General features: G+C 44.3%; 93 protein-coding genes, 1 tRNA gene, 1 pseudogene and 1 riboswitch (1 of these 96 only partly in view). Of the genes and pseudogenes, 67 read left to right on the top strand and 28 right to left on the bottom strand.

Features of this window, described 5'->3' with window-relative positions; genetic code table 11:
- Nucleotides 1-297 precede the first annotated feature (297 nt).
- Nucleotides 298-1329, top strand: a complete 1032-nt coding sequence (locus tag D8S93_RS06445) for a porin (RefSeq protein ID WP_006742133.1) — start codon at nt 298-300, stop codon at nt 1327-1329.
- 76 nt (nt 1330-1405) lie between these two features.
- Complete coding sequence (locus D8S93_RS06440) at nt 1406-2083, top strand: DUF2057 family protein (RefSeq protein WP_012841993.1); 678 nt, start codon at nt 1406-1408, stop codon at nt 2081-2083.
- A gap of 85 nt (nt 2084-2168) precedes the next feature.
- On the opposite strand, the gene D8S93_RS06435 is transcribed toward D8S93_RS06440, so the two are convergent.
- Nucleotides 2169-2870 (bottom strand): pseudouridine synthase, encoded by a 702-nt coding sequence (locus D8S93_RS06435; protein ID WP_152812486.1) that lies wholly within the window; start codon nt 2868-2870, stop codon nt 2169-2171.
- A 311-nt stretch (nt 2871-3181) separates the two neighbouring features.
- Between D8S93_RS06435 and D8S93_RS06430 the strand changes: the two genes are divergently transcribed.
- Nucleotides 3182-5407, top strand: coding sequence for an NADP-dependent isocitrate dehydrogenase (locus D8S93_RS06430; protein WP_053807162.1), 2226 nt, complete (start codon nt 3182-3184; stop codon nt 5405-5407).
- Nucleotides 5408-5594: 187 nt separating this feature from the next.
- Here D8S93_RS06430 and cspD read toward each other — a convergent pair whose 3' ends face one another.
- The gene (gene cspD / locus D8S93_RS06425; RefSeq protein WP_005378407.1) at nt 5595-5813 is read right to left on the bottom strand and encodes a cold shock domain-containing protein CspD; all 219 of its coding nucleotides are present in this window, start codon (nt 5811-5813) and stop codon (nt 5595-5597) included.
- A 704-nt stretch (nt 5814-6517) separates the two neighbouring features.
- On the opposite strand from cspD, the gene clpS reads away from it, so the two are divergent.
- Together clpS and clpA are read left to right on the top strand one after the other, a co-directional pair.
- Nucleotides 6518-6838, top strand: a complete 321-nt coding sequence (clpS, locus tag D8S93_RS06420) for an ATP-dependent Clp protease adapter ClpS (RefSeq protein ID WP_031780157.1) — start codon at nt 6518-6520, stop codon at nt 6836-6838.
- A 50-nt stretch (nt 6839-6888) separates the two neighbouring features.
- Nucleotides 6889-9156: an ATP-dependent Clp protease ATP-binding subunit ClpA gene (gene clpA / locus D8S93_RS06415; RefSeq protein WP_152812484.1), complete on the top strand. Its 2268-nt coding sequence runs from the start codon at nt 6889-6891 to the stop codon at nt 9154-9156.
- A gap of 135 nt (nt 9157-9291) precedes the next feature.
- On the opposite strand, the gene infA is transcribed toward clpA, so the two are convergent.
- From infA to aat, 3 genes are all read right to left on the bottom strand, one after another.
- Complete coding sequence (infA, locus tag D8S93_RS06410) at nt 9292-9510, bottom strand: translation initiation factor IF-1 (RefSeq protein ID WP_001040192.1); 219 nt, start codon at nt 9508-9510, stop codon at nt 9292-9294.
- Between the two features lie 81 nt (nt 9511-9591).
- Nucleotides 9592-10293, bottom strand: coding sequence for an arginyltransferase (locus tag D8S93_RS06405; RefSeq protein ID WP_104974297.1), 702 nt, complete (start codon nt 10291-10293; stop codon nt 9592-9594).
- Entirely contained in the window at nt 10290-10997 is a 708-nt protein-coding gene (gene aat, locus D8S93_RS06400) for a leucyl/phenylalanyl-tRNA--protein transferase (protein ID WP_152812482.1), read from the bottom strand. Before aat ends, D8S93_RS06405 begins: the two co-directional genes overlap by 4 nt.
- A gap of 39 nt (nt 10998-11036) precedes the next feature.
- On the opposite strand from aat, the gene D8S93_RS06395 reads away from it, so the two are divergent.
- Together D8S93_RS06395 and aroA are read left to right on the top strand one after the other, a co-directional pair.
- Entirely contained in the window at nt 11037-11513 is a 477-nt protein-coding gene (locus D8S93_RS06395) for a glycine zipper 2TM domain-containing protein (protein WP_005390705.1), read from the top strand.
- Nucleotides 11514-11803: 290 nt separating this feature from the next.
- Nucleotides 11804-13084 carry a 3-phosphoshikimate 1-carboxyvinyltransferase gene (gene aroA / locus D8S93_RS06390; protein ID WP_152812480.1) on the top strand — a complete coding sequence of 427 codons (1281 nt, stop codon included), beginning with the start codon at nt 11804-11806 and terminating at the stop codon, nt 13082-13084.
- A 65-nt stretch (nt 13085-13149) separates the two neighbouring features.
- Here the strand turns inward: aroA and D8S93_RS06385 are convergent, their stop codons facing one another.
- On the bottom strand, nt 13150-13398 hold the full coding sequence (locus tag D8S93_RS06385; protein ID WP_005387884.1) for a YciN family protein: 249 nt from the start codon (nt 13396-13398) through the stop codon (nt 13150-13152).
- Nucleotides 13399-13836: 438 nt separating this feature from the next.
- On the opposite strand from D8S93_RS06385, the gene topA reads away from it, so the two are divergent.
- From topA to D8S93_RS06365, 4 genes are all read left to right on the top strand, one after another.
- Entirely contained in the window at nt 13837-16467 is a 2631-nt protein-coding gene (gene topA, locus D8S93_RS06380) for a type I DNA topoisomerase (RefSeq protein WP_005390711.1), read from the top strand.
- 609 nt (nt 16468-17076) lie between these two features.
- Entirely contained in the window at nt 17077-18294 is a 1218-nt protein-coding gene (gene glgC, locus D8S93_RS06375; protein WP_005390714.1) for a glucose-1-phosphate adenylyltransferase, read from the top strand.
- Complete coding sequence (glgA, locus tag D8S93_RS06370; RefSeq protein WP_152812478.1) at nt 18284-19741, top strand: glycogen synthase GlgA; 1458 nt, start codon at nt 18284-18286, stop codon at nt 19739-19741. The genes glgC and glgA overlap by 11 nt, the downstream gene beginning before the upstream one ends.
- A gap of 110 nt (nt 19742-19851) precedes the next feature.
- On the top strand, nt 19852-20655 hold the full coding sequence (locus tag D8S93_RS06365) for an alpha/beta fold hydrolase (RefSeq protein ID WP_006742124.1): 804 nt from the start codon (nt 19852-19854) through the stop codon (nt 20653-20655).
- Between the two features lie 37 nt (nt 20656-20692).
- Here the strand turns inward: D8S93_RS06365 and D8S93_RS06360 are convergent, their stop codons facing one another.
- The 5 genes from D8S93_RS06360 to torD all read right to left on the bottom strand — a co-directional run bounded on the left by D8S93_RS06360 (nt 20693) and on the right by torD (nt 25036).
- Nucleotides 20693-21013: a DUF2007 domain-containing protein gene (locus D8S93_RS06360; protein WP_152812476.1), complete on the bottom strand. Its 321-nt coding sequence runs from the start codon at nt 21011-21013 to the stop codon at nt 20693-20695.
- Nucleotides 21014-21033: 20 nt separating this feature from the next.
- The gene (locus D8S93_RS06355) at nt 21034-21720 is read right to left on the bottom strand and encodes a TVP38/TMEM64 family protein (RefSeq protein WP_046874737.1); all 687 of its coding nucleotides are present in this window, start codon (nt 21718-21720) and stop codon (nt 21034-21036) included.
- 115 nt (nt 21721-21835) lie between these two features.
- Nucleotides 21836-22426 (bottom strand): TfoX/Sxy family DNA transformation protein, encoded by a 591-nt coding sequence (locus D8S93_RS06350; protein ID WP_005390721.1) that lies wholly within the window; start codon nt 22424-22426, stop codon nt 21836-21838.
- 116 nt (nt 22427-22542) lie between these two features.
- Nucleotides 22543-22632: riboswitch (cyclic di-GMP riboswitch) on the bottom strand.
- Nucleotides 22633-22917: 285 nt separating this feature from the next.
- Nucleotides 22918-23922 carry an HTH-type transcriptional repressor PurR gene (gene purR, locus D8S93_RS06345; RefSeq protein ID WP_005390722.1) on the bottom strand — a complete coding sequence of 335 codons (1005 nt, stop codon included), beginning with the start codon at nt 23920-23922 and terminating at the stop codon, nt 22918-22920.
- Nucleotides 23923-24388: 466 nt separating this feature from the next.
- Nucleotides 24389-25036, bottom strand: a complete 648-nt coding sequence (gene torD / locus D8S93_RS06340; protein WP_047008553.1) for a molecular chaperone TorD — start codon at nt 25034-25036, stop codon at nt 24389-24391.
- Nucleotides 25037-25302: 266 nt separating this feature from the next.
- Between torD and torR the strand changes: the two genes are divergently transcribed.
- The gene (gene torR / locus D8S93_RS06335) at nt 25303-26013 is read left to right on the top strand and encodes a two-component system response regulator TorR (RefSeq protein ID WP_005390726.1); all 711 of its coding nucleotides are present in this window, start codon (nt 25303-25305) and stop codon (nt 26011-26013) included.
- Between the two features lie 72 nt (nt 26014-26085).
- Here torR and elyC read toward each other — a convergent pair whose 3' ends face one another.
- Nucleotides 26086-26871: an envelope biogenesis factor ElyC gene (elyC, locus tag D8S93_RS06330; protein ID WP_006742121.1), complete on the bottom strand. Its 786-nt coding sequence runs from the start codon at nt 26869-26871 to the stop codon at nt 26086-26088.
- A gap of 114 nt (nt 26872-26985) precedes the next feature.
- On the opposite strand from elyC, the gene cmoM reads away from it, so the two are divergent.
- Genes cmoM through mukB form a run of 4 tightly spaced genes read left to right on the top strand, consistent with a single transcriptional unit; the run spans nt 26986 to nt 34289 of the window.
- Nucleotides 26986-27777, top strand: coding sequence for a tRNA uridine 5-oxyacetic acid(34) methyltransferase CmoM (gene cmoM / locus D8S93_RS06325; protein ID WP_012841987.1), 792 nt, complete (start codon nt 26986-26988; stop codon nt 27775-27777).
- A gap of 2 nt (nt 27778-27779) precedes the next feature.
- Entirely contained in the window at nt 27780-29117 is a 1338-nt protein-coding gene (mukF, locus tag D8S93_RS06320; protein ID WP_048626187.1) for a chromosome partition protein MukF, read from the top strand.
- Complete coding sequence (mukE, locus tag D8S93_RS06315) at nt 29098-29823, top strand: chromosome partition protein MukE (protein WP_005378379.1); 726 nt, start codon at nt 29098-29100, stop codon at nt 29821-29823. Before mukF ends, mukE begins: the two co-directional genes overlap by 20 nt.
- A gap of 2 nt (nt 29824-29825) precedes the next feature.
- A complete protein-coding gene (mukB, locus tag D8S93_RS06310; protein WP_152812535.1) occupies nt 29826-34289 on the top strand; it encodes a chromosome partition protein MukB in 4464 nt (1487 codons plus the stop codon).
- Between the two features lie 142 nt (nt 34290-34431).
- On the opposite strand, the gene D8S93_RS06305 is transcribed toward mukB, so the two are convergent.
- From D8S93_RS06305 to D8S93_RS06270, 7 genes are all read right to left on the bottom strand, one after another.
- Entirely contained in the window at nt 34432-34584 is a 153-nt protein-coding gene (locus tag D8S93_RS06305; protein WP_005390736.1) for a hypothetical protein, read from the bottom strand.
- Between the two features lie 219 nt (nt 34585-34803).
- Nucleotides 34804-35772 (bottom strand): alpha-L-glutamate ligase-like protein, encoded by a 969-nt coding sequence (locus D8S93_RS06300; protein ID WP_006742116.1) that lies wholly within the window; start codon nt 35770-35772, stop codon nt 34804-34806.
- A gap of 3 nt (nt 35773-35775) precedes the next feature.
- Nucleotides 35776-37281, bottom strand: a complete 1506-nt coding sequence (locus D8S93_RS06295; protein WP_152812474.1) for an inactive transglutaminase family protein — start codon at nt 37279-37281, stop codon at nt 35776-35778.
- A gap of 11 nt (nt 37282-37292) precedes the next feature.
- The gene (locus D8S93_RS06290; protein ID WP_012841986.1) at nt 37293-38039 is read right to left on the bottom strand and encodes an ATP-dependent zinc protease; all 747 of its coding nucleotides are present in this window, start codon (nt 38037-38039) and stop codon (nt 37293-37295) included.
- 276 nt (nt 38040-38315) lie between these two features.
- Nucleotides 38316-39287: a tRNA 5-methoxyuridine(34)/uridine 5-oxyacetic acid(34) synthase CmoB gene (cmoB, locus tag D8S93_RS06280; protein ID WP_005390743.1), complete on the bottom strand. Its 972-nt coding sequence runs from the start codon at nt 39285-39287 to the stop codon at nt 38316-38318.
- A gap of 85 nt (nt 39288-39372) precedes the next feature.
- Nucleotides 39373-40110 carry a carboxy-S-adenosyl-L-methionine synthase CmoA gene (cmoA, locus tag D8S93_RS06275; protein WP_048626189.1) on the bottom strand — a complete coding sequence of 246 codons (738 nt, stop codon included), beginning with the start codon at nt 40108-40110 and terminating at the stop codon, nt 39373-39375.
- A 93-nt stretch (nt 40111-40203) separates the two neighbouring features.
- Nucleotides 40204-41037, bottom strand: coding sequence for a DUF72 domain-containing protein (locus D8S93_RS06270; RefSeq protein ID WP_227483957.1), 834 nt, complete (start codon nt 41035-41037; stop codon nt 40204-40206).
- A gap of 306 nt (nt 41038-41343) precedes the next feature.
- Between D8S93_RS06270 and aspS the strand changes: the two genes are divergently transcribed.
- The 21 genes from aspS (at nt 41344) to D8S93_RS06165 (ending at nt 60368) form a co-directional block, all read left to right on the top strand.
- Nucleotides 41344-43122, top strand: coding sequence for an aspartate--tRNA ligase (gene aspS, locus D8S93_RS06265; protein ID WP_139059947.1), 1779 nt, complete (start codon nt 41344-41346; stop codon nt 43120-43122).
- Between the two features lie 142 nt (nt 43123-43264).
- A complete protein-coding gene (locus D8S93_RS06260) occupies nt 43265-44011 on the top strand; it encodes a YebC/PmpR family DNA-binding transcriptional regulator (RefSeq protein ID WP_005390747.1) in 747 nt (248 codons plus the stop codon).
- A gap of 102 nt (nt 44012-44113) precedes the next feature.
- On the top strand, nt 44114-44635 hold the full coding sequence (gene ruvC, locus D8S93_RS06255) for a crossover junction endodeoxyribonuclease RuvC (RefSeq protein ID WP_012841980.1): 522 nt from the start codon (nt 44114-44116) through the stop codon (nt 44633-44635).
- Nucleotides 44636-44702: 67 nt separating this feature from the next.
- Nucleotides 44703-45317 carry a Holliday junction branch migration protein RuvA gene (gene ruvA / locus D8S93_RS06250; RefSeq protein ID WP_319802966.1) on the top strand — a complete coding sequence of 205 codons (615 nt, stop codon included), beginning with the start codon at nt 44703-44705 and terminating at the stop codon, nt 45315-45317.
- 287 nt (nt 45318-45604) lie between these two features.
- Complete coding sequence (ruvB, locus tag D8S93_RS06245) at nt 45605-46609, top strand: Holliday junction branch migration DNA helicase RuvB (protein WP_031780162.1); 1005 nt, start codon at nt 45605-45607, stop codon at nt 46607-46609.
- A gap of 461 nt (nt 46610-47070) precedes the next feature.
- Nucleotides 47071-48657: a cytochrome ubiquinol oxidase subunit I gene (gene cydA, locus D8S93_RS06240; RefSeq protein ID WP_104971476.1), complete on the top strand. Its 1587-nt coding sequence runs from the start codon at nt 47071-47073 to the stop codon at nt 48655-48657.
- Between the two features lie 17 nt (nt 48658-48674).
- Entirely contained in the window at nt 48675-49811 is a 1137-nt protein-coding gene (gene cydB, locus D8S93_RS06235) for a cytochrome d ubiquinol oxidase subunit II (protein WP_006742909.1), read from the top strand.
- Between the two features lie 12 nt (nt 49812-49823).
- Nucleotides 49824-49931: a cytochrome bd-I oxidase subunit CydX gene (gene cydX / locus D8S93_RS06230; protein ID WP_000270284.1), complete on the top strand. Its 108-nt coding sequence runs from the start codon at nt 49824-49826 to the stop codon at nt 49929-49931.
- Nucleotides 49924-50226: a cyd operon protein YbgE gene (gene ybgE, locus D8S93_RS06225; protein ID WP_319802965.1), complete on the top strand. Its 303-nt coding sequence runs from the start codon at nt 49924-49926 to the stop codon at nt 50224-50226. The genes cydX and ybgE overlap by 8 nt, the downstream gene beginning before the upstream one ends.
- A gap of 172 nt (nt 50227-50398) precedes the next feature.
- Nucleotides 50399-50818: a tol-pal system-associated acyl-CoA thioesterase gene (gene ybgC, locus D8S93_RS06220; RefSeq protein WP_012841975.1), complete on the top strand. Its 420-nt coding sequence runs from the start codon at nt 50399-50401 to the stop codon at nt 50816-50818.
- A complete protein-coding gene (tolQ, locus tag D8S93_RS06215; RefSeq protein WP_005378301.1) occupies nt 50808-51506 on the top strand; it encodes a protein TolQ in 699 nt (232 codons plus the stop codon). Before ybgC ends, tolQ begins: the two co-directional genes overlap by 11 nt.
- A gap of 3 nt (nt 51507-51509) precedes the next feature.
- Nucleotides 51510-51953, top strand: coding sequence for an ExbD/TolR family protein (locus D8S93_RS06210; protein WP_005378298.1), 444 nt, complete (start codon nt 51510-51512; stop codon nt 51951-51953).
- Between the two features lie 13 nt (nt 51954-51966).
- Nucleotides 51967-53034 carry a cell envelope integrity protein TolA gene (gene tolA / locus D8S93_RS06205; protein WP_152812470.1) on the top strand — a complete coding sequence of 356 codons (1068 nt, stop codon included), beginning with the start codon at nt 51967-51969 and terminating at the stop codon, nt 53032-53034.
- 12 nt (nt 53035-53046) lie between these two features.
- Nucleotides 53047-54399 carry a Tol-Pal system beta propeller repeat protein TolB gene (tolB, locus tag D8S93_RS06200; RefSeq protein WP_005390758.1) on the top strand — a complete coding sequence of 451 codons (1353 nt, stop codon included), beginning with the start codon at nt 53047-53049 and terminating at the stop codon, nt 54397-54399.
- Between the two features lie 30 nt (nt 54400-54429).
- Nucleotides 54430-54954: a peptidoglycan-associated lipoprotein Pal gene (gene pal, locus D8S93_RS06195; RefSeq protein WP_005378293.1), complete on the top strand. Its 525-nt coding sequence runs from the start codon at nt 54430-54432 to the stop codon at nt 54952-54954.
- A 15-nt stretch (nt 54955-54969) separates the two neighbouring features.
- On the top strand, nt 54970-55722 hold the full coding sequence (gene ybgF / locus D8S93_RS06190) for a tol-pal system protein YbgF (protein ID WP_047008561.1): 753 nt from the start codon (nt 54970-54972) through the stop codon (nt 55720-55722).
- A 253-nt stretch (nt 55723-55975) separates the two neighbouring features.
- A complete protein-coding gene (gene nadA, locus D8S93_RS06185; protein WP_005390762.1) occupies nt 55976-57037 on the top strand; it encodes a quinolinate synthase NadA in 1062 nt (353 codons plus the stop codon).
- Nucleotides 57038-57155: 118 nt separating this feature from the next.
- Complete coding sequence (locus D8S93_RS06180) at nt 57156-58199, top strand: potassium channel protein (protein ID WP_152812468.1); 1044 nt, start codon at nt 57156-57158, stop codon at nt 58197-58199.
- Nucleotides 58199-58615, top strand: coding sequence for a DUF350 domain-containing protein (locus D8S93_RS06175; protein WP_152812465.1), 417 nt, complete (start codon nt 58199-58201; stop codon nt 58613-58615). Before D8S93_RS06180 ends, D8S93_RS06175 begins: the two co-directional genes overlap by 1 nt.
- Nucleotides 58616-58623: 8 nt before the next feature.
- Nucleotides 58624-59193: a DUF1190 domain-containing protein gene (locus D8S93_RS06170; protein WP_005390768.1), complete on the top strand. Its 570-nt coding sequence runs from the start codon at nt 58624-58626 to the stop codon at nt 59191-59193.
- A gap of 8 nt (nt 59194-59201) precedes the next feature.
- Nucleotides 59202-60368 carry a glutathionylspermidine synthase family protein gene (locus tag D8S93_RS06165; RefSeq protein WP_152812463.1) on the top strand — a complete coding sequence of 389 codons (1167 nt, stop codon included), beginning with the start codon at nt 59202-59204 and terminating at the stop codon, nt 60366-60368.
- A gap of 73 nt (nt 60369-60441) precedes the next feature.
- On the opposite strand, the gene D8S93_RS06160 is transcribed toward D8S93_RS06165, so the two are convergent.
- Nucleotides 60442-61053 carry a YecA family protein gene (locus D8S93_RS06160; RefSeq protein WP_005390772.1) on the bottom strand — a complete coding sequence of 204 codons (612 nt, stop codon included), beginning with the start codon at nt 61051-61053 and terminating at the stop codon, nt 60442-60444.
- Between the two features lie 53 nt (nt 61054-61106).
- Between D8S93_RS06160 and D8S93_RS06155 the strand changes: the two genes are divergently transcribed.
- From D8S93_RS06155 to D8S93_RS06125, 7 genes are all read left to right on the top strand, one after another.
- Entirely contained in the window at nt 61107-63527 is a 2421-nt protein-coding gene (locus tag D8S93_RS06155; RefSeq protein ID WP_152812461.1) for a hybrid sensor histidine kinase/response regulator, read from the top strand.
- A gap of 519 nt (nt 63528-64046) precedes the next feature.
- Nucleotides 64047-64496, top strand: a complete 450-nt coding sequence (locus tag D8S93_RS06150; RefSeq protein WP_152812459.1) for an L-alanine exporter AlaE — start codon at nt 64047-64049, stop codon at nt 64494-64496.
- A 144-nt stretch (nt 64497-64640) separates the two neighbouring features.
- Nucleotides 64641-64728: transfer RNA gene (locus D8S93_RS06145), tRNA-Ser, on the top strand.
- 359 nt (nt 64729-65087) lie between these two features.
- A complete protein-coding gene (locus D8S93_RS06140) occupies nt 65088-66725 on the top strand; it encodes a methyl-accepting chemotaxis protein (RefSeq protein WP_124008689.1) in 1638 nt (545 codons plus the stop codon).
- 463 nt (nt 66726-67188) lie between these two features.
- The gene (locus D8S93_RS06135; protein ID WP_152812457.1) at nt 67189-68328 is read left to right on the top strand and encodes an efflux RND transporter periplasmic adaptor subunit; all 1140 of its coding nucleotides are present in this window, start codon (nt 67189-67191) and stop codon (nt 68326-68328) included.
- A 2-nt stretch (nt 68329-68330) separates the two neighbouring features.
- The gene (locus D8S93_RS06130) at nt 68331-71492 is read left to right on the top strand and encodes an efflux RND transporter permease subunit (RefSeq protein WP_152812455.1); all 3162 of its coding nucleotides are present in this window, start codon (nt 68331-68333) and stop codon (nt 71490-71492) included.
- A 192-nt stretch (nt 71493-71684) separates the two neighbouring features.
- Nucleotides 71685-72140, top strand: a complete 456-nt coding sequence (locus D8S93_RS06125) for a MarR family winged helix-turn-helix transcriptional regulator (RefSeq protein ID WP_012841967.1) — start codon at nt 71685-71687, stop codon at nt 72138-72140.
- Between the two features lie 46 nt (nt 72141-72186).
- Here D8S93_RS06125 and D8S93_RS06120 read toward each other — a convergent pair whose 3' ends face one another.
- On the bottom strand, nt 72187-73143 hold the full coding sequence (locus tag D8S93_RS06120) for an AEC family transporter (RefSeq protein WP_012841966.1): 957 nt from the start codon (nt 73141-73143) through the stop codon (nt 72187-72189).
- 600 nt (nt 73144-73743) lie between these two features.
- Between D8S93_RS06120 and trpS the strand changes: the two genes are divergently transcribed.
- Nucleotides 73744-74766, top strand: coding sequence for a tryptophan--tRNA ligase (gene trpS, locus D8S93_RS06115; protein ID WP_152812453.1), 1023 nt, complete (start codon nt 73744-73746; stop codon nt 74764-74766).
- A 91-nt stretch (nt 74767-74857) separates the two neighbouring features.
- Here the strand turns inward: trpS and D8S93_RS06110 are convergent, their stop codons facing one another.
- Both D8S93_RS06110 and D8S93_RS06105 read right to left on the bottom strand, forming a co-directional pair.
- Nucleotides 74858-75814 carry an ATP-dependent dsDNA exonuclease gene (locus D8S93_RS06110; RefSeq protein WP_152812451.1) on the bottom strand — a complete coding sequence of 319 codons (957 nt, stop codon included), beginning with the start codon at nt 75812-75814 and terminating at the stop codon, nt 74858-74860.
- A pseudogene (locus D8S93_RS06105) lies at nt 75811-77123 on the bottom strand (sphingomyelin phosphodiesterase). Before D8S93_RS06105 ends, D8S93_RS06110 begins: the two are co-directional and overlap by 4 nt.
- Nucleotides 77124-77415: 292 nt before the next feature.
- Between D8S93_RS06105 and D8S93_RS06100 the strand changes: the two are divergent.
- Together D8S93_RS06100 and D8S93_RS06095 are read left to right on the top strand one after the other, a co-directional pair.
- On the top strand, nt 77416-77682 hold the full coding sequence (locus tag D8S93_RS06100; RefSeq protein ID WP_152812449.1) for a hypothetical protein: 267 nt from the start codon (nt 77416-77418) through the stop codon (nt 77680-77682).
- A 155-nt stretch (nt 77683-77837) separates the two neighbouring features.
- The gene (locus D8S93_RS06095) at nt 77838-79466 is read left to right on the top strand and encodes a methyl-accepting chemotaxis protein (protein WP_152812447.1); all 1629 of its coding nucleotides are present in this window, start codon (nt 77838-77840) and stop codon (nt 79464-79466) included.
- 129 nt (nt 79467-79595) lie between these two features.
- Here the strand turns inward: D8S93_RS06095 and miaE are convergent, their stop codons facing one another.
- Together miaE and D8S93_RS06085 are read right to left on the bottom strand one after the other, a co-directional pair.
- Nucleotides 79596-80366 carry a tRNA isopentenyl-2-thiomethyl-A-37 hydroxylase MiaE gene (miaE, locus tag D8S93_RS06090; protein WP_152812446.1) on the bottom strand — a complete coding sequence of 257 codons (771 nt, stop codon included), beginning with the start codon at nt 80364-80366 and terminating at the stop codon, nt 79596-79598.
- Between the two features lie 97 nt (nt 80367-80463).
- Complete coding sequence (locus D8S93_RS06085) at nt 80464-81228, bottom strand: DNA repair protein (RefSeq protein WP_152812444.1); 765 nt, start codon at nt 81226-81228, stop codon at nt 80464-80466.
- 313 nt (nt 81229-81541) lie between these two features.
- On the opposite strand from D8S93_RS06085, the gene cysB reads away from it, so the two are divergent.
- The gene (gene cysB, locus D8S93_RS06080) at nt 81542-82516 is read left to right on the top strand and encodes an HTH-type transcriptional regulator CysB (protein ID WP_152812442.1); all 975 of its coding nucleotides are present in this window, start codon (nt 81542-81544) and stop codon (nt 82514-82516) included.
- A 53-nt stretch (nt 82517-82569) separates the two neighbouring features.
- Nucleotides 82570-83766 carry a methyltransferase gene (locus D8S93_RS06075; protein ID WP_006742884.1) on the top strand — a complete coding sequence of 399 codons (1197 nt, stop codon included), beginning with the start codon at nt 82570-82572 and terminating at the stop codon, nt 83764-83766.
- A gap of 93 nt (nt 83767-83859) precedes the next feature.
- Here the strand turns inward: D8S93_RS06075 and ald are convergent, their stop codons facing one another.
- Complete coding sequence (gene ald, locus D8S93_RS06070) at nt 83860-84984, bottom strand: alanine dehydrogenase (protein ID WP_152812440.1); 1125 nt, start codon at nt 84982-84984, stop codon at nt 83860-83862.
- Nucleotides 84985-85140: 156 nt separating this feature from the next.
- Between ald and lrp the strand changes: the two genes are divergently transcribed.
- The 8 genes from lrp to D8S93_RS25275 all read left to right on the top strand — a co-directional run bounded on the left by lrp (nt 85141) and on the right by D8S93_RS25275 (nt 94347).
- Complete coding sequence (lrp, locus tag D8S93_RS06065; RefSeq protein ID WP_005378234.1) at nt 85141-85635, top strand: leucine-responsive transcriptional regulator Lrp; 495 nt, start codon at nt 85141-85143, stop codon at nt 85633-85635.
- A gap of 152 nt (nt 85636-85787) precedes the next feature.
- Nucleotides 85788-88841 carry a DNA translocase FtsK 4TM domain-containing protein gene (locus D8S93_RS06060; RefSeq protein WP_152812438.1) on the top strand — a complete coding sequence of 1018 codons (3054 nt, stop codon included), beginning with the start codon at nt 85788-85790 and terminating at the stop codon, nt 88839-88841.
- 74 nt (nt 88842-88915) lie between these two features.
- On the top strand, nt 88916-89542 hold the full coding sequence (gene lolA / locus D8S93_RS06055) for an outer membrane lipoprotein chaperone LolA (RefSeq protein WP_139060898.1): 627 nt from the start codon (nt 88916-88918) through the stop codon (nt 89540-89542).
- Nucleotides 89543-90898: a replication-associated recombination protein A gene (locus tag D8S93_RS06050; RefSeq protein ID WP_193621584.1), complete on the top strand. Its 1356-nt coding sequence runs from the start codon at nt 89543-89545 to the stop codon at nt 90896-90898.
- Between the two features lie 91 nt (nt 90899-90989).
- Entirely contained in the window at nt 90990-92297 is a 1308-nt protein-coding gene (serS, locus tag D8S93_RS06045; protein WP_152812436.1) for a serine--tRNA ligase, read from the top strand.
- Nucleotides 92298-92500: 203 nt separating this feature from the next.
- Nucleotides 92501-93370, top strand: coding sequence for a peptidoglycan-binding domain-containing protein (locus D8S93_RS06040; protein WP_152812434.1), 870 nt, complete (start codon nt 92501-92503; stop codon nt 93368-93370).
- On the top strand, nt 93370-94083 hold the full coding sequence (locus D8S93_RS06035; protein ID WP_152812432.1) for a hypothetical protein: 714 nt from the start codon (nt 93370-93372) through the stop codon (nt 94081-94083). The genes D8S93_RS06040 and D8S93_RS06035 overlap by 1 nt, the downstream gene beginning before the upstream one ends.
- A gap of 141 nt (nt 94084-94224) precedes the next feature.
- Nucleotides 94225-94347: a hypothetical protein gene (locus D8S93_RS25275; RefSeq protein ID WP_264674561.1), complete on the top strand. Its 123-nt coding sequence runs from the start codon at nt 94225-94227 to the stop codon at nt 94345-94347.
- A gap of 35 nt (nt 94348-94382) precedes the next feature.
- Here D8S93_RS25275 and bioA read toward each other — a convergent pair whose 3' ends face one another.
- Nucleotides 94383-95663 carry an adenosylmethionine--8-amino-7-oxononanoate transaminase gene (bioA, locus tag D8S93_RS06030; protein ID WP_152812430.1) on the bottom strand — a complete coding sequence of 427 codons (1281 nt, stop codon included), beginning with the start codon at nt 95661-95663 and terminating at the stop codon, nt 94383-94385.
- Nucleotides 95664-95793: 130 nt separating this feature from the next.
- Here bioA and bioB point away from each other — a divergent pair, with 130 nt between their 5' ends.
- Genes bioB through bioD form a run of 4 tightly spaced genes read left to right on the top strand, consistent with a single transcriptional unit; the run spans nt 95794 to nt 99473 of the window.
- Nucleotides 95794-96846 carry a biotin synthase BioB gene (gene bioB / locus D8S93_RS06025; RefSeq protein ID WP_005378222.1) on the top strand — a complete coding sequence of 351 codons (1053 nt, stop codon included), beginning with the start codon at nt 95794-95796 and terminating at the stop codon, nt 96844-96846.
- A complete protein-coding gene (gene bioF / locus D8S93_RS06020; RefSeq protein WP_193621583.1) occupies nt 96833-97984 on the top strand; it encodes an 8-amino-7-oxononanoate synthase in 1152 nt (383 codons plus the stop codon). Before bioB ends, bioF begins: the two co-directional genes overlap by 14 nt.
- Entirely contained in the window at nt 97984-98790 is an 807-nt protein-coding gene (gene bioC, locus D8S93_RS06015) for a malonyl-ACP O-methyltransferase BioC (RefSeq protein WP_152812426.1), read from the top strand. Before bioF ends, bioC begins: the two co-directional genes overlap by 1 nt.
- Nucleotides 98787-99473, top strand: a complete 687-nt coding sequence (gene bioD, locus D8S93_RS06010; RefSeq protein ID WP_193621582.1) for a dethiobiotin synthase — start codon at nt 98787-98789, stop codon at nt 99471-99473. The genes bioC and bioD overlap by 4 nt, the downstream gene beginning before the upstream one ends.
- A 75-nt stretch (nt 99474-99548) precedes the next feature.
- On the opposite strand, the gene D8S93_RS06005 is transcribed toward bioD, so the two are convergent.
- On the bottom strand, nt 99549-99752 hold the full coding sequence (locus D8S93_RS06005; protein ID WP_162860661.1) for a hypothetical protein: 204 nt from the start codon (nt 99750-99752) through the stop codon (nt 99549-99551).
- A gap of 473 nt (nt 99753-100225) precedes the next feature.
- Here D8S93_RS06005 and htpX point away from each other — a divergent pair, with 473 nt between their 5' ends.
- The 6 genes from htpX to D8S93_RS05975 all read left to right on the top strand — a co-directional run.
- A complete protein-coding gene (gene htpX, locus D8S93_RS06000; RefSeq protein ID WP_005390832.1) occupies nt 100226-101095 on the top strand; it encodes a protease HtpX in 870 nt (289 codons plus the stop codon).
- Nucleotides 101096-101319: 224 nt separating this feature from the next.
- Nucleotides 101320-101739, top strand: coding sequence for a nuclear transport factor 2 family protein (locus D8S93_RS05995; RefSeq protein WP_005390833.1), 420 nt, complete (start codon nt 101320-101322; stop codon nt 101737-101739).
- Nucleotides 101736-102461, top strand: a complete 726-nt coding sequence (locus D8S93_RS05990) for an SDR family oxidoreductase (RefSeq protein WP_006743053.1) — start codon at nt 101736-101738, stop codon at nt 102459-102461. The genes D8S93_RS05995 and D8S93_RS05990 overlap by 4 nt, the downstream gene beginning before the upstream one ends.
- 12 nt (nt 102462-102473) lie before the next feature.
- Nucleotides 102474-103784, top strand: coding sequence for an NAD(P)/FAD-dependent oxidoreductase (locus D8S93_RS05985; protein WP_152812422.1), 1311 nt, complete (start codon nt 102474-102476; stop codon nt 103782-103784).
- Nucleotide 103785: 1 nt separating this feature from the next.
- Nucleotides 103786-104604 (top strand): DUF1365 domain-containing protein, encoded by an 819-nt coding sequence (locus D8S93_RS05980; protein ID WP_065645363.1) that lies wholly within the window; start codon nt 103786-103788, stop codon nt 104602-104604.
- On the top strand, nt 104598-104666 hold the start of the coding sequence (locus D8S93_RS05975) for an SAM-dependent methyltransferase (RefSeq protein ID WP_054867767.1). The gene runs 1188 nt beyond the window's last position; only the first 69 of its 1257 coding nucleotides appear in the window; the start codon lies at nt 104598-104600; its stop codon lies off the right edge, out of view. The genes D8S93_RS05980 and D8S93_RS05975 overlap by 7 nt, the downstream gene beginning before the upstream one ends.

The following is a 104666-nucleotide window of genomic DNA, read 5'->3' as shown; positions in this document are numbered from 1 at the left end:
TTTTGGGTTTAAAATCTCATTGTTAATGGTTTTATAAATTATGAAAAATCAAGAGGATTGATTAGATGTTCGTCGAATAAATAAAGATAAACTTTTCAAGTTATTGTTTTTAAATGTTATTTTTGTTTTTTTACATTGGTATTTAGAAAATTTGACAGCCAGAATAATCTTTTGCACTCTTAGCTCCAGATTTTGAGAAGGCGCTGTATAACGTTTTGTTAACGCTCTATCTCAAACATATAAAAAAAGGGAACCGGACAAGGATATCCCGAACTAAGAAAAGGCAGTGGATTAATTATGAAAAAAACTCTATTAGCACTAGCTGTAGTTGCGTCTGCAACTTCAGTGAACGCAGCTGAAGTATTCAAATCTGAAGAAGGTTCTGTAGATTTCTACGGTCAGCTACGTCCAACTCTTCTATTCCTAGACAGCACAGACCACACTGCAGAGCTAAACACTAGCTCTTCTCGTATGGGTGTAAATGGTGTTTACGTTGTAAACGACAACCTAAAAGTTCTAGGTGAAGTTGAAATCGGTGTTGCTCTAGGTGACAACTACGGTGCAGGTGCTGATTCAAGCGAGCGTACTGATGACTCAGTATACGTACGCCGTCACATCTTTGGCTTCGACATGGGCGATATGGGTACACTTCGTTTTGGTAAAGAAGGTACTTGGGCTGATGACATCTACGGAGCTGATTACTCATACTTCTTCGGTGGTTCTGCACTTCTTTACGGACACGCGTGGAACAACTCTTCTCAAATTAAATACGCTTACGAAAATGACGCATTCTGGCTAAAAGCTGGTTACGCGCTAGGTGAGAAAGATCAAAACGAAGAAATCCGCGAAGTATTCGTAGGTAAGTCTTTCAATGACCTATCTGTACACGCTGGCGTTCTTTCTTCTGAGAACAAGATTGCTTCTAAAGGTAACAACACTGAGAACCTATCTTTCGAAGTAACTGCTGAATACGCTCTAGATGAGCACACTCTAGGTGCTACGTACTACTACAACGAAAATGAAGACAAAGCAGCTAACGAGACTATCGATTCTCACGGTATCTCTCTAGCAGGCATGTTCGCTGTAGCTCCTAAAACAACACTTTACTCTGGCTACGAGCTAGTAATGTCATCTTCTGACAAATCTGGCAAGAAAGATGGCGACCAATCTAAGTTTTACGCTGGCGTTGAATACAAGTTCTCTAAATGGGCTCGCGTATTCGCAGAAGCGGGTTACAATTTTGATGGTGATAAGCTAGAAGCTGGTAAAACAACTGCAGAAACTGATTCTAAAACTGACTTCGGTGTTGGTGCACGTTTCTACTGGTAATCAATACCCAGTTTGATATTGTAAGACCCAGCTATATGCTGGGTCTTTTACTATGAAGATAAGGATGAAAAACTCTATGCAGTTATCATTAAAAGTGGCAATGGCGTTGTCTATTCTTGCCAGTACAAACCTTTATGCTGCAACGACTTTAGTGGTTCCAGAAGACGTGAAGTTACTGGCCGTCAATATGGAGAAGCCAAAACTTGAGGGGGGACTTTTCTCTAGTGAGAAGACAATTGAGATCCCCGACGGAACTAACCAAATTGTCTTCAAATATCAACCTGCTTTTGAAACAAACGAAAACCTTAAGACAGTTTACAGTGACGTGATCATCGCTAAGTTTGATGTTGAAAATGAAAAACTAAAGTTTGAACTACCAGAGTTTAAAACTCTTCGTCAAGCGCAAAACAACATCTCACCTTTAGATTGGCAACTGCTGGACACCAAAGGTCAACCTATTGCTTTGGTCGAAGATGTATTAGAGTCAGATGGTGTTCAAATTGGTCGTAATTACCCTCAAGAATCTCGTAACTACAATATTGCTGGCGGTATCGCGAGTGTTGCCGTTAGTTATGTAACTGTGAATCAGCATCAACAATCAGTAAGTGATATCGAGCCTCGAGTTGAGAGTAGTGATACCCGTTCAACAGTCGCATCGAACGACAGCCCAATGGTTGATGTATTAAAGACGATGTACCAGAAAGCGTCTCCGGCGGAAAAAGAGGCATTTAAAAACTGGCTTGCTGAGCAGTAATCCCTTAGTTCATTAGATAGGGCTTAACTGAAAAAGTACGAATCTAAAAAGCAGGCTTTAAGCCTGCTTTTATCTTTTCTGCCTATTAGAGAGAGATTTCTCTCCATTCACCAGGCATTAGGTCTTTAAGGACGATATCACCCATCGAATGACGAATGAGGCGCAAAGTAGGGAAGCCAATGTGCGCAGTCATGCGACGCACCTGACGATTTCTTCCTTCAATAATGGTAATGGCTAACCAAGTGGTAGGGATATTTGCGCGAAAACGAACAGGAGGGGTTCTATCCCAGACTTGTGGTTCTGGAATCACTTCAACTTCGGCTGGTAGGGTCATACCATCTTTTAGCTCTACTCCCTTTCTCAATTTTTCAAGATCTTGCTCTAGAGGAGCGCCATCGACTTGAACCCAATAAGTCTTCGGGGATTTTGACTCTGGCTGCGTGAGCTTCGCCTGCAAGATGCCATCGTTAGTGAGCACCATCAAACCTTCGCTGTCTCGGTCCAATCGGCCAGCCGCATAGACATCTTTGATTGGGATATAGTCCGCTAACGTTTTGCGACCATCACCATCGGTAAATTGACTGAGCGTGTCGTAAGGCTTGTTGAATATAATGACTTTACGGTCTTTTGGATCCACTTTTGGCTTTTGGTTTCTTGCTGAGCGAACAGGGCGACGGTTTGTTTGAGTACGAGTCTTTGAGCTATTGCGAGCTCCTGAGTGTTTAAATCGGCCCGTTTGGGATTGATTGCGACCGCGACCTTTTTCATGACCTGTACGAGATGACATGTTAACTACCCTGCAAAAATGTAAATGAACTGTGTTTGAAAGTTTTAAGTTTTCTCATGATCGGATATGATTTGCGCGCCTAAAACTAACAAACGCGCACAGAATGATAGACTAATTCGTGTTATTTGTTTAATTATATCAGTGCACTCATGGATTCAGAGCTTAGAGCTTCATACTACAACAAAGAGTGCGAACCGCATGTGGCGTTAGTGAGGAGACATGTACTGCTAACGTGCAGCAATGCGTCAATTAAACCAACTCAGACGCTGAGTTGATCAGCCAACAAGTTGATTAAAAAATAGGGAAATTTCATGCCTACAGAAAAACCTACAATTATCTACACCATCACTGATGAAGCGCCGGCGCTAGCAACTTATTCATTACTACCAATCATTCAATCATTCACAGCATCGTCTGGCATCAATGTAGATACTCGTGATATTTCACTAGCAGGTCGAATTATCGCTAACTTCCCAGAGCATCTAAAAGAAGAACAGCGCATTGGCGATGCGTTGACAGAGCTTGGTGAACTAGCTCAAACTCCAGAAGCAAATATCATTAAGCTACCTAACATTTCAGCTTCAGTTCCTCAGCTTAAAGCGGCGATTAAAGAGCTTCAGGCGAAAGGTTACGATTTACCAAACTACCCAGAAGAACCGAGCACGTACGAAGAGAAAGCGATTAAAGCGGCTTACGACAAAATCAAAGGTAGTGCGGTTAACCCAGTACTTCGTGAAGGTAACTCAGACCGTCGTGCTCCAACTTCGGTTAAGAACTACGCGAAGAAAAATCCACATTCAATGGGTGCGTGGTCATCAGAGTCTAAGTCTCATGTCGCGAGCATGTCAGATAACGACTTCTTTGGGAGCGAAAAGTCGACAACCATCTCTGGCGCAACAGAGGTCAAAATCGAGTTCGTCGGTAATGACGGTACAGTTAAAGAGCTTAAGCCGGCTTTCCCATTACTAGATAAAGAAGTCATTGACACTTCAGTGATGAAGAAGAAGGCGCTGGTTGAATTTTTCGAGAAAGAGATTGCTGAAGCGAAAGCACAAGACGTGCTGCTGTCTCTTCATATGAAAGCGACAATGATGAAAGTTTCTGACCCTGTCATTTTCGGCCATGCAGTAAAAGTTTACTACAAAGACGTTTTCGATAAGTACGGCAAGCTGTTTGAAGAGCTAGGCGTTGATGTAAACAATGGCATCGGTGATGTTTACTCAAAAATTGAGTCTCTACCTGAAGCGCAAAAAGCAGAAATTGAAGCGGCCATTCAAGCGGTTTACCAAACTCAACCAGAACTTGCGATGGTTGATTCTGATCGTGGTATCACAAACTTACATGTACCAAGCGACATTATTGTAGATGCTTCTATGCCAGCAATGCTTCGCTCTTCTGGTCAAATGTGGGGACCAGATGGTAAACAAAAAGACACCAAAGCGATGATACCAGATCGTAGCTACGCAGGTATTTACCAAGCGGTGATTGATTTCTGTAAAGAGCACGGTGCATTTGACCCGACCACTATGGGTAGCGTGCCTAACGTTGGCTTAATGGCTCAAAAGGCAGAAGAGTATGGTTCTCACGACAAGACATTCATTCTAGACGCAGCGGGTACTGTTCGCGTTGTTGATACTGCGGGTAACGTATTGTTAGAGCAAGCGGTTGAAGAAGGCGATATCTTCCGTATGTGTCAGGTGAAGGACGCACCAATCCAAGATTGGGTTAAACTAGCAGTGACTCGCGCACGTGCAACAGGTGTTCCAGCCGTATTCTGGCTAGACGAAAACCGTGCGCATGATGCTGAACTCATTAAGAAAGTAAATACCTACTTACCAGAGCACGATACTGACGGTCTAGAGATTAAGATCCTATCTCCTGTTGATGCTTGTAAGTACTCGCTAGAGCGTATGAAAGCGGGTCTGGATACTATCTCTGTAACGGGTAACGTTCTTCGTGACTACCTAACAGACCTGTTCCCAATTCTAGAGTTAGGTACGTCAGCTAAGATGCTATCTATCGTTCCATTGATGAATGGCGGTGGTCTATTTGAAACAGGTGCTGGTGGTTCTGCTCCTAAGCATGTTCAACAAGTAGAAAAAGAGAATCACCTTCGTTGGGATTCTTTAGGTGAGTTCTTAGCACTAGCTGCATCCCTAGAACATCTAAGTGTGGTGGCAAACAACCCGAAAGCGCAAGTTTTGGCGGATACGCTAGACAAAGCGACTGGTGAGTTTTTAGATACCAACAAGTCTCCGTCACGTAAAGTGGGCGAATTAGATAACCGCGGTAGTCATTTCTACCTCGCACTTTACTGGGCGAAAGCACTTGCCGAGCAAACAGACGATGCTGATCTCGCTGCTGAGTTTGCACCGATTGCGAAAGCGTTGTCAGAGCATGAAGAAAAAATCGTCGCTGAGCTAAACAACGCACAGGGTGTGAAAGGAGAACTGGGCGGTTACTATCTGCTAGATGATGCATTGGTTTCTAAGTTGATGCGCCCAAGCGAAACCTTTAACGCGATCATTAACAAGTAAAATAGATGAAAAGAGCACGTCGCTTTCGGCGTGTTTCTTCTTTTATCAATACTTTGTATGTGGTCTATCTGTATTTCATAAGCTACAAATAGTAAGAAACCCGCTATCTTGGCGGGTTTATTTTTCTCTTCAGAACATCAAAATGACGTTTCGAGAGCAATATTTTTATTTTTCGACAGCGCTCTAATTATTTGGCTTGACCTTCAAGAGGCACGACGCTACTCGCGTGACAGCCTTTGGGACCTTTTTCAATCTCGTATGAGACTTGTTGGCCTGCTTTCAGTGTACGATAACCGTCCATCTGGATAGTTGAGTAGTGGGCAAAGATATCTCCCTCTTCTTCATCTGAACAAATAAACCCAAATCCTTTGGCATTGTTAAACCACTTTACTGTACCTGTAGCCATGCTTTTACATCCCTCATGCATTTTTTACTGAGTTGTTACAACAACCAAGTTATACCTTTAACCTGGTACTACTATTGTCAGCGAACGCTAACAAACATCTAGTCAATGAGAAATCACATTCACCAAGCTGCTTAAAAACAAATGGATTCAAAATGACGATTTATGCATCAACACTTTCCACTGTAGTCAATGAATCCCGACAGTCAATAGCATTAAGCAACAAACAGAAACATAATTGAAAACAAATCACTTTTGAGATTAACAAATTTGCAAACAGTTTTTCGTATATACGCGGAAGTTTGGTCAATTAGCCTGCAAAGTAGTATTCACTGGAAAAACCATACTGTTCGTGTTGCTTATGATAGATGAATCCTCTAACTGAATAAAAAATGAAGTTTTCGTGATAATTACCCCATTCTCAGTTAGGAAGTGTGATCTCGGTAGAAGACTGAGAGATGTTTCGCAATAGCTCGGAGGGGGTAAAAAGAAAGTTATTTTATAAGTAAAAATGTGTAACTTATCGACAAGCATCTTTTATTTGCGCCCCCTCAAGACCTGCATTAGTCTCTATATTAGGTAGCAACTTTTATCGATCAAAGATCGAATTCGGTGCCATATCTCACTACACCGCGCTGCACGCTTGTGGTAGATTGTTTTTATAGGTCGAAAACATCAACCCTTTGATACGATATCTTTGAATTGCCATGAGTAAAAATTTTGAATGGGTCACTCCGGACTCTGATCTTCTGGAGCGAGAAAGTACGAAAGTTCAGCCACCTAAGCTGTACAATGTTGTACTAAATAATGATGACTATACACCTATGGATTTCGTCATAGAGGTACTTGAGCGATTCTTTTCACATGACATTGATAAAGCGACTCAGATCATGCTCAAGATTCACTATGAAGGAAAGGCAATCTGTGGCACATACAGTGCAGAAATTGCCGAAACAAAAGTAGCGCAAGTTACGATGTACGCAAGGGAAAATGAACATCCGCTACTTTGCACTATGGAGCAAGCGTAAACAAAGAAGACTTGCTCGAACAACCCAAGTTGTTTTTTCGGGAGGTACTTATGCTAAATAAAGAACTAGAGTCAAGCCTTAACGGTGCATTTGCTCGGGCGCGAGATAAACGCCACGAGTTTATGACTGTCGAACACCTCCTACTTGCATTATTGGAAAATGATGCAGCTAAGGAAGCCCTTTTAGCTTGTAAAGCGGATCTTGACGCTTTACGTAACGAACTCGATATATTCATCGATCAAACTACGCCTCTTATCCCAGACAGTGATGAGACGCGTGAAACCCAGCCGACTTTGAGTTTTCAACGTGTGCTACAACGCGCCGTCTTTCATGTACAGTCGTCTGGCCGCAACGAAGTAACAGGTGCAAACGTGCTTGTGGCGATCTTCAGTGAGCAAGAGTCGCATGCCGCCTACCTACTGAAGAAAAACGACATCTCCCGATTAGATATTGTTAACTTTATCTCCCATGGTATTACTAAAGCGTCAGGTGCAAGCGAAGACCCATCATCAGATTCGTTCACTTCAGAGAGTGTCGAAGAGCCGAATTCTGAAGAACGTTTGGAAAGCTTTGCGACTAACCTTAATCAGGTCGCTAAAGATGGCAATATCGATCCACTGATTGGTCGCGATAAAGAGCTAGAGCGCACTATTCAAGTACTTTGCCGCCGCCGCAAGAATAACCCATTACTAGTGGGTGAAGCCGGGGTAGGTAAAACAGCCATCGCAGAAGGTCTTGCTTGGCGAATTGTAGAAGGGCAGGTCCCGGAAGTTATTCAAAATAGCGTGATTTACTCATTGGATATTGGTTCTCTATTGGCTGGTACTAAGTACCGTGGTGATTTTGAAAAACGCTTCAAGGCGATTTTGAAACAGCTTGAAAAAGAAGAAGATGCAATTTTGTTCATCGATGAGATACACACAATCATCGGTGCGGGTGCGGCTTCTGGTGGTCAAGTTGATGCCGCAAACCTTATCAAACCTCTACTAAGTAGCGGTAAGTTGCGTTGTATCGGCTCGACTACATACCAAGAATACAGCAACATTTTCGAGAAAGAGCGTGCGTTGTCCCGTCGTTTCCAAAAGATAGACGTTGTAGAGCCTTCTCTGGATGACACAACTAAAATCTTGATGGGCTTGAAGCCGAAGTACGAAGCACACCATGAAGTACGTTACACCAATAAAGCACTGCGTGCCGCGGTAGAACTTTCGGCGAAATACATCAATGAACGTCATTTACCAGATAAAGCCATTGATGTCATTGATGAAGCTGGCGCTCGCAGTCGTCTTGCTCCTGCAAGCCGCCGTAAGAAAACGGTTGGTGTTGCCGATATCGAAGCGATGGTTGCCAAGATGGCACGAATCCCAGAGAAGTCGGTTTCTTCTTCAGATAAAGACATCTTGAAGAACCTAGATAGCAAGATGAAGATGTTGGTATTTGGTCAAGATAATGCGATTGATGCATTATCCGAAGCGATCAAGCTGACACGTGCAGGTTTGGGCGTGGATAACAAACCAGTTGGTTCATTCTTGTTTGCTGGCCCTACTGGGGTGGGTAAAACAGAGGTGACGGTGCAGCTATCTAAGCTTCTAGGGATCGAGCTACTTCGTTTTGATATGTCGGAATATGGTGAGCGTCACTCCGTGAGTCGCTTAATTGGTGCACCTCCTGGTTATGTCGGTTACGACCAAGGTGGCTTGCTAACAGACGCTGTTATCAAGCACCCACATTCAGTCGTATTACTCGATGAGATTGAGAAAGCGCATCCAGATATCTTTAATTTGCTATTGCAAGTGATGGATAATGGTACGCTAACGGACAACAACGGTCGTAAAGCAGACTTCCGTAATGTCATCCTCGTTATGACAACCAACGCGGGTGTGGCTGAAACTGAGAAGAAATCAATTGGTTTGATTCAGCAAGACAACAGTCACGATGCGATGGCGGAAATTAAGAAGGTATTCACTCCTGAGTTCCGTAACCGTCTTGATAACATCATCTGGTTTAACAGCCTTGATGAAAGCGTTATCCATCAAGTTGTTGATAAGTTTATTGTTGAACTGCAGGTGCAACTTGATGCTCGTGGCGTATCAATGGAGGTATCGCAAGATGCACGCCATTGGTTAGCGAATAAAGGTTATGATAAGGCGATGGGTGCTCGCCCAATGGGACGCGTTATCCAAGAGCAACTTAAGAAACCTTTGGCTAATGAATTGTTGTTTGGCTCTCTAGTCGACGGCGGCACTGTGAAAGTAACACTAGTGAATGACACACTTAAATTTGAATATTTGAGTGAGAAAGAGGCAGCGATGCATTAATTGCTCCGTAGGGAAGTAAAAGCGCACGATTTTATCGTGCGCTTTTTGTTTGTCTGAACCTACTCGGAAATAAAAATCATGCAATAAAAAACGGAGCAAACTGCTCCGTTTTTTATTGCATCCGAAAATCAGAGATTAACGAGCGCGGAAGACGATGCGGCCTTTTGACAGGTCGTATGGAGTCATCTCTACAGTTACTTTGTCACCCGTTAGGATACGGATGTAGTTCTTACGCATCTTGCCAGAGATGTGAGCAGTCACAACGTGACCGTTTTCAAGTTCAACACGGAACATAGTGTTTGGTAGAGTGTCAAGGACCGTGCCTTGCATCTCGATTACGTCTTCTTTAGCCATTTAATCCTCTTTAGAAATTAGGCAATATTAGCGGGCTATATTCTGCCGCTAAATAGTAATTATGTAAAGTTGAGGCGTATTCTACCCTCGCCAACGCTGATTTACTAGCCTTTGGTGGCGTTGAAAGCGTGTTTTGTAGTTCATTGCTGGACACTCATCAATCTGATAACCCAAATAAAGCCACTGTTGTTTGTTTTCTTGGCAGTATTTTATTTGATAGAGCACTGCCAAAGTGCCAAGAGATAACGGGTAGTCAGGGTCAAAAAAAGTATAAAACGCACTCGAACATTGAGTCATTACATCCGTTACCGCAATGGCGAGTAATTGATTTGACTCATCGTAAATATGTAAAAATGAAGTGGTCAACCAGCTGGTTTGGGCAAACCGAGAAAACTCATCACGCTTTGGTGGGTACATAGTGCCGTTTTTATGCCGTTTGCAGATGTACCGACTGTAAAGCTCAAACCATTCCTCATCCATTTCAGGTTTCATTTCCCAGCGTAAAAACTGTGCTTTACTGAGCAGCCTCTTCTGGCTTTTTGATAGCGTCACGTCCGGAATCGAGACTCGAATTGGCTGGCAAGCATTACAATGCTCACAGTGCGGTTTATATATGGTATCTCCGCTACGACGAAAGCCGTTGGCCATCAGCAGTTGATAGTTTTCTTCAGTATGCAGCCCTGCATCAAGTGCCACCGCCACACGCTCTTGCCGTTCAGGCAAGTAACTGCAAGGGTGATTATTCGTTAATCCAATTCGAATATGTTGTATATCCGTACTCATACTGAATCCTGCAAAACTTGGGGCTTATAGGTATCAAATAGTGTTTGTTTTTCTCTTAAAGATAGTAGTTTTTGCATAAGCTCGTTACGCTCTAGTTCAAATGCGCCAAGTGATGCCAAGTGCGAGTTCATAACCTGACAATCGATTAATTGACCTTGCTTTGACGCCAAATGGTTGCATAAGTACCACAATGCAATTTTAGATGCGTTATCTTTTAGGCTAAACATCGACTCTCCGCAAAAAAGTTGACCAACGCAGATGCCATATAGTCCCCCAATGAGCTCGTTGTCATGCCATACTTCTACAGAGTGACAGTGACCAAGTTTAGCTAACTCAATATAAGACGCTTGCATGTCCTCGTTGAGCCAAGTTTCTTCTGCAGGACGTGTTGATGAACATAGTCTAATCACTTCTTCTGTCGCGAAATTGAGCGTTACTTTATAGTTATGTTTACGCTGAAATTTTTTGAGACTTTTAGACGGTTTAAACGCTAAGGGATCAAAAACAGCGCGTGGGGAAGGGCTCCACCATAGAATAGGTTCTCCAGGACCATACCAAGGGAAAATGCCTTGATAGTAACCATTGAGGATTCTCATGGGATCTAAGTCACCGCCAAAAGCAAGCAAACCATTGGGATCGCTGAGTGCTTTATACGGTGAGGGAAAGTTGAACGTATCATCGAGTTCAGTTAAATAAATAGCCATAAGAAGTCGTTACCAACATTAGAGTCAGAGGAGTTTATGATGACCTGGTCAAGAAATATTGTGAAAGTATGGCTTTGGATCATACTGTTTTTCCCACTTGCCGCCAACGCAGCATATGAAAGAAATGTTGCCAAGCCGGTAAATGAAGTGGTGTATGGGAAGATTGACTCTGTCCGTTATATTACTCAGCAAGAGGTCGTTCAATCGAAAAATAATGGTTGGAAAACGCTACTTGGTGCCACAATAGGCGGTTTAGTCGGCAATCAATTTGGTGGTGGTACTGGACGAGAAGTTGCGACGGCAGTGGGTGCACTTGCAGGTGCAGCGGTTGCACAAAATCAAAGTAATTACCAATACACGGTTGAATATAAGTTAGTTGAGCTACTCATCAAAGTGAAGGGCGACAAGCTGATTAATGTTATCCAAGATGTTGATAAAAATATGCTATTTAGTCGAGGGGATGAAGTTCGTATCTTATATTTTGATGATGGAGTTAGGGTTGATATCGCTTATTAATCCTACGTTATTTTAACCTAAGGTAGCCTAACCAGGCATGCACAGTAGGGCTGGCTTATCGTCAAATAAAGTCGAAATAGCTTGCTGTTTCGTCGCGCCTCTTTCGCTCTTATTTACATCGCTGGCAATGCCTTTAATTCTGCATCTTTAGGCTACTTGAGTATATTCATAAATTAGCGCCGATTTGCTCTGGTTTTGTCGTGTTTTTTTGGGTAGTCTGAATTCACGAAGAATTGTTTAGCTCTCATAAAAAATCGTATGTTGAGGGCACAAAGGATTATCAACTTTTAATGGAAAGCCTAACGTTACAACCTATCAATAAAATTCAAGGGGAAGTGAATCTTCCTGGCTCTAAAAGCGTTTCTAATCGAGCTCTTTTACTTGCTGCTCTTGCTAAAGGCAGAACTCGCCTTACTAACCTCCTCGACAGTGATGATATCCGTCATATGCTGAATGCGCTGACTAAACTCGGCGTTCAATACCAACTTTCCGAAGATAAAACAGAATGTCTCGTTGAAGGCCTTGGGCGTCCGTTTTCTGTCTCAGGACCGGTAGAGTTATTTCTCGGTAATGCTGGCACTGCGATGCGACCATTAGCCGCGGCTCTTTGTCTTGGAGAAGGGGAGTATGTACTGACGGGCGAACCTCGTATGAAAGAGCGTCCAATTGGTCACCTTGTCACGGCACTGAAAGATGCTGGTGCGAACGTTGAGTACATGGAAAACGAGAACTTTCCGCCTCTCAAAATAGTCGGTACTGGCCTAAAAGCAGGTACAGTTTCTATCGATGGATCCATTTCAAGTCAGTTCTTGACCGCTTTCTTAATGTCTGCGCCATTGGCTGAAGGTGAAATTCGCATCAACATCGAAGGCGAGTTGGTTTCTAAGCCTTATATCGATATCACCCTGCATATCATGAAGCAGTTTGGGGTCGATGTGATCAACAACGACTATCAAGAGTTTGTGATTCCTGCCGGTCAGCAATACATCGCTCCAGGTGATTTCTTGGTTGAAGGTGACGCGTCTTCTGCTTCTTACTTCTTGGCGGCGGCAGCCATCAAAGGCGGAGAAGTTAAAGTCACGGGTATCGGTAAAAACAGCATTCAAGGTGATATTCAATTTGCTGATGCGCTTGAAAAAATGGGTGCAGAAATTGAATGGGGTGATGACTACGTAATTTCACGTGCTGGTCAATTGAAAGGCATCGATATGGATTACAACCATATCCCTGATGCTGCAATGACCATCGCGACAACAGCGCTATTTGCCGAAGGCACTACTGCTATTCGTAACGTTTATAACTGGCGTGTAAAAGAAACAGACCGTTTGTCAGCTATGGCGACGGAATTACGTAAAGTTGGTGCGGAAGTGGAAGAAGGGGAAGACTACATCATTGTCAAACCTGTCTCTCAGTTAAAGCATGCTGCAATTGATACTTACGATGATCATCGAATGGCGATGTGTTTTTCGCTGGTGGCACTTAGTGATACGCCTGTGACGATTAACGATCCAAAGTGTACGTCGAAAACGTTCCCTGACTACTTCGACAAACTTAAGGCTTTAAGCTGCTAAATATTCTGACCTGAAACAAAAAAAGCCAGAGTGAATAACACTCTGGCTTTTTTTGTTTTCCGCTACTATTTAACCAGCGTAAATTCCTTGGAAAGGTGGTGCGCTAAGTATTTGAACATATTGAATACTGCAGTCGTATTTGAAGTTGGTAAACCTTTGTCATCAAGGAAGTATTCACCTTTAAAAACTAAAACACCTTCTTTTTCTTCTACGCTTGTTGCTCGCATCCCTTCGATGTAATCATCGTGCTCTTGGATGATTTGGTTAGCGATCAAAAGAAGGTCGAACTCTTCGATAAACGTTCTATCAGACATACTTTTTCTACCATTCATTTCAGTTGAGAACGCTGAGTATACCTACAACTAAAATGGGTTTGCATGATTAATTCAGTCAATCGTTCACTTAGCCTAAACAGATCAATTTTTAGAGTGTAAGTATGATTAGTTGGAGGAGTATGACAGAGCCACTGAACGAAACTATTTTGTGATGCGTAACAAAATTTATTGCATTGGATTAGCGGATGCTAAGTTTGCCTGTTTAGATATGCCGCTCAATACCTTTCAGAACCCTGTCTCTTTGAAGTATAAAGACGATGAATTGTCAACCAATCGGATCTGAATTTCAAAAAAGCAGTTGATCTTCTTTTCATCTCGCACAATAGTAAAAAAAGAAGCAATGAAATAGAACATTATGCGGGTGGCCTTTAAACAAGGTTTCTACCCGCATTATTATGAAGGACGTTAGAGTCAGTTATGGGTAAATCACTCGTTATAGTGGAGTCACCAGCCAAGGCAAAGACGATAAATAAGTACCTTGGTAAAGACTTTATTGTTAAGTCTAGTGTTGGTCATGTGCGTGATCTGCCTACGGCCGGTCAAAGCACTGGTGAGAAAAAAGCCGCAGCCATCTCAACAAAAGGGATGAGTCCGGAAGAGAAAGCGCGCGTTAAAAAAGAGAAAGACCGCAAAGCGTTGATCAAAAAAATGGGGATTAACCCATATCATGACTGGGAAGCGAATTACCAAATCCTTCCAGGCAAAGAAAAAGTTGTCAACGAACTACAAAAACTCGCCAAAGACGCAGATTGCGTTTATCTCGCAACCGATTTGGACCGCGAAGGGGAAGCAATCGCATGGCACCTTCGTGAGATCATCGGTGGCGATGAAGAGCGATACAAACGTGTAGTTTTTAACGAAATTACGAAAAACGCGATCCAACAAGCTTTCCAGACACCTGGTGAGCTGAACATGGATGGTGTTAATGCCCAACAAGCGCGTCGCTTCATGGACCGTGTCGTTGGTTTTATGGTTTCACCTTTACTTTGGAAGAAAGTGGCTCGTGGTTTATCTGCTGGTCGCGTGCAGTCTGTTGCGGTGAAACTATTAGTTGAGCGTGAGCGTGAGATTAACGCGTTTGTACCAGAAGAATTCTGGGATATTCATGCGAATACGAAAACGAAAGACAAAGCTGACTTTAAACTGCTTGTTGCTCAGAAAGATGGTTCTGCGTTTAAGCCAGTTAATGAGGCAGAAACCAAAGCAGCGATGTCTGTGCTTGAGAATGCAAGTTACGAAGTATGTAAGCGTGAAGATCGCCCTACAAAGAGCAAGCCTTCAGCACCTTACATCACCTCTACGCTTCAACAGGCAGCAAGTACACGTCTGGGCTACGGCGTGAAAAAGACCATGATGCTAGCTCAGCGCCTCTATGAGGCCGGTTACATCACTTATATGCGTACTGACTCGACTAACCTAAGTGCCGAGGCTGTGGACGCTGTACGTGACTTTATTGGTTCTGAGTTTGGTGATAAGTACTTACCAGCGAAACCATTGACGTACGGTAGCAAAGAAGGGGCACAGGAAGCGCACGAAGCGATCCGTCCTTCAAATGTGGGTGTTAAAGCGGAAGACCTGCAAGGTGTCGATGCTGATGCGCACAAACTTTACGCTTTGATTTGGAATCAGTTTGTCGCGTGTCAAATGACGCCAGCAGAATACGATTCAACAACCATCAGCGTAAAAGCAGCAGAATACACGCTTAAAGCGAAAGGCCGTATCCTTAAATTTGACGGCTGGACTCGTGTACAACGTCCAATGGGCAAAAACGAGGATACAATCCTTCCTGCGGTACAACTTGGCGATAAGCTAAGTTTAGAGTCACTTGACCCTAAACAGCACTTTACAAAGCCACCTGCGCGCTACACTGAAGCAGCACTGGTTAAAGAGCTGGAGAAACGAGGTATTGGTCGTCCGTCGACTTACGCATCGATCATTTCTACGATTCAAGATCGTGGTTACGTGAAAGTTGATCAGCGCCGTTTCTACGCTGAAAAAATGGGTGAAATTGTTACTGACCGCCTTGATGACAGCTTTAACGATTTGATGAACTACGACTTTACTGCGCGTATGGAACAGAAATTGGACCAAATCGCTGAAGGTGAAGTGAACTGGAAAGCTGTGTTAGACAACTTCTTTGCTGATTTTACTGGCGATCTTGAAAAAGCGGAGCTGGATGAGTCAGAAGGCGGTATGAAGTTAAACCACATCGTCATGACGGATATCGAGTGTCCGACGTGTAGCCGTCCAATGGGTATCCGTACTGCTTCGACAGGTGTGTTCTTAGGCTGTTCTGGTTACGCGTTACCACCAAAAGAGCGTTGTAAGACAACCATCAACTTGGGTGACGAAGAGGGTATTATTAACGTTCTAGAAGAAGACGTTGAAACGGCCGCGCTTCGTGCTAAAAAGCGTTGTCCGATCTGTGAAACGGCGATGGATGCATACCTGATTGATGACAAGCGTAAGATGCATGTTTGTGGTAATAACCCGAACTGTGAAGGCTACCTTGTTGAATACGGTGAGTTCAAAGTCAAAGGCTATGATGGTCCAGTTGTTGAATGTGACAAATGTGGCTCTGATATGGTGCTTAAGAACGGTCGCTTTGGTAAATACATGGACTGTACGAGTGAAACGTGTAAGAACACTCGTAAGATTCTGAAGAATGGCGAAGTCGCGCCACCGAAAGAAGATCCTGTTCATTTCCCCGAGTTGCCTTGTGAAAACTCAGATGCGTATTTCGTACTTCGTGATGGTGCTTCAGGTCTATTTATGGCGGCAAGCAACTTCCCGAAATCTCGTGAGACACGAGCTCCTTTGGTTGCGGAACTGGCACGTTTTGAAGAGCGTTTGCCTGAGAAGTTCAAATACCTAGCGACAGCGCCGCAAGAAGATCCTGATGGTCGTCCTGCAGTCGTACGCTTTAGTCGCAAAACAAAAGAGAACTACGTTCGTTCGGAAGAGAACGGCAAACCATCTGGTTGGACAGCGCTCTTTGTTGAAGGTAAGTGGGAAGTCACAGATAAGCGTAAAAAAGCGAAAGCATAAAAATGCACCATTAAAGTAATGTAAAAAGGCAGCGATATCGCTGCCTTTTTGCGTAGGGGCCGACAGTTTTCTCCTGCGCATTCTTCCTCTAATCGACCTTTCCTCACTTTAACAAGCACCATTGTCGCTAGAAAACACCAGAGTCACGATTTATTAGTAGCGAACGTATTTTTTATGTAAAAAACATTCGTCGTAACTTTCATTTTGCGTTCATATATTTGTTATATATTAAGCTCAAAAAGTCGGTCGTGTAGTGAATCCGTTCGTAAATTGTTTTCATAATGTAATCGTTTGCTTTTGCGTGTGTGATCTAGATATCGTCTTGAGTAAGCAAAAACTGTATGGAACACAGAATGGCGTATTAAAAATTGTAATTTAGAACCTGCTTAGATAATTTATTACAAAAATTAGTGCAACTGTGTGCATTTTGCGTCGAAAAATAAGAAAAGAGTGGACGTTGCATGCTGGAAGTGCCGTAGCTTTTTTATCGTGTTGTAAGAGTTCAAAGAAACTCCTGATACGGTTACTAAATGTATTCGCTTGACTCCCCGAGTATGACTCATTCAAGCGAGTACCAAATCCAAGCTATAACGATATGGAGAACAACAAATGGCTGGTGTTTTGGGAATGATTCTTGCTGGCGGTGAAGGCTCTCGTTTGAGACCTTTAACAGAATCTCGTAGTAAACCTTCGGTACCGTTTGGTGGTAGCTATCGATTGATCGATTTTGCTCTAAACAATTTTGTAAATGCGGATTTAATGCGCATTTACGTCCTCACCCAATTTAAATCTCAATCTTTGTTCCATCATTTAAAAAAGGGCTGGAACATTAATGGCATCACTGACCGCTTTATCGATCCTATTCCTGCTCAAATGCGCACTGGTAAGCGTTGGTACGAAGGAACGGCAGACGCGATCTATCAAAATCTCCGTTTTATGGAATTAGAGGAACCAGAGCAAGTTTGTATTTTTGGCTCTGACCATATCTATAAGATGGATATCAAACAAATGCTGAACTTCCATTCAGAAAAGCAGGCTTCTCTGACGGTATCTGCATTGCGTATGCCACTAAAAGAGGCGTCGCAATTTGGGGTTATCGAAGTGGACAGTGAAGGTCGCATGATAGGCTTTGAAGAGAAACCAGCAAACCCGAAGTCAATTCCTGGCGATCCTGATTACGCTTTAGTTTCAATGGGTAACTACGTTTTTGAGGCTCAGGTGTTATTCTCTGAGTTGGTTGAAGATGCGGATAATGAAGCTTCATCACATGATTTTGGGAAGGATATTATTCCTAAGATGTTCCCTCGAGGTGACGTGTTCGTGTATGACTTCAGTACTAACAAAATCAGCGGTGAAAGAGAAGAGGTGTACTGGCGTGACGTGGGAACCATTGATGCGTACTGGGAAGCGCACATGGATCTGCTAGAAAAAGACGCACCGTTTTCACTATATAACCGTAAATGGCCGCTGCATACTTATTATCCTCCATTGCCGCCAGCGACATTTACAGACTCTGATAATGGCCGTGTTCAGATCATCGACAGTTTGGTATGTAATGGCAGTTACGTCAGAGGCTCAAGAATAGAAAAGTCGGTGCTTGGGTTCCGCAGTAATATTGCATCTGCTTGCGATATCAGCGAATGTATCCTTCTTGGTGACGTGAAAATTGGCGAAGGCTGTGTTTTACGTCGTGTGATTGTCGATAAGGATGCCGATATTGCTCCTGGTACTCAGATTGGTGTGAATCTTCAAGAAGATAAAAAACACTTCCATGTGTCTGAGGAGGGCATTGTTGTTATTCCGAAAGGAGCTCGAGTTGGCTACTAACAACTTATCTATTCTGTTTGTAGCTTCTGAGGTTGAAGGCCTCATTAAAAGTGGTGGCTTGGCAGATGTTGCCAAGGCACTACCGGAAGCCCTTCAAAACCTACAGCAAGACGTAAGAATTACCATCCCTGCGTACAGCAGTATTGATAAACTCGCAGACGCAGAAGTTGTATTAGAAACAGAATTAACATCATGGCCGCATTCGGAGTATCGAGTTTTGCGGCTCATGTTAGGTCAAAATCCTGTTTACCTGATTGATTGTCCGCCGTATTTCAATCGACCATCGATGTATGCGGAGAACAACCAAGCGTATACCGATAACGGTGAGCGCTTTGCGTTTTTTAGTGCGGCATGTTTAGACATGTTGCCGAAGCTTGCTTTTCAGCCGGATATCATACACGCGAACGATTGGCACACTGGTCTTGTTCCATTTTTGCTCAAGCACAGGTATAGCAATGATCCGTTTTTTGCTCATACTAAAAGCGTCATTTCAATTCACAATGCGGTCTTTAAAGGCGTATTTAGTTATGAAGACGTGCAGTGCTTGCCAGAGTTTCATTGTCGAAACGTTCCCGATGCTGCGGTGAGTGCAACGCATATTACTATGCTCAAAGCTGGTGTAATGAATGCCGATAAGATAAACGCGGTCAGCCCTACGTACGCAGAGGAACTCAAAACAGAGCTTGGCAGTCATGGAATGGCTTGGGAGTTTCAGCAACGCGCGCAGGACTTAGTTGGTATTTTGAACGGTTGTGATTACAGTGCTTGGAACCCGGAAACGGATACTTACTTGCCAGTTAATTACTGCGCTGACCAACAAAGTATGACGCAAGGCAAGAAAGCGTGTAAACAAGCATTACAACTGCGGCTAAATTTGCCTGAAAAAGATGTAGCCATGTTCGGTATGGTTTGTCGGTTGACCCAGCAAAAAGGTGTGCATTACTTGTTGCCTGCTTTGGCCGATTTTTTGAAGCACGATGTTCAACTAGTTGTCGTTGGGACCGGAGACCCTGTACTAGCCGCTCAGCTAGAAGAGGTTGCTGCACAGTTTTCTAGTAAATTTGTCTTCGTAGAAGCTTATGATAATGAACTTGCGCATATCGTTGAAGCGGGTTCTGATTTCTTTCTGATGCCTTCTGAGTTTGAGCCGTGTGGTTTGAATCAAATCTATAGTATGGCTTACGGTACATTGCCGATAGTACGTGGTGTCGGTGGTCTAAAAGACAGCGTCAACGATTATGATGTGAACCCTTCTGAAGCGACGGGGTTTGTTTTTTTCGAACCGACACCGCAGGCATTGTTGTTAACGATGCTAAGGGCACTGTTGCTCTATGCTCAAAACGAACCTGAAGTGAATAAAGTACAGTTGCACGCGATGCAACAAAATTTTTGTTGGCAAAAGGCCGCAGAAGCTTATTTGCAACTTTACAATTCGGCGTTAAATTGACTTAAAATTGTAACGAAAGGCACCGAATGAGGTGCCTTTATTATCTTGAGTAAGGGGAGTGTGGTAGGATGGCTTTTTACTCAATAGCACGACCTTTTTGATACTTGAATATGACCCAGCCGCTACTTTTTCATAAAACCTATTTGCACCCTACTAGTCATGAGTGGGTTGTATTTGTGCATGGTGCTGGCGGTAGCTCTTCTATCTGGTTCAAGCAAATCAAAGCTTACAAGCAACATTTTAACTTATTGCTGATCGATTTAAGAGGTCATGGAAAGTCAAATCAGTTACTTAAAGAGCTCATTGCCAGCCGTTATACCTTTACGGAAGTTACCCAAGATATTTTGAAAGTATTGGACCATTTAAAGATCCAATCCGCTCATTTTGTCGGTATGTCGCTTGGTACCATTATTGTTCGAAACCTTGCTGAATTATCAGCAGAGCGCGTGCGTTCAATGGTGCTCGGTGGCGCTGTCACAAGGCTCAATACTCGTTCTCAAATATTGGTTAAATTAGGTAATTTTTGTAAGCACATTCTGCCGTACATGTGGCTCTACAAACTTTTTGCGTACATTGTTATGCCACAGAGAAGCCAGCGAGAGTCTCGCCATCTTTTTATTCGTGAGGCCAAGAAGCTTTGCCAAAAAGAATTTAAACGTTGGTTTATTCTTGCTGCTGATGTAAATCCTTTAATGAAGTATTTTAAAGATCGAGAGTTACCCATTCCCACACTCTATTTAATGGGCGACAGAGATTACATGTTTATTAAGCCTGTTAAAGAAATGGTTGCGGCGCATAAGCTTAGTGTTTTACGAGAGATCCCCAACTGTGGTCATGTTTGTAATGTTGAGCGCCCTGAAGATTTCAATCAACATTCCATCGAATTTATTAAGCAGCAAACGGTTTCTGCTTAGCGCTTAATAAATCGATTGAATAGGAGTAGGGGAGTTATTAAGGCTCCCCTATTTGATGTCCACATTGCCAACAAGCACCAAACTGCCCCTCGTTTACCTCATGGCACTTCGGGCACTGCCAATCTTGATACTTATTTCCATCGGATTGTTTGCGGTAGGCTTGTACTATTCCTTCTGCTTTTACTCGTTGTTTGGCGTCAAAAAGCCAGACATAAGGATCGGTATCATCACTAAACGGCAGCTCTCCTTTTAAACCGAAAATACCTTCTCCGCGGACTTCACAATAGACTTGCTCGGTTTTCAATAATTCGCACACGATATGCGCTTCTGCTGGGTTTTTAGCGATAAATATTTTCATCAAACACGTCCACTTACTAATTATGAGTTTTGCTGACTCGGTGTTGGCCTTACTTTATTCATAACCCATTTAGTGATGATTGGAAACAGCCCCAGTAATGCAAAAGAGGCCAATACCGCCGGTGAAATAATGCCTGACAGGCTTTCAATTGTTGCTAACTGAGTACCGGCGTTTAAGTAAACTGCAGTGCCTGGCAACATACCTACTTGGCTAGTAAGGTAAAATCGACCTACAGACATTGGCGTTAAGCCCATCAACAAGTTGATAAGAAAGAAAGGGAATACCGGAATGAGACGCAAGGAAAATAGATAAAATGCACCGTCTTTTTCGACACCTTGGTTAATTGCGATTAACTTATTGCCAAACTTGTTTTGTACCCAGTCACGCAGCAAATATCGGCTGCTTAAAAATGCTAGCGTTGCACCCATAGTACTGGCGAAAGAAACCAGTAATAAGCTCGTCCAAAAACCAAATAGAGCCGCACCAAGTAATGTAACCACAGCTGCCCCAGGAATAGAAAAAGCGGTAATTGCAATGTAGGCAAAAAAGTAAATAGCTGCCGAAAAAACAAAGTTCTGATCGATGTATGTGGTCAGCGCTTCTTGTTGTGCTTTTGCATTTTCCAACGTTAAATACTGACTAAAGTTAACGCCTAAAAAGATAATGATCGCGACCAGGATTAGGCCTAATATCAGTTTCTTATTCATATTTATGATTCCAATTTGGGATATATATAATAAGACAGAAGGAAAGTCGAAAAAATTTCACAAAAAAACCGCAGATTAGACTGCGGTTTTACAAGATAGTTTTTAAGGCCGACTTTTATTGGAGGCCGTTCATCAACTCATCTCGGCGAGCTTGAGGTACAACGCTCCAATGAGTACCGTTAATAGCCCCTTCTAGTGCCCATAACAGCTCAATGTTGACGGTTGCAGAGTGCGTATCTCTTATCGCTTTATAAGCGTTAAGTGCACCTTCCTCTTCCAGTTTTTCTACTGACTCAATGCCTGCTTTTTTCAGCATGCGTTCAGTCGCCAGTCGTAAGTTAGGCAAATCTTTTAAGCGATTAGGCTTTGTAGTTGCTTGCTGTTCTTTTTCAAGCTTTGCCTTTTTCAACGATTGGTTAGCTACTTCGATTAAGCGTTCGCTAGACTCCCATAAATCGTTGGAAATTGCGTAGTACTTAGTAACGACTGGGAAGCCACGTTTCTTATAAACGTAAGGCTTTAGCCCTTGTTTCTCGAAGTCAGATGAAGTTTGTTGGTCTGCTCTTATATGAAGCTGATTATTTACAACTAGTGCAAACATTGTTTCATCAGCGAATAGTCCGAAGCCACCAAACATTGAGCGCGACTTGATATTACCAAGTGCCTCAAATAGCTTCATAGAGTCTTTGAGTATCGGTTTATCCATGTTTTGTTATCTCGGTGTAATTAATATTACGCCACCAAAAGTCAGGTCCGAGAGAGTAGCAAACATGCGCAAAAGCAATGTCATTACAGGGTAAAGTCATCGCTTGCACACTTGCCATCGGTAACCCCGCTACCTTCCATATAGTACTATGGTTCAGGCCGGAGGCTTTGCGTCCCACCCTTTCGAATGGTTTGCCCTGTGCGTGACAGAATGAGCATACTTCGTATATTGAATTAACATCACGTTTTACCCGTAAAAGTGTGATTCTGGTTCAATAAAAAGTGTCGACAAGCGCATGTTTGTGCATATTTGAGAATAAGGCGGGATGATCTCGAGGTTGTGAGGGAGTGTGATTTACCTACATATAAAACAGAGACTTAGAGATTCGAGATTTTTTGTCTAACAAACCTAAGTCAGGGAAAAGTTATTTAGAGACAAAAAATAAGCGCCCTTTTAGAGCGCTTATTTGACATCGTTATATTTGGCGAATTTTAGTTCATTTTCTTCACGGTGTTTCGAATTACAAGCTCAGGTTGCATTTCGAAAATTCGCTTTTCGTGTTCTTTATCTTTGATTCGCTCAAGTAGGATCTCGAACGCATTTTTACCCACACGACGTTTAGGTTGGTGGATAGTTGTTAACGGTGGAGAGAAGTATTCCGCAAGCTCGATGTTGTCGTAGCCGATCACTGAAATATCATCAGGAACTTTGATACCGTTTTGTTGTAGGCGGCTCATTAGGCCCAGAGCCATTGTGTCGTTAAAACAGAATACCGCTGTCGGACGTTTGTCCATTGCTGTAATTTTATCTGCGACTAATACGGCCGTATCACATTCAAAGTTACCTTCAAGGATCCAGTCCTCATTTACAGTTAGGTTCGCTTCGCTCATCGCGCGACGGAAACCTGCAATGCGCTCTTGGCAAGCAAGTTTTTCAAAATGACCGCTTAGACAAGCAATATCAGTATGGCCATTGTCGATCAGATGTTTGGTTGCGATGTAGCCACCTTCTTCTGAGTTATCCATGATCTTGTCCGCTTGTGAGCTTTCTGGACCCCAATCCATGACCACTTTAGGAATGTCGGCATGACGGTCAAGCATCTCTTTAAGCTCTTCGGTTAAGTCAGAACACATCACTAGGATGCCATCAACACGTTTTTCAGCCAGCATACGGATGTAATCGCGTTGTTTTTCGTAAATCCCACCCGTATTACACAGAATCAGAGTGTAGCCTTGGCGGTAACAGTAGCTCTCAACCCCGTCAATCACTTCTGAGAAGAATAGGTTGGTTGACTGCGTTACTAACATGCCAATCGTACGAGTTGAGTTGCACTTTAGGCTGCGTGCAACCGCACTTGGCGCGTAATTCAACTCGTCCACGGCTTTCATTACTTTTTCTTGCGTTGCTTCTGCAACGAAACGCGTTTTATTGATAACGTGCGAAACTGTCGTAGTGGAAACGCCGGCTAAGCGAGCAACGTCTTTTATAGTGGCCATAAATGGTGTCCTGTATCGAGCTACTGAAATATGTCGTGTTGGATGTACCTGATGCTCTAATGGTTTTACACCCAGCAATCTAAGGTTGGCGCTAAGTGTTTCGGCAGCGGTTGGTCCAAGTACGACAAAAGGGTACGTAGCAGCATCGGTCGATGAATTTTATCTTTTTTCTATCTGATGAGAAATTGCCATCAACCTGTTAAAAAACACAAAAACCGCTATATTTCAGCGGTTTACATATAAATCATATTTAATCGTTTGCGCTCACATTTTAGCCCTATGTGGACTGACTAGCAATGTTTTCAGCAAGAGATTTGTGTATTTGAAGTCACATTTTGACTGCTAAATAACCAAGCGTCTTTGAGCTAAGTTAAGGCAAACGAATAATATACCCAACTTACTTACATTCAGTTATTTCAGGTATACAGGAAGCCCGATAGGCGGGCTCCTTAAAAATAGGCGGCAATTATTCACCAAGAAGGTAAGCGCTGTCTAGTTTACAAAATGCAACTAATAGTTTCGCGACGCTCGAGTAGAACCCAAATTCGTCGAATTGTTTACATTTGTCTGCAAACTGAGGTAACCAAGACATTAACTGTTTCTGGATAAAGTCGTTTTGTTTAACGAAGGCTTCTTCCATGTGTTTTTCTTGCTCAAGTTCGTTTGAGCGGATAATCATGTTGCCGAGAAAGTCGAGTTCAACGGCTAAGTGGTCAGCAGGCTCTTTTAGATTTTCATCTACTTGAACGCCAAATTCTGCCATCAACTTTTCCATTTCCTCGGCTGGCTTGTCATTCAGCAAACCTGATTCACCGATGTACATCGATGCGTAAGGAAGAGCGCCATATTTTTCTGTCTTCAAAAACAGTTCACAAAAGTCAGCAGCAAGCTCCAATTGAGCGTCTTCACGATCTTGCAATCGGTTTAGCGCATCAACGAGGCTATCAACGGCTGGTTTCAGCGACTCATTTTCACCTAAACCTGCTAGAAAACTGCGAATTTCAACACTGTGGTAGGCTTCCAGCTCTTTCTCTGTTAGCTCTTTTGCGAACAAGCTCGAAAACCACCAGTAAATTTCAGCGCGTTTTTCATTAAAAGCTTTCACTTCTTGCATTTTGGGCTCCTGAATGATGCTTCAAGTTGTGCATCACAAAGTCAATTAGGGGTATCCCCTAAGTGTAATCAATTAAAATGAATAGCAGTAACTATAATTATTATGTTTTATGGTCAAAAATTAACGTTTATTAATAGCGATGGGTAAGCTTGTTTTGAATCAATAAAAACGCTAAATCTTGCTTTTTAATGTATCTATGACTAGAAATGTTACTAGTTATGAATAGAATACGTCTTGGATAATAAGAAGACAGAAAAGTGGTGTAAATGAGCTATCACGTATTAGTCGTAGAAGATGATGTTGTAACTCGTAGTAAGCTTGCGGGATATTTCCAAAATGAGGGTTACCAAGTCAGCGAAGCAGAGAGTGGCGCAGAAATGCGTGAGGTCCTGCAAGCGGGTGATGTAGACCTAATCATGCTGGATATCAACCTGCCGGGTGAAGACGGCCTGATGCTTACTCGTGAATTACGTAGCCAATCGGATATTGGTATCATATTAGTAACAGGACGCACGGATAGCATTGATAAAATCGTAGGCCTAGAAATGGGCGCTGACGATTATGTGACAAAACCTTTTGAACTGAGGGAGTTGTTGGTTCGCGTTAAAAACTTGCTGTGGCGTATTTCAGCAGCGCGTAGCGGTAGCGCGAAAGCGAACGAAACCAGTGAAGAACATATTGTACGTTTTGGAGAGTGGACATTCGACATTCAACGTCGTGCGCTGAGCCGTAACGGCGAACCCGTAAAATTGACCAAAGCAGAATACGAACTTTTGGTGGCGTTATCGTCTTACCCTAACCAGGTGTTAAGTCGCGAGCGTATTTTGAATATGATCAGCCACCGAGTTGATGCTCCCAATGATCGTACTATTGATGTTCTTATTCGACGTATGCGCGCAAAAATGGAGTTTGATCCAAAGAACCCGCAAATTTTTGTGACGGTGCACGGCGAAGGCTATATGTTTGCTGGTGATTAAACTGAACAAACCTAAGTCTTAAAAAGAAAAAGGAGAGCTTCGGCTCTCCTTTTTTGTGGTTTCAAGATAGTACTACTTTGCTTCAACCATTGGTGTTTGGCCGACAGTATCACGCAACCTTTGCCAAATGCTGCCCAAGTACTCATGCCAATAAAGCTCTGTTTGTTCTAAGTAACGCGCTTTAGGTGAGTATTTATCCCAAGGTTGACTGATTTCGCTAATAGCCAAGAAGTTGGTCGGGGCTGGGATTGGTTTAATGCCTGCTGCGTTGAACTCATACAATGCACGGCTCATGTGGCTCGCAGAAGTGACTAACACAATCTCCTTTTGTTGAACGAATGCAGCCGCTTGACGCGCCTCTTCCCACGTATCTTTCGCATCTTCTAATAAAATGATATCGGATTTCGCGACTCCCAACGCAAGGGCAACGTTCGCCATCATTCTCGCGTGGCTAATTTCAGATCCGCCAGCATAGCCAGACAAAATTAATTTAGCACCTGGATACATTCTTAAAATACGAATGCCTTCAGTTAAGCGCATTAATGCTGCACGGCTTAACTGCGAGGTGGGTGGAATTTCGTCATCGATAACATGACCATTCCCTAAAACCATCACGTAGTCGATGGTGCCAGAAACTGGCAAAAAGGCTTTATGCTCTCGCTCTAATGGCATAAGAAGCTTGGTTGAAACAGGTTGGAAGGCAACAAGAAAAATGCCAACAAAAGAGAATAGAACAACGAAGCAGCCAGTTTTACGTTTTGTGGTAAAACTAATGAGAGCAAGACCCAACAAGCCTATCAGCAGCAATGCCGGAAGTGGCATAAGCAAGGCTGACACTACTTTTTTCAGCTCAAACATACATAAATAGTCCGAAAAAACATCAATTGATAATAAAAATGAGGGTACCCCTCTTTATTCCTGCTTTCCTTGTGCCAGAATAGCGGCACAATCCGTTATGATAACTCAGCAGAAGTGACAGAAGACCGCAATTTCGACGATATCGCCCACAAATTTGCAAAAAATATTTACGGCTCCGATAAAGGGGAGATCCGCCAAATCATTGTGTGGGAAGATTTTCTACAGATTCTAAGTGAATTAGATGCTGACCAGCAACCCCTAGAGGTGTTGGATGCTGGTGGTGGTTTGGCACAAATGTCGCAAAAGCTTGCTAAGCTCGGACATCGAATCGCTTTATGTGATCTATCTTCGGAAATGCTGCAGTTGGCTAAGCAGGATATTGAAAAAAACGGTTTGCTTGAGCAGTATCGCCTGATTCATTCGCCTGTCCAATCCATTGGTGAGCATATGGATGAACAGGTGGATCTTGTTATGTTTCACGCCGTCATGGAGTGGTTGGTCGATCCTAAGGCCGCACTTGAAACGGTACTAGAACAAGTAAAACCGGGAGGCATCGCATCAGTGATGTTCTATAACCACCATGGTTTAGTCTATAAAAACGTGGTTTGTGGCAACATTCCTCATATATTAGACGGCATGCCTCACCGAAAAAGATTTAAACTACAGCCGCAAAAAGGCTTAAAACCTGAAGAAGTCTACCAATGGATAGAAGATTCAGGCTTTAGTATTTGTGGCAAATCTGGTATCCGCTCATTTAGTGATTACATAGGTAATATGCAATACATGGGCGATTACGAGTTTGAAGATGTGTTGGCGCTAGAAAAACAACTTTGTCGACAAGAGCCATACCTCTCATTAGGCCGCTACATTCATGTGTGGGCTAAAAAGAACGATAAACAGGAATAACAATGAGTGAGATGACTCTCAATGCTGCAGAGCAACCAATCGATGAGTTGGTTGGCTGGGTTAAGCAGCACGATTTCTCGTTGAACCTGACCACAGAGCGATTGGCATTCTTGATAGCCATTGCCGTACTGAGTAATGAAAGGTTCGATGAAGAATTGGGTGAAGGTGAATTGCATGATGCGTTTGCCATCGTCACTCGATTATTTGATGAGACTGGCGAAGCATCCGCTTTTCGTGCGAACAACGCCATCAACGAGATGGTCAAGCAGCGCCTTATTAGCCGTTTTGTCAGTGAGATTACTGACGGAGCGAGTATTTACCGCTTGTCGCCTTTAGCGATAGGAATTACCGATTACTACGTGCGTCATCGTGAGTTCTCGAAACTGCGCCTTTCTATTCAACTGTCTATGGTGGCAGATGAAATGGCGAAAGCGATTGAGGCTGCACAAAAAGGTGGCACACCGGGCCACTGGAAGAAAAACGTATACGGAGTTTTAAAATATTCTGTAGGCGAAATCTTCGATCAAATCGATCTTAACCAGCGTGTGATGGATGAGCAGCAGCAATCTGTAAAACAACAAATTGCCGATCTGCTAAATAAAGACTGGCGCGAAGCGATCAACAACTGTGAAGCGCTCCTATCAGAAACATCAAGCACGTTGCGTGAACTTCAAGATACGCTGCAAGCCGCCAGTGATGAACTGCAAACTCAGATCCTAGATATTCAAGAAATTGTGTACGGCGATCCTGAGCTAGAGTTCATCGAAGAAGCGTTGTTTGGTCTGCAAATGAAGCTGGACCGAATCACAAGCTGGGGCCAGCAAGCGATCGACCTTTGGATTGGCTACGACCGACATGTACACAAGTTCATCCGTACTGCAATTGATATGGATAAGAACCGTGCGTTTAGCTCGCGTCTGCGTCAATCCGTCAAAGATTACTTCGATGCGCCTTGGTATCTGACTTATGCAGATGCGGAAAGGCTTTCTGACCTTCGTGATGAGGCGTTGGTGCTACGTGATGACGAAGTGACCGGCCAAGTTCCGATGGAAGTAGAGTATGAAGAATTTCAACAAGTCAATGATGAGTTGTCTGAACGAATTGGTGACATGCTAAAAGCGCATAAAGATCAAGGCACGCCAATCGACTTGAGTGTGGTATTGCGAGATTACCTTGCACAGCATCCTTACACTCATCATTTTGATTTAGCTCGCATTATTGTCGATCAAGCTGTGCGTCTAGGGTATTCAGAATCGGATTACCAAGCGATTCAACCAGACTGGAAAGCGATCAACGAATTTGGGGCAAAGGTACAAGCGAATGTCATCGACCGATACTAATGAATACATGTCAGAGAATCTGGCAAAAGCAATCTCTAACCCTCTGTTCCCAGCGCTAGACAGCATGCTACGAGCAGGGCGTCATATCTCAAGTGAAGATCTGGATAACCACGCGTTGTTATCGGACTTCGAACTTGAGCTTTCTTCTTTCTACCAGCGCTACAATACCGAATTGGTGAAAGCGCCAGAAGGTTTCTTCTACCTTCGTCCTCGTTCAACTTCTTTGATTGGCCGCAGTGTGCTTTCTGAGCTGGATATGCTGGTGGGTAAGGTACTGTGTTTCCTTTACCTAAGCCCAGAGCGTCTTGCGCACGAAGGTATCTTCACTAACCAAGAACTGTACGACGAACTGCTTGCACTAGCAGATGAAAACAAGCTGATGAAGCTGGTGACCAACCGTGCTACCGGTTCTGACCTTGATAAAGAAAAGCTGTTTGAAAAAGTACGCACGTCACTTCGTCGTCTACGCCGCCTAGGCATGATCATCAACATTGGTGAGACCGGTAAATTCAGCATCAGTGAAGCGGTATTCCGCTTTGGTGCCGATGTACGTATTGGCGATGATATGCGTGAAGCGCAGCTACGTCTGATCCGTGATGGTGAAGCGGTAGTGCACACCAAAGAGCCAAGCCAAGGCAGCCTATTGTCTGAAGAAGATCAAGACGACCAAGCCCAAGAAGAAACAACAGAAGAGGGTGAAGCATGAGCATGATTGAACGCGGTAAATACCAATCGCTGACCATGGTCAACTGGAACGGCTTCTTTGCCCGTACGTTTGACATCGATGGTCTAGTCACCACGCTATCAGGTGGTAACGGTGCAGGTAAATCAACCACAATGGCGGCATTCATCACCGCATTGATTCCTGACCAAACGCTACTGCACTTCCGTAACACAACCGAAGCGGGCAGCAGCCAATCGTCTCGCGATAAAGGTCTATACGGTAAGCTACAACCGGGGGCGTGTTATGCAGCGCTAGACGTGGTGAACTCACGTAACCAACGCCTACTTTTTGCCGTAAAACTGCAGCAAGTAGCGGGTCGTGATAAGAAAGTAGACATCAAACCGTTTGTTATTCAAGGCCTTCCAAGCCATATAAAACCAACAGATATTTTGGTTGAAAGCGTATCTGCGACTCAAGCTCGTGTACGTCAAATCAACGAAGTAAAAGAATCGATCGCGGAATTTGAAGGTGTTCAATTCAAAGCCTTCTCTTCTATTGTTGATTACCACGCACAAATGTTTGAATTCGGTGTGATTCCGAAGAAATTGCGTAACTCTGGTGACCGCTCTAAATTCTACCGCTTGATCGAAGCATCGCTTTACGGTGGTATTTCAAGTGCGATTACGCGCTCGCTACGTGACTACCTTCTGCCACAAAACGGCGGCGTGAAGAAAGCGTTCCAAGATATGGAATCGGCGCTGCGTGAAAACCGCATGACGCTAGAAGCGATCAAAACTACGCAAGCAGACCGTGACTTGTTCAAACACTTGATTACAGAGTCGACCAACTACGTGGCAGCGGACTATATGCGCCATGCCAACGAGCGTCGTAAAAAACTAGAACAGACACTGTCTTTGCGTTCAGAGTTATTTGGTTCTCGCGAGACCTTGATTGAGCAAAACAACCTGCTTAACCGCGTTCAAGAAGAGCTGGAACTGCTGATCGAATCAGAATCTTCTTTAGAGCAAGACTACCAAGCGGCTTCGGATCACTTGCAGCTGGTGCAAAACGCACTGCGTCAGCAAGAGAAGATCGAACGCTACCAAGAAGATCTTGAAGAGCTGAGCGAGCGTCTTGAAGAACAAATGATGGTAGTGGAAGAAGCGCAAGAACGCGTGATGATGGCTGAAGAGCAAGCGACCGTTGCAGAAGAAGAGGTGGACAGCCTTAAGACGCAACTTGCTGATTACCAGCAAGCTCTTGACGTTCAGCAAACTCGCGCGCTTCAATACCAACAAGCCGTTCAAGCGCTGGAGAAAGCGAAGCAGCTACTTGGCGATGACAGCCTAACGGCAGAATCCGCACAAGCGTTAGTGGCGGAGCTTAAAAACAAAGAGTCAGAAAATACCAATACGTTGTTGTCTGTGAAACATAAGCTCGATATGTCATCAGCTGCGGCAGAGCAGTTTGATACTGCATTGAAGCTTGTACAGAGCATCGTTGGCCCTGTTGAGCGCAAAGAAGCCTCTGAGCACGCAAAATCGGCAATCGCTAAAGCTCGAGAATCACAGCAAATTGCACAAAACGAACAGCAATGGCGAGCACAACACCGTGATCTCGAACGCAGCCTTAACCAGCAGCGTCAAGCACGTGAACTGGTTGCTGAATACAAAAAGCAATATCACGTCGAGCTAACCGATGAAGTTACGTTTGAACAAGAACGTGAACGTCATGCGATGCAAATCGAATCACTAGAGATAGCTCAAGAGGAAGTTCGTGATCAGCGTGGTGAACAGCGCCGTCTAGAGCAAAACGCGGCGGCAGAAATCAGTAAGCTTGAAGCGATAGCGCCAGCTTGGATTGCGGCGAACGATGCGCTAGAGAAACTGAGAGAGCAGAGCGGGGCAGACCTTGAGGATCGCCATGCGGTAATGAACCACATGCAGGTTGTTCTTGAGCAAGAAAGGGAGCTGTCCTTAGCTAAAGATAAACTTGCTGAGCGTCGCAGTCAGCTTGACACTGAGATTGAACGTCTTGCTTCTCCTGGTGGTTCAAACGACCCTCGCCTGAAAGGTTTGGCTGATACTTTAGGCGGTGTATTACTGTCTGAGATCTACGATGACATTACGATCGATGACGCGCCTTACTTCAGTGCGATGTACGGTCCGGCTCGTCACGCTATCGTTGTTTCTGACCTGTCAGGTATCGAAGAGAAACTGGTAGAGATAGACGACTGTCCAGAAGACTTGTACATCATTGAAGGTGACATCGATGCCTTTGATGACAGCTCGTTCGATGCAGAAGAGTTAGAGGGCGCGGTTTGTGTTCGCATGAACGATCGCCAAATGCGTTACTCTCGCTTGCCTGAGATCCCATTGTTTGGTCGTGCGGCACGTGAGCAGCGTTTAGAGTTGCTGCGTAACGAACGAGAAGAAGTGGTAGAGAAGCACGCAAAAGCGGCGTTTGACTCTCAGAAAATGCAGCGTTTGTACCAAGCATTTAACCAATTTGTGTCTAACCACATTCAAGTAGCTTTTGACGCTGATCCAGAACAAGCGCTCGCAACCATTCGTGATAAGCGTAACCAAATCGCTCGCGTGCTGGCGGATCTGGATGCAAAAGAGCAGCAGCAACGCTCTCAGCTTCAAACTAGTAAGCAAGCACTGTCTTCTCTGGACAAGCTAGCATCACACATGGTGCTTGTTGAAGATGAATCATTGCAAGCGCGTTTTGATGAGCTAGAAGAGAAAATCGCTCAGCTTGCAGAGGCGAAAAACTTCTTAAACAATCATGCAAAAGCCGTCGCGCAACTAGAGAATATTGCGTCTGCGCTTGATGCTGACCCAGAGCAATTCGATGCACTAGAAGCAGAATACAAAGCAGCAGATGAACAGTTACAAGATCTTAAGAAGCAAATCTTTGCACTCTCGGATCTGGTTGAACGTCGTCACTACTTCGCTTACTCAGACTCGGTTGATCTTCTGAACAAAAGTAGCGAACTGAGTGAGCAGCTCAAAGCGAAGTTGGTTCAAGCTGAACAGACTCGTACTCGTTCTCGTGAAGAGTTGAAGCAAGCACAAGGACAAATGAACCAATACAACCAAGTATTGGCGTCTTTGAAGAGTTCGCATCAAGCTAAGCAAGAAACCGTACAAGAGTTCAAACAAGAGCTGCAAGAGTATGGCGTAAATGCCGACGAAGGTGCGGAAGAGCGTGCAATGCGCCGTCGTGACGAGCTGCACGAACGCTTACATACTTCACGTAGTCGTAAGAGTGAATACGAGCGCACGATAACGTCGACCGAGCTTGAGATGAAAGGCTTAGCGAAACGTCTGAAGAAAGTGCAGAAAGAATACGCAGAGCTGCGCAAATTTGTCGTTGCAGCGAAAGCGGGTTGGTGTTCAGTACTTCGCTTAGCGCGTGAAAACGATGTGGAGCGTCGTCTACACAAGCGCGAACTGGCTTACATGTCGGCGGATGAATTGCGTTCGATGTCGGATAAATCATTGGGTGCGCTGCGTTTAGCGGTTGCGAACAATGACGACTTGCGTGATGCGCTGCGTCTATCAGAAGACAACGCTCGCCCAGAGCGTAAAGTTCTGTTCTACATTGCGGTTTACCAACACCTTCGTGAGCGTATTCGTCAGGACATCATCCGCACCGATGACCCAGTAGAAGCGATCGAAGAGATGGAAGTGGAACTGGCGCGTCTAACGGAAGAGCTAACGCAACGTGAAAACCGCCTAGCGATCAGCTCTGAGTCGGTAGCGAGCATCATCAAGAAGACGATTCAGCGTGAGCAGAACCGTATTCGTATGCTGAACCAAGGCTTGTCGAACATCTCGTTTGGTCAGGTGAAGGGCGTACGTCTAAACGTGAAGATCCGTGAAAGTCACGAAGTGCTACTGAACGGTCTAGCGACACAACAAGAGCAGCATAAAGATCTGTTCGAATCGACTCGCTTTACCTTCTCTGAAGCAATGGCGAAACTGTTCCAACGTGTGAACCCACATATCGATATGGGTCAACGTTCTCCTCAGGTTTTGGGTGAAGAGCTACTGGATTACCGTAACTACCTAGAGCTAAGTGTAGAAGTGAACCGTGGTACAGATGGTTGGCTACAGGCTGAGTCTGGCGCGCTATCAACAGGTGAAGCGATCGGTACCGGTCAGTCAATTCTATTGATGGTCGTGCAAAGCTGGGAAGAAGAGTCTCGTCGTCTGCGCAGCAAAGACATTGTGCCTTGTCGTTTGCTCTTCTTGGATGAAGCAGCGCGTCTGGATGCGAAATCGATCGCGACATTGTTCGAATTGTGTGACCGTCTAGATATGCAGCTTCTTATCGCGGCACCAGAAAACATCAGCCCAGAGAAAGGGACTACCTACAAGTTGGTGCGTAAGGTGTTTAAAGACCATGAGCACGTACACGTAGTTGGTCTACGAGGTTTTGGTCAAACGGATAAGCCTAAGACCGAAGCGCAAGAGATGATCGAAGAGTTTGAATCGTAAACTCCGAATCTAGTAAAACGCCCGCATTTATTGCGGGCGTTTTTGTATTTGTTAGCTGGAGGCTTCAAAGCGTATAAAATAAGCCGAGACTGTAGGACGACAGTCTCGGCTTATTAATAGAACTTAGCGGGGAGGCTAAGTTTTATTCCTCTGAAATATCGTCTCTGATATCGATCATTTCAGCAAGCTCTTCAAGTGCTTGGACAGAAAGCTCAGACAAGCGTTGTAAATGCTGGTCTAAGCTCTCTTGTTCTTCAAGCTCTGGTTCATCGTTATCTGTTTCTTTTGTTAGCATTTCTCAACCTCTCAAGTTGAGTAAGGGGAGACCTCATCATACTCAAAAGTTAAAGGAGAAAAGAAACGATCTATGTTGATTCTGTTAGCTCGATCATTGATTCAAGTTATAGGTGAGATGGGTTTGTTTAATAAGATGAGTAGGTAGACGGTTTTGGAAACGGAAACAAAAACGCCAGCAATCCGAACAATTACTGGCGAATGATATTGTGATTGGCGATTAGAACTGTGGTTTTACCCCAAACTGCTCTGCTGCGTAGGCGACACGTTCAATCGGCTTTGGATACTCGGCAGGTGTGCCGAGGCTCTCTATGTGTTTCAAACGAGGAAGCAAGCCTGCACCATTGGCGATTTGGATTGCCAAGCCAGGACGAGCGTTGAGCTCTAAAACCATAGGTCCTTCCTCTTTATCCAGCACCATATCCGTACCCATGTATCCCAACCCTGTCATCTCCCACGCACTAGACGCAAGCTCAAGCAAGCGCTCCCAGTGCGGGACTTGGAGGGTAGAAAGGTCTTTGCCGGTATCCGGATGGTGGGTGACTGGATGGTCGAATTGCACCGCTCGGATTGCTTTACCTGTGGCGATATCAATGCCCACGCCCACAGCGCCTTGGTGAAGGTTTGCTTTACCGTCCGACGCCGCCGTAGAACAGCGCATCATTGCCATAACAGGGTAGCCTTTAAATACGATGATTCGAACATCAGGCACACCTTCATAACTGAAGCCATCGAAACAATCATCAAACTTAATCAGGTTCTCAACGACTGCGACGTCGTTTTTACCACCAAGAGAGAAAAGGCCAGCAAGCGCATTACTGATATGACGTTCAACTTCGTCCTTACCAATTGTAGAGCCGGAAGGTTTGGTATAGACCCCATCTTTATGCGAGGTAATAACCAAAATACCCTTACCACCACTACCTTGAGCGGGCTTGATAACAAAACCAGGCCAATCTTGCACCATTCTATGGATTGTCTTTACTTCTGCTTGGTTATGAATAACGCCGATCAGGGCAGGGACTGTCGCCCCTGCTGCCTGCGCAATAATTTTAGTCTTGAGCTTGTCATCAACTAATGGGTATTTAGAACGATCATTGTAACGGCCGATATAACTGTGGTTACGTTTGTTCATCCCCATAATGCCTTTATGGCGAAGCTTAGCTGGCGAAGTAAAACTTTCGAACATCGTTTAGTCCTCCGCTAGTGGTTTGAAACGACGTAACTCAGTTAGACGGTAACCTGTGTAAGTACCTAGCAATAGAATACCGGCCAGAACAATCAACTGTAGACCAATGAAATTAAAGGTTAGGTGCTGAATGTATGAGTTCGTCATCGCTAAGTAAACCAATACTGCGGTGAGCAGTGAGCCCCCACCTTGCAGAGCAACTTCTTTCGCGCCTTCTTCTTCCCATAGGATAGACATACGTTCAATTGTCCAAGACAAGATGATCATCGGGAAGAACGTAATTGTTAAGCCTTCCGTTAAGCCCATCTTAAATGCGACTACTGTGAACACCGAAATGATCATAATAACGGTAATAATGACCGCTGATATCCGTGCTACAAGTAGTAAGTTCAACCTCGATAAGTAACTTCGAATAATCAAGCCTGTGCCAACGATTAGTAAGAAACCGACAATACCCGTTAATAGCTGGGTTTGAACAAACGCAACAGCAATCAGTACTGGCATGAAAGTACCGGATGTTTTTAGACCGATAATCACGCGCAAGAACACCACAATAAGGGCACCGATAGGGATCAGCATGATGGTCTTAAACATTGCTTGTTCTTCAAGAGGCAAGCTATGAATTGAAATATTCAGCAGCCCATCAGCTTCTATCTTGTTGTTTGTTGCTTGCTGTGGAGTCATTTCTTGCTTGATCATTGAGAAATGAACTTGGCTATTTTTACCACCAACAAGATCAAGCAGGGATACATTCGACTCATCCCAAACTAATAAGTTTGGTTTCACGGCTTTCTGTTCGGAATTTGGTGAGAACAGCACCCAATCTTTACCTGACCAAACTTGAACCATTGGTTGAATGGTTTGGCGTCGACGGCCATCTTCTAGTTCGATAACACCGACGGTTTTGCTCTGTATACCTGCGGTAAGCAAAATATTATGTAGTGCATCAGTACGGCTGAAGTCATTCAGTAGTAGCGATGAGTTTTGACTGTCTGGGTCATTAAGCGCTTTGATGAGTTCACGAGTAAAGGTCACATTGTCGGCAGAACGACTCATCGCACGCTCAACAAGGGCATTTGCCGCCGCAGCTTGTGGCGCTGATAGAGTTGGTGACGTAATGTCTTCAGTTGGTGGTAGAGGCGTAACTTTAGCCTGAGGGTCCACTAAGAACTGCGCTTTGTAGTAAATGGTTTGAGGACCTTTGGCCTGACGAATTGACCACTCGGCACGACGTCCAGAATCAGAATTAATGTAGGAAACGCCATAACCAGAAGAGGAAGCGGATTCACCGATAAGCGTATAACCACTTTGTGTATGAGGTGCTGCGAGTGAAGCTTTGACTTCATTGCCGTTAGCATTGAACTCAATACGTGCCTCTACATCCCATACCTGACGAGTTTCGCCTGGTGTCCAAGGCACGCCGTAGTTTTCATGTCTGAAAACACTCAAAGCAATGCCCGCAATCACCAATAAGATGATTGAAAGGTAAAACGGTATTTTTGACGTCATAATCTACCTTATTATTTTTTATCTTCGTCCGTTTGGATATAGGTACGACTTACATCGACAAGTGCGATGTCGCGCATAAATTCTCTACCCAGTAAAATAGGATGGTTCATATGCGAGCGATCTGCCAACGTAAATTGCGCTTTTTCATGAATTTTTCCAACGCGCACCCAAAGTTCTACTACAGCGCGACGTTCTAGTTCTTCACTGGTAACTTGGCGAATTTTTACGTAACGAATGACAGGCGCTTCAATCCAAGTATTTTTTTCTTCTTCGGATTTACTGGTATCTGCCAGGTGGAATCGAACCCAGTTTTTGCCGTTTCTTTCGAACTCTTCAATATCAACTGCATTTAAAGATGAGGTTGCGGCACCGGTGTCGACACGTGCATCAAAAGTCTGCTTAATGGAGTCAATAGTGACCTTTTCAATTGAGCCAAGGACAATATCATGAGTTGGTGTTGGTTCCACAGGAGCAGGAGATTGGACAATAATCGGCTCTTTTGGCTTTTTCACTTCTGCCATTGCTTCATCACGAAATGTCAGAAGTTCAACCTGTAGTTTATCGACTTGTTCTTCAAGGCTGTCGATATAGTCCGATTGGTTGCTGAGCTGAAGCTCTAAGTTAGTAATGCGATTATTGACATTCGCTTCTGAAGTTTGAATAGCCGCTAACGTTTCTTGGTGGTACTGTTCGCCTTTGGTTAGTGAGCATCCAGATAGTAAGGCGATGGCAACAATCGGGGTCAATCGTAATAACATTGAAAACCTTGGGATTGGATTAAGTTGTTTATTTTTTAGGAGTTTAGCTCATATCGATAAAGCCTCACAAGTAAGAATGTTTCTCTATTACTTATTGTTTGAGGAATAGTGATGAAAAGCTAAAAATCAAGGACATAAAAGCGCATCCTTATTTAGAGCGTGCTTATGTTTTGATGTAACAAATGGACTCGAAAAACAAACACGCTCAGTACGAGGAAAGAGGGTAATGTCTTAACTCGTAAAATGAGTTAAGACAATGTCAGGAATCTCAGCGAATTATGGTTTGCGAGCGACAAGAACCGCGCGGCGAGGGGCAGGGTAACCTTCTACAGTCTTGCTTGGGTCGTTCGGATCTAGATAGTCTGGTAGAGAGTTATGCGTCATCCAATCTGTGGTACGTTGTTCATCAACCGAAGTGACGTTTTCATCAACGATGCGCACATCTTCAAATCCTACCAACTCTAACCATACTTTCAGTGCTTTTGCTGAAGGGAAGAAATAGACATTACGCATTTGTGCGTAACGAGAAGTTGGAACCAACACTGCATTCTCATCACCTTCAATCACGAGTGTTTCCAATACTAGTTCACCACCAGACACTAATTGATCTTTTAGCTGCACCAAGTGATCCAGTGGAGAGCGACGGTGGTAAAGTACGCCCATGCTGAATACCGTGTCGAACGCTTCTAACTTAGGTAGTTGTTCAATACCCAACGGCAGTAGGTGCGCACGTTGGTCATCGCCCATTAGTTTACGAATTGCTTCGAACTGAATTAGGAACAGGTGAGATGGATCGATACCGACGGTTAAGCGTGCACCTTCACCCAGCATGCGCCACATGTGGTAGCCGTTACCACAACCAACATCGAGTACGCTGCGGTTTTTTAATGGAGAAATATGCGGAAGCACACGGTCCCATTTCCAATCACTGCGCCACTCAGTATCAATATGAATGCCGTGTACGTGGTATGGCCCTTTGCGCCATGGGTGGAATGTACGAAGTAAGTTCTCTAATTTCTTCAGCTCACCTTCATGGAAAGGAGTGTCGTTGCTGATGGTCACTGAATTCTTGATGTCAATTTGATCCGGTGAGCCTTCTGGAATCTTATTCAGTGCTTTCAACCAGCGACCAAAGTCACCGTGCTCTGCATTTTGCCAATCCGTTAGCTGTTGTGGTAGCACATTGAGCCAAGGTTGAAGACGTGTGTCTTGGGCAATCAATTGGTAGAAGTTTGCAAAGTTAAACATAGTTAGTTAATCGCTGAGTTGATGGTATTAAAATTATTAAATAACAGCCTAAAGTGGCGTGATTCAGGGCCTTTGTATGCACGGTTTATTTAATTGCGAACATAGAGCCAAAGTTAAAGCATTGGAACCAAACATCGTAGCTAGAAAAGCCAATTTTAGCGAAACGCTCTTTATGCTCTTTCTTTGAATCTGGGCGCATTACGTTTTCTATCGCGCTGCGCTTTTGGCTGATTTCTAGTTCGCTATAACCATTTGCACGTTTAAAGTCGTGGTGAAGGTCAATTAATAGCTCGTTTGACACTTCATCTTCGAAGACGAATTTCTCCGACAAAATCAAAATTCCGCCTGGACGTAGACCCGCGTAGATTCGTTCAAGCAGGGCGTAACGATCGTCTGGAGAAAGAAATTGCAGAGTAAAGTTCAGTACGACAACTGATGCGTTTTCAATATCGATATTACGAATATCCGCTTCAACCACATCTACAGGAGTATCGCTTCGGTACGCGTTTACATGCAATTTGCAACGCTCAACCATTGCAGGTGAATTGTCGACCGCAATGATCTTACAGCCTTCTTGTTTGATATGACGACGCATAGACAGCGTAGCAGCACCCAAAGAGCAACCTAGGTCGTAGATGTTTGAGTGAGGTTTTACAAAACGCTCTGCCAGCATACCAATTGCAGAAATAATGTTGCTGTAACCCGGCACCGATCGTTGAATCATGTCAGGAAATACTTCCGCTACGCGTTCATCGAACGTGAAATCCCCAATTTTATCGATTGGAGCCGAAAAAATAGTATCTGGATTGCTCTTAGGGTTCATAACCAAGTCTCTGCATACAAGCCGCCTGAAAACGTCAGGCACCAAAAAAGGCGCGTATTTTATGGGAATTTCACGCCTCTGTCATGTGTTGCGTTAGAACATCTGCAACTGCGAGTTGCCATCGTTAGCCGGGAAAGATGCCAAGTCAGGAAGTGTTATACGCTTTTGTATGTCTTTATACAGATTGGCTGCCAACTCCGGCGCAATTATATTGTCCGCAGTATGGATCATGACATACGGCTGTTTACCTTCTGTAATCCATTGCGGCAACTTGCTGAGCCATGGTGTAAAAAACTCGTAATTTTGCTGTTCTTCTGGATGACCAATAAAGCGAATCAAAGGGTGTGAAGCGGTAGCAATGGCGTGGACTGGTACTCTTGGTTTTTTCATTTGCGCATCAATGACCGCTTCATTGTCTGGCTTAGCGGCAAAGACAGGGCGGCTATCCATAATAATGCGGTCAATGTTATTTTCTACTAACCATTGGTTAAGCGCTCGCTCTTCTTCACCTTTGGAGAAAAATGCCATATGACGAACCTCAACACCAAGAGGGAAGTTAGGTGGAAAGCTCGCACAGAACTTTTTCAGTCGATCAAGGTGCTCAGGACCAAATGCGGCTGGCAATTGAATTGTCCATTGCCCCACACGGTCATGCAACGGCTCCATGACTTTCATGAAGTCTCTCAGCTGTTCGCTGCAACCTCTTAGCATTTGCTCATGAGTGATGGCTTTAGGAAGTTTGAAAGTAAAGCGAAAATCATCGTGGGTTGCTGCTCTCCAGTTTTGCACCGTGTTGAGCGTCGGCGTGGCATAAAATGTCGTGTTGCCTTCTACGGTATGGAACACCTGTGCATACTTTTCTAAACGTTCAGCGGGCTTTGTCCCGCTGCCGTAAAAGCTTTGCTGCCATTGATTATGCGACCACATTGTCAATCCAAGTCGAAGAGGTAAGTTATCCATTATTCTTTACTGCTTGCTACTCGTGTGAATACTTTACGAGAGTTTTGCTGAAATAGGTAATTTCACGCTATAATCCCCACCAATTTTTTCGCTTTGGTGCGCTTTTGAACATTTGTTGTACTAAAAAGCACCAGTGAATGATAAAACACACTTAATTGTATGTTGAGTAGTCGATTTTCGTGGACATTCAGCGTATAACTGAATCTTTACTCTGCTTGGCAATGAGGCTGACAGAGCGTAGTTAACAACATTTGAGAGATTGGGAATTTCATTATGCGTACCCATTACTGTGGTCACCTGAACAAGTCCCTTGCAGGACAAACTGTAGAACTTTGCGGCTGGGTTAACCGTCGTCGTGATTTAGGCGGTCTTATTTTTATTGATATGCGAGATCGCGAAGGTATCGTTCAGGTAGTTGTTGATCCAGATATGGCGGAAGCGTATGAAGTGGCTAATACACTTCGTAATGAATTCTGTATCAAACTAACGGGTGAAGTACGCGTTCGTCCAGAAAGCCAAGCAAACAAAGACATGGCAACAGGTGAAGTTGAGATCCTTGCGACAGGTCTTGAAATCATCAACCGCAGTGACGTTTTGCCTCTAGACTTCAACCAAAAGAACTCTGAAGAGCAACGTCTGAAGTACCGTTACTTAGACCTTCGTCGTCCAGAAATGAGTGACCGCATCAAGCTACGTGCTAAAGCATCTAGCTTTGTTCGTCGTTTCCTAGATGACAACGGCTTCCTAGATATCGAAACGCCAGTACTAACGAAAGCGACACCAGAAGGCGCGCGTGACTACCTAGTACCTAGCCGTGTTCACAAAGGCAGCTTTTACGCGCTTCCTCAGTCTCCACAGCTATTCAAACAGCTTCTAATGATGTCTGGTTTTGACCGTTACTATCAAATCGTTAAGTGTTTCCGTGATGAAGACTTGCGTGCTGACCGTCAACCAGAATTCACTCAAATCGATATCGAAACGTCATTCATGACGGCTGACCAAGTACGTGAAGTGACGGAAAACATGGTTCGCGATATGTGGCAAGAGCTACTAAACGTAGACCTAGGTCAGTTCCCAGTAATGCCATTCAGCGAAGCGATTCGCCGTTTCGGTTCTGACAAGCCAGACCTACGTAACCCACTAGAGCTAGTAGACGTTGCTGACCTAGTGAAAGACGTTGAGTTCAAAGTATTCTCTGGCCCAGCAAACGACGAGAAAGGCCGCGTTGCCGTTATTCGCGTTCCAGGTGGTGCATCTTTGACTCGTAAGCAAATTGATGGCTACGGTGAATTCGTTGGTATCTACGGTGCGAAAGGTCTAGCTTGGATGAAGGTTAACGATCGTGCAGCAGGCATGGAAGGTATCCAATCTCCAGTAGCTAAGTTCCTAAACGAAGATGTGATCAACGCTATCCTAGATCGCACTCAAGCGGAATCTGGTGACATCATCCTATTTGGCGCTGATAAAGCGGGTATCGTTGCAGAAGCAATGGGCGCGCTACGTTTGAAACTAGGTAAAGATCTAGAGCTAACTGACGAATCTGCATGGGCTCCACTATGGGTTGTTGACTTCCCAATGTTCGAAGAAGATGACGAAGGCAACCTACACGCGATGCATCACCCATTCACGTCACCTCTAGGTGTGACTGCGGAAGAGCTAAAAGCGAACCCAGCTGCGGCAAACTCTAACGCTTACGATATGGTTCTAAATGGTTACGAAGTTGGCGGCGGTTCTGTTCGTATCCACAACGCAGATATGCAAGAAGCCGTATTTGATATTCTAGGCATCACACCTGAAGAGCAACAGCTTAAGTTCGGCTTCCTGCTTGATGCACTAAAATTCGGTACGCCTCCACACGCTGGTCTTGCATTCGGTCTTGACCGTCTAGTGATGCTGCTATGTGGTACCGAGAACATCCGTGATGTTATTGCATTCCCGAAAACAACAGCAGCGGCGTGTCTACTAACAGACGCACCAAGCATTGCGAACCCAGCTGCGCTAGAAGAGCTAGCAATCGCAGTGACTGCAGCGAAAGAAAAAGACGCAGAATAAGCGCACAACATTTGAAGAAAACTCCCGCAACTGCGGGAGTTTTTGTTTAAATAAACCTAAGAAACTTCCAAAGCAATTTCCCAAGCAACGCTTTTTAGCTCATGTTTGCTATTAAGCGTCAAAATACATTAAAAGGTGAATTATGGCAGGTCATAGTAAATGGGCGAATATTCGTCACCGTAAAGCAGCGCAAGATGCGAAGCGCGGCAAAATCTTTACCAAATTAATCCGTGAAATCGTTGTTGCGGCAAAAGAGGGAGGCGGTGAGCCAGAAAATAACCCACGTTTGCGAGCTGCAATTGATAAAGCGTTGTCTAACAACATGACGCGTGACACTGTCAACCGCGCTGTCAGCCGAGGTGCTGGCGGTGAAGGCGACGACAATATGGAAACCGTAATCTATGAAGGTTATGGTCCAGGTGGCACTGCGGTCATGGTCGAATGTATGACGGATAACCGAAATCGCACAGTATCTGGCGTACGCCATGCGTTCTCGAAGTCAGGAGGCAATCTGGGTACGGATGGTAGTGTAAACTATCTTTTCGACAAGAAAGGCGTGATCTCATACGCCCCAGGTTTAGATGAAGATGCGGTGATGGAAGTGGCGTTAGAAAGTGGCGCTGATGACATCGAAACATCAGAAGATGGCTCGATTGATGTTTACACCGCGCCAAGCGATTTTGGACTCGTAAAAGATGCCCTTGATGCTGCCGGTTTTGAGGCGGAGAACGCCGAAGTGTCGCTTATCCCTTCAACGAAAGCAGAACTGGATGTGGACACTGCTCCAAAACTGCTTCGTTTGATTGACGCTTTAGAAGATCTGGACGATGTTCAGGAGGTTTATCACAACGGTGACATCTCTGACGACGTTGCGGCCTCTCTAGAGTAAACTCAATGTGCAGTGGGCGGTATTCGCTCCGAAGTTAGAAAGTAAGCTAAAAGTAATAATAAGAAATTGAGGCCGTATTCGGCCTCATTTTTAGGAACATTCATGTCAATTATTTTGGGCATTGACCCAGGTTCACGCATTACCGGTTATGGGGTCATTCGTCAAAATGGACGCCATTTGCAATACCTTGGTAGTGGCTGTATTCGTACTTCAGAAAAAGAACTTCCGGGCCGTCTTAAGCAGATTTACGCTGGCGTCACGGAAATCATTACTCAGTTTCAACCGGACGTATTTGCGATTGAACAAGTGTTTATGGCTAAAAATGCGGATTCAGCATTAAAGCTTGGCCAGGCTCGTGGCAGCGCAATTGTTGCTGCTGTGAATGCAGAGTTGCCGGTATACGAATACGCCGCGCGTCTTATTAAGCAAGCTGTAGTCGGTACTGGTGGTGCGGACAAAGCGCAAGTTCAGCATATGGTTCAGCAGATGCTTAAACTGCCCGCCAAGCCTCAAGCGGATGCAGCCGATGCTTTAGGTGTGGCGATTTGTCATGCCAATACGAACAAAACTCTCGTTGCCTTAGCGGGCAAAGCAACCAGTGCCAGAAAAGGGCGCTACCGATAAAATTAACTGGATGTCTATCCAGTTCTTTATTATCCTGTCGCAAATTCATTTCCAAAGAGTATTTATAGTGATTGGACGTCTTCGTGGCACACTGATTGAAAAACAACCACCTGAAGTATTAATTGAAGTTAATGGCATTGGTTATGAAGTCCAGATGCCAATGAGCTGTTTTTACGAGCTGCCAAATGTTGGCGAAGAAGCCATTATTTATACTCACTTTGTCGTCCGTGAAGATGCGCAATTGCTATACGGTTTCAACACAGTAAAAGAACGGGCACTTTTCCGTGAAGTGATCAAAGCCAATGGCGTTGGTCCTAAACTCGGTCTTGGTATTCTCTCTGGTATGACAGCAAGCCAATTTGTTACTTGTGTGGAACATGAAGACGTTTCTACCCTAGTTAAGCTTCCAGGCGTTGGTAAGAAAACCGCAGAGCGTTTGGTTGTTGAAATGAAAGACCGCTTGAAAGGGTGGGGGGCTGGTGACTTGTTTACATCATTTACGGACGCGGCTCCTGCAGACTCTCGTGCGTCTGACTCAAACAGCGCTGAAGAAGAGGCAATCAGTGCGTTGCTTGCTTTGGGGTACAAGCCGACTCAAGCGTCGAAAGTGGTGTCTCAAATTGCTAAACCGGACATGAGCAGTGAGCAAATGATCCGTGAAGCTCTAAAATCAATGGTGTAACGCTGGTTTCACAGTGAGCATTTGTTCAAGATAACTCATTCTCTAAGGTTAATGCCAATCGCTTAACGATATTTTTGTGTCATTCCAGCGAGCCTTGGCGAGACTAGGAATCTAATAGCAGCGCGCTGAGCGGTTAATGAAACAATTTTGACCATAAAGTGCTCGGATAGAAGATCCTGTATCACGCTCCTTCGTCGCTGTACAGGATGACGAGATACAGAAATATGCCACTTGCTGTTAAACGAGCGGCATTATTCTCTCAGGTAACCATTTTTCAAGGTAAAAAGATGATTGAAGCCGATCGTTTAATCGCTCCAGAAAACCCTGCCTTTCGTGATGAAGATGTCATTGACCGTGCTATTCGACCAAAGAAGTTGGCGGATTACCAAGGTCAGGACCACGTTCGTGACCAAATGGAGATTTTCATCAAAGCCGCTCAGTTACGTAGTGAAGCTCTTGATCACCTGTTAATTTTTGGCCCTCCGGGTTTGGGTAAAACCACGCTAGCAAATATTGTCGCCAACGAGATGGAAGTAAACATCCGTACTACTTCAGGGCCAGTTCTTGAAAAAGCAGGCGATTTAGCCGCGTTACTAACCAACCTAGAAGAAAATGACGTTCTATTTATTGACGAAATTCACCGCTTAAGCCCGATGGTTGAAGAGGTTCTGTATCCGGCGATGGAAGATTATCAACTGGATATTATGATCGGTGAAGGTCCGGCCGCTCGTTCTATTAAGATCGATTTGCCACCGTTTACTTTGATTGGTGCAACGACCCGAGCGGGCTCTTTAACGTCACCATTACGCGATCGTTTTGGTATTACTCAGCGTCTTGAGTTTTATAAGATAAAAGACCTACAAGATATTGTGCAGCGCAGCGCGGATTGTTTAGGTTTGTCAATGGAACCTGAAGGCGCCTTGGAAGTGGCAAGACGTGCACGTGGCACACCACGTATTGCTAACCGTCTACTACGTCGTGTTCGCGATTATGCGGAAGTGAAAGGAAATGGTCACATTTGTGCAGAGGTTGCCGACAAAGCGCTGAATATGCTTGATGTGGACGCCGAAGGTTTCGATTATATGGACCGCAAACTACTACTCGCAATTATGGAGAAATTTGGTGGTGGTCCGGTCGGACTCGATAACATGGCGGCAGCGATAGGTGAAGAAAAGGATACTATCGAAGACGTTCTTGAGCCTTATCTTATTCAGCAAGGTTATTTACAACGCACTCCACGTGGAAGAATCGCGACAGATCGTGCGTATTTGCATTTCGGAATTGAAAAATAAGATTCCCGCGCTGGGCCTTTGCTGCCCAGCGCTTCATTAAAGTTGACCAAACTCACATTTTTTGAATTTCTTCTCATACCAGTTTAGTAAGTAAAAAGCATTGATTGTTAACTCTATGTTTGCTCGCAACTGGTTAATTTCTCTCCTGATTACTCTCTCTTAACATCCGTATCTAATACTGGTTGATCTGGATCAATGTGATGGATTTTTGTTCAAATTCCGCGCATAAACATTGATGTATATCAAAGCGCATTCCGGCTATAAACCTTTTGAAACAATCTGTTTTTACAAGTAATATTAGCCCTAGCTATATTAGCTGATGCTTAACAATTAACTAACCAATGAAGCACATTTTTGCAACAATGAGTTGTGATAATTCAACATTTTTCAAGTGTAAATAACACTTGAATATGGATTGCAATATGTAGAGAGTGTCATTCAGCCGACACATAGGAGTTACCATGATTGACGTAGTTGATCTATCGCGGTTGCAGTTTGCACTGACAGCGATGTATCACTTCCTATTCGTACCATTGACCCTTGGTATGGCCTTCCTTCTGGCCATTATGGAATCGATGTACGTAATGACGAACAAGCAAATCTACAAGGACATGACCAAGTTCTGGGGTAAGCTATTCGGTATTAACTTTGCACTTGGTGTGGCGACAGGCCTTACCATGGAATTCCAGTTTGGTACGAACTGGTCTTACTACTCCCACTATGTAGGTGACATCTTCGGTGCGCCGCTAGCGATCGAAGCCCTTGTCGCATTCTTCCTGGAGTCAACTTTTGTTGGTCTATTCTTCTTCGGGTGGGATCGTCTATCTAAACGTCAACACTTAGCGGTTACTTGGCTTGTGGCGCTGGGCTCTAACTTCTCTGCACTTTGGATTCTTATCGCAAACGGCTGGATGCAAAACCCAGTAGGCGCGGACTTCAACTTCGAAACCATGCGAATGGAAATGGTAAGCTTCTCTGAAGTTGTACTAAACCCAGTTGCTCAGGTTAAGTTCGTGCATACGGTTGCTTCTGGTTACACTTGTGGCGCAATGTTTATTCTAGGCATCAGTTCATACTACCTATTAAAAGGTCGTGACATTGCGTTTGCTCGTCGTTCATTTGCTATCGCTGCATCTTTCGGTATTGCAGCTATCTTATCTACCATCGTTCTTGGCGACGAATCTGGCTACGAGCTTGGTGAAGTTCAAAAAGTGAAGCTTGCTGCAATTGAAGCAGAATGGCACACAGAGCCAGCTCCAGCAGCGTTTACGTTGTTTGGTGTTCCTAACCAAGAAACCATGCACACAGATTACGCAATTAAGATCCCTTACGTAATGGGTATCATCGCGACACGTTCTTTTGATGAGCAAGTAACAGGTCTTCGTGACCTACGTGATGAGCACGTCGATCGTATTCGTGACGGTATGTACGCGTATGAACTTCTAGAGAAGCTTCGCGCAGGTGACAAGTCAGAAGAAAACATGACTGCGTTTGATGAAGTGAAGGGTGACCTAGGTTACGGTCTACTTCTAAAACGCTACACAGACAATGTTGTTGATGCGACAGAAGAGCAAATCCAAGCAGCTGCGGACGATTCAATCCCAACAGTATGGCCGCTATTCTGGTCATTCCGTATCATGGTTGCTTGTGGTTTCATCATGCTATTCGTTTTCGGTGCGGCATTTGTTCAAACGTGTCGTCAGAAGATCGAACAAAAACAATGGATTCTTAAAGCTGCACTATTCAGCATCCCACTACCGTGGATTGCGATTGAAGCGGGTTGGTTCGTCGCTGAGTACGGCCGTCAGCCTTGGGCTGTAGGTGAAATTTTACCAGTGCATGTTGCAGCTTCTGCACTAACTGCTGGCGAAATCTGGACTTCACTATTCGCAATTCTGGCGCTATACACGGTATTCCTGGTTGCAGAAGTTTACCTAATGTTGAAATTCGCTCGTAAAGGTCCAAGTAGCCTGAAAACGGGTCGCTACCACTTCGAGCAAAATGCTGACTCTGTTGAAGACAAAGTTAGTCGCCAAGTAGAAGCGTAAGGTAAGGAGATAACAAGATGTTTGATTACGAAATCTTGCGACTCATCTGGTGGGTACTAATCGGTGTTCTACTAGTTGGTTTTGCAGTAACAGACGGTTTCGATATGGGTGTAGGCGCGCTTGTACCTATTATCGGTAAAAACGACACGCAACGTCGCGTCATGATTAACTCAATTGCCCCTCACTGGGATGGTAACCAAGTTTGGCTTATCACTGCTGGTGGTGCATTGTTTGCAGCTTGGCCTTTGGTTTACGCAACGTCATTTTCAGGCTTCTACTTAGCGATGATTTTGACACTAGCAGCGCTATGGCTTCGTCCTCTGGGCCTAGACTACCGCTCTAAAATTGAAGATCCAAAATGGCGCAATACCTGGGATATCTGTATCTCAATCAGTGGTTTTGTTCCACCAATCATCTTTGGTGTAGCGTTTGGCAACCTACTACAGGGCGTACCATTCCAATTGAGTGAGTTCTTGATGCCAACATACCACGGGTCATTCTTTGGTCTTCTAAACCCATTTGCACTGCTGTGTGGCCTAGTTAGCTTGTTCATGATTTTGATGCAAGGTTCGACTTGGCTACAAATGAAAACAACGGGCGAAGTGCATGTGCGTGCTCGCAACGTTGCTCAGTTGGCAGGTTTACTGACGGTTGCAGCGTTTGTAGCGGCTGGTTTCTGGATCCAAAATATCGATGGTTACGTCATTGTTGGCGGTATCGACACTAATGCAGCTTCTAACCCTCTAAACAAAGAGGTAATCCGTGAAGCTGGTGCGTGGATGAAGAATTTTGAAAACTACCCACTACTATGGGCTGCTCCTGTACTAGGTGTTGCAATGCCGCTTCTTGCCGTATTGGCATCTCGTCTTGAAAAATGTGCGATTTCGTTCATTACTTCAAGTCTGGGTGTTGCTGGCGTTATCTTTACTGCAGGCTTTGCGATGTTCCCATTCATCATGCCTTCAGACTTAATGCCAAGCCACAGCTTAACAATGTGGGATGCAACGTCATCTGAACTGACTCTGAACCTAATGACAGGCGTTGCGTTTGTTATGGTACCAATCATCCTTGGTTATACGTCTTGGACTTACTACAAGATGTTTGGTCGCCTTGATGATCAGTACATTGAAGACAACAAAAACTCACTTTACTAAGGAGCATTTACTATGTGGTATTTCGCATGGATTCTAGGTGTACTACTTGCTTGTGCATTCGGTATCATCAACGCTCTTTGGTTAGAGCACTCAGAAATGATGGATAAAGACAGTGAGTAATCTCGCTGATAAGGTAGCGCAACTTCACGCTCCGATGGATAAGACTCTGTTAAGAGTCTTATCTCTCATCCTTGGCTTTATGCATGTAGGATTGGTGATGTGGGATCCTGAAGCTTACCATCAAGCAATTGGTGGTTTTAACTCAATCATCGCACCAGCACTGATTTGGTCTGTATGCTCAAGCATGATTTACGGTGTGGGCTTCAAACCGAGAAACTGGTACTGGCAAGTTTTGTTTAGTCCCTACTTTTCGTTAGCTATCTTAATTTATTTAACGGCACTTTATTTCTTTTAGGCTGAAATACGCTGTAATAAAGTCGGTTACTAAATCATCGAATAAAAGCTAGGTATTTCGCCTAGCTTTTATTTTTTCTACAAATTTCAAAAATATTCCCTTAGCTCGGTACCAATTGCTGTCGCTTCAGTTATAGTAATTACTTTAAAGAATTGAATATATTGGGACTCCCTTGCAAGGCACATCAAATCTCTTTCGCTGGCCGATCACCGTGTACTATGAAGACACCGATGCGGGCGGCGTTGTATATCATTCTAATTATCTAAAATTCTTTGAGCGCGCGCGGACAGAAATGTTACGTGCTAAAGGCATTTCTCAACATGTGTTATTGGAACAAAATATCGGCTTTGTTGTCCGACACATGGATATTGATTTCAACCAAGGGGCAAGGCTGGACGAGCATTTGACAGTATTAACCCGAGTGTCAGAAATAAAACGTGCTTCCCTGCAATTCTGTCAAGAGTTGGTCAATGATCAAGGCAAGATATTGTGCAAGGCCTCTGTTAAGGTAGCATGTATCGATAATAAGAAAATGAAACCAATAGCTATTCCAACCTTTATAAATTCGGAGCTAACAAATAGTGACTGCTGATATTTCCATTTTAGATCTCTTTCTTCAGGCCAGTCTGTTGGTAAAGCTTGTGATGCTGACGTTGCTTGGCATGTCAATTGTGTCATGGGCAATGATCATCAAGCGCAGCAAAGTGCTTTCTCAAGCGTCAAAGAATGCAGAGCAGTTTGAAGACAAATTCTGGTCGGGTACTGATCTTTCTCAGCTTTACCAAAAAGTAAAAGCGCGTAAAGACGAAATTGAAGGCACAGAAGAAATTTTTTACGCGGGTTTCACGGAGTTTGCTCGTCTACGTAAGAGCAACGCAAACTCACCAGCGTACATCATGGAAGGCACTGGCCGCGCAATGCGCGTTGCTGTCTCTCGTGAGGTTGATGAACTAGAAACAAGCTTACCGTTCTTAGCGACAGTTGGTTCTATCAGTCCTTACATCGGCCTATTTGGTACTGTTTGGGGCATCATGCACGCTTTTATTGCGTTGGGTGAAGTAAAACAAGCTACGCTGTCTATGGTTGCCCCAGGTATCGCCGAGGCATTGATCGCGACAGCGATGGGTCTATTTGCGGCTATTCCGGCTGTAATGGCCTACAACCGCCTAAGCAATAAAGTGAGCAAACTAGAGCACACTTACGCAACATTCTCTGAAGAATTCCACAGCATCCTTCATCGTCAAGCGATGGCTGGCCGAGACAGCGCGGATAAGGAATAAAGCATGGCGGGTTATCAACCTAAAAAGCGAAAAATGACAGCGGAGATCAACGTTGTTCCGTACATTGACGTAATGCTCGTACTGTTGATCATTTTTATGGCGACCGCTCCATTTGTGACTCAAGGCGTCGATGTTGATCTTCCGAAAACATCGACCGCTGAATCTATGCAAGACCTTGCTGGCGAAACTGACAGTAGTTTTATCATCATCGAAATTGATAGCGAGGGTAATTTAGGCCTAAGCGTAAACGATGAAGAAGTTCAGCGAGGTTTGTCGTTGCAAGATGTTATTGTGCGAGTGAAAGCGGAGCGAGAGGTTAAGCCAGATTCACCAGTTGCGGTAGGTGGCGACGCGGCAACACCATATGCCGATGTTGTGCTATTGCTGGATGAACTAAGTCGAGCTGGTATCCCTAAGGTAGGTCTAATGACCGATATCAGGGAATAGACATCAATTATCTATGAAAGATCACAAGAAGAAACCCAACCAATACGCCAAACCGATAGCGATATCGGTTGGTTTGCATGCAATTCTCGTTGCAGCCCTGCTTTGGGGGACGGACTTCAACATGTCTAAACCAGAGCCTACAGGGCAAATGGTTCAAGCTGTTGTCATCGATCCAAAACTTGTGCAGCAACAAGCGAAAGAAATTCGCCAGCAACGCGAAAAGGCAGCAAAAAAAGAACAAGAGCGTCTTGATAAATTGAGACGCGAAGCAGAGCAGCTAGAAAAAAACCGTAAAGCTGAAGAAGAGCAAATTCGCAAGTTGAAAGAACAGCAAGCGAAAGATGCTCAAGCGGCACGAGAAGCAGAAGCTGCACGTAAGAAAAAAGAACAAGAGCGCAAGCAGGAAGAAGAACGTGTTCGCAAAGAAAAAGAGCGAGCTGCTAAGCTAGAAAAAGAGCGTAAGGCAAAAGAAGAAGCTGTGCGTAAAGCTGAGAAGGAGCGTTTAGCGAAAGAAGCGGCTATAGCAAAAGCTGAGCAAGAACGTCTAGCTCGTGAGAAGGCAGCAAAAGAAGCGGAAGAAAAAGCACGTCGTGAGCGTGAAGCTGCTGAAAAAGCTGAAAAAGAGCGCATTGCAAAAGAGAAAGCGGCAAAAGAGGCGGCAGAGCGAGAGCGCAAAGCGAGAGAAGCTGCGGAACGTGCAGAGCGCGAGCGTAAAGCGCAAGAAGCCGCGCTAGATGATATTTTTGCGGGCCTTGAGGATGAGGTTAGTAAAAATAGTGCTGCTCGAAATCAATTTATTGACGATGAACTTTCTCGAATGTCATCCATCTATACTCAAAATATTCAGCAAAAGTTGATTAAGGATGACTACTTGCTGGGAAAGGAGTGTAGGGTAAACATCAAATTGATTCCGACAGGAACTGATATGATGGTCTCTGGTGTTACCGTTTTGAGTGGCGATACTCGAGTATGTGCAGCGGCGAAGAGAGCGATAGCTCAGGTAGGGACGTTCCCTAAATCTTCAGAAGCTGCGGTAAACGAAAGACTAAAAGACATCAACATAACTGTTGCTTTGGACTAAAAGGAATAAGACGTGATTAGACGCCTTTTACTAGGAATGTTTGTACTGTTTAGCAGTATGACAAATGTGGCGAATGCCGCATTAGAGTTGGTCATTACCGATGGTATTGATTCAGCACGACCAATTGCTGTTGTTCCGTTTAAGTGGGAGGGCACTCAAGCGCTTCCAACGGATATTTCTGCTGTTATTGCCTCGGATTTGCAACGCAGTGGTAAGTTCAGCCCCGTTCCAACGAGCAAGATGCCACAAACTCCGTTCAGCGAATCAGAAGTCAATTTTGACGCCTGGACTAATTTAGGTGTAGATGCTCTGCTGACTGGCTCAATCAAACAAAACGCTCAAGGTGATTACGTTATCAACTATCAACTTGTTGATATTGTGCGTGGCCAGCTAACGGGTGGAAAAAGTAAAGCGCTTGGTAGCGATGGCGAATTAGTACTGTCAAAAGATCATGTGCTGTTCAATAAGGTCGCGACCGTTCAAGGCCCTCGCATGCGTGAGTACGCTCACCGCATCTCTGATTTGGTGTATGAGCAGTTAACGGGTGATCGTGGCGCCTTCATGACCCGTATTGCATACGTGGTGGTGAATGATAAAGACCGTTTCCCTTACCAACTTCGTGTGGCTGATTACGATGGTTACAACGAGCGCTTGGTTTTACGTTCTAAGCAACCATTAATGTCACCAGCATGGTCGCCAGATGGTAAAAAGCTTGCGTATGTTAGCTTCCAAAATGGTCAAGCAGAAATCTTTATCATGAACATCTACACCGGTGAGCGTGAGAAGATCACTTCATACCCACGTCATAATGGTGCGCCAAGATTTTCTCCTGACGGCAATAAGTTAGCGATTGTTCTCTCTAAGACAGGCTCGCTTCATGTTTACACGTTCGATCTTAACACTCGCAAGCTGACGCAAATTACGCGTGGCAGATCAAATAATACTGAACCGTTCTGGCATCCAGATGGAAAATCGTTGATTTTCACATCGGATAGGGGTGGTAAACCACAGATTTATCAAGTAAATTTGGGCAGCGGTTCTATTGACCGTTTGACTTGGCAAGGCAGCCAAAATTTGGGTGGCCAAATTACTCCTGATGGGCGATTCCTAGTAATGGTGAACCGCAGCAACGCAGGATTTAACTTGGCGAAACAAGATTTGGAAACTGGTGCTCTTCAAGTCTTAACTAAGACCTTGCTTGATGAGTCTCCTAGTATTGCCCCAAACGGTGGCATGGTTGTGTATAGCTCGATTTACAACAAGAAAAACGTACTATCGATGGTGTCAATTGATGGTCGATTCAAAGCTAGATTACCGGCAACAAATGGGCGTGTTAGAGCGCCTGCATGGTCACCGTTTTTGTAGTAATAAGTTTGATTAATAAAGGAAAATAAGATGCAACTGAACAAGGTTCTAAAAGGGCTACTAATCGCGCTTCCTGTAATGGCTGTTACAGCGTGTAGTTCAAGCGACGACGCTGCTTCTAACACTGGTGCAGCAACAAACAACAATGGCGCAGTTGAAACAACAGTAGCTACGCCAATTGATCAAAGCGGTCAGCTAACAGAGCAAGAGCTAAAAGAGCAAGCGCTACGTGAAACTCAAACAATCTACTTTGCTTTTGATAACTCAACAATTGCAGCAGATTACGAAGAGATGCTTGCAGCTCATGCTTCTTACTTAAGCAAGAACCCAGCTCTTAACGTAACTATCGAAGGTCACGCTGATGAGCGTGGTACTCCTGAGTACAACATCGCTCTTGGTGAGCGTCGTGCACAAGCAGTAGCGAACTACCTGCAAGCACTAGGTGTTCAAGCTGACCAAATCTCAATCGTTAGCTACGGTGAAGAGAAGCCACTTCTTCTAGGTCAATCAGATGAAGTTTACGCTAAGAACCGTCGCGCGGTTCTAGTATACTAATTCGAGGTAATCCTCATGTTCAGTAACACTAAGCGCGCTGTTGCGCTTACGTTACTGGCAAGTGCAGCGAACTTTGCGTTCGCTGCACCAGCTCCAGTATCCGATCTCAACAGCACATCATCCGTCTCTAAGAGCCGTTCATCTGAAACGGAAGTAGAGCGTCTAGAGCGCTTGCTACAAAACCGCAATCGCGTTCAGCTCCAAATGCAACAGCAAATTGACCAAATGTCACAAGAGATCAGTGAGTTACGTGGTCAATTAGAGCGAAATAGCTACGAAATGAAGCAAATGTTGCAACGTCAACGAGAGTTGTTTGTCGAGCTAGATCGTGTGCGTGGAGAAATCAAATCCGCGCCTGCGCAAGATGCGAAACCGGCTAAAACAGGTGGTCAGTACACACCAAATGTTGATGAGCAAACGGCATACCAAAATGCAGTCGACCTCATTCTCAAGAAACGTGACTACACTGGCGCAATTGCAGCGTTCCAGCAGTTCCAGAAAGATTATCCTGACTCCACATACTCAGCGAACTCTCACTATTGGCTAGGCCAATTGTACTTCGCTAAGAAGCAGGACAAAGATGCTGTAAAGAGCTTTGCTGCGGTGGTGTCTTATAAAGACTCCAATAAGCGAGCCGATGCTTTGCTCAAGTTAGGTGAAATCGCTGAGCGTAATAACAATGCAGCTCAAGCGAAAAAGTACTACCAACAAGTGGTTGATGAATACCCAGGTAGTGCATCTGCAAAACTTGCCAGCTCTAAGCTGTAAGACGTTATGTTTTAAAAAGGAAGCTTCGGCTTCCTTTTTCTTTTCCGTCTCTTTATCGGTGGTGATCGAATAAATCGAGAGGAATGGCATCGAGCCTTTTATCCCCATCTTGCAACGGATCCTTTCAATCAGAAATGCTACCTGCAACAAAGATATACGGCTAGATAGCTAGAAATCCCCGTGACAAGTTGGTTTTTGAAAATTAACGAGGTTACAATACTCGGATTAAAGGAAGTTGCGTAGAGCAAGAGCAATGAGCCATATATTAGATAAAATCGACACTGTTTACCCATTCCCACCGAAGCCAGTTCCATTAAGCGAAGAAGAAAAAGCGTCTTACATTGAGCGCATTAAAAAGCTGCTAAAAGAAAAGGATGCGGTACTTATCGCACACTATTATACCGATCCTGAGATTCAAGCCCTAGCGGAAGAAACGGGTGGTTTTGTTGGTGACTCGTTGGAAATGGCGAAGTTTGGTAATCGTCATCCTGCAAGCACACTGATCATTGGCGGTGTTCGCTTTATGGGCGAGTCGGCCAAAATCCTAACACCAGAAAAGCGAATTCTAATGCCAACGTTGGAAGCGGAATGTTCGCTCGATCTTGGCTGTCCAGCGGATAAGTTCAGTGAGTTCTGTGATGCTCACCCTGATCACACTGTTGTGGTTTATGCAAATACGTCTGCTGCTGTTAAAGCTCGTGCCGATTGGGTCGTTACATCAAGCATTGCGCTTGAAATCGTGGAACACTTAGACGCTGAAGATAAGCCAATTATTTGGGGACCGGACCGTCACTTAGGATCGTACATCGCTAATAAAACTGGCGCAGACATGCTGCTATGGCAAGGCGAGTGTGTGGTTCATGATGAGTTTTCTGCTGATGCGCTACGCAAAATGAAGAGCGTGTATCCAGATGCGGCTATTTTGGTTCACCCTGAATCACCAGCAAGCGTGGTTGAACTTGCCGATGCCGTTGGATCAACGAGTCAGCTGATCAAAGCAGCGAAAGCGCTTCCTCACAAACAAATGATCGTTGCGACAGACAAAGGCATTTTCTTTAAAATGCAGCAACTTGTGCCAGAGAAAGAACTTATCGAAGCGCCAACCGCAGGTGCTGGCGCAACATGTCGTAGCTGCGCACACTGCCCTTGGATGGCAATGAACGGTTTGAAAGCGATAGAGAAAGCGCTTAGTGAAGGCGGTGAAGAACACGAGATCTTTGTTGATGAAGAATTGCGTGTTAAATCGCTAATTCCGTTAAATCGTATGTTGGACTTTGCTGAGCAGCTAAATATGCAAGTGAAAGGTAATGCTTAAAAAGTAGGCGTAACTGAAAGTAAATCTCAAAAACCAGCCGAATATGGCTGGTTTTTTTGTGTCTTACTATCAATGAGTTACTATTGATGTAATCAATGAATATCGAGGTCATAAATTTATGGCGGTGTGGTTAATAGTTAAAAAGTGGCTTAGTTCACACCTTTTTAAATTGAGCAACCGAAGTCTTCTCATCTTTAGTGGCTTGTATGTGAGCCTTTCATGGGGACTGCTCGTTCTCGCTGGTGAAACCGCATTAACAGACAGCTTCTCTAACTTTATCTATTACCTTATGGTTACGGCGAGTACGGTGGGTTATGGCGATCATTCTCCAGTGACAGATTTGGGTAAATGGGTTGTTGTACTGTTTGTGATCCCAGGCGGCTTGAGCCTATTCGCTGCATTATTGGGACGTGTCGCTGGAGCAGCGATGGATTACTGGCGAGCGGGTATTTTAGGAAAACGGAGAGTAAGAGTGGAAAACCATATTGTATTGTTGGGTTGGAATGGATCGAGAACGATGCACCTTATTCGCATGTTACAACATGAAGAAGAGGGGAAGCGTCCGATTGTTTTATGCAGCCGTTCAGAAATAGAAAACCCGTTGCCAGGCGAGATCAGTTTTATCAAAGTGACCAGCTACACGGATTCGCAAGAGATGAAAAACGCCAATATTGCTGAAGCAGCTTGCGTTATTGTTGATAACCTCTCGGACGATATCACGCTGTCAGCCGCGCTGTACTGTGCTTCTGTGAATCCTTCCGCACATTTGGTCGCTTACTTTAAAGATGAGGCGTTAGGCCGTCTTTTAAGTCAACACTGTCCTAAAGCGGAATGCATACCTGCAGTTGGCGCAGAAATGCTGGCAAAAGCGGCGGTAGATCCAGGCTCAAGTGCACTTCACCAAGAGCTATTAGCTTCAACACGGGGTATGACTCAATACTCGGTCATTTATCCTGAAAGGCTGCCAGTAACTACTGTTGAGAGTCTCTTCGTTTTTCTCAAAAGACGTCATCATGCCACGCTAATTGCTTTTGACATTGGCCATGGTATCCAACTCAACCCAGATTTAGATGCAGAAGTACCACCGAGTACCAAGCTGTTTTACATTGCAGATGAACGTATTGAAGATTTTGCATGGAAAGAAATGAACAAGGAACAATAATGCACATGATTGCTGACCTGTTAGCAGGTTTTCCCAATTTTTTACTCTATTTTTCTGTTTCTATTATTTTCGTTTTGGCGTTTAAGTTCATCTACGTCAAGTTTACGCCTTACGATGAATGGCACCTGATCAAAGAAAAGCAAAATACAGCGGCAGCGATTGCACTGAGTGGCGCATTTCTTGGTTATTGTATTGCGATTTCGGGGGCGGCAAAAAACTCAGTCAACATTGTCGATTTTATGGTATGGGGCGTTGTTGCAATGCTGGCGCAGATCATTGCATTTGCGATTGTACGTTTTGTTTTACTTCCAAAAGTGACTGAGCGTATCGAAAAAGATGAGCTGCCTGCCGGTATTGTATTAGCGGCTGTTTCTATATCGGTCGGTGTATTAAATGCCGCTTGTATGACGTACTAGGAGGAACGATGAAGCGGAGTTCTAACGTTAAACGTTCTTCCATGGACAAAAGTTTAAAGCTTGGGAAAATTATTCCCTTTGCTGCTTTTGGCGGTATTTTCTTCTTTGCGACACAAGAATCGAAAACCGAAGGCTACATTTTTTCTGACGCTGATGAATGCAAATCAAACTCGCCAGAGTTCAGTGAGCAGTGTGACATTGCTTATCAAGAAGCTTTGGCTCGCGCCGAACGAAATGCCCCTCGCTACAACAATGAGTTCGAATGTGAAAATGATTTTTACGAAGACGATTGTTACTACAGTTCCAGTTCCCGAGCTTATGTGCCTCACTTTGGGGGCTTCTTTTACAGTCGAGCACTGAGCGGTTTGAAAGGTTACAACAAGAGCTATTACTCTGAACCAATGTATCGCTATAAATCCAAATTCTATAATGGTGCGGGACAATTTTTTGGTTCCTATCGTAATCAGCCGACGAAGGTTGCGACCAGTAACCTAAATAAACGTGGTGGCGGAACTATTGGTAGAGCGATGTCTCGAGGCGGGTTTGGTAAAGCGGTATCGGTCAGCCGAGGCGGTTAATAAGCACTATGTTTCGACGAGAAATACAAGAACGAGAAAACTGGCGTGAGTTAGCACGCCAGTTTGGTTTTGGCTTCCATTCCATGTATGATCAACCGTATTGGGATGAGAGTGCTTACTATCAATTCACGCTTGAGCAAATAGAGAACGATATTGAAGCGCCCACTGAAGAGCTGCATCAGATGTGCTTGGCTATTGTGGATGAAGTAGTTCGGAGTGAGCGGTTGCTGACGCAATGTGCGATCCCTGAATTTATGTGGGAGCAGGTCGCTTCTTCGTGGCACCGAAATGAACCCTCACTCTATTCGCGTCTGGATTTTGCATACAACGGAACTTCGCCAGCTAAGTTACTGGAGAACAATGCGGATACGCCGACCAGCCTATTTGAAACGGGTTTTTGGCAGTGGGTGTGGTTAGAGGATGTTGTAAATAAAGGTCTAATTCACCAGAGCGCGGATCAATTCAACATTCTTCAAGACTTTTTGATTGAGCGTTTTTCCGAGATAGCCAAATATCAACCCGGGCAAACCCTTCACTTTAGCTGCTGCAAGTACACTGAAGAAGATAAAGGGACTGTCCAGTATTTAGAAGATTGCGCGCGCGAAGCTGGGTTAGCGACGGCGTTTGTTTATGTCGAAGATATTGGTGCGACGGAAGATGGTCTGTTTGTGGATGCAGATGACAGAGCGATTCGTTGGATGTTCAAGCTTTATCCGTGGGAGTTTATGTTTGAAGAGGAATATGCGAAATACCTAGCGACCGCGAAAGTGAATTGGTTAGAACCTATGTGGAAGTCGATTCTATCCAACAAAGCACTTTTACCGTTATTGTGGGAGCGCTTTCCGAATCATCCTAATCTTTTACCTGCCTATTTTGCTAACGATTCAAAAGCGAACACTTTGAAAGATTTTGTAATCAAACCACTATTCTCTCGAGAAGGCGCAAATATTGAGATCGTCAAAGGTGGGAAACGCATACTCAAAACAGCAGGGCCTTATGAATCTAAATTCAATATCGTCCAGCAGTATCATCCGTTACCCAAGTTTGGGCAAAGCCATACATTAATTGGCAGCTGGCTAGTCAACGATAGAGCCGCTGGGATTTCGATTCGGGAAGACACTAGCTTAGTCACGCAAGATATGGCGCGATATATTCCACATGTGATTTTAACATGATCAAAAAAGCTCTCCATCCAGAGAGCTTTTGTCTATTCAGCGGTTCAATCTTGATGGTCGACAGCGTTGTGTCTTATTGTTCTTCAGCTAATGCAACACCGCGCTGAGTAAGACCACATAGCATCACTGGCATGGCATTGAAGATCTCTTCAAACTGTTCTAAGCCTTCCATGCCTTGTTCTGCCAACGTTTCAATGGTCGTTTCTGGATCGTAAAGCATCGTAAGAGAAAGCAAAACACCGCCGAGCAGAGCATTATCTTCGCTGTCCTCTGGCATTAGCGTTTCCCAGTCATCACGAGCAAGTTGCCAACCTTGTAATACACCTTCACAGAAATCACGGGTCTGGCTTGTTACAATATCTTGTTCATCTAACGCGCATCCTTCAGGCCACTGCCAAGATCCTTCTAGAAGAGCAGGACGAGTTTGGTTCCACATTTGTACAATCTCATCAATGTATTGCTCTAATTGCTCACCGTCAGTAAATGGCGCTGTTTCTTCACCACCCCATAAGAATGGCAACCACTCTTGAGGCATTAATACGTTTGGCGCTGCAGCCATCGCTGTTACAAAGCCTTGAGTTTTTGCTAGGTTTAGTAGTTTACCGTCAAGTTCTGGGAGAGAAAGGATGTCTTGTAGTTTCAAAATAGAATACCATTTGTTAATGGGCTGGTTGATTGCGCTCATCTTACCAATCAATTTGTGATAAATCGATATTAGGGAATGATTCACAGACATCTATGGAAATTCGCTCATCACTTAGAAAAAAAAGCATTCTCGCCCTGACACTGTACCTGTGTTTCTTTATCGCAACGATTGGTTCTGTTGCCTATTTGGTTGTCGAGCCTCCGGTTAGGCAAAAGCTAGAGCAAAACCTAGAGTTACGCACCCAACTGCTTGCACTAGAGATTAAAGAGCCTCTCCTTAGCTCTACTGGTGTATTGAGCAGCCTAGCAGGACTCGCCCAGGGGACTGAAAATATTCAATCTCTCAACACAACAATTCCGCATATTCTCCAATTGAGTGATGAGATGCTCGTCAGTGGTGGCGTATGGCCTAAACCAGAACTCAAAGCTGAACAATGGCGATATAAAAGCCTATTCTTCAATAAAAACAGTGATGGCGGTATTGACCAAATTCACTCCTACAATAATCCTGAATCTGGCGGTTATGACAATGAACCATGGTATAAGGCAGCAGCTGACGCGCCAGTTGGTTCTGTGAGTTGGTCTACGGTTTATATCGACACTTTTACTCAGGTTCAGATGATTACTGCGTCTTCCCCATATTATCAAAACGGTCAATTCGCTGGGGTTGTAACGGTAGATTTATCACTAGATGCACTTTTTCAGTTTATTCGAGAGCACACTAACCAGCATTCTTTAGGTGTGGTGGTTCGCGATGCTGAATCGAACGTGATTATTGAGCACAACTTCCAACTAACAGAGGAAATTTATGTCAGTGAGCTTGATTTTGGAGAGTTTGATTGGCGGATGGAAGTTGTCAACGCGAAAGCTAAAGTAGCTGATCAAGTGTTTGAACAAGTCATGAGTGTTGAGGGGAGAATCATTCCATTCTTACTCTTGTGTGTACTGGTCGGGTATTACTTGCTGAATCGTTACATTGTCGAACCGATTGTCCGTATTGCGGCTAAGATTGATGACTCGAAAACTGGCGGGATCATAGACATTGACTACGATAGCGAAGATGAAATTGGACAGCTCATCGAGAAGTTCAATGAAAAAACCATCTATCTAGAGCAAGAGAGAATAAAAGCCCAGGCTTCGACGAACGCTAAAACGGCATTTTTAGCCACATTATCCCATGAGATTCGTACGCCAATGAACGGTGTATTAGGAACCGCTCAGATATTGTTAAAAACGCCACTCACCGATGATCAACGTAAGCACCTGAGAACACTTTATGACTCAGGTGATCATATGATGACGTTACTTAATGAGATTTTAGATTACTCAAAAATTGAGCAAGGACATGTTGAATTCGAAAATACGCCTTTCCCAATTGAGTCGATCATCGGCAGCATAAAAAGTGTTTATCAAACACTATGTGCAGAAAAAGGCCTTCGCTTTAGAGTCGTGTCTCATTTACCAACAGGGCGCTGGTACAACAATGACAAAGCCCGTCTGCGCCAAGTATTGTTTAACCTACTAAACAACGCTGTCAAGTTCACCGACCGAGGCATCGTAGAGGTAGAGCTGACCGAGAAATCGAGCAAGGCAGGTACCAAGCTTATTCTCGCGGTGAAAGATACGGGTATCGGTATTTCTCAAGAAGCGCAAAAACGCATTTTCCGTCCTTTTGAACAAGCGGAGTCCTCGACGACTAGGCGGTTTGGTGGTACAGGGCTTGGTTTGGCGATAGTAAAAGAAATTGCCGAGCATATGGGAGGGCATGTGATTGTGCAGAGTCAAGAGAATGTCGGGACAACCTTTACCGTCGAGATCGCGCTTACGCCTTGTGAGCCTGGGAAAGTGGAAGCAGTCAATGCACATAAGCTGAATTGCAAAGGTTTGAAAGCGCTCATTGTCGAAGACAACCGAACAAATGCGATCATTATGGAAACTTTCCTAAGAGCCAAAGGCTTTGAGTGCACAAGTGTTGAAAATGGTCAGCTTGCCGTCGATGAGGTGGCCGTTCAGTCATTTGATTTGATATTAATGGACAATCATATGCCTGTTCTTGATGGTGTTGGGGCGATATCAGCCATTCGAGCGATGAGTTCGCCTGTAAAGTCGGTACTGATCTTTGGCTGCACAGCAGATGTATTCAAAGAAACACAAGAGCGCATGATAAATGTAGGAGCCGACCACATAATTGCGAAACCAATTGTGGAGTCTGAATTAAATGATGCGTTATATCTCCATGCAGCACGGTTATACCAATACCAGTCGGACTTTGGTGATAATACAACGGATATCCTTGATGCGGAAAAGTGGCTACTAAACTTCTATGTTGCTCTAGATAATGGTCATCTCAACGAAGCGTTAGAGGCTATTTCAGCGATTATTGCTCAAGTCACCCCTGATGCTAATAAAGACGTTTCTGTAGTTGCCGAGCGAATAAGGCGTAACTTAAAGCGTCAGCAGTCTCCAAACCAAGATGATATCGACACCTTAACGCTCTTGCTCGCATCATCATAGCTTAATCCATATAGCGCGATTCAATGCAATCATGAATTGTCTTTACTCTTCATACCTAACCTTTAGCTGAATCGTCTATTTTTTCCTTACTTTCAATGAGCTTAGCGCTGCTGTTAGATTCTGTCATAAGAGAAACGGTGCGGCTCTCAGTTACGCTCACATCGGGAATACTCTGAATTTTTACAACTCAGTAGCATAAGTTATTAGAATGATCGTTTATTCCCCGAACTTTATCCTAACCCTCTATCCAAACAATCACTTATCCCACTTTTTGTGTAAGTCAAATCCGTATTTTTCTACCATTTTTACGTCATTTTAGGCGTTTTTAGTTGTTGGTGGTGAAAAAAACTACTTTCATTTTAAAAAATGGTTATAAATTTACAACTTGATTTCAAATACAGTGCCATACGCTGCTTTTTATGTGATTTAATTGCCTTATTAACTGGTCGTATATTTGTTTGATGGTTGATAGTTTTATTTTTTTTATTGTTGGTGATATTTAATTTTAGGGGTTGGTTAATGAAGTCTCGCGGACCATTTTGTATTCGTCACGCCGCAGCGGATACCTTTGCTATGGTTGTTTTTTGCTTTATCACAGGGATGATTGTCGAGATTTTGATTTCAGGGATGACGTTTGAGCAATCTTTAGCATCACGTACACTATCTATTCCAGTGAATATTGCTATTGCTTGGCCGTATGGCGTTTTTCGTGATTGGGTACTACGTCAGGGTAACAAGATATCGCCGTCTTCATTTATGAAAAACGTATCTGATCTGGTCGCTTATGTGCTATTTCAGTCTCCAGTTTATGCAGGAATTTTATTCGCAGTTGGTGCGTCTACAGACCAAATAGTGACCGCGGTGACAAGTAACGCCATTATTTCTTGCGGTATGGGTGTGTTGTATGGGTACTTCTTGGACATGTGCCGCCGTTGGTTCCGTGTTCCCGGCTATTCTCAAGGCATCTAAATGACCCAGTTTTGCTCAATTTAGTTACTTAGTGAGCAATCGAGTGGAAAAGGGCGCTTTTTTTTATGTTTAGCCTTGACCATCAGGCACATAATCATTAAATTAGCGCCTCGTTAGCCAATGATGCTAACCAAAAATTGATTCGGTGAGTTGTCCGAGTGGCTGAAGGAGCACGCCTGGAAAGTGTGTATACGGCAACGTATCGAGAGTTCGAATCTCTCACTCACCGCCACATTTGAGCCCTAGCAGAAATGCTGGGGCTTTTTCGTATTACGCGACAAGTTCAATCCCAGAGCTGTATATCGTATTGATTCTCAATTACTCATTGAGTCGACAAGCCCTTCAAAAAAGCCTCCTTTTTATTCATCTTTTGTTACACATTTTCCGTACAGGTAGTGCGTTTTTATTCGCATGTTGTGATGAGCGTTCCTTATTAAATTTTCCACAAAATCAATTAATTGTTGAAATTAGAACGCTTGTCAAAAAGTCATCAGATATCATGTTTAATAGAGTCTTTTACCTAATGGGATACTCTATTTGTTTGATATAATTTCTGGCAGTTTGTATACCATAATTAAAGAGAGTTTATTCATGTTCCAGAACTTAACGATCAAGCAGAAGATAGTGATTCCGCTGTCACTGATTATTGGATTGTTTATTGTGAGCTCTGTATTAAACGTTATGACAAGTTGGAAACAATCTGAGTTGAGTGAAACACTTAACGAACAGATAGTGCCGAACTTATTAACGATTGAGGATGCTTACCGCGATCTTTACCAAGCTACATCTGCAATCCAAGGTGTTGCTCTTTCTGATACTCAAACCGATATTGACCACCACATCGGTGAATACAAAGACAACGCATACAAGGCGCTGCCTCGTATGGAGAAAATGATTGAGCTATCGCAAGCTGGCGTGATGCCTTCTTCGCACGGTAATGAAGTGAGAAAGCTTGTCTCCCTAGGTGAAAAATGGTTGGCGAGTTATGAAGCGATGTTGCGTTTACCTCAATCACAATGGCTTGGTTACTACAACGAACACAAACACACCTTTGAAAATCAGTTTATCGAGGTAAGAGCGCAACTTAATGTTGTGAAAGATGCGATAGAAGAAAAACAAAGCTTATTGAAAGATGAAATCTCTGCAGCTGCATCAAGAGCAGAGTTAATTCTTGAAGCGGGCATTGTGATTGTTATTCTGGCCGCTATTGCGATGGCGTTTTTGTTGTTGCAAACCGTCGTGAAGCCTATCAACGATATCAAAAATGCGATGACAGAAATTGCTTCTGGTGAAGGTGATTTAAGCCAGCGAATCGACGTGAAAACACAAGACGAAATTGGCAATTTAGCGAACGCGTTTAATCAGTTTGTGTCTAAAATCCAAGCGACAGTTTCTCAAGTAATTGAAAGTTCGAATACCTTGCGTAATGAGATGGAAAATCTTAGCTCGTTGACCACGACCATCGCGAACTCGACCGTTTCACAGCAAAAAGACAGCGAGGCGGTAGCAGCGGCAGTGCATGAGATGCAAGTCACCAGCAGAAATGTCAGCGATAGCGCCAACGAAGCTGCGGTTGCAAGCCAGACTGCGAATGATGAACTTACCAATACCAATGTTATTTTGGATCAAACCGTTAGCTCAATTCGTAGCCTCGCAAGTGAAATCGAAAGTGCAAGCCACGTCATTAACACATTGGATCATGATGTGAGTAACATTGCTTCTGTATTGGATGTCATTCGTGGTATCGCAGAGCAAACGAACTTATTGGCGCTTAACGCAGCGATTGAAGCGGCTCGTGCAGGAGAGCAAGGGCGAGGCTTTGCTGTTGTAGCAGATGAGGTTCGCTCGTTAGCCAGTCGTACACAACAGAGCACGGGTGAAATCCAAACCATGATTGAAAAGCTACAATCTGGTGCGGGACAAGCCGTAGAAGTGATGCGCGGTAGTCAAAATAGCAGTGATGAAACAATTCAATCGGCAGGGAGAGCGAGTCAATCCCTTTCTGAAATCTTAAACGCGATTTCACGTATGAACGAGATGAACACACACATTGCAACGGCTGCAAGCCAGCAAAGTACGGTAAGTGACGAAGTAAATAGCAACGTACAAGGCATTGCAGATAGCAGTACATCTATTGTGGAAATCGTCAACCAAGCGCAAGCATCTTTAGCCATGTTATCAGAGCAAACCCAGCGCTTAGATCATCAGGTTAGTCAGTTCAAAGTATAAGCTTGAGAACTGCAGTATCACTGACGAAATAACCCGCTTCTTAGCGGGTTATTTTTTAGATAAGGGTCGAACCTGACTTGTTAAGGCTCGACTATATTTACATTCCTCTTTTACTTAACTTTGTATACCAGAGGGGCAAATAATCGTAGACAGCAGTGACAAACTCTGCACAGCGTGATGATGCTTTTATCATCACTTTTGCTGCTTTTTAACCATTGCAATTGCTCACAGGAAAGTGTGATTTCCAACCCAAAATCTTCAAATTTGAGAACTTCATTACACCTTTACCATAAACGCTTTTCGTAAGCGTATAGAACTGTAAATTTTGTTGTATGTACAACACTGGGTAATTATCATCCTAATTAATTTGTTCTGGATATACATCCGTTAGTCATCATTAAGTCATTCTAGAAGTTTTTAGCAAGGAATCTTGAAGGCTTGTAGGTAAAAGAGAGAAAAATTCATGAGACGTAAAACCACGCTATCTCTGCTGATTGCGTCGAGCCTTTTTGTGGTTGGATGTCAACCTAGCGAAGAAGGATCGAGCCAAGGTAGTGGTCCTGCGCCCGCAACCGAAGTTGAAGTGTTAACGGTGGAACCAACTCGCCAAGCGTTAACTGTCGAGTTGCCAGGTCGTAGCCGTGCATTCAAAGAAGCGGAAGTTCGTCCGCAAGTTACAGGCATTATTTCAGAGCGAAATTTTGTTGAAGGGGGCCTTGTTGAACAAGGACAGTCCCTATATCAAATTGATGATTCATCATTTCAAGCGGATTTGCTGAGTGCTGAAGCGGAATTAATCCGAGCTCAAGCAGCGGCAGAATCGACCCATGCCACAGTGAAGCGTTACAGAACCTTGATCACCAAAAAGTCCATCAGCCAACAAGATTTGGATGAAGCAGAAGCAGCATACAAGGAAGCGCAAGCACAGGTCCTAGTCGCAAAAGCGAAGATCAATACGGCAAAAATCAATTTAGATTACACGCAAGTGAAAGCTCCGATTAGCGGTGTGATCGGTAAATCGAGTGTGACGGCGGGTGCGTTGGTTACGGCTAACCAAGCAGCCAAATTAGCGACCATTCAGCAGCTTGATCCTATCAACGTTGATATTGTGCAATCATCCGCGCAACTGCTGCGTTTAAAAGCGGCTCTTTCCCAAGGTCATATGCAAGAAGATGACTCTGCGCAAGTTACATTGATGCTTGAAGATGGCAGCACGTACGAACATAAAGGCACGATGAAATTTACCGAGGTCAATGTGAACGAAAGTACGGGTAGCGTGACGCTTCGTGCTGAATTCCCAAACCCTGACGGTTTGTTACTACCAGGAATGTTTGTTCGTGCGACGGTTATTACTGGTGTTGACCCTGACGCGATTCTGATACCACAAAATACCGTTTCTCGCGATGCGACAGGCAAAGCGACAGTGATGATGGTGAATGGTGAGAACGAAGTGGAAGCGAGACCAGTGAAGACAGCCGAAGCGATCAATAATCAATGGCGTATTATTGATGGTTTGAAAGCGGGCGATAAAGTCATTACTGCTGGGTTACAAAAGGTAGGTCCAGGCAGCCCTGTAACTATCCAAAACGGTGAACAGGAGTAATCATGGCACGATTTTTTATCGATCGTCCGGTATTTGCTTGGGTTCTCGCGATTCTAACGATGTTGGCGGGGGTAATGTCATTATTCAATTTACCCGTCTCGCAATACCCAACGATTTCACCGACAACGATCACCATCAGTGCACGTTATCCAGGTGCATCAGCGAAAACTGTTGAAGATTCGGTAACGCAGGTTATCGAGCAAAATATGACGGGACTAGATTATCTTCGCTACCTATCATCGAGCAGTGATGCATTCGGTAATGCGACAATTACCCTGACGTTTGATAGCGAAGCTGATCCTGATATCGCGCAAGTACAGGTGCAGAACAAGCTGCAATTGGCATTGACATCATTGCCGATGGAAGTACAAAACCAAGGTATCGTCGTGAATAAATCCAACACGGCGTTTCTCATGGTGGTGGCAGTTTATTCTGAAGATCCTGACTTTACAGAAAACGATATCGGCGACTTTGTTGTAACGAATATTCAAGACCCGATAAGTCGTGTAACTGGCGTAGGACAAGTGCAGGCGTTTGGTGCGCAGTATGCGATGCGAGTCTGGCTGGACCCATTTAAGCTTACGCAGTTCAACTTGACCGCAATCGACGTAGCAAATGCGATCAGTGAACAGAACGCGCAAGTTTCTTCTGGTCAACTTGGTGCAGCACCTGCGCAGGAAGGCCAGCTGTTGAATGCAACGATTTCGTCTGCAAGTCGTTTGAGCAGTGTAGAAGAGTTCCAAGACATCATTCTTAAGTCTGACGCCAGCGGTTCGAATGTTTATTTGAAAGATGTGGCTCGTGTTGAACGTGGTGCAGAAAGTTATGACATTCGAGGTCAATATAATGGCTTCCCAGCATCGGGTTTAGGTATTTCATTAGGTACTGGTGCAAACGCGCTTGAGACAGCCAATGCGGTGAAAGAGCGTTTAGAACAACTGAGTGCAACGTTCCCAGAAGGGTTGCAGATTGCTTACCCATTTGAAACAACGCCATTCGTCAAAGCCTCGATTCAAGAAGTGGTTAAAACGCTGTTAGAAGCCATTCTTCTTGTGTTCTTAATCATGTACCTGTTCTTGCAGAACTTCCGTGCGACGATCATTCCAACGATCGCAGTGCCTGTCGTATTGCTCGGAACCTTCGCTATTTTGTACGCGACTGGATTTAGCGTAAACACGTTAACCATGTTCGCGATGGTTCTGGCTATCGGTTTGCTGGTGGACGATGCCATCGTTGTGGTGGAAAACGTCGAGCGTGTGATGCATGAGGATGGGTTAGAGCCAAAAGAAGCGACCAAAAAATCGATGGGGCAGATCACTGGTGCTCTGATTGGTGTGGGTCTGACGCTTTCCGCGGTATTCGTCCCTATGGCGTTTATGTCTGGTTCTACAGGGGTTATTTACCGTCAGTTCTCGATAACGATTGTGGCGGCGATGACACTTTCAGTTTTGGTGGCGATAATTCTGACTCCAGCATTATGTGCAACATTACTGAAAAAAGGCGATGCTGAGCTTTTAGAAAAGAAAGGCTTCTTTGGCTGGTTTAACCGCAAGTTTGATGCGATGACAGCTGGCTATGAAACCGGTGTTGCTAAACTCCTCAAGCGCACAGGTCGTATGTTGGTTGTATTCTTGGCAATGAGTGCAGGTGCGGGCTGGCTATTTATGAACCTTCCGACGTCATTCTTGCCGGATGAAGACCAAGGCACAGTATTCTCAATGGCTATTTTGCCGCCTAACTCAACGCAAGAGCAGACGGAAAAAACACTTGAGAAAATGCGTGACTTTTACCTTGTGGATGAGAAAGACAACGTGAAATCCGTCTTCTCCGTTGCGGGCTTTAGTTTTGCAGGCCAAGGCCAAAACATGGGGATGGCATTTATCGGTCTGAAAGATTGGTCAGAGCGTGAAGCGCCGGGTGCTGATGCAGCTTCCATTACGGGTCGAGCGATGGGGTACTTCTCAACCATCAAAGAAGCACTGGTCTTTGCATTTGCACCTCCTGCGATTCAAGAATTGGGTAACTCGACAGGCTTTGATTTTTATCTTCAAGATTCGTTGAACAAAGGTCACGACGCATTAGTCGCTGCGCAAGGTCAACTGCTTGGCATGGCTGCACAAAACCCGAAACTTGTCGGTGTTCGTCCGAACAGCCAAGCAGATGCGCCAATGTACAAAGTGAACATTGACCACGTTAAACTGCGTGCTCTGGATGTTAGCATTAATGACGTCAACCAAATCCTGTCAGCGGCATGGGGCGGAGCGTACATTAACGACTATATTGATCGCGGTCGAGTGAAAAAAGTCATGATGCAAAGTGATGCGGAATACCGTATGCAGCCAAAAGACTTCGATTCATGGTACGTGCGCAACTCAAAAGGTGAGATGGTGCCTTTCTCTGCCTTTGCGAGCGGAGAGTGGACGTATGGTTCACCTCTTTTGCAGCGTTTTGATGGTTTGCCAGCGATGAATATCCAAGGCGGCGCAGCTCCTGGCGTCAGTACTGGTGAAGCGATGGCAGAAATTGAAGCAATGGTAGAAAAGCTACCAGAAGGCTTTACGGTGAACTGGAATGGCATCTCTTATGAGGAGCGTCTGTCTGGAAACCAAGCGCCAATGTTATATGCGCTGTCTATCCTCGTCGTATTCTTAGTTCTCGCCGCTTTGTATGAAAGTTGGTCAGTACCTTTCGCCGTGGTGTTAGTTGTGCCTCTTGGTGTGCTTGGCGCTGTGCTCGCGGTAATGACGCGAAGTATGGACAATGATGTATTCTTCCAGGTGAGTTTATTAACGACGGTCGGCTTGGCAACTAAAAACGCCATTCTGATTGTTGAGTTTGCGAAAGATTACTACGAGAAAGGTGCTGGCCTTATCGAAGCAACCCTGCATGCCGTTCGTGTTCGTCTGCGCCCAATTATTATGACATCGCTTGCCTTTGGTCTAGGTGTAGTACCGCTTGCTATCAGCTCTGGCGTGGGCTCAGCAGGTCAAAATGCGGTAGGTACTGGTGTACTTGGTGGCATGATCAGTGCGACGATCTTAGGTATATTCTTTGTGCCAATCTTCTTTGTGGTGGTTGAGCGATTGTTTGATCGACGTGCGAGAAAAGAATCGGAGGCAGAGTTGTCTGAGACTAATCCTAAACCGGCTCAGCAAAGCGAGTAAGACTTGGTTGCTGTAACTAAGTTATACTGGTGATAATAAACACGATAAAAGGGCGCTTCGGCGCTCTTTATTTTATGTTTTCACTTGGTGGTTACCGTCTTTGACGCAAACTTGAAGGGGGAGCGTTTTGCCTTATGCAGAATCTGTTTATTCCTTCCGACCGAATGAAAGCCTAAAGAAGAACAAACGACGATGAAAGATCAGAAAATCTCCCCAATTTCCGTTTTGGATCAAAGCCCTATGTTTGTCTGCGGTGTGATGCAGCGAATGTATCGCAACCGTGCTCAAGCTGAGCTCTCTCGGCAAAATTTAATGACACTCGAGATGGCAAGTGCACTGGCTGCTTTGGAAGAGTTTCAACCCATGAGTCAGCAAGCGTTGGCTGACGCGGTTCGAACTGAGCGAAGTGTAGCAAAGCGAATGGTGGATAATTTGGAAAAGCGAGGGTTTGTTCAAGTTTCTAAAAGTAAATCGAATCAGCGTCTCAAAATGCTCAGCATGACAAAAGAGGGGGCAAACGCTTTAAAGCAAGTGCATCAAATCATGACGAACTTACAGAAAGAATTTTTTGCTTGTTTGTCTGAATCAGAAGCGAGTGAGTTTTTTCGTTTGGTAAGAAAGCTCACTTTTGCAAATCACGACCAGTAGCTTATCTTAATGCTATCTAACGCGCCTTTACTTTATCGGTGATCAATTATATTAAGTCGTAAAACTTAAGAAATAGAATGCCCAACGTACACGTGATGGTAGAAAGTACCGTAGTGAGTGCGATGATATTTGCGGCTAATGTGGCATTGCCTCCCATAGAACGTGCCATGACATAACTGGCTGCTGCCACTGGGGAAGCGTTCATAAAGAAAAGAATACCTAACTCAATTCCTCGAAAACCTACTAAGTAAGCACCAATAGTGATCATTACGGGTGCCACGATCAGCTTGTAACTGCTTGCAAACCAAGATGGACCTTTCTCTTTTCTCATCAAGCTAAAATCGAGTGAGCCGCCCGTACACAACAGCGCTAAAGGTAATGTCATTTTGGACAAGTAGTCCCCTGCATCAATAACAACATTCGGTACTGGAATAGAGAGCAAATAGAAAGCCATCCCTAGGACGATTGAGATTATCAGTGGATTCCTCGTCAGTGTTCGGCCCATCATTTTTGCGGCTTGTGGGACAGAAGTTGCGCCCTTGGGAGATAAGCAAATAACCGCTTGGACGTTATAAAGAAACGTGGTGACCGCGACATAAAGCGCTGCTAACGCCACACCTTGAGAACCATACGCATTGGCAACGTAAGCGATGCCAATAATACCTGTGTTTGCTCGAAACCCACCTTGGATAAGAACACCTTGGTCAGGCGATGCTTTGAACAGAAGCTTGACCGAAAGGTAGGTGAAAATGAAAAACGAAATGCTAGCGATGACGCCGAAATTGACAAAGCCACTCGCCGCGGAAAAATCGTGTTCTGAAGCCACAATACTGACAAATAACATCGCAGGTAGCGTAACTTGAAACACCAGTTTAGAGCCCACTTCGATAAAATTATCGTTGATCAGTCCAATGCGTTTGAACACCACGCCAAGTATTAACATCAAGCAGATAGGGCCGGTTATCGACAAAGAGAATTGCAACTGATGTAGAACAGCTTCCATGTAAGTACCCGCAGCAAAAGAAAAATATTTCTGCTGTCTATTAAGCCATAAACTCTGGGAGACAGGACAGAAAAGTGATGAAATTTTCCTCTTTTGTTGGTTCCAGAACCATTTGCATTCCAAGTTATGGACGAGGTCCCAGTTTAACAAAGCTGCACTGGTTCTATGCGCGATATGTTGGTTTACTACTTGTCGTGATGCATCCACATGCGTATTAAATAAAAGGGTTGGTCATTGTGGTTATGGATAGGAGTTCATCGATGAAAAGGAAACACAACAAAACCGTACTTTGTGCATTTGTCTCAGGTTCGGTGTTTGGTGCGGCTTTAGTCATTGCGATGTCTTTACCAATGTAATCGTTTCTGTAGGCTCTTTGAATACCTACGCTAATTCAATACAAAAACAGATTGAGTTCAGTTCGATGTACTGTTAGTTTGAAAACATGAAAATACACGTTATCCCTTCATCAACAACCTTCTTTTGGTGGCGCTCTAAATAGAGCGGCACGGAATATTCACATTCTTAAGCTGCTGGATGGTAGCTAAGAGTGTTTGATCTTTTTATCTCCGGTAGCGATCTATTAAATACTTGGAGACAAATATGAATACCCATAAAAATACATCTCAGCGTGAAATTATACTTACCGGAGATCGAGCAACAGGTCCATTACACCTAGGGCACTATATTGGTTCATTGCAACAACGAGTCAAATTGCAAACGGAGCACGAGCAAACAATCTTGGTCGCGGACATGCAAGGGCTGACGGATAACGCGCATAATCCATCAAAGGTATCCTCTAATATTCTCAATGTCGTTGCAGATTATTTGGCTGTTGGTATCAACCCTGCTCAAACTACGATCACGTTGCAGTCTCAAATTCCAGCGTTAGCCGAGTTGACGATGTATTACAGTAATCTTGTTTCTATCGCACGATTAGAGCGAAACCCTACGGTTAAAAATGAGATTCAGAGTAAAGGTTTTGAACGCTCTATTCCCGCAGGCTTTTTAACGTATCCAATTTCTCAAGCTGCTGATATTACGGGGTTCCACGCGACGTTGGTTCCGGTAGGTGATGACCAACTGCCGATGTTAGAGCAAACTAATGAAATCGTGAGAAAAATAAACCATCTGGGTGGAAAAGAGGTTCTTAGAGAATGCCGTCCATTACTTAGTGATGCACCTCGTTTGCCGAGTACTGATGGCAAAAATAAGATGTCTAAAAGCATGGGGAATGCAATCAACCTAGGGGCGTCTGAAAAGGAGATTTCTGCGGCGGTGAAATCTATGTATACCGACCCCAATCACCTGAAAATTGAGGACCCTGGCCAAGTCGAAGGTAATATCGTATTTACCTACCTCGATGCCTTTCACCCTGATAAAGATTACGTCGAACAGCTAAAAGAGCATTATCGACGAGGTGGGTTAGGTGATGGTTTGACCAAGAAAGTGTTAGAAGAATGCCTACAAGAGATGCTTCGACCTATTCGAGAAAAGCGCACTATGTATTTGAATGATAAAGCACAGCTGATTGATATTTTAAAACAAGGCAGTCAGCGTTCTCGTGAGAAAACTGAACAAGTGCTATTTGATGTGAAAGATGTATTTGGTTTGAATTTGTTCTGAATTAAAAAGCAGGGTTCTGAATAAAAGGCACGGCTGTTTATTCGTAACGTGCCTTTTTGGACTTTAAATTCCCATCAATGAAAGCTGACGTTTAAGAAGAAAAGAACTCGCGGCGAAAATCCGCTATTTCTTGTTGGTAATAGCTTTGCCATTCCGGATCTGATAAACCAGCATGGCTGGTGGCTCTCTCTTTTCTGAGTCTGGACTCAAGTTGTTGCAATGCTTGTTGGTAATCTCTGACTTGCTCTTTTTGCTCGGAAATTTGTTGCTCACGAGCATGAATTTCTTCGCTTACGTCCTTCGTTAAGTAAGTTTTTTCCAGCTCTGCGATGATGGTTTGGCGATCTGGAAAGCTCATGCTATTGGGTATCAGGGCGACTGCACGCTCATATTTTGCTTGGTCGTTTGTAAGCCCGATAGCCTCTGCATTTTCTTGCCAGTCTATGATGAGTTGCTCGAAAGCTTGCAAAAAGCTTTCTGGACTTTGCGTGTTGAGCTGTTGGGCCTCTAAATTGAAATCGTATAGGGCGAACTCATCCGCGAAAATAACATCAGCCAACTCGCCCCAAATGCCTCTTGCCTCGGCTTTAAGTTGTGCAATACGTGAGGCTAGTGGCTGTTGCTCATCAAACAACAAATTACCCACACTTTCTTGCCATTGACTGTTGAGTTGATGGTAGCTCGCCAAAAGTTGAAATCGTGCTGAAGATAAATAAGGCTCGAGCAAGGCTAACTGTTCCTCACAGTCGCGGTTCGACATGCACTCATGCCAAAATGACTCAAGCTCTGCGACGAGTTCTCTCCCTTTGAGCAGAGTTAGTCTCTCAGTCGTTATTTGAGTCGCAGAAGGGAGCTCTGCGGTCTGTGGTGAAGCCTCTGCACTGGGAGCGATATTGCTTGTTTTTAGTGGTGTACTGGGGACGTTCTTGTTTTTTGTCTTTAGAGCAGAAGCGGACACGGCTGCTTCTTGCTGCCCATCTTGACTGAAAGTTAAAAACATCATGCCCGCCATAATGGTGGACATGATTATCAACGCGATTTTCTTCATGGCTTGATTGTTGCGCTAACTGGGAAATGGTCAGAAAGGTTGTTGTGTTTCCATAAACTCTCTGCGGTTGTGCGCGGCACGTCCACACGGTTGTCATTGAATGATTTCACACCGTATTCGCTACTCACCATGACATAGTCAAGGTATTCCACGTTTTCGCCGCCTGATAACGCTTCACCTGCGAAGTTATTGATACGGGGATCAAAGGTTGACTCCGTGTAACCAGAATACTGAGGTTCGATGGCGCTTAAGTTGGCGATCATTTGTTGGTAGTCACCAGGGAACTTTCTTTTGTTTACGTTAAAGTCGCCGCTGTATACCACAGTTTCGCTTGAAGGAATGTTGAGAGATTTAGCGAGTGCGCGGATTTGTTTGAACTGGCGCTGACGATACTCGCGAGCGGTGTCTGTATCGAAAGATGCGGTATGGGTAGCTGACCACCTTTAATAATTTCCGCATAATTCACGCCTTTGTCGGCAAAGCAGTCTGTGCCAGAGCAGTCGGGGAAGACATATTGCGCTTCATTCACGATAGGATAGCGACTGACAATGATCACCCCACCATCATGAATATTAACGCCTTCTTTATCTAACATTTTAGTTTGGTACGGATATTCCTTAGCTAACTCACGTAGGAATGCTTCACGACCGCTTGCAAACACTTCTTGCAGCGCTAATACATCATAACCTTTGACGTATTGAGGAATCAGTTCGTAACGATCACCGATGTGCGATGCAATAGCCGTAAGAGCCCAGATGTTGTATGTCATCAACTTAAGGTTTTGTTCTTCGTTATCGACAGATTCATTTACTTTGCTTGGTGTGATGGTGTAATAAACATCGTCGTATCGAGCGGTACTGTCTGACTTAAATGCCAGTTCGGTTTCTCGGATGCCAAAAGCGTTAGTGTTGGCACGATGAATATTACGATCATCTTTAAGAGATAAATCGACATCGGCCGCCGATAAGCCATATTCAATGGTTGAATTATACCAATGACCTTCCATGATCTGATTGAGTGTTATGCTTTCACCTTTAGGGCTAGAAACCACAGTTTCAAAACGGTAAGTTTGGTTTGATTTCACGCCTTCCCAACGATTGAAGCTCAATACAGGTTTGGTTTCCCACGGACCAAGTACTTGCACATGTTGCTGCCACTCTTCTCCGTATTGAAGTAAATCACTGCCTTCGTGCTTTACTTGAATAGTTAAAGGCTGATCAGAGTTATTGGTTAGATAAACATCTGTATCTGCAATGCTTGGCAATGCCACCAAGCCACTTAATAAAAGACCCCACTGCGATAATTTCATCTTATTTTTCCATCATTTGAACTAGAGCAATCATTCTTGTTTATAAATATTACTTGCACGTTAAATATGGATGACATCGAAGCCAGTACTGAAAATTGTTATCAGAATGTGATCTTTATTCAATGGTGAGGAGTCGGGGTAGAGAGTTAATGGTTGCTTAAGCGGCTGTAAATAATAGCGATGGTTAACGAATCGCACTCACTGCAATCAAGTTGTCATCTTTGCTCTATAAGTTGTGCGGCGTCATTCATCCAGCCACATGGCTAGAACTTAAATTGATAGATGGAGCACCATGGCTAGAGCAGTAAATCCAATCGATGAAACCATCATTAAATTACTACAAGACCAAGGTTTGATTAGAAGCGAAGCAGAAGCTCGTTTAAAGAAAGAAGTATACCGCTTACAGCCTAATGAGATTGAAAAAGTCAAAAATTATGCCCAGCACTTTGGCATCAACGCTAAAGAAAAACTCATCGGTGAGATCTTAGAGTTGCGCCGGGAAGCGCTCATAAAAAAATGTAGACACAATACGGAGCATGCGAGCCTATCTCTAAAATAGCACGTGATAAAAATATCAATTACTGGTCAAGATTTGATCTCTCAGGCCGATGTATATAAGAGCGCTCAATGATATCGAGCGCAAAAAACAGTGTGTTTTAGAGATTAAGCTTTCACTTAAGTGAGAGGTTTGGAAAGGCTGCAGGGAGAAAGTGCATGCGTATTAAAGACTTAAGTGTCGTAAAGAAAATATCGGTTAGTTATTTAACCGTTTTTGCCGTGTTTGGTTTAGTGTCAGTAATGTTGGTACAAGGTTTGTTAACACTGAATAAAGACATCTCAGTGCTAACAGATAAAAGTTTACCTTCTGTTGCGATTTTGAAAGGTATCCAAGTTGATATTACCAAAGTGCGTAAAGATGAGTTCTCTTTATTGCCAAACGCAAATCACCCCAAAATTGGTGAGTGGTTAAAAGGCCTCGACCAATGGCGTTCTGATGTGCAGGCTGGTATTGCAGAATACGAAAAGCTCGACCTTAATCAGCGTGAAACGCAGTCTTTTAGCGTTTTTAAAGAAACTTGGAATCAATACATCAAGGAAACGAAGACTTACAACGCACTGCTAAGCCAAGGTGATGCTGAAAGTGCAAATGATGTGATTTTATCGAGTTTCGATACTTACTCAAAAGCGTTGAGCAGCTTGGATGATACCCTCGCGTTGAACGATGAGTTGGTGAATTTGATTGGCGAAGAAGTACAAAATGAAGCGGCATTTACACAATATAGCGCTGCTGTTGGTGCGCTTGTCGTCGCATTGGTCATGGTAATGTCTGCCATGTTGCTTTCTCGAGTCATTTGCGGGCCTGTTGATCGAGCATTGGAATTCGCTTCCAAAATCGCCAAGGGTCAATTGAATAATCAAATCGACGAAAGTGAATTGAGCAAGGACGAGTTAGGAACGTTGCTCAAAGAGCTTGTCGGTATGCAAACAAACTTACATTCGCTGGTTTCTGAGATTAATGACTCAACGATTCAGCTAACGGCAGCAGTAGAGGAGGTGAGTGCTATTTCTTCTCAGACCGCTTCTGGTATGCAAAATCAACAAATTGAACTTAGCTCGGTGGCTTCTGCGATGACAGAAATGCAAGCTGCTGTAAGTGAAGTGGCACAAAATACCGAAGTTGGCGCGACCTCCGCTTACTCGGCAACGGAAGTGGCAAAGCAAGGAACGGCGACGTTACAACAAACTATCGCAGTAATTGAGCGTGTATCACATACGATCCAAGAGTCTGATGAACTGGCACGTGAGCTTGAATCTAGCTCAAACAATATCAATGTGGTCGTAGATGTGATCCGCGGGATTGCGGAGCAAACAAACTTGTTAGCACTGAACGCCGCAATAGAAGCCGCTCGGGCCGGTGAACAAGGACGTGGGTTTGCTGTTGTGGCAGATGAGGTTCGTTCTCTGGCGCAACGCACTCAAGACTCCACTTCACAAATTGTGGAAATTGTTAATCAACTACAAGAGAGCAGCAGCAAAATAGGGCATTCAAGCCGTGATTGTCAGGAGGGCATTTCTCAGTGTGTTGAGCAAGTCAATGACGCTGATAGCCAGATAAAAGAAATTGAACATTCTGTCGATAACATAGCGCAAATGAGCACACAAATCGCAACGGCTTGTAGTGAGCAGAATTCTGTATCCGAAGAGCTGAATCGAAGTGTGGAGCATATTAATAGTGCCTCAACAGAGATGGCTGAGGGAGCTTCGCAAACGGCTGTGGCTTGCCAGCAGATCAGTAGCCTAGCGCACAACTTGAAAACTCGAATGGGTTCATTCCAGCTCTAGTTGTTTTGTTTCAGCTTTATTCCTAACCTCATTGCTACAAAAAATAAGCCGGACAAAATGTCCGGCTTATTTATTCTCTGTCTATATAAATAAGTTCAGAGCATGCTCAATCTTGGGAGAATATGCTCGCTAGGCTGGAATACCACTATGGAACTTAAAATCTGTATCTGGCGTAGAAATTAAATCTGCCTCAACTCGGCCAAAATAGGCTATGCGTTCGCTGATCTCTTTCCCCGCGATTTGCTCTGCCAATACAAGATAATCTTGATAGTGGCGTGCTTCTGAGCGCAGTAAAGAAACGTAGAATTTTGCGATATCGTCATCCATATGTGGTGCTAGTTTGGCAAAACGCTCACAAGATCGGGCTTCGATGTACGCACCAATGATGAGCTTATCGATCAGCGTTTCCGGTTCATGAGTCTTCATATGCGAAATGAGCCCTTTAGCATAGCGACTTGCGGGAATATTTTTATACTCAATTCCACGACTTTCCATGATCTCTAAAACTTGATAAAAGTGGTGTAACTCCTCTTTAATCAAAAGCACCATTTTATCGATCAAATCTTGGCTGTACGGTGAGTTTGACTTAGCCATGATCGCTTTGGAAATATTGCTCTTACCTTTTAAAGTTTCTAGTGAGCCTACATTGCGATAAGCAAAATCTTCATAGGGTTTAAACCAGTCAAGCAGAGCATGTGAACTGGATTGGTCAACGGCATACTTACGAATTAAAAACATCGCAGATTGGCCAGCTTTTAGCTCACACATTAGGTGGTCTAATAAAATGGTTTGAAGGTTTTCTGGTTTCTTTGCTTCCTCTACCCATTCATCAGGTGTGCTGCATTGCAGAAATTGGTTAATGGGAGCAAGAAGATCTTGATAGGCGTCTAGATTCATCATTTTAGTTTTAGTACTTCACATTCTAATTGGGCATATCCGCTATCTTACGGATAGAAAAAAGGCTGCGATTGCAGCCTTTATTGACCTTAAGTGAATGTTACCACTTTTTCTTCTCGCCGAAGAGTGCTTCCATGTCATTGTCGCGCTCTTTATCGGCGATCTGCTGCATTTCAGCATCACTTTTATCTTGGCGTTTTTTATCTAGGTCGCCCAACATGTCTTCAAGCTTCTGTTTCGCTTGAATCGAGTAGGGGTCGCTCTTTGTACTCAATGCATCGATACCTTTGCGTAGCAGTTGAAGTGCTGTGCCAGGTTGACCTCGAGCAATAGAGTCGTTTGCTCTTTTGATGACGTTTTCGATGTTGATACGAATCTGCATCGTTTCTAAACGCGCATTTTCAGCGACATAAGTCTGGGTGTCGATACGGCCTTTATTGTGTTCGTTACGGATAGTATCGCGAAGGCGCTTCACCAACTTAAGCATGACGATGGCTTGTTTATCACTGCTCGGCATTTTGAACGTGGTACTCTCGCCAGTGGGACCATTCTCTTTCAGTTGCTCAATCTGTTGCTTCATGTTTTCGATACGTTGAACAAGCTGCTTATTCTTCGGGTCAAGCTCATGCATGCTTTCTAGCGCGTCAAGAATACGATTGTTTAGACATAGCAACAGCTCCTTGCTAAAAGGGATATGGTGCGCATGACCAATCAACTCTTCAGTGCCATCAATCAAGGCAACATAGCGTGCGGACTCCTGTCTTTTCGCAGTCTCTACCTTGACCTTATACTGCAACATAATGTTATAGCCTAGGATCAACACCAGTAGGATGGCTACCAAAGCGATTATTAAACCAATATTCATATCTTTGCGTCTGCTTTACTTTTCTACGGCTAGCGTTAAAGAATACATGAATCTTATCTTACTCGGCACCCTATTTGTTTGATTATTTTGTCTCTCCCACGTTTTAGCTACTGATAGAAGTCACATCATAGAAATTCAGTCATTTATTGGCTCAACTTTGTGCATATTGTTTCTATGTTGAGGATTATCAGTATGTGATTGAGGTATAAGTTAGAAATTACTGTTCATTTCGATTTGAACGCGTTATAACTAATTATTATATCGCTCGTCCGAGTGGCCAATAAATTCTCTCATGAACAAGTAAGGGATTACGATGAAACTGCAGCAGCTGAAGTATATTGTTGAGGTTGTAAACCATAATCTGAATGTATCCGCGACGGCAGAAAGCTTGTATACCTCTCAGCCAGGTATCAGTAAGCAGGTTCGGTTGCTGGAAGATGAGTTAGGCATTCAGATTTTTGAACGTAGCGGTAAGCACTTAACACAGGTGACACCTGCTGGTGAAGAAATTGTACGTATCTCTCAAGAAATTCTCGCTCGTGTAGAAAGTATCAAAGCTGTAGCAGGGGAGCACACCCACCCAGAAATGGGGACGCTGAATATCACCACGACACATACGCAAGCGCGTTATGCTTTGCCGGATGTCATCAAAGGTTTCACTTCTCGCTACCCAAAAGTGTCATTACACATGCATCAAGGTACGCCGTCACAAATGTCTGAGGCAATTGCTAAAGGTACGGCGAACTTTGCGATTGCGACAGAAGCGCTTCACTTATATCAAGATGCCATCATGCTGCCTTGTTATCACTGGAACCGTTCAATTGTCGTGCCTAAAGATCATCCATTAGCGAAGAAAGATAAGGTAACGATCAGCGATCTTGCCGCTTATCCATTGGTCACTTATGTGTTTGGTTTTACGGGCCGTTCAGAGTTAGATACCGCATTTAATCGTGAGGGTTTAACCCCGAAAGTGGTGTTCACTGCAACTGATGCGGACGTTATTAAAACGTATGTTCGCATGGGTATTGGTGTTGGTGTGATTGCGAGCATGGCTGTGGATGAAGAGCAGGACAGCGATTTAGTCGCAATAGATGCGAGCCATTTATTCGGGGCTAGTACGACAAGTATTGGCTTCCGTCGCGGCACATTCCTGCGCTCATACATGTTCGATTTTATGGAACGCTTTGCTCCTCATTTAACTCGCCCAGTGGTAGAGCAGGCGATTTCGTTGAAATCTAATGCAGAAATCGAAGAGATGTTTAAAGACATCGAGCTCCCGGTGAGATAACACTTCATTGATGTTTCGATTCCCTCTACAATGCGCTCGTTGTAGGGGGAGTTATGAAAACGCAATTTCAATTTATTAATGACTGCTTATTGGAAAACGAATCGCTATGGCGGTTTGAACCATTTAAAAGTAGCATTCACACCTCATTACCTTGGCAAGAGCAACACCCTCAGTTGTGCCAGTGGTTAGTGTCTCTTTCTCCCTCTCAAATCGAAGAGTATAAAGCGGAACCTGAACTCGCCTTAAAAGCGATAAGCGCGTTCGTGCCTCAACTCGAACAACTCGCTTATCACACGCGTTTAGAGTCTTTAACCTTAAATGGTTTGGCACTCGCTCGTGGTTTAGACAACGGCATTCCCGGACGTAAGCTGGAGCAAATCAGCTCGATGGGTGAAGCTGCAATTCAACAACACTGTGGCGAAGAATGGTTAGAGTGGTGTTCAGGGAAAGGTTATTTAGGACGAATCCTAGCAACACAAACCGATCAGCCTGTGACCAGTTTCGAATATCAACAAGCACTGTGTGATTCAGGGCAACAAGCTGCGAATGAACACCATTGGAAAATGACGTTTATTCAAGGTGACGCGTTTGATAGCAAAGCAAAAGCGGTATTCAAGCCAACGCAACACGCGGTGGCACTGCATGCGTGTGGTGACCTCCATGTTCGTCTAATGCAGTACGGCAGTGAGAATGGGATTGCTGCGATGACCATCTCACCTTGTTGTTATCACTTGATTCAGTCGGAACAATACCAGCCGATGTCGAAACCGGGGAGGGTTTCTTCTCTCTCATTGTCTAAGCAAGAACTGCGTATCCCGTTACAGCAAACGGTGACAGGGGGGGAGCGTGTACGTCGCCATCGTCAGCAGGAAATGGTGTTTCGTCTTGGCTTCGATTTGATTACTCGACGAGCGTTAGGCATGGCAGAATATCAACCTGTCCCCAGTATTCGTAAGTCGCAATTAAGTGAAGGCTTTGAATCTTTGTGTCGCTGGGCGGCGGAGCAGAAAGGTATCGTTCTTTCTCAAGAAATCGATTTCGATCATTTTGAAAAGTTAAGCGAACAACGCTTCTGGCAAATGGAGAGAATGAGCTTAGTGCAACTGGTTTTTCAACGTCCATTGGAGATCTGGCTCGCATTGGACAAAGCACTTTATCTTGAAGAACGTGGTTATCGTGTTAGATTGTCAGAGTTTTGCCCTAAATCAGTTACACCTAGAAATATTTTAATTTGCGCATATAAGAATTAGTTATTTTTTATAGCTAAACGCTCTATATGAAAAAGCCCACTTATGCGTGGGCTTTTGTAAACAAAACGTGACAAATTGTGTTTTATTTTGTCATTAACTGAACATAGCGATAGCTTGAGTTGGTTCAACGTATTCCAAGTCAAAGCTTTCTGCTACTTCTTTACATGTTACTTTCCCGTGAATAACGTTTAGACCTTCAAGGAAGCCTTTGTCTTCTAGAAGTGCCTCACGGTAGCCTTTGTTTGCGAGTTTCACAATGTAAGGGAGTGTTGCATTGTTCAATGCGAAAGTTGAAGTACGTGCAACCGCACCAGGCATATTTGCTACGCAGTAGTGAACCACTTCATCAACGATGTAAGTTGGATCTGCGTGGGTTGTTGCGTGAGATGTCTCGAAACAGCCACCTTGGTCAATAGCCACGTCAACCACTGCCGCACCAGGTTTCATCTTAGCAATGTGCTCTTTTGTTACCAGCTTAGGCGCTGCTGCTCCAGGAATTAGAACGGCACCGATAACAAGGTCAGCTTCTAGAACATGCTTCTCGATAGCGTCTTCAGTAGAATAAACCACTTTAGCGCGACCTTGGAATTCTTCGTCAAGCTTACGAAGTGTATCTACGTTACGGTCTAGAATGGTTACGTCAGCGCGAAGACCAACAGCCATACGAGCTGCGTTTGCACCAACAACACCACCACCAACGATGACGACTTTCGCTGGCTCAACACCAGGTACGCCACCTAGTAGCAGACCACGACCGCCGTGTGATTTTTCCAATGTTTGCGCGCCAGCTTGGATAGACATCCGACCTGCCACTTCTGACATTGGTGCTAACAGTGGCAAACGACCCATATTATCTGTTACAGTCTCATAGGCTATACAGACAGCTTTGCTCTTGATTAGCTCATCAGTTTGTGGAAAATCTGGTGCTAGGTGTAAATAAGTAAATAAAATTTGCCCTTCGCGGAGCATTGCTCTCTCTACTGCTTGGGGTTCTTTTACTTTTACAATCATGTCTGCTTGCGCGAATACGTCTGCAGCATGAGGGAGAATGGATGCGCCGACAGCGATGTAATCATCGTCTGAAAAACCAATGCCGGCACCTGCATTGGTCTCAACTAAAACTTGGTGACCATGTGAGATGAGTTCTCTCACGCTTGCTGGGATCATACCAACACGATATTCGTGGTTCTTGATTTCCTTAGGTACGCCAATGATCATCCTGTATCCTCTTTCTATAATGGTTGTATTAACTGTTTGTAGGGTGTTATTGTCGAATTAATAACTAGTATAGTTATAGATTTGTAAAATTTGGCACCAAATATTAAAAAGTTGTAGTATATTTTTTTGCAAGGAAGTAATAAGGTGGAATAAAAAATGGCAGACAACTATAAAAAGCCGTCCAAGGAACTAGACCGTATCGACCGCAACATTCTTAATGAACTGCAGAAAGACGGTCGTATTTCAAACGTTGAGCTTTCAAAACGTGTGGGACTTTCTCCAACGCCATGTTTGGAGCGTGTACGTCGCTTAGAGCGTCAGGGTTACATCACAGGATACACTGCATTATTGAATCCGCAGTTCCTGGATGCGTCACTATTAGTATTCGTTGAGATTACATTAAACCGTGGTGCGCCGGATGTATTTGAGCAGTTTAACTCAGCTGTTCAAAAGCTAGACGACATACAAGAGTGTCATCTTGTATCAGGTGACTTTGACTATCTTCTTAAAACCCGTGTATCAGATATGGGTGCTTACCGCCGACTATTGGGCGATACGTTACTACGCCTACCTGGCGTAAATGACACTCGCACATACGTTGTAATGGAAGAAGTGAAACAATCTAACCAGCTTGTGATCAAAACTCGTTAATTTCTTGCAAAGAAAGCGGTATATGCTTCCGCTTTCGCCAGAGAGTAATTGGGTTTTTCTCTTTGATATGGTTAAATCAATTTACCGAGCGGCTTGATGCCGCTCGGAATGTTTTGCAATTTCCTATTTCATTTCCATATTCAAGTTGATTTATGTTCAAAGAGAACGCAAAGAAAGTCGAAACCATTATCAAAACCAGTGAAGAGCCCCAGTCTTCACGCTTAAATGGCTTCCAACGCTTAAAAGAGTGCTGCTTTATCGTTGGCGTTCTTAGCTCGGTATTGCTTGCGGTTGCACTATTTACCTTCAGTCCGGCCGATCCTTCCTGGTCCCAAACCGCATGGGGAGGGGAGATCGACAATGCTGGTGGCCTTTTCGGCGCTTGGCTTGCGGACACACTATTCTTCACATTTGGCTCTCTCGCTTATCCCATCCCTTTCTTGCTAGCTGCGGCTGCATGGGTGATTTGCCGTAAACGAGGAGAAGATGAGCCAATTGATTTCATGTTATGGGGTACGAGGTTACTCGGCCTTGTCGTCCTTATAATGACGAGCTGTGGTCTAGCCGATATTAATTTTGATGATATTTGGTATTTCTCGTCCGGTGGTGTCGTCGGGGACGTGTTGTCTAGCCTAGCTTTACCTACATTGAATGTACTTGGCACGACATTGGTACTGCTGTTCTTATGGGGAGCGGGTTTTACTCTCTTTACTGGCATCTCATGGCTTAACATCGTTGAGTGGCTTGGAGATCGTGCATTAGCGCTAATTGCGGCGCTTGCAAATAAGATAAGAGGCTCTGAGCAAGAAGTTTTAGAACCTCAGCTAGATGAGTTCGTGGAAGATAAAGTCTCTACGCCTAGACATAACGTAGACCATGACATTGATGATGAACCGCTTCCTCATTTAACGGCGTTCGATGTCGATGAGCCGAAAGAATCGGCGCCTGCGCATGAGTATCCTATTTATATGCCGCAAGCTAAACCTGAGAAACCAGCGGAACAAATGATGGTGGAACCGACGCCACCACAACACAAGGCTACGGTTAATGCTGCGCCAGTTTATGATCAACCTGAGCACCAAACGCAACCTGTCCATGCGGTGAATACTGATAACGTTGATCCGCTTCTGGAGCGTACCAAGCAGCTGAATGTCACGATAGAAGAGCTTGAAGCTGCAGCGCAACAAGCAGATGACTGGGGAACTGAAGAACAGGTAGCCCCATCATTTGCAGACACTTACTCTTCCTATGTAGAGCAACATACAGCTACAGAAGAACCGAACAGTGTTGAACCAGATTATGCGGAGTACGAACAATTTGAAGCAGAGCAAGTACAGCAGCCAAGTATTGAGCATCCTGTGCATGAAGAGCCTGTAATTGATTCCGCTGCGCTAGATAGCATCACGGAGCAAACAGAATCGAGTCAACACATTGAACCTACGATCTCTGATTTTGACGTGTTAGACGATGAAGACGAAGTGGAGTCACAGTCTGTACAACAAGTACAGCCAGCTCCAGCAACACCTCATCAGCAAGTGGCAACACCTTCAACAACATTTGAACCTGCACTTCAAAAAGCGGAGGTTGAAGAGGTTCAAGACGGCGACGAAGATGTAGCGGCATTCCAAGACATGGTTTCTAGTGCGCAAGCCAAAGTAGCAGCGACACAGAACCCATTTTTGGTACAGAAAGAAGAAAACTTGCCTGTTCCAGAAGAACCACTTCCAACGCTCGAGTTGCTTTACCATCCAGAAAAACGCGAAAACTTTATCGACCGTGATGCTCTAGAGCAGGTCGCTCGATTGGTTGAGAGCAAGCTAGCGGACTACAAAATCAAAGCCGACGTGGTGGGGATTTATCCTGGCCCAGTGATCACTCGTTTTGAGCTTGATTTGGCGCCGGGGGTAAAAGTAAGCCGTATTTCTGGTCTTTCAACTGACTTAGCTCGTGCATTGTCTGCAATGGCTGTACGTGTTGTAGAAGTAATCCCAGGCAAGCCTTACATCGGTTTGGAACTGCCAAACATGAGTCGTCAGACGGTCTATTTATCTGATGTAATCAGTAGTCCTCAGTTTGAGCAAGCAACGTCACCAACAACGGTTGTGTTAGGTCAAGACATTGCGGGTGAAGCTGTTGTGGCTGATCTCGCGAAGATGCCTCACGTGCTAGTAGCAGGTACAACCGGTTCTGGTAAGTCGGTGGGTGTGAACGTGATGATTTTGAGCATGCTGTATAAAGCTGGCCCAGAAGATGTACGCTTCATCATGATTGACCCGAAAATGCTAGAGCTTTCTATTTACGAAGGTATCCCTCATCTTCTTTCTGAAGTTGTGACTGATATGAAAGACGCATCAAACGCTCTACGTTGGTGTGTGGGTGAGATGGAACGTCGTTATAAATTGATGTCGGCATTGGGCGTTCGTAATGTGAAAGGCTTTAACGAGAAGTTGAAGATGGCAGCAGAAGCAGGTCACCCAATTCATGATCCATTCTGGCAAGAAGGCGACAGTATGGATACGGAACCGCCATTGTTAGAAAAACTGCCTTACATCGTTGTTGTTGTCGATGAATTTGCTGACCTGATGATGGTGGTTGGTAAGAAGGTAGAAGAACTGATTGCACGCTTGGCACAAAAGGCGCGTGCGGCAGGTATTCATTTAATTCTTGCGACTCAGCGTCCATCGGTGGATGTTATCACGGGTCTGATTAAAGCGAATATTCCAACTCGTGTTGCGTTTACGGTATCGACTAAAACAGACTCCCGTACGATTCTAGACCAAGGTGGTGCAGAATCACTGCTTGGTATGGGTGATATGTTGTATCTACCGCCGGGCTCAAGTCATACAACTCGTGTCCACGGTGCATTTGCATCAGATGATGATGTTCATGCTGTTGTAAACAACTGGAAAGCGCGTGGTAAACCGAACTACATTGAAGAGATCATCAGCGGAGATCAAAGTCCAGAAAGCTTATTGCCAGGTGAGCAAATGGAAGCGGATGAAGATGTGGATCCACTCTTCGATCAAGTCGTTGAGCACGTAGTTCAGTCACGTCGAGGCTCTGTTTCTGGCGTACAGCGTCGATTTAAGATCGGTTACAACCGTGCCGCCCGTATTGTTGAGCAACTCGAAGCGCAAGGTATCGTGAGTGCACCGGGTCACAACGGTAACCGCGAAGTTTTAGCTCCTGCGCCGCCAAAAGATTAATGAACTTGTTTTACTCACTTCAGTCCAACTGAGGTGAGTAACTTTAGGTCTTTGACCCTCTGATAGGTATCTGAATGAAAAAACGATTTTCAGCGAAACTTTTCTCAGCGCTAGTTTTAAGCGTTTCTTTCTTTTCAGCTGCGAATGCAGCATCTCCAAAAGATGAGCTCAATAAACGTCTCGCAATGAACGAGGGTTTCAGTGCCGATTTCTCCCAACAAGTGATCAGCCCTGAAGGTGAAACGGTAATGGAAGGTGAGGGCACGGTTGAAATCGCTCGTCCAAGTTTGTTCCGTTGGAGTACGACTTTCCCAGATGAAAACCTTTTAATATCTGACGGTAAGACGTTGTGGTATTACAGCCCATTCATTGAACAAGTAAGCATTTACTGGCAAGAGCAAGCGACCGAGCAAACACCATTTGTGCTGTTAACTCGCAATAGAGCAAGCGATTGGGATAACTATAAGATTTCTCAGAAAGGTAATGAGTTTACGCTCATTCCAACGGCAATTGACTCTACTCAAGGCCAATTCCAAATTAATATTGATACAAAAGGCGTAGTGAAAGGCTTTAACGTCATCGAACAAGATGGTCAGAAAGGGCTGTTTACTTTTAGTAATGTTAAGCTTGGTAAACCAAAGGTAGACAGATTTACATTCACAATTCCAGATGGCGTGGAAGTGGATGACCAAAGGAATTAATTGGTAGTGAGTAATTACACGTTAGATTTCTCAGGGGACGAAGATTTTCGTCCCCTTGCTGCTCGTATGAGACCACAAACTATCGAACAGTATATTGGACAGCAGCATATTTTAGGTCCGGGTAAACCCCTACGCCGAGCGCTAGAGGCTGGACACATTCACTCGATGATTTTGTGGGGACCACCAGGCACAGGCAAAACGACATTAGCGGAAGTGGCAGCAAACTATGCCAATGCCGAAGTTGAGCGTGTATCTGCGGTGACGTCTGGCGTTAAAGAGATCCGTGCTGCGATCGACAAAGCGCGTGAGAACAAAATGGCAGGTCGCCGCACTATCTTATTCGTGGATGAGGTGCATCGCTTTAACAAATCACAACAAGATGCGTTTTTACCGCATATTGAAGACGGTACGGTTACGTTTATCGGTGCGACCACAGAGAACCCTTCGTTTGAGTTAAACAACGCATTACTCTCGCGTGCTCGCGTTTACAAGTTGACTTCTCTTGACCAGAGCGAAATATCGCTGGCGCTTGATCAAGCGATTAACGACAAAGAGCGCGGCTTGGGTAATACACCAGCAAATTTCGCCGATAACGTACTAGATCGCCTAGCAGAGCTAGTGAACGGTGATGCTCGCATGTCTCTTAACTACCTTGAGCTGCTATACGATATGGCAGAAGACAACGCGCATGGTGAAAAAGAAATCACGCTTAAGTTGCTTGCGGAAGTGGCGGGAGAAAAGGTCTCTCGCTTTGATAACAAAGGTGATATCTGGTACGACTTAATCTCTGCGGTTCACAAATCCATTCGTGGTTCAAATCCAGACGCCGCTTTGTATTGGGCTGCACGTATGATCGCCGCAGGTTGTGATCCGCTCTACATCGCTCGCCGATTACTTGCGATAGCATCGGAAGATGTTGGCAATGCGGATCCTAGAGCCATGCAAGTTGCACTCTCCGCGTGGGACTGTTTTACCCGTGTTGGTCCGGCAGAAGGTGAACGTGCGATTGCACAGGCGATCGTTTACTTAGCGTGCGCGCCAAAAAGTAATGCGGTGTACGTGGCATGGAAACAAGCGCTCACAGATGCTCATAACTTACCTGAATATGAAGTGCCTCATCACCTTCGAAATGCACCTACCAGTTTGATGAAAGACATGGGTTATGGAGCAGAGTATCGTTATGCTCACGATGAGCCGGGTGCCTATGCAGCCGGTGAGCAATATTTGCCACCAGAAATGGCGGATCGTAAGTATTATCAGCCAACAAATCGCGGTCTAGAAACCAAAATCGGCGAAAAGTTAGATTACTTGGCTAAATTAGACGCAAATAGCCAACAAAAGCGCTATGAAAAGTAGGCGTTTTTGGATACATTTGTTCAGTAAATTTTTTTAACGCGTACGCTTGGAAAGTGCGCGTGATTTCACAACAAAAAGCATAGGATTAACAATGCTGGATTCTAAATTACTTCGTACAGAGCTGGATGAAACAGCTGCTAAACTGGCGCGTCGTGGCTTTAAGCTAGACGTAGAGACTATTCGTAAACTTGAAGAACAACGTAAGTCCATTCAAGTAGAAGTAGAAAATTTACAATCCACGCGTAACTCCATCTCCAAACAAATCGGCCAAAAAATGGCGGCTGGCGACAAAGAAGGCGCAGAAGAGATCAAGAAACAAATCGGTACTCTAGGTAGCGATCTTGATGCGAAGAAAGTTGAACTTGAGCAAGTAATGGCTCAACTAGACGAATTCACGCTTTCTGTACCAAACATCCCAGCAGATGAAGTGCCAGATGGCAAAGACGAGAACGACAACGTTGAAATCTCTCGTTGGGGTGAGCCTAAGACTTACGACTTCGATTTGAAAGACCATGTTGACCTAGGTGAAATGGGTGGCGGTCTAGACTTCGCAAGTGCAGTTAAGATCACTGGCGCACGTTTCATCGTGATGAAAGGCCAATTTGCTCGTCTACACCGTGCAATTGCTCAGTTCATGCTAGATCTTCACACAGAAGAACATGGCTACACTGAAATGTACGTACCTTACCTAGTAAACACTGACAGCCTATTCGGTACTGGTCAGCTTCCTAAGTTCGGTAAAGACCTTTTCCACACAGAGCCTCTAGCGGAAAAAGTAAACGACGAAGAACCACGTAAACTGTCTCTAATCCCTACGGCAGAAGTACCAGTAACGAACCTAGTTCGTGACACGATTTCTGACGAAGCGGATCTACCAATTAAGATGACAGCTCACACGCCATGTTTCCGTTCAGAAGCGGGTTCATACGGTCGTGATACTCGTGGTCTGATTCGTATGCACCAGTTCGACAAAGTTGAGCTAGTACAAATCACTAAGCCAGAAGATTCAATGAACGCACTAGAAGAGCTAACAGGTCACGCTGAGAAAGTTCTACAACTTCTTGAACTTCCTTACCGTAAAGTCGTTCTATGTACTGGCGACATGGGCTTCGGCGCTCGTAAAACTTACGACCTAGAAGTTTGGGTTCCTGCTCAAGAAACTTACCGTGAAATCTCTTCATGTTCTAACATGTGGGACTTCCAAGCTCGTCGTATGCAAGCGCGTTTCCGTCGTAAAGGCGAGAAGAAACCTGAGCTTGTACACACGCTAAACGGTTCTGGTCTAGCTGTAGGTCGTACAATGGTTGCTATCCTAGAAAACAACCAAGAAGCAGACGGCCGCATTGCAATCCCTACAGTACTTCAGAAGTACATGGCAGGCGCAACGCACATCGGTTAATTCATTAACCACTAGAACATCAAAACCCAGCCTCTGTGCTGGGTTTTTTGTTATCTGCGTCGAGTGAAAATACGTTGTTATGTAAATATTGGATGAGGTATTGCATAGTTGACCTAAATTATTGAAAACAATTCTTAATGATATTTTTCTAAGCTTTATTGGGCATGACAATCTCCTCCAAAATTTAAAAAGGAGGTACTTTCATGGCTTCAATAAGAATAAGCGGCTCTGTTGGCTTGGGTGGTAAAAATGTGGATGCTGATATTCGTACGGTACAAAGGTCTATTAACCAATTGCTTGGTTCTTTAAAGGGAGTAAAGGAGCTTAAAGTGGATGGGAAACTAGGATCTAGACCGGAAAACTCCAAGACTGTCGCCGCAATTAAAGCTTTTCAGAAAAACCTTGTTGGGATGGCTCGTCCAGATGGAAGGATAGATGTGAATGGAAGAAGCCATCGTAAGTTGACACAGGCTATCACGGTTTTGAGCGCGAAGAAGTCTGTGCCTGTTTCATCCTCCCTCAAAATGAAGCTCAAGATTAAATTAGAGCAATATGAGGGAAGAGTGGAGCATATGTATTTGGATACCAGAGGTTACGTAACTGTTGGGGTAGGTAATATGTTAAGTGATGTTACCGCAGCAACAAAGCTCCCGTTCGTTCACAGTTCTACAAATGAACCTGCTACTCACGATCAAATCAAGGAAGAGTTTTTGCGTGTTAAGGCTCGACCTTTTGGTGAATCCGAGCCTGCTTCAAGGTTTAAGCCCTTTACAGTCCTCAAATTAACTGAAAGTGTGATGAACGAACAGGTAGCACATCACATACAGTCGTTCGAAAAAGAGCTTAAGGTTATCTATGGAGATAAAGAGTTTACATCTTATCCGGATAACGTAAAACTGGCGCTTTTTGACATGATATTTAATTTAGGTATGCCAAAACTTAAAGACACTTACCCGAAATTTAATGGACATATTCGAAACGGAAACTATCAGCAAGCAGCCCTCGAGTCGAAAAGAAATGGTGTTCAAGCAGAAAGAAATGCTTATGTAGCAAACTTATTGAGGTCCCGTTAATGAAAACAATCTTAATTGTATTAGCCTTATCTTCTTCAAGCCTAATCGCTAAACCAATATCGATAGAGCCATTTTATAGCCCTTATAATAATTCTGACCGTTTTTTCGTCGATAAGGTGAACTTCTTAACTCAAGATGATATCAGAGCAGTTTATGATGCAGAGTGGTATTTTGAGTTCCCTTTAAAGTCCGCGTCTGGCGAGGTTTCAGTAGCTAAAAGCTGTGCTGAGCTCGAGCAAAAAAGCCAAAACAAGATCAGCGCTAAAATTGATTCAGAACACTCTGCGTTAATGGCAACAAAAGTATTATGTGACTCATGGAAAGTGATGGGTGCTCTCAAACCATCTAATGCTTCTTACATACCAGACGGTATCATTAGTGAGAGCCTTCCGGATATATCTCCGTCAGAATTGAGCTTTATAATTTCTGATGAACAAGTGAGAAGATCTAAAGAAGTACATCGATGGGCTGATATGGATAAGATCACTAGTTTTGAGCGATTGAATGACTTTCAGGCAGTATTTTATGATAACTCCGATGGTTATCAAAAGGTGACTCTGCTGGCAACTGGAGATTACAATGATGACGGCTTGGAAGATGTAATATTGTTGAAAGAAAATAGTGTGTTAAGCGGAAGCTATACTTCTACACATGGGTATGTACTTTCAAAGCTCCAAGAGAATGGCTCATACGAGCTAATCAAAGAATGGTAATTGATTTTAAGTTTTCTACTTTTACTTACATGTAATAGTGTTTTCTAACTCGCCCTAATTATCTTGTTATCTGTAAGCGATATAGTCATCCATCTTAACACGGTAAGTAGATTTTTCTCATTCAAGTAACGAGGAGGGCTTATGGCCGTAGGGTGGGCAAACGACGATAGCGTCAGCCAACAAATTCAACATATCATCGACGAGCGAGTAAAGATAACCAACTTCGATAGTTTGACAGTTCTGGTAAATAAAGAGACGGTTTGAGTCTCATACTCAAACCGTTTTCGTGTTGAGTTGAACTATGAAGCGAAGCAGTCGTTACGTTGCAAAGCAGCATCAATCGCATTAACCAACTTTTCAATTTCGTCTGGTTTGCTGATGAACGGCGGCATCATATAAATCAGCTTGCCAAATGGACGAATCCAAACTCCGTGTTCAACAAACAAGGCTTGGATGGTTTCCATATTCACTGGGCGATGCGTTTCCACAACACCAATGGCACCCAACCAACGGGTGTTCTTCACCAAGTCGTATTCTTCAAGTTTTGGCAGTAGTTCAGAAAACAGCGTTTCAATTTGCTGGGTTTGCTGCTTCCAATCACCTTGTTCGATCAACTCCAAACTTGCAGTAGCTACAGCACAAGCGAGTGGATTCCCCATAAAGGTTGGACCGTGCATAAAACACCCAGCATCACCACCACAAACAGTATCCGCAACGTGTTTGCTCGCCAGGGCCGCAGAGAGGGTCATGTAGCCGCCAGTGAGTGCTTTCCCGACACACAGAATGTCTGGTTGAATATCTGCATGTTCGCAGGCAAACAATTTGCCTGTGCGTCCAAAACCGGTAGCGATCTCATCTGCAATCAATAACAAACCGTATTTGTCGCAAAGTCTACGCACGCCTTTGAGAAATTCTGGATGGTAGATGCGCATGCCACCTGCGCCTTGAACGATAGGCTCTAGGATCACCGCAGCGAGTTCTTGATGATGTGTTTCAATCTTGTGCTCAAAGTCAGCAAGATCTTCAGATTTCCACTCATCCCAAAAGCCACAAGTTGGCGACTCCGCAAAGATATGCTCAGGCAGAAAGCCTTTGTAGAGAGAGTGCATGGAGTTATCAGGATCGGTTACCGACATGGCCGCAAAGGTGTCACCGTGATAACCGTGTCGCAAAGTAAGAAACTTCGGTCGGCGTTCGCCTTTTGCATGCCAATATTGCAGTGCCATTTTTAAGCTGACTTCTACGGAAACGGAGCCTGAATCGGCAAGGAATACATGTTCAAGATTACTTGGTGCTAAGGACAGCAACTTCTTACACAAATTGATTGCTGGCTGATGGGTAATCCCGCCAAACATCACATGAGAGACCTGATCGATTTGCTGGTGAGCCGCTTGATTTAAGTGCGGATGATTATAGCCGTGGATTGTCGACCACCAAGAAGACATGCCATCGACAAGCTCAGTACCGTCTTCCAATTTAATGTGAACACCACTTGCTGATTCTACTGGGTAGCAGGTCAGAGGTGTTAATGTCGAAGTGTAAGGATGCCAGATATGCTGGCGGTCGAAGGCGAGATCCATGTGCGATTCCAATAATAATTAAGATTAAAAAATAAACAGGTGTAAACTTTGTTGTTTTGTGTTGTGTTGACAGTTTATCGAGACTCAGTAGACTGTCAACACAACAACAAAAGTGACTAAAGGAATACACGTGGAAGTTCGTCATAACTGGACGCATGCTGAAGTGCGCGATCTCATGGAAAAACCATTCATGGATCTCCTATTCGAAGCGCAGCTTGTACATCGTCAATATCAACAAACCAACCATGTTCAAGTAAGCACGCTTCTGTCGATTAAGACAGGTGCTTGTCCAGAAGATTGTAAGTACTGTCCTCAGAGTGCTCGTTACACCACAGACATCGAGAAAGAGCGTTTGATGGAAGTAGAACGCGTACTCGATGCTGCGCAAAAAGCCAAAAATGCTGGTTCTACTCGATTCTGTATGGGTGCAGCATGGAAAAACCCGAAAGAGCGTGACATGCCGCATTTGACCGACATGATCAAAGGCGTGAAGGGCATGGGTTTAGAAACGTGTATGACATTAGGCATGCTGACGCCAGATCAAGCAAAGCAATTGGCAACCGCTGGTCTGGATTACTACAACCACAACCTAGATACCTCACCTGAGTTTTACGGCAACATCATTACCACACGTACTTACCAAGACCGTTTAGATACTTTGTCTCACGTACGTGATGCTGGCATGAAGATCTGTTCCGGTGGCATTATCGGCATGGGTGAAAGTGCTAACGACCGAGCTGGTCTGTTGGTTGAATTGGCGAACTTACCGGTACACCCTGAAAGCGTTCCAATCAACATGCTCGTGAAGGTAAAGGGCACACCACTGGAAGAAGTGGATGATGTTGAGCCATTCGATTTCATTCGCCTGATTGCGATTGCACGAATCATGATGCCTCAATCAGCCGTTCGTTTATCCGCTGGCCGTGAAAATATGAACGAACAAATGCAAGCGCTGTGTTTTATGGCGGGTGCAAACTCCGTCTTCTACGGCTGCAAGCTTCTGACCACGCCAAACCCTTCAGAAGACAAAGACATGATGCTGTTCAACAAGCTCGGTATTAACAGCCAAGAGGTGTCTCAAAAACCTGATGAAATCGAAGAAAACGAGTTACTCGATCGCGTCGTAGAGCGCGTTGCTGCTCGTCCGACAAAAGACGACCTTTTCTACGATGCCAGCGTTTAAATCTCGTATCGAGTCCGCCCTTGCTGAGCGTAAGACGCAAGGGTTGAATCGTTCTATGAATGTGGTGTTTGCCGGTAACCAGTCCGTTTTGGAATACGAAGGCAGACGCTACATCAACTTCTCAAGTAATGATTATTTAGGCTTGGCCAATGACCAAGCGCTTGTTCGTGCTTGGCAGCAAGGCTTGAGTGTATACGGCAGTGGTAGCGGCGCGTCTCCAATGGTCACAGGTTTTAGTGCCGCGCACAGCAATTTAGAAGCGGCGCTAAGCGAATGGCTGGGTTACGAAAGGGCAGTCCTGTTTGGCTCTGGATTCAGTGCCAATCAAGCTTTGTTATTCACCTTGCTAGAAAAATCAGACGTACTCATTCAAGACCGTTTGAACCATGCCTCGTTGATGGAAGCGGGGGCGTTGTCACCAGCTAAGATGAAGCGCTTCAAGCACAATGACATCGAACACCTGAAGTCGCTGATTAATAGCGAAGACAACCATCTAGTTGTGACTGAAGGGGTATTCAGCATGGACGGTGATTGTGCACCACTTGCTGATATCGCTGACGTCACCGGTAATCATGATGCATGGCTTGCTGTAGACGACGCTCATGGTATCGGTGTTCTAGGGGAATCTGGCGGTGGCTCATGTGAATTAGCGGCGGTTAATCCTGAGATACTGATCGTTACTTTCGGCAAAGCGTTTGGTATGTCTGGCGCGGCTATTTTATGTGACCACACAACGGGGGACTTTTTAACTCAGTTTGCTCGTCACCATGTGTATTCCACGGCGATGCCTCCGGCACAAGCCTATGCGCTCACGCATGCTGTCTCGATGGTTCAAGAGCAGTCTTGGCGACGTGAAAAGCTTACAGAGTTAAGTGAAGTGTATCGAGATAGCCTCAGCGACGTTGAGGGCTTTGTTGAGACTCAAACTTCGATTAAGCCGTTTGTGATTGGTGAATCTGATTTGGCTTTGCGAGTAGCAGGTGCTTGTCGCCAAAACGGTATTTGGGTTACTGCTATTCGTCCTCCAACAGTTCCGAAAGGGACGTCTCGTCTGCGAATCACACTCACTGCTAATCACACTAACGAACAAGTTAAAACGCTTTCAATGGCATTGAAGCAAGCATTAGGAACGCAGTAATGGATAATGCAGAGCAAATGAAGTTGGATTGCTTACTGCCTAATAAACAAGCGATCGCCGCTTCCTTTAGTAAGGCGGCTGACACATACGACAAACATGCCGCTTTCCAGCGTGATGTCGGCCATCGCTTACTAGACAAACTTCCGAATGACTTAACTCATCAACGTGTTTTGGATTTAGGATGTGGTACGGGCTATTTTTCTCAACTTCTTCAAGAGCGTGGCGCTGAAGTGTTTTGTGTGGACATCTCTCAAGAGATGTTAAGCAAAGCTATGGTGCGCTGTGGCCATGAACGAATGAATTATGTGCTAGCCGACGCAGAAAACTTGCCTTTCGACGATACAAGCTTCGACTACGTATTCTCTAGCTTGGCTTTGCAATGGTGTGCCGATTTAAGTTATCCCCTGAGAGAAGTTCGTCGTGTACTAAAAGCTAATGGGAAGGCGGCTTTTTCTACACTAGCTGAAGGGTCACTGTGCGAGTTGCGTGCATCATGGAAAAAAATTGATGCATATCAACACGTCAATAACTTTCTATCGCTCAATCAGGTAAAAATTGCGTTAGCGCAATCTCGATGTGACAACCATCAACTAGACTTGACCACCATCACAGTTTGGTACGACTCAGCATTTTCAGTTATGCGTGACCTCAAAGGTATAGGTGCAAATCACGTAAGCGGGCGCTCACATGGTTTAACCAGTCGAGAGACTTTGTTGCAAGTTGAGCATGAGTACCAAGCGTTTAAAAATGATCAAGGTCTTCTACCTGCAAGTTATCAGGTTTGTTTTGGAGTAATACATCTATGATTGATGCTTTTTTTATTGCTGGTACGGATACTGATGTAGGAAAAACGGTAGCGTCTAAAGCCATTTTGCAAGCGTTGGCAGCAAAAGGACTAAACACTATTGGTTATAAACCAGTGGCAGCAGGGAGTGATAAGACTGAAGCTGGATGGCGTAACTCTGACGCCTTACATTTACAAGCGGCCGCGACACTCGATGTCGCTTATGATGATGTGAATCCATACGCTTTAGAATTGCCTGCTTCTCCTCACATCGCGGCAAAACATGAACATGTCGAAATAAAATACGAACTCCTCAGTGAAAAGCTGGCTCAACACAAGCAGCAAGCTGATGTCGTTCTCGTTGAGGGCGCTGGTGGTTGGCGTGTGCCTGTGTCAGATACCGACTGTTTATCTACTTGGGTACAAGCAGAGCAGTTACCCGTGGTCTTGGTGGTTGGTATTAAATTAGGTTGTTTGAGCCATGCTTTACTCACGGCAGAGAGTATTAAAGCGGATGGCTTGAATCTTGTTGGTTGGGTGGCAAACCGAGTTAACCCTGGCACTGAGCACTATGCTGATATTATCGAGATGCTTGAAGCGCGTATCGGTGCGCCTAAGCTTGGCGAAATCCCATACATTCCAAGTGCTAAGCGCAAAGAGCTAGGCAAGTACATTAATGTCGAGCCTTTGCTAAGTACTGACTGATTGTGTTTAAAATACTAAAAACCAAAGGGCTGCGTAATGCAGCCCTTTTTTATTGGTGTAATCTATAACATCAGATTACTTATCTTGGCTAAGCCCCATCAATGCTTGCTGTGTTTCTGCAACACGCTGAGACATATGATGATCGGTTGAAATACCAAGTTGTTGCTTCGCCTCATCCTCTGAGATGCCTAGATGACAACGTAGTAAATCAATAGCCATTTGATAGTCGTTAGTTTCTACCATGGTTTTTCCCTCAATACATGGAAGTTTTGAGCTCACCTAATGTACCTTTTTAATGTACTTAGAGTGGCTCTGTTTTGTTCATCTCATTTGAATCTAGCATGTCCATGTCGCCGCACAATAAGACCAAAGTCTATAGCGGGGCTAACATACTGTTTTTGGTCTAGTAAAATATTTCTAGCTAAGTTGCCCAGAGGTGATAGATTTAACATCAAGGTCATCCATTGATAGATGAGGTGCGATTCAAAGTACTTTTCATTACGGAAAGGAATGAATATGAATGGAGGTAATGGCTTTTATCAGCACGTGCCTAGAAACCGCTTGAACATAATCTTTCAGTCTCGAAAACAAATGTTGCAATTTATTGCTTAACCTTGTTTTTATCGCGGATAGACTATATCTATAACGCACGGAGCATTAAATTTAGCGGAATTGGCTTTTACAGCGATTACCACCTGTTCCTTATAACAATCCGTTTTAAAAAAAACGATAAGCTTCCTCGGAGAAAAGTAATGAAGCGAATTATGTTATTCCTAGCAACTAACCTAGCTGTCGTGCTAGTGCTTAGTGTTGTTCTGAATATTGTTTACGCTACCACTGGAATGCAACCTGGCAGTCTTTCTGGTTTGCTAGTTATGGCCGCCATATTTGGTTTTGGTGGTGCACTTATTTCGTTGATGATGTCAAAGGGCATGGCACTGCGCTCAGTTGGCGGTATGGTCATTGAAAGTCCGCGTAACGAAACTGAGCACTGGTTAGTCGAAACTGTGGGTCGTCAAGCTCAGCAAGCGGGTATTGGTATGCCAACGGTGGCTATTTATGACTCACCAGATATCAATGCATTCGCGACGGGTGCAAAGCGAGATGACTCTCTTGTCGCGGTTTCCACTGGCCTTTTACACAATATGACTCGTGATGAAGCAGAAGCGGTACTGGCCCACGAAGTGAGCCATATTGCAAATGGTGACATGGTCACGATGACATTGATGCAAGGCGTTGTGAACACGTTTGTTATCTTCCTATCCCGTTTTATCGCCAATATTGTGGCATCGAACGATGATGAAGAAGGTCAAGGTACAAACATGATGGTTTACTTCGGTGTATCTATGGTGCTTGAGCTAGTGTTTGGTTTCTTAGCAAGCTTTATTACCATGTGGTACAGCCGTCATCGCGAATTCCATGCCGACGCAGGTGCTGCTCACTTAGTTGGTAAAGAGAAAATGATCGCGGCATTGGAACGTTTGAAGATGAGTCACGAATCTCAACTTGATGGCACAATGATGGCATTCGGTATTAATGGCAAGCAGTCATTGACTGAGCTACTGATGAGCCACCCTCCGCTAGATAAACGTATTGCAGCGTTACGTAGTCAGCAATACTAGTTGTAAAAACTGACAGCGCACGCGAAAGTAATCGTTAATTTCCTGAAAAGGCTTGGTTTTGACCAAGCCTTTTTTTTGATCGATTGATCGCTTGCGAGATCCATCACGTATCTACCTACAGAAACAAAGTTATACAAAATTATTTTTGTACAACTTTTAAAGAATGAACTATCTTGTACATATAATAATTTTGTACAACTTGATGGACGTGTAGGAGTAAACACATGGACATACAGTCTGTTGGCAATATCTATCAAAAGCTGAATAAAGCGAACTTACATCTGCTTAAAGACGTATATCACCAAGATGTCGTCTTTGAAGATGCTGCTCATCGTTTAGAGGGGTGGCCTGCACTTTCAGATTACTTCACATCATTATATGCCAACGTCATAAGTTGTGACTTTGTTATCCACGAACATCAACAAGTCGGAGATACTGGCTTCCTAACGTGGACCATGGATCTTCAGCATCCCAAACTTCAAAAAGGTGCACCTATTCTCGTTAATGGTGTGTCGCATCTTAAATTCAGCGAAGGCCAAGTTATTTATCACCGAGATTACTTTGATCTCGGAGAAATGCTTTACGAAAACTTACCTTTACTTGGCTCAGTCGTAAAAACCATCAAGCAGAGGTTAGGACAATGAACAATACTATCTTAATCACTGGCGCTACCTCCGGAATAGGGAAGCAACTGGCTTTAGATTACGCGAACTCTGATTGGAGCGTTATTGCTTGTGGGCGAAACAAAGACGTTCTTGCTGAATTGGGGGCTGCTTCTTCTAATATCCATACATTGCAGTTTGACGTGACAAACCATGAACAAACTCAGCAGGCGCTGTCCAGTTTGCCTTTCACGCCGAGTACCTGGGTTTTTAATGCAGGGGATTGTGAGTATATGGACAACGGTGTGGTTGACGCGAAACTCATGGCGCGTGTGATGAATGTAAACGTCGTTGGTGTTGCCAACTGCGTAGAAGGTTGCCAACCACACTTAGATAAAGGGCATCGCATCGTTATCGTGGGTTCTATTGCTTCAGAAGTCGCGTTACCAAGGGCTGAAGCCTACGGCGCTTCTAAGGCCGCTGTGAGCTACTTTGCTCGCACATTAGCTGTTGATTTGAAGAAGAAGGGCATTCAAGTGGTGACCGTGTTCCCGGGCTTCGTGGAAACCCCGTTAACTGACAAAAATGACTTCGAAATGCCGATGATTATTTCTACGCGGCAAGCCTCCAACTCTATCAGAAAACAGTTGGCTGCCAACAAGACTCACATCTATTTCCCCGCGAGGTTTACCAGTATTTTACGTTTTATCTCGTTACTTCCATACAGTTGGCAAGCTCGCCTAACTGCTAAACTCGTGTCATAAGAAGGAATAAAAATGAAAACAGCAGGAAGAAAGAAGATAGCGATTGTGGGGACCGGAATTTCTGGCCTTACGTGTGGTTACTATCTACATAAAGAGCACGATGTCACCGTATTTGAAGCTAACGATTACATTGGCGGGCACACCGCGACGGTGGATGTAAAACTCGATGGTAAAGAATATGCGATTGATACGGGCTTTATCGTTTACAACGATCGCACTTATCCTAATTTCATCAAAATGATGAACGAGATTGGTGTCGAAGGATTGCCAACCCAGATGAGCTTCAGTGTAAGAAACGACGGCAATGGCTTGGAATATAACGGTCACACCGTGTCGACATTATTTGCTCAAAAGCGTAATTGGGTAAATCCTAAGTTCTATCGTTTTATCTTCGAGATCCTTCGTTTCAACAAACTTGCCAAAAGCATCGCTAGCAAACAATCGAGTCATTCTCAGACGCTAGGTGAGTTTCTTGATGAGCACAACTTCAGTACTTTCTTTTCAGATAACTACATTTTGCCTATGGGCGCCGCAATTTGGTCTTCGACTTTAGCGGACATGCGCGCATTTCCGCTGATGTTTTTCCTTCGCTTTTTCTTAAATCACGGATTGCTTGATGTCACTAACAGGCCGCAATGGTATGTAATTAAAGGTGGCTCTCGTGAGTACATTCCACCTTTGACTCAAGGTTTTATCGATAAAATTCGACTCAATAGTCCGGTAGAAAAAGTGCTCCGTAGTGAGAATGGTGTGGGTTTAAAAGTTAACGGTGAAATACACTGGTTTGATGATGTCATCTTTGCTTGTCACAGTGATCAAGCGATGAACATGTTAGGTGACATTAGCCCAGTCGAACAAGAGGTGCTGGGTAATATGGCTTATCAAGCGAATGAAGTGGTGCTTCACACTGATACGAGTTTACTTCCAAAGCGTAAAGCGGCGTGGGCTTCGTGGAACTACCTACTGGAGGGCAGTGAAGACGAACAGCAACATCTCCCTTCGCTCACTTACAACATGAATATTCTCCAACATGTTCAATCTGAGCACACATTCTGTGTCACGCTGAATAGCACTGAGCAGATCGAACCGAGCAAAGTATTACGGACGTTTACCTATCACCATCCAGTGTTCTCCACCGACTCTATCGCTGCACAGCAACGTAAAGAAGAGGTGCAAGGGCTGAACAATACTTGGTTCTGCGGCGCTTATTGGTACAACGGTTTCCACGAGGATGGCGTTCGCAGCGCATTGGACGTAGTGAAAGGGCTTGAAGAGAAATATCGCGTTCAAACTGCTGTCAACTTAGAAAAAGGTGCAGCGTGATATGGATAGCCAAATGAACAGCCAGTTGTTTGTTGGCAACGTTCGACATCGCAGGTTCACGCCGATAAAACATGAATTGAACTACTCATTGTTTATGCCAGCTATTGACGTCGATGAGCTAAAAAAACTAGAGGAAAAAGTTTGGGGTTTTGGCTCTCGCTGGTGGCATTGGGCACGCTTTAAACGCAGTGACTATGTTGGTGAGGGCTGCTTAAAGGTGGCCGTGCACGACAAAATTGAAGAGTTAACAGGTGTTCGTTGTACCGGCAAAGTCATCGCTGTTTGTCATTTGCGCTATTTAGGACTTTATTTTAGTCCGGTGAATTTCTACTACGTTTATAACAAAGAAGGGGAATGGAAATACCTCTTAGCTGAAGTCAGCAATACACCTTGGAACGAGCGTCATTACTACGCAGTCGCTGCTGAGCAAAACGATGAAAACTTTGGATGGGAACAAGAGAAAGCCTTTCATGTTTCTCCGTTTAATCCAATTGACCAACAGTATCACTGGAAGATTAAACCACTGACGGACAAGTTAAGGATTCATCTTGAATGCCACAAAAGCGAAAAGCACTTTGATGCGACGATGACAATGAAAGCTCAAGTGTTTTCGAGCAAAAGCTTATCGAAGTGTTTGATCGTTACGCCAATACAGACGGTAAAAGTAATGGTTGGTATTTATTGGCACGCATTAAAACTTTGGGTGAAAGGCGCGCCTTTTTATTCTCATCCTAAATATTCAACACACGACGAAATAGAAGCCGACACTAAAAAAACAGACAAAAAAAATAAAAAGCACAAGGAGAATTCTGCATGTTAAATACCAGTTCTATGACATTGCCGCGCAAATTGACGACAACACAAAAGGCGGCTCGCGGAGTT

The organism is Vibrio sp. VGrn 2, from assembly GCF_009361695.1.
Taxonomy (GTDB): domain Bacteria; phylum Pseudomonadota; class Gammaproteobacteria; order Enterobacterales; family Vibrionaceae; genus Vibrio; species Vibrio diabolicus.
This window is presented reverse-complemented; position numbering and strand designations above follow the sequence as displayed.

Excerpts from the sequence above, each read along its gene's own strand:
- topA (WP_005390711.1), top strand. The coding sequence starts at position 13,837 with ATGGGTAAATCACTCGTTATAGTGGAGTCACCAGCCAAGGCAAAGACG.
- ald (WP_152812440.1), bottom strand. The coding sequence starts at position 84,984 with ATGATCATTGGCGTACCTAAGGAAATCAAGAACCACGAATATCGTGTT.
- trpS (WP_152812453.1), top strand. The coding sequence starts at position 73,744 with ATGAATACCCATAAAAATACATCTCAGCGTGAAATTATACTTACCGGA.
- aspS (WP_139059947.1), top strand. The coding sequence starts at position 41,344 with ATGCGTACCCATTACTGTGGTCACCTGAACAAGTCCCTTGCAGGACAA.
- glgC (WP_005390714.1), top strand. The coding sequence starts at position 17,077 with ATGGCTGGTGTTTTGGGAATGATTCTTGCTGGCGGTGAAGGCTCTCGT.
- clpS (WP_031780157.1), top strand. The coding sequence starts at position 6,518 with ATGAGTAAAAATTTTGAATGGGTCACTCCGGACTCTGATCTTCTGGAG.
- serS (WP_152812436.1), top strand. The coding sequence starts at position 90,990 with ATGCTGGATTCTAAATTACTTCGTACAGAGCTGGATGAAACAGCTGCT.
- D8S93_RS06165 (WP_152812463.1), top strand. The coding sequence starts at position 59,202 with ATGTTTCGACGAGAAATACAAGAACGAGAAAACTGGCGTGAGTTAGCA.
- D8S93_RS06075 (WP_006742884.1), top strand. The coding sequence starts at position 82,570 with ATGAAAACGCAATTTCAATTTATTAATGACTGCTTATTGGAAAACGAA.
- cydB (WP_006742909.1), top strand. The coding sequence starts at position 48,675 with ATGTTTGATTACGAAATCTTGCGACTCATCTGGTGGGTACTAATCGGT.
- mukE (WP_005378379.1), top strand. The coding sequence starts at position 29,098 with ATGTCATCGACCGATACTAATGAATACATGTCAGAGAATCTGGCAAAA.
- D8S93_RS05990 (WP_006743053.1), top strand. The coding sequence starts at position 101,736 with ATGAACAATACTATCTTAATCACTGGCGCTACCTCCGGAATAGGGAAG.
- D8S93_RS06150 (WP_152812459.1), top strand. The coding sequence starts at position 64,047 with ATGAAGTCTCGCGGACCATTTTGTATTCGTCACGCCGCAGCGGATACC.
- D8S93_RS06175 (WP_152812465.1), top strand. The coding sequence starts at position 58,199 with ATGCACATGATTGCTGACCTGTTAGCAGGTTTTCCCAATTTTTTACTC.
- lolA (WP_139060898.1), top strand. The coding sequence starts at position 88,916 with ATGAAAAAACGATTTTCAGCGAAACTTTTCTCAGCGCTAGTTTTAAGC.
- D8S93_RS06385 (WP_005387884.1), bottom strand. The coding sequence starts at position 13,398 with ATGTCTGATAGAACGTTTATCGAAGAGTTCGACCTTCTTTTGATCGCT.
- D8S93_RS06140 (WP_124008689.1), top strand. The coding sequence starts at position 65,088 with ATGTTCCAGAACTTAACGATCAAGCAGAAGATAGTGATTCCGCTGTCA.
- torR (WP_005390726.1), top strand. The coding sequence starts at position 25,303 with ATGAGCTATCACGTATTAGTCGTAGAAGATGATGTTGTAACTCGTAGT.
- aroA (WP_152812480.1), top strand. The coding sequence starts at position 11,804 with ATGGAAAGCCTAACGTTACAACCTATCAATAAAATTCAAGGGGAAGTG.
- purR (WP_005390722.1), bottom strand. The coding sequence starts at position 23,922 with ATGGCCACTATAAAAGACGTTGCTCGCTTAGCCGGCGTTTCCACTACG.
- D8S93_RS06120 (WP_012841966.1), bottom strand. The coding sequence starts at position 73,143 with ATGGAAGCTGTTCTACATCAGTTGCAATTCTCTTTGTCGATAACCGGC.
- bioD (WP_193621582.1), top strand. The coding sequence starts at position 98,787 with ATGATTGATGCTTTTTTTATTGCTGGTACGGATACTGATGTAGGAAAA.
- D8S93_RS06040 (WP_152812434.1), top strand. The coding sequence starts at position 92,501 with ATGGCTTCAATAAGAATAAGCGGCTCTGTTGGCTTGGGTGGTAAAAAT.
- D8S93_RS06300 (WP_006742116.1), bottom strand. The coding sequence starts at position 35,772 with ATGTTCGAAAGTTTTACTTCGCCAGCTAAGCTTCGCCATAAAGGCATT.
- D8S93_RS06100 (WP_152812449.1), top strand. The coding sequence starts at position 77,416 with ATGGCTAGAGCAGTAAATCCAATCGATGAAACCATCATTAAATTACTA.
- D8S93_RS05985 (WP_152812422.1), top strand. The coding sequence starts at position 102,474 with ATGAAAACAGCAGGAAGAAAGAAGATAGCGATTGTGGGGACCGGAATT.
- cydA (WP_104971476.1), top strand. The coding sequence starts at position 47,071 with ATGATTGACGTAGTTGATCTATCGCGGTTGCAGTTTGCACTGACAGCG.
- ruvC (WP_012841980.1), top strand. The coding sequence starts at position 44,114 with ATGTCAATTATTTTGGGCATTGACCCAGGTTCACGCATTACCGGTTAT.
- D8S93_RS06430 (WP_053807162.1), top strand. The coding sequence starts at position 3,182 with ATGCCTACAGAAAAACCTACAATTATCTACACCATCACTGATGAAGCG.
- infA (WP_001040192.1), bottom strand. The coding sequence starts at position 9,510 with ATGGCTAAAGAAGACGTAATCGAGATGCAAGGCACGGTCCTTGACACT.
- D8S93_RS06155 (WP_152812461.1), top strand. The coding sequence starts at position 61,107 with ATGGAAATTCGCTCATCACTTAGAAAAAAAAGCATTCTCGCCCTGACA.
- ybgF (WP_047008561.1), top strand. The coding sequence starts at position 54,970 with ATGTTCAGTAACACTAAGCGCGCTGTTGCGCTTACGTTACTGGCAAGT.
- bioF (WP_193621583.1), top strand. The coding sequence starts at position 96,833 with ATGCCAGCGTTTAAATCTCGTATCGAGTCCGCCCTTGCTGAGCGTAAG.
- D8S93_RS06395 (WP_005390705.1), top strand. The coding sequence starts at position 11,037 with ATGACCTGGTCAAGAAATATTGTGAAAGTATGGCTTTGGATCATACTG.
- D8S93_RS06360 (WP_152812476.1), bottom strand. The coding sequence starts at position 21,013 with ATGAAAATATTTATCGCTAAAAACCCAGCAGAAGCGCATATCGTGTGC.
- D8S93_RS06405 (WP_104974297.1), bottom strand. The coding sequence starts at position 10,293 with ATGAGTACGGATATACAACATATTCGAATTGGATTAACGAATAATCAC.
- D8S93_RS06440 (WP_012841993.1), top strand. The coding sequence starts at position 1,406 with ATGCAGTTATCATTAAAAGTGGCAATGGCGTTGTCTATTCTTGCCAGT.
- D8S93_RS06350 (WP_005390721.1), bottom strand. The coding sequence starts at position 22,426 with ATGGATAAACCGATACTCAAAGACTCTATGAAGCTATTTGAGGCACTT.
- D8S93_RS05995 (WP_005390833.1), top strand. The coding sequence starts at position 101,320 with ATGGACATACAGTCTGTTGGCAATATCTATCAAAAGCTGAATAAAGCG.
- D8S93_RS06125 (WP_012841967.1), top strand. The coding sequence starts at position 71,685 with ATGAAAGATCAGAAAATCTCCCCAATTTCCGTTTTGGATCAAAGCCCT.
- D8S93_RS25275 (WP_264674561.1), top strand. The coding sequence starts at position 94,225 with ATGGCCGTAGGGTGGGCAAACGACGATAGCGTCAGCCAACAAATTCAA.
- D8S93_RS06160 (WP_005390772.1), bottom strand. The coding sequence starts at position 61,053 with ATGAGCGCAATCAACCAGCCCATTAACAAATGGTATTCTATTTTGAAA.
- D8S93_RS06210 (WP_005378298.1), top strand. The coding sequence starts at position 51,510 with ATGGCGGGTTATCAACCTAAAAAGCGAAAAATGACAGCGGAGATCAAC.
- D8S93_RS06355 (WP_046874737.1), bottom strand. The coding sequence starts at position 21,720 with ATGAATAAGAAACTGATATTAGGCCTAATCCTGGTCGCGATCATTATC.
- htpX (WP_005390832.1), top strand. The coding sequence starts at position 100,226 with ATGAAGCGAATTATGTTATTCCTAGCAACTAACCTAGCTGTCGTGCTA.
- D8S93_RS06365 (WP_006742124.1), top strand. The coding sequence starts at position 19,852 with ATGACCCAGCCGCTACTTTTTCATAAAACCTATTTGCACCCTACTAGT.
- D8S93_RS06060 (WP_152812438.1), top strand. The coding sequence starts at position 85,788 with ATGTTCAAAGAGAACGCAAAGAAAGTCGAAACCATTATCAAAACCAGT.
- D8S93_RS06435 (WP_152812486.1), bottom strand. The coding sequence starts at position 2,870 with ATGTCATCTCGTACAGGTCATGAAAAAGGTCGCGGTCGCAATCAATCC.
- nadA (WP_005390762.1), top strand. The coding sequence starts at position 55,976 with ATGAGCCATATATTAGATAAAATCGACACTGTTTACCCATTCCCACCG.
- mukB (WP_152812535.1), top strand. The coding sequence starts at position 29,826 with ATGATTGAACGCGGTAAATACCAATCGCTGACCATGGTCAACTGGAAC.
- D8S93_RS06135 (WP_152812457.1), top strand. The coding sequence starts at position 67,189 with ATGAGACGTAAAACCACGCTATCTCTGCTGATTGCGTCGAGCCTTTTT.
- D8S93_RS06295 (WP_152812474.1), bottom strand. The coding sequence starts at position 37,281 with ATGACGTCAAAAATACCGTTTTACCTTTCAATCATCTTATTGGTGATT.
- cmoA (WP_048626189.1), bottom strand. The coding sequence starts at position 40,110 with ATGAACCCTAAGAGCAATCCAGATACTATTTTTTCGGCTCCAATCGAT.
- D8S93_RS06170 (WP_005390768.1), top strand. The coding sequence starts at position 58,624 with ATGAAGCGGAGTTCTAACGTTAAACGTTCTTCCATGGACAAAAGTTTA.
- clpA (WP_152812484.1), top strand. The coding sequence starts at position 6,889 with ATGCTAAATAAAGAACTAGAGTCAAGCCTTAACGGTGCATTTGCTCGG.
- D8S93_RS06445 (WP_006742133.1), top strand. The coding sequence starts at position 298 with ATGAAAAAAACTCTATTAGCACTAGCTGTAGTTGCGTCTGCAACTTCA.
- lrp (WP_005378234.1), top strand. The coding sequence starts at position 85,141 with ATGGCAGACAACTATAAAAAGCCGTCCAAGGAACTAGACCGTATCGAC.
- torD (WP_047008553.1), bottom strand. The coding sequence starts at position 25,036 with ATGCAAGAAGTGAAAGCTTTTAATGAAAAACGCGCTGAAATTTACTGG.
- bioA (WP_152812430.1), bottom strand. The coding sequence starts at position 95,663 with ATGGATCTCGCCTTCGACCGCCAGCATATCTGGCATCCTTACACTTCG.
- cspD (WP_005378407.1), bottom strand. The coding sequence starts at position 5,813 with ATGGCTACAGGTACAGTAAAGTGGTTTAACAATGCCAAAGGATTTGGG.
- pal (WP_005378293.1), top strand. The coding sequence starts at position 54,430 with ATGCAACTGAACAAGGTTCTAAAAGGGCTACTAATCGCGCTTCCTGTA.
- cydX (WP_000270284.1), top strand. The coding sequence starts at position 49,824 with ATGTGGTATTTCGCATGGATTCTAGGTGTACTACTTGCTTGTGCATTC.
- D8S93_RS06110 (WP_152812451.1), bottom strand. The coding sequence starts at position 75,814 with ATGAAGAAAATCGCGTTGATAATCATGTCCACCATTATGGCGGGCATG.
- D8S93_RS06305 (WP_005390736.1), bottom strand. The coding sequence starts at position 34,584 with ATGCTAACAAAAGAAACAGATAACGATGAACCAGAGCTTGAAGAACAA.
- D8S93_RS06130 (WP_152812455.1), top strand. The coding sequence starts at position 68,331 with ATGGCACGATTTTTTATCGATCGTCCGGTATTTGCTTGGGTTCTCGCG.
- D8S93_RS06085 (WP_152812444.1), bottom strand. The coding sequence starts at position 81,228 with ATGAATATTGGTTTAATAATCGCTTTGGTAGCCATCCTACTGGTGTTG.
- D8S93_RS05980 (WP_065645363.1), top strand. The coding sequence starts at position 103,786 with ATGGATAGCCAAATGAACAGCCAGTTGTTTGTTGGCAACGTTCGACAT.
- aat (WP_152812482.1), bottom strand. The coding sequence starts at position 10,997 with ATGGCTATTTATTTAACTGAACTCGATGATACGTTCAACTTTCCCTCA.
- mukF (WP_048626187.1), top strand. The coding sequence starts at position 27,780 with ATGAGTGAGATGACTCTCAATGCTGCAGAGCAACCAATCGATGAGTTG.
- tolA (WP_152812470.1), top strand. The coding sequence starts at position 51,967 with ATGAAAGATCACAAGAAGAAACCCAACCAATACGCCAAACCGATAGCG.
- D8S93_RS06095 (WP_152812447.1), top strand. The coding sequence starts at position 77,838 with ATGCGTATTAAAGACTTAAGTGTCGTAAAGAAAATATCGGTTAGTTAT.
- D8S93_RS06180 (WP_152812468.1), top strand. The coding sequence starts at position 57,156 with ATGGCGGTGTGGTTAATAGTTAAAAAGTGGCTTAGTTCACACCTTTTT.
- bioC (WP_152812426.1), top strand. The coding sequence starts at position 97,984 with ATGGATAATGCAGAGCAAATGAAGTTGGATTGCTTACTGCCTAATAAA.
- cysB (WP_152812442.1), top strand. The coding sequence starts at position 81,542 with ATGAAACTGCAGCAGCTGAAGTATATTGTTGAGGTTGTAAACCATAAT.
- miaE (WP_152812446.1), bottom strand. The coding sequence starts at position 80,366 with ATGATGAATCTAGACGCCTATCAAGATCTTCTTGCTCCCATTAACCAA.
- D8S93_RS06260 (WP_005390747.1), top strand. The coding sequence starts at position 43,265 with ATGGCAGGTCATAGTAAATGGGCGAATATTCGTCACCGTAAAGCAGCG.
- D8S93_RS06290 (WP_012841986.1), bottom strand. The coding sequence starts at position 38,039 with ATGTTATTACGATTGACCCCGATTGTTGCCATCGCCTTACTATCTGGA.
- D8S93_RS06270 (WP_227483957.1), bottom strand. The coding sequence starts at position 41,037 with ATGTGGTCGCATAATCAATGGCAGCAAAGCTTTTACGGCAGCGGGACA.
- ruvB (WP_031780162.1), top strand. The coding sequence starts at position 45,605 with ATGATTGAAGCCGATCGTTTAATCGCTCCAGAAAACCCTGCCTTTCGT.
- elyC (WP_006742121.1), bottom strand. The coding sequence starts at position 26,871 with ATGTTTGAGCTGAAAAAAGTAGTGTCAGCCTTGCTTATGCCACTTCCG.
- D8S93_RS06035 (WP_152812432.1), top strand. The coding sequence starts at position 93,370 with ATGAAAACAATCTTAATTGTATTAGCCTTATCTTCTTCAAGCCTAATC.
- cmoB (WP_005390743.1), bottom strand. The coding sequence starts at position 39,287 with ATGTTTAACTTTGCAAACTTCTACCAATTGATTGCCCAAGACACACGT.